Origin of the sequence: Polaromonas sp. CG_9.11 (assembly GCF_015752225.1) — a bacterium.
Taxonomy (GTDB): Bacteria; Pseudomonadota; Gammaproteobacteria; order Burkholderiales; family Burkholderiaceae_C; genus Polaromonas.
Genome location: NZ_JADOVE010000007.1, coordinates 1 through 115,343, shown reverse-complemented (window position 1 = coordinate 115,343; position 115,343 = coordinate 1). Strand labels below are relative to the sequence as shown.

95 protein-coding genes and 11 pseudogenes (1 of these 106 running past the window's edge) are annotated in these 115,343 nt (G+C 62.5%); 26 read left to right on the top strand and 80 right to left on the bottom strand.

Features of this window, described 5'->3' with window-relative positions:
- From IWX85_RS07915 to IWX85_RS20930, 11 genes and pseudogenes are all read right to left on the bottom strand, one after another.
- Nucleotides 1-813 (bottom strand): annotated as a pseudogene (locus IWX85_RS07915) (class I SAM-dependent DNA methyltransferase) (it extends 305 nt beyond the left edge of the window).
- A gap of 290 nt (nucleotides 814-1,103) precedes the next feature.
- Nucleotides 1,104-1,308 (bottom strand): annotated as a pseudogene (locus IWX85_RS07910) (IS630 family transposase); the annotation flags it as partial.
- A gap of 37 nt (nucleotides 1,309-1,345) precedes the next feature.
- Nucleotides 1,346-3,298 carry a glycoside hydrolase family 15 protein gene (locus tag IWX85_RS07905; RefSeq protein WP_196869379.1) on the bottom strand — a complete coding sequence of 651 codons (1,953 nt, stop codon included), beginning with the start codon at nucleotides 3,296-3,298 and terminating at the stop codon, nucleotides 1,346-1,348.
- Entirely contained in the window at nucleotides 3,285-4,094 is an 810-nt protein-coding gene (locus IWX85_RS07900) for a glucose 1-dehydrogenase (protein WP_196869378.1), read from the bottom strand. Before IWX85_RS07900 ends, IWX85_RS07905 begins: the two co-directional genes overlap by 14 nt.
- Before the next feature lie 37 nt (nucleotides 4,095-4,131).
- On the bottom strand, nucleotides 4,132-4,461 hold the full coding sequence (locus IWX85_RS20935) for a hypothetical protein (RefSeq protein WP_370584246.1): 330 nt from the start codon (nucleotides 4,459-4,461) through the stop codon (nucleotides 4,132-4,134).
- Nucleotides 4,462-4,576: 115 nt separating this feature from the next.
- Nucleotides 4,577-5,563 (bottom strand): annotated as a pseudogene (locus tag IWX85_RS07895) (NAD(P)/FAD-dependent oxidoreductase); the annotation flags it as partial.
- Entirely contained in the window at nucleotides 5,564-6,244 is a 681-nt protein-coding gene (locus tag IWX85_RS07890; RefSeq protein WP_196869376.1) for a haloacid dehalogenase type II, read from the bottom strand.
- Between the two features lie 109 nt (nucleotides 6,245-6,353).
- Nucleotides 6,354-6,869 carry a redoxin domain-containing protein gene (locus IWX85_RS07885; RefSeq protein ID WP_196869375.1) on the bottom strand — a complete coding sequence of 172 codons (516 nt, stop codon included), beginning with the start codon at nucleotides 6,867-6,869 and terminating at the stop codon, nucleotides 6,354-6,356.
- A gap of 83 nt (nucleotides 6,870-6,952) precedes the next feature.
- Nucleotides 6,953-8,344: a mercuric reductase gene (locus tag IWX85_RS07880; protein WP_196869374.1), complete on the bottom strand. Its 1,392-nt coding sequence runs from the start codon at nucleotides 8,342-8,344 to the stop codon at nucleotides 6,953-6,955.
- Between the two features lie 305 nt (nucleotides 8,345-8,649).
- On the bottom strand, nucleotides 8,650-9,108 hold the full coding sequence (locus IWX85_RS07875; protein ID WP_036812548.1) for a DUF6789 family protein: 459 nt from the start codon (nucleotides 9,106-9,108) through the stop codon (nucleotides 8,650-8,652).
- Nucleotides 9,109-9,386: 278 nt separating this feature from the next.
- The gene (locus tag IWX85_RS20930; RefSeq protein ID WP_196869373.1) at nucleotides 9,387-9,668 is read right to left on the bottom strand and encodes a transposase; all 282 of its coding nucleotides are present in this window, start codon (nucleotides 9,666-9,668) and stop codon (nucleotides 9,387-9,389) included.
- Nucleotides 9,669-9,891: 223 nt separating this feature from the next.
- Here IWX85_RS20930 and IWX85_RS07865 point away from each other — a divergent pair, with 223 nt between their 5' ends.
- Nucleotides 9,892-10,128 carry a hypothetical protein gene (locus IWX85_RS07865; RefSeq protein ID WP_196869372.1) on the top strand — a complete coding sequence of 79 codons (237 nt, stop codon included), beginning with the start codon at nucleotides 9,892-9,894 and terminating at the stop codon, nucleotides 10,126-10,128.
- 489 nt (nucleotides 10,129-10,617) lie between these two features.
- Here IWX85_RS07865 and IWX85_RS07860 read toward each other — a convergent pair whose 3' ends face one another.
- Nucleotides 10,618-11,118, bottom strand: coding sequence for a hypothetical protein (locus IWX85_RS07860; protein WP_196869371.1), 501 nt, complete (start codon nucleotides 11,116-11,118; stop codon nucleotides 10,618-10,620).
- Between the two features lie 211 nt (nucleotides 11,119-11,329).
- Between IWX85_RS07860 and IWX85_RS07855 the strand changes: the two genes are divergently transcribed.
- The gene (locus IWX85_RS07855; RefSeq protein WP_231379631.1) at nucleotides 11,330-11,707 is read left to right on the top strand and encodes an SDR family NAD(P)-dependent oxidoreductase; all 378 of its coding nucleotides are present in this window, start codon (nucleotides 11,330-11,332) and stop codon (nucleotides 11,705-11,707) included.
- A gap of 420 nt (nucleotides 11,708-12,127) precedes the next feature.
- Here IWX85_RS07855 and IWX85_RS07850 read toward each other — a convergent pair whose 3' ends face one another.
- Nucleotides 12,128-12,853 carry a pentapeptide repeat-containing protein gene (locus IWX85_RS07850; protein WP_196869370.1) on the bottom strand — a complete coding sequence of 242 codons (726 nt, stop codon included), beginning with the start codon at nucleotides 12,851-12,853 and terminating at the stop codon, nucleotides 12,128-12,130.
- A gap of 188 nt (nucleotides 12,854-13,041) precedes the next feature.
- Complete coding sequence (locus tag IWX85_RS07845) at nucleotides 13,042-14,322, bottom strand: phosphatidylserine/phosphatidylglycerophosphate/cardiolipin synthase family protein (protein ID WP_196869369.1); 1,281 nt, start codon at nucleotides 14,320-14,322, stop codon at nucleotides 13,042-13,044.
- A gap of 454 nt (nucleotides 14,323-14,776) precedes the next feature.
- Between IWX85_RS07845 and IWX85_RS07840 the strand changes: the two genes are divergently transcribed.
- The 3 genes and pseudogenes from IWX85_RS07840 to IWX85_RS07835 all read left to right on the top strand — a co-directional run bounded on the left by IWX85_RS07840 (nucleotide 14,777) and on the right by IWX85_RS07835 (nucleotide 18,708).
- Entirely contained in the window at nucleotides 14,777-17,275 is a 2,499-nt protein-coding gene (locus IWX85_RS07840) for a membrane-bound PQQ-dependent dehydrogenase, glucose/quinate/shikimate family (protein WP_370584245.1), read from the top strand.
- 353 nt (nucleotides 17,276-17,628) lie between these two features.
- Nucleotides 17,629-17,769, top strand: a pseudogene (locus IWX85_RS20925) (IS5/IS1182 family transposase); the annotation flags it as partial.
- A gap of 78 nt (nucleotides 17,770-17,847) precedes the next feature.
- On the top strand, nucleotides 17,848-18,708 hold the full coding sequence (locus IWX85_RS07835; RefSeq protein ID WP_196869367.1) for an ion transporter: 861 nt from the start codon (nucleotides 17,848-17,850) through the stop codon (nucleotides 18,706-18,708).
- 108 nt (nucleotides 18,709-18,816) lie between these two features.
- Here the strand turns inward: IWX85_RS07835 and IWX85_RS07830 are convergent, their stop codons facing one another.
- Together IWX85_RS07830 and IWX85_RS07825 are read right to left on the bottom strand one after the other, a co-directional pair.
- Nucleotides 18,817-19,680 (bottom strand): YihY/virulence factor BrkB family protein, encoded by an 864-nt coding sequence (locus IWX85_RS07830; protein ID WP_036806360.1) that lies wholly within the window; start codon nucleotides 19,678-19,680, stop codon nucleotides 18,817-18,819.
- Nucleotides 19,681-19,697: 17 nt separating this feature from the next.
- Nucleotides 19,698-23,447, bottom strand: a complete 3,750-nt coding sequence (locus IWX85_RS07825) for a DUF748 domain-containing protein (protein ID WP_196869366.1) — start codon at nucleotides 23,445-23,447, stop codon at nucleotides 19,698-19,700.
- Nucleotides 23,448-23,857: 410 nt separating this feature from the next.
- Here IWX85_RS07825 and IWX85_RS07820 point away from each other — a divergent pair, with 410 nt between their 5' ends.
- From IWX85_RS07820 to IWX85_RS07805, 4 genes are all read left to right on the top strand, one after another.
- Nucleotides 23,858-24,307: a DUF4426 domain-containing protein gene (locus IWX85_RS07820; protein ID WP_196869365.1), complete on the top strand. Its 450-nt coding sequence runs from the start codon at nucleotides 23,858-23,860 to the stop codon at nucleotides 24,305-24,307.
- Nucleotides 24,308-24,400: 93 nt separating this feature from the next.
- The gene (locus tag IWX85_RS07815; protein ID WP_196869364.1) at nucleotides 24,401-24,952 is read left to right on the top strand and encodes a DUF421 domain-containing protein; all 552 of its coding nucleotides are present in this window, start codon (nucleotides 24,401-24,403) and stop codon (nucleotides 24,950-24,952) included.
- Entirely contained in the window at nucleotides 24,949-26,262 is a 1,314-nt protein-coding gene (locus tag IWX85_RS07810) for a DUF2254 domain-containing protein (RefSeq protein WP_081932445.1), read from the top strand. Before IWX85_RS07815 ends, IWX85_RS07810 begins: the two co-directional genes overlap by 4 nt.
- A 29-nt stretch (nucleotides 26,263-26,291) precedes the next feature.
- Nucleotides 26,292-26,483 carry a hypothetical protein gene (locus IWX85_RS07805; RefSeq protein WP_196869363.1) on the top strand — a complete coding sequence of 64 codons (192 nt, stop codon included), beginning with the start codon at nucleotides 26,292-26,294 and terminating at the stop codon, nucleotides 26,481-26,483.
- Between the two features lie 19 nt (nucleotides 26,484-26,502).
- Here the strand turns inward: IWX85_RS07805 and IWX85_RS07800 are convergent.
- From IWX85_RS07800 to uvrA, 3 genes and pseudogenes are all read right to left on the bottom strand, one after another.
- Nucleotides 26,503-27,093, bottom strand: a pseudogene (locus tag IWX85_RS07800) (DEAD/DEAH box helicase family protein); the annotation flags it as partial.
- An 81-nt stretch (nucleotides 27,094-27,174) separates the two neighbouring features.
- Nucleotides 27,175-27,540 carry a type I restriction endonuclease gene (locus IWX85_RS07795; protein ID WP_196869362.1) on the bottom strand — a complete coding sequence of 122 codons (366 nt, stop codon included), beginning with the start codon at nucleotides 27,538-27,540 and terminating at the stop codon, nucleotides 27,175-27,177.
- A 121-nt stretch (nucleotides 27,541-27,661) separates the two neighbouring features.
- Complete coding sequence (gene uvrA / locus IWX85_RS07785; RefSeq protein WP_231379618.1) at nucleotides 27,662-33,874, bottom strand: excinuclease ABC subunit UvrA; 6,213 nt, start codon at nucleotides 33,872-33,874, stop codon at nucleotides 27,662-27,664.
- A gap of 364 nt (nucleotides 33,875-34,238) precedes the next feature.
- Between uvrA and IWX85_RS07780 the strand changes: the two genes are divergently transcribed.
- A complete protein-coding gene (locus IWX85_RS07780; protein WP_196869361.1) occupies nucleotides 34,239-35,357 on the top strand; it encodes an ABC transporter substrate-binding protein in 1,119 nt (372 codons plus the stop codon).
- Nucleotides 35,358-35,365: 8 nt separating this feature from the next.
- On the opposite strand, the gene IWX85_RS07775 is transcribed toward IWX85_RS07780, so the two are convergent.
- The 23 genes and pseudogenes from IWX85_RS07775 to IWX85_RS07670 form a co-directional block, all read right to left on the bottom strand.
- Entirely contained in the window at nucleotides 35,366-35,890 is a 525-nt protein-coding gene (locus tag IWX85_RS07775) for a hypothetical protein (RefSeq protein ID WP_231379617.1), read from the bottom strand.
- A gap of 162 nt (nucleotides 35,891-36,052) precedes the next feature.
- Nucleotides 36,053-36,184, bottom strand: coding sequence for a hypothetical protein (locus tag IWX85_RS20730; RefSeq protein WP_255529395.1), 132 nt, complete (start codon nucleotides 36,182-36,184; stop codon nucleotides 36,053-36,055).
- A gap of 108 nt (nucleotides 36,185-36,292) precedes the next feature.
- Complete coding sequence (locus tag IWX85_RS07770) at nucleotides 36,293-37,954, bottom strand: MFS transporter (protein WP_196869359.1); 1,662 nt, start codon at nucleotides 37,952-37,954, stop codon at nucleotides 36,293-36,295.
- Between the two features lie 180 nt (nucleotides 37,955-38,134).
- Nucleotides 38,135-38,785, bottom strand: a complete 651-nt coding sequence (locus tag IWX85_RS07765) for a 2-hydroxychromene-2-carboxylate isomerase (RefSeq protein ID WP_196869358.1) — start codon at nucleotides 38,783-38,785, stop codon at nucleotides 38,135-38,137.
- A gap of 222 nt (nucleotides 38,786-39,007) precedes the next feature.
- Entirely contained in the window at nucleotides 39,008-41,179 is a 2,172-nt protein-coding gene (locus tag IWX85_RS07760) for an exonuclease domain-containing protein (RefSeq protein ID WP_196869357.1), read from the bottom strand.
- Nucleotides 41,176-41,550: a response regulator transcription factor gene (locus IWX85_RS07755; RefSeq protein WP_196869356.1), complete on the bottom strand. Its 375-nt coding sequence runs from the start codon at nucleotides 41,548-41,550 to the stop codon at nucleotides 41,176-41,178. The genes IWX85_RS07760 and IWX85_RS07755 overlap by 4 nt, the downstream gene beginning before the upstream one ends.
- Nucleotides 41,547-44,306 carry a sensor histidine kinase gene (locus IWX85_RS07750; RefSeq protein ID WP_196869355.1) on the bottom strand — a complete coding sequence of 920 codons (2,760 nt, stop codon included), beginning with the start codon at nucleotides 44,304-44,306 and terminating at the stop codon, nucleotides 41,547-41,549. Before IWX85_RS07750 ends, IWX85_RS07755 begins: the two co-directional genes overlap by 4 nt.
- 2 nt (nucleotides 44,307-44,308) lie before the next feature.
- A complete protein-coding gene (locus IWX85_RS07745) occupies nucleotides 44,309-44,521 on the bottom strand; it encodes a hypothetical protein (protein ID WP_196869354.1) in 213 nt (70 codons plus the stop codon).
- 94 nt (nucleotides 44,522-44,615) lie between these two features.
- Nucleotides 44,616-44,831 (bottom strand): DUF1289 domain-containing protein, encoded by a 216-nt coding sequence (locus IWX85_RS20920; protein ID WP_370584244.1) that lies wholly within the window; start codon nucleotides 44,829-44,831, stop codon nucleotides 44,616-44,618.
- A 69-nt stretch (nucleotides 44,832-44,900) separates the two neighbouring features.
- Nucleotides 44,901-45,392 (bottom strand): annotated as a pseudogene (locus IWX85_RS20915) (YbaK/EbsC family protein); the annotation flags it as partial.
- Nucleotides 45,392-46,303 carry a hydroxymethylglutaryl-CoA lyase gene (locus IWX85_RS07735; RefSeq protein WP_196869353.1) on the bottom strand — a complete coding sequence of 304 codons (912 nt, stop codon included), beginning with the start codon at nucleotides 46,301-46,303 and terminating at the stop codon, nucleotides 45,392-45,394. The pseudogene IWX85_RS20915 and the gene IWX85_RS07735, both read right to left, overlap by 1 nt.
- Before the next feature lie 115 nt (nucleotides 46,304-46,418).
- Nucleotides 46,419-48,251, bottom strand: a complete 1,833-nt coding sequence (locus IWX85_RS07730; protein WP_196869352.1) for a putative nucleotidyltransferase substrate binding domain-containing protein — start codon at nucleotides 48,249-48,251, stop codon at nucleotides 46,419-46,421.
- A 102-nt stretch (nucleotides 48,252-48,353) separates the two neighbouring features.
- The gene (locus IWX85_RS07725; RefSeq protein ID WP_036806412.1) at nucleotides 48,354-50,081 is read right to left on the bottom strand and encodes a cation acetate symporter; all 1,728 of its coding nucleotides are present in this window, start codon (nucleotides 50,079-50,081) and stop codon (nucleotides 48,354-48,356) included.
- Nucleotides 50,078-50,386, bottom strand: a complete 309-nt coding sequence (locus IWX85_RS07720) for a DUF485 domain-containing protein (RefSeq protein WP_036806415.1) — start codon at nucleotides 50,384-50,386, stop codon at nucleotides 50,078-50,080. The genes IWX85_RS07725 and IWX85_RS07720 overlap by 4 nt, the downstream gene beginning before the upstream one ends.
- A gap of 461 nt (nucleotides 50,387-50,847) precedes the next feature.
- Nucleotides 50,848-51,768 (bottom strand): glyoxylate/hydroxypyruvate reductase A, encoded by a 921-nt coding sequence (locus IWX85_RS07715; protein ID WP_196869351.1) that lies wholly within the window; start codon nucleotides 51,766-51,768, stop codon nucleotides 50,848-50,850.
- Nucleotides 51,769-53,775: an acetyl/propionyl/methylcrotonyl-CoA carboxylase subunit alpha gene (locus IWX85_RS07710; RefSeq protein WP_196869350.1), complete on the bottom strand. Its 2,007-nt coding sequence runs from the start codon at nucleotides 53,773-53,775 to the stop codon at nucleotides 51,769-51,771.
- Nucleotides 53,768-54,849: pseudogene (locus IWX85_RS07700) on the bottom strand (endo-1,4-beta-xylanase). The gene IWX85_RS07710 and the pseudogene IWX85_RS07700 overlap by 8 nt, the downstream one beginning before the upstream one ends.
- 57 nt (nucleotides 54,850-54,906) lie before the next feature.
- A complete protein-coding gene (locus IWX85_RS07695; RefSeq protein ID WP_196869347.1) occupies nucleotides 54,907-55,578 on the bottom strand; it encodes a DUF4126 domain-containing protein in 672 nt (223 codons plus the stop codon).
- 20 nt (nucleotides 55,579-55,598) lie between these two features.
- Nucleotides 55,599-56,378, bottom strand: a complete 780-nt coding sequence (locus IWX85_RS07690) for an enoyl-CoA hydratase/isomerase family protein (protein WP_196869346.1) — start codon at nucleotides 56,376-56,378, stop codon at nucleotides 55,599-55,601.
- Complete coding sequence (locus IWX85_RS07685) at nucleotides 56,375-57,031, bottom strand: DUF3226 domain-containing protein (protein ID WP_196869345.1); 657 nt, start codon at nucleotides 57,029-57,031, stop codon at nucleotides 56,375-56,377. The genes IWX85_RS07690 and IWX85_RS07685 overlap by 4 nt, the downstream gene beginning before the upstream one ends.
- The gene (locus IWX85_RS07680; protein WP_196869344.1) at nucleotides 57,018-58,049 is read right to left on the bottom strand and encodes an ATP/GTP-binding protein; all 1,032 of its coding nucleotides are present in this window, start codon (nucleotides 58,047-58,049) and stop codon (nucleotides 57,018-57,020) included. The genes IWX85_RS07685 and IWX85_RS07680 overlap by 14 nt, the downstream gene beginning before the upstream one ends.
- A 71-nt stretch (nucleotides 58,050-58,120) precedes the next feature.
- A complete protein-coding gene (locus IWX85_RS07675; RefSeq protein WP_196869343.1) occupies nucleotides 58,121-59,728 on the bottom strand; it encodes a carboxyl transferase domain-containing protein in 1,608 nt (535 codons plus the stop codon).
- 23 nt (nucleotides 59,729-59,751) lie between these two features.
- The gene (locus IWX85_RS07670) at nucleotides 59,752-61,512 is read right to left on the bottom strand and encodes an AMP-binding protein (protein ID WP_196869342.1); all 1,761 of its coding nucleotides are present in this window, start codon (nucleotides 61,510-61,512) and stop codon (nucleotides 59,752-59,754) included.
- A gap of 125 nt (nucleotides 61,513-61,637) precedes the next feature.
- Here IWX85_RS07670 and IWX85_RS07665 point away from each other — a divergent pair, with 125 nt between their 5' ends.
- Nucleotides 61,638-62,702 (top strand): AraC family transcriptional regulator, encoded by a 1,065-nt coding sequence (locus IWX85_RS07665; protein ID WP_196869341.1) that lies wholly within the window; start codon nucleotides 61,638-61,640, stop codon nucleotides 62,700-62,702.
- A 34-nt stretch (nucleotides 62,703-62,736) separates the two neighbouring features.
- Here IWX85_RS07665 and IWX85_RS07660 read toward each other — a convergent pair whose 3' ends face one another.
- From IWX85_RS07660 to IWX85_RS07610, 11 genes and pseudogenes are all read right to left on the bottom strand, one after another.
- On the bottom strand, nucleotides 62,737-63,444 hold the full coding sequence (locus IWX85_RS07660; RefSeq protein WP_196869340.1) for a hypothetical protein: 708 nt from the start codon (nucleotides 63,442-63,444) through the stop codon (nucleotides 62,737-62,739).
- A gap of 190 nt (nucleotides 63,445-63,634) precedes the next feature.
- On the bottom strand, nucleotides 63,635-64,294 hold the full coding sequence (locus IWX85_RS07655; RefSeq protein WP_196869339.1) for an HAD family phosphatase: 660 nt from the start codon (nucleotides 64,292-64,294) through the stop codon (nucleotides 63,635-63,637).
- A gap of 62 nt (nucleotides 64,295-64,356) precedes the next feature.
- Nucleotides 64,357-64,782: a YchJ family protein gene (locus tag IWX85_RS07650; RefSeq protein WP_196869338.1), complete on the bottom strand. Its 426-nt coding sequence runs from the start codon at nucleotides 64,780-64,782 to the stop codon at nucleotides 64,357-64,359.
- Nucleotides 64,783-65,009: 227 nt separating this feature from the next.
- Nucleotides 65,010-65,180: pseudogene (locus IWX85_RS07645) on the bottom strand (IS3 family transposase); the annotation flags it as partial.
- Between the two features lie 243 nt (nucleotides 65,181-65,423).
- Nucleotides 65,424-65,714: a transposase gene (locus IWX85_RS07640; protein WP_231379615.1), complete on the bottom strand. Its 291-nt coding sequence runs from the start codon at nucleotides 65,712-65,714 to the stop codon at nucleotides 65,424-65,426.
- A gap of 50 nt (nucleotides 65,715-65,764) precedes the next feature.
- Nucleotides 65,765-65,941, bottom strand: a pseudogene (locus IWX85_RS07635) (cation transporter); the annotation flags it as partial.
- A gap of 36 nt (nucleotides 65,942-65,977) precedes the next feature.
- On the bottom strand, nucleotides 65,978-66,436 hold the full coding sequence (locus IWX85_RS07630) for a DUF2177 family protein (RefSeq protein WP_231379614.1): 459 nt from the start codon (nucleotides 66,434-66,436) through the stop codon (nucleotides 65,978-65,980).
- Nucleotides 66,437-66,591: 155 nt separating this feature from the next.
- Nucleotides 66,592-67,380, bottom strand: a complete 789-nt coding sequence (locus IWX85_RS07625; RefSeq protein ID WP_196869336.1) for a DUF1295 domain-containing protein — start codon at nucleotides 67,378-67,380, stop codon at nucleotides 66,592-66,594.
- Between the two features lie 52 nt (nucleotides 67,381-67,432).
- A complete protein-coding gene (locus IWX85_RS07620; protein ID WP_036806457.1) occupies nucleotides 67,433-67,888 on the bottom strand; it encodes a fasciclin domain-containing protein in 456 nt (151 codons plus the stop codon).
- A gap of 74 nt (nucleotides 67,889-67,962) precedes the next feature.
- Nucleotides 67,963-68,376, bottom strand: a complete 414-nt coding sequence (locus IWX85_RS07615; RefSeq protein ID WP_196869335.1) for a fasciclin domain-containing protein — start codon at nucleotides 68,374-68,376, stop codon at nucleotides 67,963-67,965.
- Nucleotides 68,377-68,714: 338 nt separating this feature from the next.
- Nucleotides 68,715-69,227, bottom strand: coding sequence for a transposase (locus IWX85_RS07610; protein WP_196869334.1), 513 nt, complete (start codon nucleotides 69,225-69,227; stop codon nucleotides 68,715-68,717).
- 322 nt (nucleotides 69,228-69,549) lie between these two features.
- Here IWX85_RS07610 and IWX85_RS07605 point away from each other — a divergent pair, with 322 nt between their 5' ends.
- Entirely contained in the window at nucleotides 69,550-70,647 is a 1,098-nt protein-coding gene (locus IWX85_RS07605) for an NAD(P)-dependent alcohol dehydrogenase (RefSeq protein WP_196869333.1), read from the top strand.
- 171 nt (nucleotides 70,648-70,818) lie between these two features.
- On the opposite strand, the pseudogene IWX85_RS07600 reads toward IWX85_RS07605, so the two are convergent.
- Both IWX85_RS07600 and IWX85_RS07595 read right to left on the bottom strand, forming a co-directional pair.
- A pseudogene (locus IWX85_RS07600) lies at nucleotides 70,819-71,696 on the bottom strand (alanine--glyoxylate aminotransferase family protein); the annotation flags it as partial.
- A 220-nt stretch (nucleotides 71,697-71,916) separates the two neighbouring features.
- The gene (locus IWX85_RS07595; protein WP_196869332.1) at nucleotides 71,917-72,333 is read right to left on the bottom strand and encodes a rhodanese-like domain-containing protein; all 417 of its coding nucleotides are present in this window, start codon (nucleotides 72,331-72,333) and stop codon (nucleotides 71,917-71,919) included.
- A gap of 326 nt (nucleotides 72,334-72,659) precedes the next feature.
- Here IWX85_RS07595 and IWX85_RS07590 point away from each other — a divergent pair, with 326 nt between their 5' ends.
- The 6 genes from IWX85_RS07590 to IWX85_RS07565 all read left to right on the top strand — a co-directional run bounded on the left by IWX85_RS07590 (nucleotide 72,660) and on the right by IWX85_RS07565 (nucleotide 75,160).
- A complete protein-coding gene (locus tag IWX85_RS07590) occupies nucleotides 72,660-73,094 on the top strand; it encodes a four-helix bundle copper-binding protein (RefSeq protein ID WP_370584243.1) in 435 nt (144 codons plus the stop codon).
- Entirely contained in the window at nucleotides 73,091-73,294 is a 204-nt protein-coding gene (locus IWX85_RS07585; RefSeq protein WP_081932455.1) for a hypothetical protein, read from the top strand. Before IWX85_RS07590 ends, IWX85_RS07585 begins: the two co-directional genes overlap by 4 nt.
- A gap of 159 nt (nucleotides 73,295-73,453) precedes the next feature.
- Nucleotides 73,454-73,801, top strand: a complete 348-nt coding sequence (locus IWX85_RS07580; protein ID WP_370584240.1) for a hypothetical protein — start codon at nucleotides 73,454-73,456, stop codon at nucleotides 73,799-73,801.
- A 10-nt stretch (nucleotides 73,802-73,811) separates the two neighbouring features.
- Nucleotides 73,812-74,273, top strand: a complete 462-nt coding sequence (locus IWX85_RS07575) for a DUF302 domain-containing protein (protein ID WP_051984109.1) — start codon at nucleotides 73,812-73,814, stop codon at nucleotides 74,271-74,273.
- A gap of 261 nt (nucleotides 74,274-74,534) precedes the next feature.
- Nucleotides 74,535-74,930 carry a hypothetical protein gene (locus IWX85_RS07570; protein WP_196869330.1) on the top strand — a complete coding sequence of 132 codons (396 nt, stop codon included), beginning with the start codon at nucleotides 74,535-74,537 and terminating at the stop codon, nucleotides 74,928-74,930.
- Complete coding sequence (locus IWX85_RS07565; RefSeq protein ID WP_196869329.1) at nucleotides 74,927-75,160, top strand: hypothetical protein; 234 nt, start codon at nucleotides 74,927-74,929, stop codon at nucleotides 75,158-75,160. Before IWX85_RS07570 ends, IWX85_RS07565 begins: the two co-directional genes overlap by 4 nt.
- A gap of 446 nt (nucleotides 75,161-75,606) precedes the next feature.
- Here the strand turns inward: IWX85_RS07565 and IWX85_RS07560 are convergent, their stop codons facing one another.
- The 9 genes from IWX85_RS07560 to IWX85_RS07520 form a co-directional block, all read right to left on the bottom strand.
- Nucleotides 75,607-76,737: an acyl-CoA dehydrogenase family protein gene (locus IWX85_RS07560; protein WP_036806478.1), complete on the bottom strand. Its 1,131-nt coding sequence runs from the start codon at nucleotides 76,735-76,737 to the stop codon at nucleotides 75,607-75,609.
- Nucleotides 76,738-76,782: 45 nt separating this feature from the next.
- Nucleotides 76,783-77,964, bottom strand: coding sequence for an acetyl-CoA C-acyltransferase (locus IWX85_RS07555; RefSeq protein WP_036806481.1), 1,182 nt, complete (start codon nucleotides 77,962-77,964; stop codon nucleotides 76,783-76,785).
- Nucleotides 77,965-78,017: 53 nt separating this feature from the next.
- Nucleotides 78,018-79,883 carry a bifunctional isocitrate dehydrogenase kinase/phosphatase gene (aceK, locus tag IWX85_RS07550; RefSeq protein ID WP_196869328.1) on the bottom strand — a complete coding sequence of 622 codons (1,866 nt, stop codon included), beginning with the start codon at nucleotides 79,881-79,883 and terminating at the stop codon, nucleotides 78,018-78,020.
- Nucleotides 79,864-80,583: a carbonate dehydratase gene (gene can / locus IWX85_RS07545; protein WP_081932456.1), complete on the bottom strand. Its 720-nt coding sequence runs from the start codon at nucleotides 80,581-80,583 to the stop codon at nucleotides 79,864-79,866. The genes aceK and can overlap by 20 nt, the downstream gene beginning before the upstream one ends.
- A gap of 26 nt (nucleotides 80,584-80,609) precedes the next feature.
- The gene (locus IWX85_RS07540; protein ID WP_036806487.1) at nucleotides 80,610-81,791 is read right to left on the bottom strand and encodes an isovaleryl-CoA dehydrogenase; all 1,182 of its coding nucleotides are present in this window, start codon (nucleotides 81,789-81,791) and stop codon (nucleotides 80,610-80,612) included.
- Nucleotides 81,792-81,833: 42 nt separating this feature from the next.
- Nucleotides 81,834-82,277, bottom strand: coding sequence for a PaaI family thioesterase (locus IWX85_RS07535; protein ID WP_051984468.1), 444 nt, complete (start codon nucleotides 82,275-82,277; stop codon nucleotides 81,834-81,836).
- Nucleotides 82,278-82,358: 81 nt separating this feature from the next.
- Nucleotides 82,359-82,754 carry a MerR family DNA-binding transcriptional regulator gene (locus IWX85_RS07530; RefSeq protein ID WP_196869327.1) on the bottom strand — a complete coding sequence of 132 codons (396 nt, stop codon included), beginning with the start codon at nucleotides 82,752-82,754 and terminating at the stop codon, nucleotides 82,359-82,361.
- A 251-nt stretch (nucleotides 82,755-83,005) separates the two neighbouring features.
- Nucleotides 83,006-84,565, bottom strand: coding sequence for an ATP-binding protein (locus IWX85_RS07525; RefSeq protein ID WP_196869326.1), 1,560 nt, complete (start codon nucleotides 84,563-84,565; stop codon nucleotides 83,006-83,008).
- Between the two features lie 55 nt (nucleotides 84,566-84,620).
- On the bottom strand, nucleotides 84,621-85,262 hold the full coding sequence (locus IWX85_RS07520) for a response regulator (protein ID WP_051984110.1): 642 nt from the start codon (nucleotides 85,260-85,262) through the stop codon (nucleotides 84,621-84,623).
- Nucleotides 85,263-85,454: 192 nt separating this feature from the next.
- Between IWX85_RS07520 and IWX85_RS07515 the strand changes: the two are divergent.
- Nucleotides 85,455-86,332 (top strand): annotated as a pseudogene (locus tag IWX85_RS07515) (IS5 family transposase).
- On the opposite strand, the gene IWX85_RS07510 reads toward IWX85_RS07515, so the two are convergent.
- From IWX85_RS07510 to IWX85_RS07455, 12 genes are all read right to left on the bottom strand, one after another.
- Entirely contained in the window at nucleotides 86,329-90,591 is a 4,263-nt protein-coding gene (locus IWX85_RS07510; RefSeq protein WP_196869324.1) for a PAS domain S-box protein, read from the bottom strand. The pseudogene IWX85_RS07515 and the gene IWX85_RS07510 sit on opposite strands and share 4 nt — an antisense overlap.
- A gap of 73 nt (nucleotides 90,592-90,664) precedes the next feature.
- Entirely contained in the window at nucleotides 90,665-91,105 is a 441-nt protein-coding gene (locus IWX85_RS07505) for a response regulator (RefSeq protein WP_196869323.1), read from the bottom strand.
- 111 nt (nucleotides 91,106-91,216) lie between these two features.
- Complete coding sequence (locus IWX85_RS07500; RefSeq protein ID WP_370584239.1) at nucleotides 91,217-92,017, bottom strand: M48 family metallopeptidase; 801 nt, start codon at nucleotides 92,015-92,017, stop codon at nucleotides 91,217-91,219.
- Nucleotides 92,018-92,169: 152 nt separating this feature from the next.
- Nucleotides 92,170-92,937 (bottom strand): 1-acyl-sn-glycerol-3-phosphate acyltransferase, encoded by a 768-nt coding sequence (locus IWX85_RS07495; RefSeq protein ID WP_196869321.1) that lies wholly within the window; start codon nucleotides 92,935-92,937, stop codon nucleotides 92,170-92,172.
- A 136-nt stretch (nucleotides 92,938-93,073) separates the two neighbouring features.
- On the bottom strand, nucleotides 93,074-93,646 hold the full coding sequence (gene gmhB, locus IWX85_RS07490; protein WP_196869320.1) for a D-glycero-beta-D-manno-heptose 1,7-bisphosphate 7-phosphatase: 573 nt from the start codon (nucleotides 93,644-93,646) through the stop codon (nucleotides 93,074-93,076).
- Entirely contained in the window at nucleotides 93,643-94,299 is a 657-nt protein-coding gene (locus tag IWX85_RS07485; protein WP_196869319.1) for a hypothetical protein, read from the bottom strand. Before IWX85_RS07485 ends, gmhB begins: the two co-directional genes overlap by 4 nt.
- 7 nt (nucleotides 94,300-94,306) lie before the next feature.
- On the bottom strand, nucleotides 94,307-96,451 hold the full coding sequence (gene glyS, locus IWX85_RS07480) for a glycine--tRNA ligase subunit beta (protein ID WP_196869318.1): 2,145 nt from the start codon (nucleotides 96,449-96,451) through the stop codon (nucleotides 94,307-94,309).
- A gap of 3 nt (nucleotides 96,452-96,454) precedes the next feature.
- A complete protein-coding gene (gene glyQ, locus IWX85_RS07475) occupies nucleotides 96,455-97,393 on the bottom strand; it encodes a glycine--tRNA ligase subunit alpha (protein ID WP_196869317.1) in 939 nt (312 codons plus the stop codon).
- Nucleotides 97,394-97,502: 109 nt separating this feature from the next.
- Nucleotides 97,503-99,158 carry an apolipoprotein N-acyltransferase gene (lnt, locus tag IWX85_RS07470; protein WP_196869316.1) on the bottom strand — a complete coding sequence of 552 codons (1,656 nt, stop codon included), beginning with the start codon at nucleotides 99,156-99,158 and terminating at the stop codon, nucleotides 97,503-97,505.
- A 37-nt stretch (nucleotides 99,159-99,195) separates the two neighbouring features.
- Nucleotides 99,196-100,071, bottom strand: coding sequence for an HlyC/CorC family transporter (locus tag IWX85_RS07465; protein WP_036806520.1), 876 nt, complete (start codon nucleotides 100,069-100,071; stop codon nucleotides 99,196-99,198).
- Between the two features lie 162 nt (nucleotides 100,072-100,233).
- Nucleotides 100,234-100,962, bottom strand: coding sequence for a GNAT family N-acetyltransferase (locus tag IWX85_RS07460; protein WP_196869315.1), 729 nt, complete (start codon nucleotides 100,960-100,962; stop codon nucleotides 100,234-100,236).
- A gap of 260 nt (nucleotides 100,963-101,222) precedes the next feature.
- Complete coding sequence (locus tag IWX85_RS07455) at nucleotides 101,223-101,696, bottom strand: Lrp/AsnC family transcriptional regulator (RefSeq protein WP_036812590.1); 474 nt, start codon at nucleotides 101,694-101,696, stop codon at nucleotides 101,223-101,225.
- A gap of 109 nt (nucleotides 101,697-101,805) precedes the next feature.
- Here IWX85_RS07455 and hppD point away from each other — a divergent pair, with 109 nt between their 5' ends.
- Together hppD and phhA are read left to right on the top strand one after the other, a co-directional pair.
- Nucleotides 101,806-102,921: a 4-hydroxyphenylpyruvate dioxygenase gene (hppD, locus tag IWX85_RS07450; RefSeq protein WP_196869314.1), complete on the top strand. Its 1,116-nt coding sequence runs from the start codon at nucleotides 101,806-101,808 to the stop codon at nucleotides 102,919-102,921.
- A 137-nt stretch (nucleotides 102,922-103,058) separates the two neighbouring features.
- A complete protein-coding gene (gene phhA / locus IWX85_RS07445) occupies nucleotides 103,059-103,892 on the top strand; it encodes a phenylalanine 4-monooxygenase (RefSeq protein WP_196869416.1) in 834 nt (277 codons plus the stop codon).
- A 150-nt stretch (nucleotides 103,893-104,042) separates the two neighbouring features.
- Here phhA and IWX85_RS07440 read toward each other — a convergent pair whose 3' ends face one another.
- From IWX85_RS07440 to IWX85_RS07425, 4 genes are all read right to left on the bottom strand, one after another.
- Nucleotides 104,043-107,423, bottom strand: a complete 3,381-nt coding sequence (locus IWX85_RS07440; protein ID WP_196869313.1) for a response regulator — start codon at nucleotides 107,421-107,423, stop codon at nucleotides 104,043-104,045.
- A complete protein-coding gene (locus IWX85_RS07435) occupies nucleotides 107,420-108,532 on the bottom strand; it encodes a response regulator (RefSeq protein WP_196869312.1) in 1,113 nt (370 codons plus the stop codon). The genes IWX85_RS07440 and IWX85_RS07435 overlap by 4 nt, the downstream gene beginning before the upstream one ends.
- Nucleotides 108,533-108,840: 308 nt before the next feature.
- Nucleotides 108,841-109,749: a triacylglycerol lipase gene (locus tag IWX85_RS07430; RefSeq protein WP_196869415.1), complete on the bottom strand. Its 909-nt coding sequence runs from the start codon at nucleotides 109,747-109,749 to the stop codon at nucleotides 108,841-108,843.
- 4 nt (nucleotides 109,750-109,753) lie between these two features.
- On the bottom strand, nucleotides 109,754-111,379 hold the full coding sequence (locus tag IWX85_RS07425) for a GMC family oxidoreductase (protein WP_196869311.1): 1,626 nt from the start codon (nucleotides 111,377-111,379) through the stop codon (nucleotides 109,754-109,756).
- Nucleotides 111,380-111,990: 611 nt separating this feature from the next.
- Between IWX85_RS07425 and IWX85_RS07415 the strand changes: the two genes are divergently transcribed.
- From IWX85_RS07415 to IWX85_RS20370, 5 genes are all read left to right on the top strand, one after another.
- Nucleotides 111,991-112,218 (top strand): hypothetical protein, encoded by a 228-nt coding sequence (locus tag IWX85_RS07415; RefSeq protein WP_196869310.1) that lies wholly within the window; start codon nucleotides 111,991-111,993, stop codon nucleotides 112,216-112,218.
- Nucleotides 112,178-112,510: a hypothetical protein gene (locus IWX85_RS07410; protein ID WP_196869309.1), complete on the top strand. Its 333-nt coding sequence runs from the start codon at nucleotides 112,178-112,180 to the stop codon at nucleotides 112,508-112,510. The genes IWX85_RS07415 and IWX85_RS07410 overlap by 41 nt, the downstream gene beginning before the upstream one ends.
- A 270-nt stretch (nucleotides 112,511-112,780) precedes the next feature.
- Nucleotides 112,781-114,220 (top strand): AMP-binding protein, encoded by a 1,440-nt coding sequence (locus tag IWX85_RS07405; RefSeq protein WP_196869308.1) that lies wholly within the window; start codon nucleotides 112,781-112,783, stop codon nucleotides 114,218-114,220.
- Nucleotides 114,221-114,244: 24 nt separating this feature from the next.
- Nucleotides 114,245-115,165: an MBL fold metallo-hydrolase gene (locus IWX85_RS07400; RefSeq protein WP_196869307.1), complete on the top strand. Its 921-nt coding sequence runs from the start codon at nucleotides 114,245-114,247 to the stop codon at nucleotides 115,163-115,165.
- Nucleotides 115,107-115,343 (top strand): hypothetical protein (locus tag IWX85_RS20370; RefSeq protein WP_231379613.1); only part of this gene is annotated, 237 nt, incomplete at its 3' end. The genes IWX85_RS07400 and IWX85_RS20370, both read left to right, overlap by 59 nt.

The window sequence follows — 115,343 nt, the reverse complement described above, 5'->3', positions numbered from 1 at the left end:
TTTTCAGCGTGAAATGCTTGTTGGTGCGCAGGTCATAGAACCACACACCTTGGGTATGCACCTTGCCGTCTTTCGGCTTGGCATCAAAAAACACCACATTGGCCTTCACGCCCTGGGCGTAAAAAATCCCGGTCGGCAGGCGAAGCACGGGGTGAACGTCGCAGGTTTCGAGCAGCTTGCGGCGGATTTTCTCGCCCGCACCGCCCTCGAACAACACGTTGTCGGGCAGCACCACCGCCGCCTGGCCGTTGGTTTCAGGAGGGTGACGATGTGCTGCAAGAAGTTCAGCTGCTTGTTCGACGTGGTTTCCCAGAAATCCTGCTGTTCGCAGGTCAGCGCATCGCGGTCCTCGTCGCCCGCGGCATTGGTGATGGTCATGCTGCTCTTCTTGCCGAACAGCGGATTCGCCAGCACATAGTCAAAGCGCGCGCCGGGATCGGCAATCAGCGCATCGGCGCGGTCCACCGTCGGCTCGCCAGTCAGGTCGCCAATGTTGGGCAAGAACAGGTTCATCAGGCACATGCGCCGCGTACCCGCCACGATCTCGTTACCGTGAAAGGTCTTGTCACGCAAAAATTCGGCGGCTTTGCGGTTCAGCCTTTGCGCCAGCAGCCACTGCTGCGCGCCCAGAAAAAAGCCGCCCGAGCCGCAGGCCGGGTCGGCAATGGTTTTCAATGGCTCCGGCCGTACGCATTCGACTATCGCCTGGATCAGCGCGCGCGGCGTGAAGTACTGGCCTGCGCCGCTCTTGGTGTCTTCGGCGTTCTTTTGCAGCAGGCCTTCGTACAGGTCGCCCTTGGTGTCGGTGTCCATGCCGACCCAGCTGTCGGCGTCGATCAGCTGCACCAGCCGCGACAGCTTGGCCGGGTCCTGGATCTTGTTTTGCGCCTTGAAGAAAATTGCGCCCAGCATGCCTTTCTCGGGGCCCAACCGGTGCAGCGTGGCCAGGTACTGCGCCTCCAGCGGCTCGCCCACCTTGGCTTTCAGCGTGGGCCAGTCGTAGCCTTTGGGGATATGCGTGTCGCGCTTGTACGGTTCTTGCGCGTACTCGTGCGCCATTTTCAGGAACAGCAGGCAGGTCAGCTGCTCCAGGTAGTCGCCATGATCCGGTCCGCCTTGCGCTCGCTCACGCACAGCATGGCCGCGATGTCGCAGGTGCGGGGACGCTCGGCGCGACCCCCCGGCTTGGTCGCAGTTGAGCAGTATCAAGGCATTGATGACCTTGGACGCTGCGTGCGTGCCCTTGCCTGCGATGCCCTGCAACTCGGCTCTTTCCTGCTCTGACAAGGTGACTTTGTAATGTCCCATCCCCCCTTGTCCACGTCACATAGTTCGTGACGCGACACTAGGGCCAGGCCAGCTTCGAACGCCGCGAAGAAAAGATTCGGGCGAAGCGCCGCGACGCCAGCATCCCAGAGAGGACCCCTCGCCAGCCAAAGGTTGCCGACACGGCCGCATGCGCCCGATCGGCGTAGCTGCCGGTCAGTCGGTCGGCGCCCTGGCGCTGCGCCAGCTGCAGGTTAATGACGTTGCCGATGAGCCCAAGGTGCGTCAGCGCCTGCGGGAAGTTGCCGAGCATCCGGCCGTCGTCGGGCACGACCTCTTCAGCATAGAGACCGACATCGTTGGCGCAGCCGACGAGCTTCTCGATCATGCTGCGCGCAGTGTCGATGCGGCCAGCTGCCAGTTCGGCGTCGATCAGCCAGGAGCTGCAGACCAGGAAGGCTCCCTCCTCGCCTTCGAGACCGTCCTCGCCGACATAGCGCCCGATGAACTCGCCGCGCCCGAGCGTACGCCGGACGCGCGCGATCGTGGCCTCCAGGGTACCCGGCGGTGATGCAAAGCCGAGCATTGGCGCCAGCAGCACCGCCGCGTCGGTGCCGCCATCGTAGGCCTGCTGCAGGGCGCCATCGTCCGCCGATACACCGCAGACGCGGATGTCATCGGCAATCGCACGCGCGGCGGCTTTCCAGTGGTCACCGAGCAAACGGGCTGCACGGTCAAGACCGACCCAGCACATCAACTTGCCGTGGACATGGTGGCGCGGCGGGCCTCGCATTTCCCAGATACCCTGGTCGGGCTCGGACCAGTGCGCAGCGATGAAGTTTGCAACTGCTTCGAGCAGCCGACGGTATTGTCGGTCGAGCTTGCCGCCGAGAGCCTGGTACATCAGGGCGAGGTCGAGGATTTGTCCGTAGCCGTCGATCTGGCGTTGCAGGTAGGCGCCATTGCCTTGCCGCACCGGGGAGCTTGCGGCATATCCCTCCAGATGATCGAGCGTCGTCTCGGTCAGGTCGAGCGCACCGTCGATCCCGTACAGCGGCCGGACTTCGGGGAGTGAACGGCTGATGACACCCAGCAGGAACTCGTGGAAGCACCCGGCCTCGCCGCTGTAGCCGAGCACTGCGAGCGCATACAGCGCAAACGACGAATCGCGCACCCAGCAGTAACGGTAGTCCCAGTTGCGTTCGCCGCCGATGCCTTCGGGCAAAGAAGTCGTCGGTGCGGCCACGATCGCGCCGGTCGGCGCGTAGGTCAGCAGCTTGAGGGTCAGCGCGCTGCGCCGCACCTCCGTCTCGAACGGGCCGCGGTAGCGGCAATACCCGATCCATTCAGTCCAAAAGGCGCAGGTGGCAGCCAGGAATTCGGCGACACGGTCGGCGGGGGCCTGGCCAGCGATGGTGTTGCCGGCGAGGACGAGGTCTCGGCACGCGCCGGCAGTCATCGTCCACGCGGCTGTCGCGAGGTCGTGCTCAAGCTTGTAGTCGAGCTCGGCGAATAGGCGTGGCATTTCGGCTCCCGCGTCGACGACACCGCACTCGGCGGCGAGGCTCACGCCCTCACGTGCGAAGGCGCGCGAGGGGCGGTAGGCCGTCTCCATCTCGACCACGCCGCTCAGGCATTCGACCCGGCGCACGATCCAGGCCGGTGCGTTCAGGCGCACGTAGTCGTTGACCCCGGCGTCGAGCTGGCGCCCGACCGGCATGAAGTCGGTGACAGCGACTTCGCCCGAGGCCGTGCTGAACACGGTCCGCAGGATATTGGTGCCCGGCAGGTAGGCGCGGCTCGACGTCCAGGCATCGCGCGGGTGCAACGACCAGAAACCGCCCCGGCCAGCATCGAGCATGCGGCAGAAAACGGGATCGGCGTCAAAGCGGTGCAGGGTGGCCCAGTCGATGCTGCCGTCGCTGGCGACCAGCGCCGCGCTGTGGCAGTCGCCAATCAGGGCATAGTCCCCGATTGGCCGATAGCCACGGGGCTGAGCGGCGCCGCCGGCGAAAGCTTCAGCCGTTGTCACGGAATGCGGGGTAGAGGCTCATGCCGCCGTCAACGAAGAGTGTCGTGCCGGTGACGTAATCGGCATCGTCGGAGACCAGCCACACGGCTGCACGGGCGACGTCGTCCGGCGCTCCGATGCGCCCGTAGGGAATCAGCTTGAGCAGTTTCTCCCGGGCCTCGGGCGTGTTCCAGGCATCCTCGTTGATGTCGGTCTTGATCGCGCCGGGAGCAATGTTGTTGATGCGGATTCCCTGTCCGGCGACTTCCTGTGCGACGCTTTGCATCAGCATCGTCACGCCTCCCTTGGAGGCCGCATAGTTTGCGTGACCGCCCCAGGGAATCTGCTGGTGTACCGAACTCATGCAGACGATCTTGCCGCGTGCCCGGGAGACAAGCGTGGTGTCCTGGGCCATGAAGCGGCGTACGGCTTCGCGAACGCACAAAAACTGGCCGGTGAGGTTGACGTCAAGGACGCCGCGCCACTGCTCAAGGGTCATGTCTGCGATCGCCGCGTCCTTCTGCAGCCCGGCGTTGGCGACGACGATGTCGATGCGACCGAAGGCTGCGTGGACGGCGTCGTACATCCGCACGACATCGGCTTCGTCGGAGACGTCGGCGCGAACCGGCAGGGCCTCGCCGCCGACGCTCCGGATCTGCGCCACCACCGCATCCGCTGCTTCGCTGCCGCTATGGTAATTGACGCCGACGGCGGCACCGGCGCGGGCCAGCGCCACCGCCACGGCCGCGCCAATGCCGGAGCTGGCGCCGGTGACCAGGGCCTTCTGACCTTCGAGCGGGCGTCCGGAGGGGCTCATCGAATCCTCATGGGAGAGGGGAGAAAAGCGCGACGACTCATCTTGACAGCGCGCCGAACAGCTTCGGTTTGTAGAACTCGCCGGCCACCGCCTTGTTGACCTCGCCGAGCGTCGGATATGGCGCGATCATGCGCGCCACAACCTTGAGCTTCAAGCCGGCGCCGATCGCCAGCACCCACGCATGGGCGAGTTCGCCGGCGTGCGCTGCCAGGATCGAGACCCCGAGGACGCAGCCGTTGCGATGGGCGACGAGCCGGATCGACCCGCGCGCCGCGCGCTCCGTCCGGGCCCGGTCGTTGCCGCCGAGTTCGACCTCCAGCATGCGCACGTCGCCGCGGTGCTGCTTGCGGGCCTCGTCTTCGACCATGCCGACGAGCGCCAGCTCGGGGTCGCAATAGGTCGCCCCGGGTGAGCGACGCGTAGTCGGTCTTGGCGTACGGAACGAGCAAAGCATTCTGGACAGCGATGCCGGCTTGATGGCCGGCCACGTGCGTGAACTGCGGCGACTTGGCAACGACGTCGCCGATCGCGTAGACGCCGCGCGCGCTGGTCCGCAGCTTCGCATCGACGACGACGCCGCGGGCGTCGGTCTTCACGCCGACCCTGTCGAGATCGAGCGCCTCCAGCCGCGGCCGCCGTCCGGCCGCCACCAGCAGGAGCGAGCCCCGCACCTCGCCGTGCTGGCCGCCTTCAACCACACCGAGGGTGATGCCAGACTCATCCTGGCGGGCGCTGGTCACCTCGACCTGCTGGCGGATCGTCACGCCCTCGGCTGCCAGGATCTTCAGCAGCTCGGCGACATGGCCGGCATCGTCGTGCGGCATCGCCTTGCTGCGCTCGATCACGGTGACCTGCGAGCCCAGCCGGCGATGTGCCTGCGCCATCTCCAGGCCGAGCGGGCCCGCGCCGATGATCAGCAGGTGCGCGGGGAGCGTGCGGTTGTCGAAGATCGACTCGTTGGTGAAGTACGGCACCGCATCGAGGCCATCGATCTTCGGGGCGACGGGCGCTGAGCCGGTGGCGATGGTCACGCGCCGGGCCTCGATGCGCTGCCCGCCGGCCATCAGGACGCACGGCGCCACGAAGCGGGCCTCGGCACGGATGACGTGCGCGCCCTTCCCCTCAAAGCGCTCGACCGAATCGTGCGGTGCAATGGCGGCGATCACCTGGTGCACGTGCGCATGGACCGCGGCGAAATCGACGCACGGTTCGACCGCCTCGATGCCGCAGCCGCCGGCGCTGCGCATCGCGTGTGCCGTCCGCGCCGCCGCCAGCAGGGCCTCTGAGGGCACGCAGCCGGTGTTCAGGCATTCCCCGCCCATCTCGCCTCGCTCGATCAGCACCACCCGCACGCCGAGCTGCGCGGCCGTTGATGCCGCCGAAAGGCCGGCCGAGCCGGCGCCAATGACGCAGAGATCGACCTTGAGGACTTTCGGACCGCCGGGGCCGGTCGGCTGCGCGGCGGTCATTCAGGCACCGAGCGCATCGGCCAGTGCGCTGAAATCCGCCACGTCGATATCCGGCGGCTCGGCCAGCGGGAACTGCTGCTGGTGCGGGCGGGCGATGAACGCTGCCTGCAGGCCCGCCCACTTTGCGCCGGCCACGTCCCAGCCGTGGGCCGCCACCAACATGCAGTCGGCCGATTGCGCGTCGAGTTTGCCGACCGCCCAGCGGTAGACGCTGGCGTGCGGCTTGAACCGCTGTGGCGTCTCGACGCTCAACTGCTGCTCGAAGAAGTGGGTGAGTTCGGCGTGGTTGAGTTGCGCCATCACCGCCGCCTGCGAAGAGTTCGTCAGTGTCGCCAGGCGAAAGCCGGCGCGCTGCAGCCGCTCAAGCGCAGGGACGACATCAGGGTGCGGCGCGAGGCTGCGCATGCCGCTCAGCAACTGCCTGGCATCGGCGTCGTCGATGGCCAGGTCGCGGTTACGACCCACCATCTGCAATGCGGCCACGCCGATGTCCATGAAATCGGCATAGCGGTCGGCCACGCTCATCACCAGTGAATGGTGCAACAGGGTCGAAAACCAGAGGGCGGAGCTGTCGGGCGCCAGCAGCAGGTCGTCCATCGCCTGCTTGATCGGCGCCATGTCGAGCAAGGTCTCGTTGACGTCGAAGATCAGGACCTTGGGGCGGGGCGCGGGGCTGGTCATGTAGATATCCTGAAGTTTGGGGGCTACTCATGATCGGCCTTCCGGCCGGGAGATGTTGTCGAGGGCTGCTGCCGCGATGAGGAATTTTTACCGCTTGAGTTCGCGGGCCTCAAGCGGTGCCGCGTACCGGGTAGTCCTTCTCGATGACGAAGCGAATGCCGTCAAGCAGCGCCCGCAGGTCCGGGCGTGCGAAGGGCGCGTTCGAGACATCGACGATCTGCACCTGGCCCCTGGGATTGATGACGAATACTCCGGGTTCGGCGAAGGGCTGGTCGGTCTCTTGCGGCGAGCGTGGCGACGAGACGTACAGGCCAAGTTGCTTGGCCTGCTCGACGGTCAGGTCGTAGCCCACAGGGAAATTCCAGCCGCATTCTTCGGACTCCGTGCGTGCCTTTTCCAAGCCATCGGCCGACAGGACCGAAACATCAAGGTTGGCGGCCTTGAAGTCACCGAGCATTTCGTTGAGCGTGGCGAGGTACTTTTTGCACAGCGGACAGTGCTTGCCGCGGTAGACGACCAACAGTCGCCATCCGTCGCCCTTCGCAGGGTTTACGTGGCCGCCGCCAACGGCAGGCCAGTCGAGTGAAGGAAAGGGTGAACCGGCAGTGAGGCGGGAGGGTGTCATTGAAGCTCCTGGAAAGAATTGAGATAAAAGAAAGAGGACCAAGCCTGCGCTCACCAGCCGCTCAGAGCGTCAACCGTGCGGCGCTACTTCAGCGGCTCGAGCTGGTCCAGCAGGAAGGGCAGGAATTCGGCGACCGTGGGATGGATCGGCAAGGCATCGCGCAGCACCTGGTAGCGGGCGCCGGTGGCCATAAAATTGCTGATCACCTGGATCACCTCGTCGCAGCCGAACCCCAGCAGCGACGCACCGACGATCTCTTCGCTTTGCTCGTCCACCAATATCTGCATCAGGCCCGAGGTCTCGCTCTCCTCCTTGGCCCGGCTGACGTCCTTCATCTGAAAATTCGCCACCAGCGTGGCGCGGCCCGACTCTCTAGCGTCGTCCTCCGACAGGCCGACCCGTCCCAGCGGCGGATCGGTGTACATCGCGTAGGTCGATACCCGGCCGTCGGCGGAACGTGCGCCGCCTTTCAGATTGGCCAGCACGATCTGGCCGTCCTGGTAGCTGGTGTGGGTGAAGGCACCGCGCTTGTTGATGTCGCCGACTGCCCAGATGCCTGGAACATTGGTTTGAAGCTTGCCATTGGTGGGCACGAAGCCGCGCTCGTCGGCCTTGACCCCGACTGCAGCCAGGTTGAGGCGCTCGGTGTTCGGGCTGCGCCCGGTGGCGACCAGCAGGTGCGAGCCTTCGACCCGCTGTCCACCCACCGTCACGGCGATCCCGGCATCGAAAATATTTTCTACACGCTCAACCTCGTTGCCGGTGTAGAAATGGATGCCTTCTCCCCGCAGCATTTCGGTGATCGCTTTAGAAACCGCCTCGTTTTCGTGGCCGGTGATGCGCGGACCGGCCTCGATCACGGTGACCTCGCTGCCGAGCCGGCGAAAAATCTGTCCCATTTCGAGGCCGATATAACTGCCGCCAATGATGATCAGATGGCGCGGACGCTCGCGCAGCTGGAGCAGGCTGACGTTGTCCAGCTGCGGCACGTCATCGATGCCCGGCAGCGGCGGGATGAACGCGCGGGTGCCGGTGTTGAGGAAGACCCGCGCTGCCCGCAGCGCCTGGTCACCGGCGGTCAGCTCGAACCGGTCGCCGGCCCGGCCCGTAAAGGCACCCCAGCCCCGCAGCAAGGTCAAGCCGTCCTGACCGGTGATCGATGCTTCCAGCCCCGCGCGCGACTCGTCGACCCGCTGCTGCATCCGCCCCATCGCGGCCGCGAAGTCAATTTCGACCTTCCCGGCCTGGATGCCGAAGTCGCCGGCACGACGCGCCAGGTACGCGACCCGCGCGCTTTTGCGCAGGGTCTTGGTTGGCGTGCAACCGTAATTGACGCATGAGCCGCCGACCAGCCCCCCTTCAATCAGGGCAACCTTCTCACCGCGCCCAGCCAGCGTCATGGCAAGGTTCGGTCCGGCCTGGCCGGCGCCGATCACGGCGACATCGAACTCGAGAACGGGCTTGCTCTTGTTCATGTGATGCTCCTCATGCCTTGAGCTTCACGCCCTTGCAGAACGGCACCCGGAATTATCCCGTCCGCAGCGCGATAACCTGACAACCATCGCCGTAACGGCCGTTGCTGCCTCGTTCGCCGGACTGGGAAATAGCTTTTCGGCGAAGCCGAGCAAATCGGCAGCATCGAACTCGGGCGTTTCAGCCAATGGCAACATCGGCTGGATGTCGAGCAGCGTTTCGTTAACGTCGAACAGCAGGACGCACGGGAGGTCAAGGGATCATGCATGCTCAACCCTCTCGTCAAGGTTTTGTCTAGCGAGTCGAATCAAACGTGAGCCCGTGAATTCGACACGTCTCGCGACGCGACCGACCGGCCATAAACCCAACCAAGAACCGCGCCGAAGACCAGATGCAGCACCAAAGTCATCATGGAAGCCATGATGCCCATGTTCATCCCAAACAGGCCAGCGCCGACCATCGGCATTAACACCAACATCATGATCAGCCAGCCGATGACGCCGAGCATGACCCCGTGTCCGACGCGGCTCGTTCCCGGCAGCTTCGCGTCGAGAGCGGCGATGGCAATACCGTAGCCGACGATACCGATCGCGAAATGCACAATCCAGCCAATGAGGGGCTTGTCGGGTGAACCCATCATCCCAGCGAGCATTTTTGGAAGGTCGAGTTGCGGCATAAGGCCCATCATTGCCTTCATAACCATCAGCAGTGACAGCACGATGGTAGCGGCGAGCCCTGCAAGCATGCCTTTTGGTATGTCTTTCATGTCTTCTCCTTGGGTAGTTAGCAGCTGACTTGGATTGCTCGGTGAATCTGACCTCGCTCTGGCAGTTACCCAGGCCGCCAGCATCTGTTTGCGGCGAAAGACGAATGCGCTCCGCGTCGTGGACCTTAAAGTTAGTGCACGATGCGGCAACACGCAGTCCGAAAGCGGACCATAGGGATGTAGGAGAAGACGAGGTGGCACAGCACCCCACTGGGCAGTGCAACTTATTTTCTGTAAATTTCCCAGATTCAGTTTTGGGTATGGGGGATTGGCAATGCTCAGGGTTTCATGGACAGGTAGATTTTTTCGGTCATCCACTCCTCGTCTTGTTCAACCAGCAAGGCACAGACCAGGCGCAGGCAACTGGCAGAGTTGGGGAACAAAGTGGCCACACGGGTTTTGAGCGAGGTCGGGCGCTTTTCAACGCTGGCGGCGCTGCTCGGCATTGCGGTCACCCCCTTGTTTCTGGTGGGACTGATCGAGCGGCGCGACCGCACCGTGATGCGGATGGGTGTGGATTCACTTGCAATCCTGATCTTGTATTTCGGCGGTGTATTCATGCCAAATTGCATCGCGTAGCCGATGCGCGGCAGACTGAGCCGGCATGCTTGGCTTGTCGCGCTATGGCACCAATACGTTTGTAAAGTTCCGAGCGGGTCTGTCCTGCCGGTAGTTAAAAAACGCCACTGGGCTTACGCCTGACATCAGAATGATCGGCCCTCTCCTACGCGGCTGCGCTGCAGGCGGGCGTAAATTGGTGTCTCTTCAACACAGGAGCAACCCATGCCCAGTCCCAAAGACAATACCAAGATGACCGGAGACACCCACCTGCCCGAGATCGAGTCGAACCAGCCCGTCGAAGAGGGTTCGCCCATCGGCCTTGGCACCAGGGGCATGCAAAGCGGCCTCGTCGGCAACACCGTCAAGAAGGCCGGGGTGATTACCGATGGAGAGGAGGATGCGGGCGCTGACGACCAGTCGGAAGACCGTCTAGGAACCGGTAATGAAACCGGCGCATGATGACCTGATCTGTAGTTGTCCGTGTCGGCATCCGTCAAGCATCAGCATCGACTGCTGGCACGGCCAGTGCCGGACATCCCCGTACAGTAAATCCAACGGCATGCCGGGACCATGAGTCTCTTTGCTATGCTGCGTGGGCTGCTGCCGAACCATCACTGCAACTGCCGGGCAACGCTGGATGACATCAGGCAGTTTTCAAAGCAAAAAGTGCCTCTGGCCCAATCAGTTGGGCTGTCAGCTATCAATACAGCAGCATTTTTTCGCCGCTAAAGCGAATCAATCAAGCGGCTCCAGTTGCAGTAAGCTCGCGGACCTTGCCGCGCCGGATGCTGAGCATAATCAGCGCCAAGCCCAGCGCCACGCTGACCGCCACCGCCAAGGTGTTGGCCTCCTACAACAACGGCGTGGCGATCAGGGCTGCGCCCACCAGCGCGTCGAGCCAGCGCGCTGGCCCGGCCACTTCTACTGCTGCCCCACGGTCAGCCCCAGCTAGCCGATCACATGATGGGCATTGGCCAGGGTGCCATCAACGCCCAGCGTGACGCGGGTGAACCGCAGCGCAAGACCGATCAGCGCCGCCAGTGCGAGGTTCCGCGGCAGGCTGACACCTCCACCCAGCAGGCTCTTGAGGACATTGCCGGCCGGCTGATCGAACTCGTCAGCCAGCGGTTTCGTGCGCTTCGCGCTTGCTGCTTTCGGCTCCTCACCGGTATCGCCCACAAATAGAACGCGCAGCCAGTTCTGGCCTGCTTTCTGGCGTCGGCGCAAAAACTGAAGTGATGCCAGCAGCTCGTCCAGCGAGTACGGAATCTGCAACAAAACCGCCGCCCCGCCGATCAGCGCAATCGTGCTCCAGGTGCCGATGATGACCAGCTGGATGATGATGAAAACAATCGAGGTGATGCCCAGCGGCGCAATCATCAGCCCGAACAGCACCACCAGCCATGGCATGGTGCGCCAGCGCATCCGCGAGCCGACGATGCCGGTCAAGATTTCCAGCCGGTTGAAAACAAAAATGGCGCTGTCATCACCGGCGCCCCAATGCCGGCACACAGCCAGCGAGCCCAGGCGGCCCGCCACGACAGCACCAGCGCCGCGCACACCAAAAGTGCTGCACCCAGCACGACCTCGCTCCAGCGCAACAGCGGCTCCTGCACATTGATCAGGAGCCGCTGTTGCGCTGGAGCCCGACGTGCTGGCGATGTTCGCCGTGACTGTCCAGACCTTAGGGACCGTTGACATCTTGATCAACAACGCCGGCATCCAGCGCGACGCCGACCTGTTGCAAATGAGCCTGGACGACTGGCAGCAGGTGATCGCGGTCAACCTGACCGGCCAGTTCCTTTGTGCCCGCGAAGCCGCTCGCGAGTTCTTGCGACGTGGCGTGGTGGCCGAGCGCTCGTGCGCGGCCGGAAAACTTATCTGCATCTCGTCGGTCCATCAACGCATTCCGTGGGCCGGGCACATCAACCACGCGGCATCGAAGGGCGGCGTGGCGATGCTGATGCAGCTGATTCCGTTTGGCCGCGTCGGCAATGCACAGGATGTCGCCAAAGCCGCTTGTGTGGCTGGCCTCTGACGAGTCCGACTGCGTGACCGGCGCGACGCTTTATGTCGACGGCGGCATGGCGCTGTATCCGGCGTTGCGGAACAATGGTGAGGCAGTGAGCGGACGTGGACGCTGCAAGAATGTCTCCTGAATAAATCCGGGGCAGTTGATGCCAACCCTGTTGTCGCTCTTTTTTTATAGCTATTTACGCCCGTTCTTGTTGGGCTTGAGCACCTTTTTTACTCAAACCCGAATCATGCAGCCGGTTCAATCCGGCCAGCTTCAGGGAGTGGCCGTGCTGAACCGTCTCAAGGGTGAGGACGCAGGGCAATGCCTAAAGGGCACAGGGCACAGGAAACGGGCATGGACTTGAATGTAAGAGGACTCCGGGGATCCCAACGCGATCAGGCGCCAGAGAACTGGCGTGCCTGGATTCATAGAGGTTTTGCTTCAACGCGGTGGGGCCGGGCAACCCTTGCAACCTTGCGTATCGGCACTGATCCAGCGGATGCTCGCGTCGATTCGGGCGCCACGCAAGTCGGCATCACGCAGATTCGCGCCTTCGAAGTTGGCGCCGCGCAAATCGGCTTTGCGTAAATCAGCACCCGCCAGATCCGCCGCATCAAAGTTGGCGCGGCGCAAATCGGCACCTTGCAGCGTCGCACCGGTCAGGCTTGCCGACACCATCTTCGCACCGCGCAACACAGCCTTGCGCAAATCGGCTTCGCGCAGGTCGGCGGACTGCAGGTTGGCGTTCGGCAAGCGGGCTCCGCGCAGCGATGCCTGTTGCAGGTTGGCATCTTCCAGATCGGCATTCGCGAGCAAAGCGCCATCGAGCCGCGCGCTCTGCAGATTGGCCTTTCTGAGATTGATATCCGTCATCTTTGCGCCGCTCAGCTCCGCGCCATTGAGTTGAACGCCTGACATCAGCGAGCCCGTCAGGTCGACATTGCGCAAATTGGCGTCTGACAGACGAACATCGGGGCACAACGCGCCCGGGCCGATGCGACAACCGTTAAGCGTCCTGCTCTGAGCTAACGTAGCACTGGAAGCGCCTAGCGCGCCGATCACCAACAATGCCGACAGCAGCCCGAAGGCTTTTAGCCGCGCTGGCGGCCTGGCAGGCATCTGACGCGCGAACCCGCCAGACGTCGCAGCGCAATCGAGACGTTTCATTTTTTCATCCCCGAACACGGGATGCGTTGGCCAGGTATCGATTCAGTCATACGGGGTTTTGTCACGTTTCTATTTCAAAAAATGCTTGACCGGCAATTTCAAACCCCTATTCCCTCCGGCCTTGTGGGTCAGGTGCATCTGAGTCTGTAGGCATTTGCTTACAGACGCGCCCAGTGAACCAACGCGCCTTACAACTGCGAACTCAGCGTTCCGGCCAGTGCGTCGAGCAATTTGTCGGTCCAGCTCCGGCTCTCCCATTCGGCCAGCGTCACACGGCGCGACAGCTGCAGGTCGGCATCGAAAGTCGCGCGCTGCGCCTCGGCGAACGATGCATCGAGCACGTTGAGATTGGCCTCGTCGTTGACGCTGAACGAGCGGCTGTCGAAATTGGTCGAGCCGACGGAGGTCCACAGGCCATCGACGATCATCACCTTGCAGTGGTACATGGTCGGCTGGTACTCGTAAATTTCAATGCCGGCGCGCAGCAAGGGGCCCCATTCGAAGCGCGACGCGCGGCGCACAAGTTCGCTGTCGGTGTGGGCGCCTGGCACGATCATTTGCACCCGAACGCCGCGCCGCGCCGCGGCCACCAGCGAGTTGACGGCCACATTGTCGGGAACGAAATACGCCATCGACAGCGCCAGTGTGCTGCGCGCCGCGGCAATCGACATCAACACCATCAGCTGCATGCTTTCGGCCCCGCCGCCGGGCGAACTGGTGAAGGCCTGCGCTGCCTGCGTACCGACGGCCTGTAACGGCGGCAGGTACTTCTGGCCGTGCAGCAGATGGCCGGTGAGGCCAACCCAGTTGTCCAGGAACGCGGCCTGCAGTTGCGCGACCACCGGCCCTTCGACGCGGTAGTGCACGTCGCGCCAGTGCTGCGGGTCTTGCGCCTGGCCGCGCCACGCATCGGCGATGCCGACGCCACCGGTGAACCCGGTGCGGCCATCGACCACCAGCAGCTTGCGGTGCGTGCGGTTGTTCATGCGGCCCAGCGTCGTCAGGCGCGGCGGGTTGTAGCGCTGCAGCGCGATGCCGGCAGCGCGCATCGCGTCCAGATTTGACGCCTCGAGCCCGCTGCCCCACCAGTCGAGCATCACATGCACGCGCACGCCGGCGCGGGCGCGCTCGGCCAGGGCTTGGGCAAACTCCTTGCCTATTGATCCCGACCAGTAGATGTAGGTCTCGAAAGTAATGGTGTGCTGCGCGCTGCGGATCGCCCCCAGCATCGCCGGGAAGATTTCATCGCCGTTTTGCAATGCCTGGACCCGGTTGCCGCCGACGATGGTCGGGCCGAGCACCGCGCCCATGACACGCTCGAACTGCGGATCCGAGGCCGCATAGCCGACCTCGATGCGTTCGTCGATCAGCTTGTCGCCAAGCGAGAGGTTTTGCAGCAGCAGCCAGGCCAGCGTGGTCAGCACGAAGGCGGCAATGCCGACGGTGAATCCGAGTTTCGAGGGCGTCATGCAGAGGCTGCGGGCGGCACCCGCGATAGTTGTGAACAAGACCGACAGGATATCGCGATGCGCCGCCGCTTTGGTGTCAGGTCTGTCTGGTGAGTAATTGCCGACGAGCTTGCGGCGGCTGGCGTAGCCTGATACGGTATGCGAGGGGAACCGCGCAAAAAACCGCCAGGTCTTCCCCTTTGTTCGCCGCTTTTGCCGTACCGAGGAGTGGGCCTATGGCAAGCACCAGGGCGGCGCCGGTTGTGCCGCATTGACGATCAGGCAAACAATGATGGCGCATGCGGGCTGCCTGTAGCGGCCAAAAATGCCGGTCCGATTTTCGTGACTTCCAAGGATGAATATGCAGAACGCCAAAGCGAACACCGCGTTGCAAACCGTGTCCCGGGCACCGCTTGTGTTTGGGTGGCTGCTGGTCAGCATCGGCCTTGGCCTGTGCGCTGCGGGCGGATGGTTGATGGCGCTGGGCGGCTCCTGGTACTACCTGCTGGCTGGCGCCGCTTTCTTGCTGACGGGTATGTTGCTGATGGCGCTCAATCCGCTGGCGCTGTGGGTATTTGCGGCGCTGGTGGCGGCAACCTTGGCCTGGGCCTTGTGGGAATCCGGCCTGGACTGGTGGCCGCTGGCCGCGCGTGGCGACGTGCTGTTTGTACTGGGCATTTGCCTGCTGATCCCCCCGATCAACAAGCCGCTTTTCACGCCGCAAGCAGCCGACGGCCAGGTTGCCGGCCACAGCGCCAGCGCGCGTGGCGGCGCCTGGGTGCTGGGCCTCGCCCTGGTGGCCTTTGCAGGGGTGTCGGTGACAGCCATGCTGCGTGACGCGCACGGTATCAGGGCATCGGGAACTTCATTGGCTGCATCCACGCCTGCATCAACATTGCCAGCTATGGCAACCGGCGCCTTCGCCGCCATCGCAGAAGGCGTTGCAGCCGGGCAGCCGCCAATGCCCGACGGCGAATGGCATGCCTATGGCCGTACATCGTATGGCCAGCGGTATTCGCCGCTTGACCAGCTCACGCCGGCCAATGTCAGCGGGCTTGAGCTGGCCTGGAAATACCAGACCGGCGATCTGCGAGGACGGCCGGGCGATCCGGTGGAAACCACTTTTGAGGTCACGCCGCTCAAGGTCGGCAACCGGCTTTTTCTGTGTACCCCACACCAGTCGGTGATCGCCTTGGACGCCACCACCGGCGCCGAGGTATGGCGCTACAACCCGCAGATCCAGGGCAAGCTGGCCCTGCAGCACCTGACCTGCCGGGGCCTGTCTTACCAGCCGCCGGCATCGCCGCCGGGTCCTGTGGCCGCCAACGTTGCAACGGCTGCCGAGCCGGCAAAAGCGCCGGCTGCCCGAAATCTGTCTGGCCAGGCGGTGAATGAAACCGGCGCTGCGACCACCTCTTCGGCAGCTGCAGCGACCGGCGCACAGTCTGCTTCCGCCTGTGCAGCCCGGCTTTTCATGCCCACTTCGGACGGCCGTCTGATAGCCCTGAACCCGGACACCGGCGCGGTGTGCACCCGTTTTGGCCGACAGGGTGAACTGGACCTGTGGGCCAACATGCCCAACCCCAAGCTGGGCGCTTACTACTCGACATCGCCCGTGGTGCTGACCCGCCGGCTGATCATTGTGGGCGGAACGGTGCTCGACAACGTCTCGACCAAAGAGCAGTCTGGCGTGATACGGGCCTATGACATCGACACCGGCACCCTGGTCTGGAACTGGGATTCCGGCAACCCGCAAGCCACCGCCCCGATCGCGCCGGGCCAGACCTATACCGTCAACTCACCCAACAGCTGGTCGGTGTCCAGCGTGGATGAAGCGCTGGGCATGGTCTATGTGCCGCTGGGCAACCAGCCGCCTGACCAATGGGGTGGCAACCGCAGCGCGTCGGTTGAAAAATACTCCAGCGCCGTGGTGGCGCTTGACTTGGCAACCGGCAAGGTGCGCTGGCATTTTCAAACCGTTCGCCATGACCTGTGGGACTATGACGTGCCGGCGCAGCCCAGCCTGGTGGATCTGACCCTCAACGGCGTCAACGTTCCCGCGCTGGTGCAGGCGACCAAGCAGGGCGAGATTTTTGTGCTGAACCGCCAGACCGGCGCACCCCTGCTGCCGGTGACCGACGTGCCCGCGCCGCAGGGCGCCGCCCCAGGGGACTTCACCGCGCCAAACCAGCCGCGCTCGGCGCTGTCGTTTGATCCGCCGCCGCTTGCCGGTCGAGACATGTGGGGCGCGACGATGTTTGACCAGCTCTACTGCCGCATCGCCTTTCAGCGCCTGCGCTATGAAGGCCGCTACACACCGCCATCGACCCAGGGTTCACTGGTCTATCCCGGCAACTTCGGCGTCTTCAACTGGGGCGGCATTGCGGTGGACCCGAAGCGGCAAATAGCCTTCACCACCCCCACCTATCTGGCGTTTGTCTCGCAGCTGGTGCCGCGCCGGGATGACACCAGCCTGATGGTGCAGGGCGATGAACGGCCGCAAGGCAGCCTGCCATCGTTGAATGAAAACTTCGGCGCGCCGTTTGCCGTCAAGCTCAGCGCGTTCACCTCGCCGCTGGGCATACCGTGCCAGCAGCCACCCTGGGGTTATGTGGCGGGCGCTGACCTCACCACCGGCAAGGTGCTCTGGCAGCATAAAAATGGAACCGTGCGCGACCAGTCGCCAATTCCCCTGCCTTTCAAAATGGGAGTGCCCAACCTGGGCGGGCCGATCATGACGGCTGGCGGTGTTGCGTTTTTGTCAGGCACGCTGGACTACTATGTGCGCGCCTATGACGTGCGCAATGGCCAGCAACTGTGGCAAAGCCGCCTGCCTGCCGGCGGGCAGGCCACGCCCATGACCTACACCGGCGAGGACGGCCGCCAATACCTGCTGGTGGTTGCCGGCGGGCATGGATCGCTGGGAACCAAGGCCGGCGACGATGTGCTCGCCTATGCCTTGCCCAAACGCTGATGGAACCCGCGTAAGCGCCAGGAAAGGTCCGAACAATTAAAGGCTGGGCACCTCAAGCCGAACGGCTGGCAGGGACAGCGCGCGGATCTCATCAATACCGCGGGCCTCCGAGTGACCCTGCCCACCTAGAGCGCATTCGTTCTGACGAGCAAATGAATTTTTTGTATCGAATTGGCCTCTGGCGCATGATTTACAAGGGCTTTTAGCTATCAATTCAGTAGCAAATAATGCTGGTTTTTCAGATGCATTGATTGCCAGTCAAGCGGATTGCGCTTTAGCAAGCCGTACACAGGCGTGCAGACCGTTTCAAAGTCATCCAAGAGTGCTTGCAAAAGGCGTCGGGTCCATATCGGGTTGTAGAAGGTATTCACGCATGGGGAGAACGCTGGCGCCGAATGCTCATGCACCTTCACCGCAAGACCTCGGTCTCCACGGCCTGGGTCTGGCTGGCCGAGGCGCGTATCCTTCTCGACAGACTTGCTAACATGGTTTGATTTCGTCAACACCCTCCTGGATCGAAACGCGCCCTGGCGTGCACATCAACCCAATTTGCTCATCAGCACGACACGATGATGAAGAAAAATCACGAGAACTCCAACACAAACTCGCGTCAGGAGCCGGTTGAGAAGGCCGATGAAGACGTTGACAAGGAAGTCCTGCAACAACGTTACGCCGTGCTGCATCGTTTTGAAGACTGGCTCGAAACACCCATGCTGGTTCTTGGCTTTGTTTGGCTGGTCCTGCTGGTCATTGAACTGACCGGGCACCTTGGACCGGGCCTGCAGTTTGTCGGCACCGCTATCTGGGTCGTGTTCGTCGCAGACTTTTTTCTCAAGCTCACACTGGCGCCGAACAAAGTGACGTACTTCAAGGAAAACTGGTTGACCGTGCTGGCGTTGCTGGTGCCGGCGCTGCGGGTGTTTCGGATCGCGCGCGCTGCGAGGATTCTGCAGGTCGGCAGAGCCACGCGCGGCATTCGTCTTCTGCGCGTCGTCAGCTCGGTCAACCGCGGCATGAAGGCGCTGGGTGCTGCGATGCAGCGGCGCGGCTTCGGCTACGTGGTGCTGCTCACGCTCATTGTGGCGGTCACGGGCGCCGCAGGGATGTATTTTTTCGAGCGCGAACTGCCGCAGGGGCCCGGCTTTGACAGCTTCGGCACCGCGTTGTGGTGGACCGCCATGCTGATGACAACGCTGGGTTCGGACTACTGGCCGAAGTCGGCCGAAGGACGCATCCTTTGCTTCATGCTTGCGCTGTATGCCTTTGCCGTATTCGGCTATGTCACGGCCACGCTGGCGACATTTTTTATCGGGCGCGATGCAGAAAATGAAGATGCCGAACTCGCCAGCGCACGCTCGATTGCCGAGCTGAGGCAGGAAATCAAGGCCCTGCGCGACGAACTTCGGGAAAGGAATCAGCGCGACCAGCACTAGCCCCACAACGCAATCGTGGACGGCGCCGGGGTTCAAAGAGCATGGCCCGGTGCCTGCAACCAGCCTCCCTCCCCCATCACCCTCCGGCGCGCCGTGCGTCCTCCACCCCTAGCGCTTGCGCGTTTCAACCGGCTGCTTGTCCGCACCCTTGCAGTGCTCGACCGCCACATTGATCTCGGCGCCCAGCAAAATGACAAAGCCCGCCATGTAAAGCCACAGCATCAGCACGATGACCGCGCCAATGCTGCCGTAGGTCGCGCCAAAATCGACAAAATTCGACGTATAGAGCCTGAAACCAAGCGACGCGGCGATCAGAAGAAACGTTGCGGTGAGGTTGCCGGGCGTGATGATCACAAAAGGCCGCTTGACGTTCGGCGCGAGGTAGTAGACAAGCGCAAACGCCAGCAGCAGCGCCAGCACGATGATGACCCAGCGAAAGCCGGCAAAAAACATGAGCAGGGCGTCGCTCAATCCGAACCGGTTGCCGATCCAGCTCTGGATGATGCCGCCCAGAACGACCAGAGAAAACGCGCCGAGCACGAGCACGCCAAAGAGGAGCGTGAGGGCCAGGGCGGTGGCCCTTGCCTTTAAAAACGACCTTCCCTCGCCGACATCGAAGGCGATGTTCATCTGCTGCATGATCGCGTACATGCCGGACGAAGACGCCCACAGCGCGGCGGCCAGGCCGAGCGACAGCAGCCCGCTGCGGCGCTCGTTGGTGACCTCGTCCACCACGCTGGTGAAGGCATTGGCGGCTGCACCGGGAAGGACTTGGCGCAGCAGGTCCATGATGGCCTGGTCGACATTGGCAATTGGCAGGTAGGGGATCACCGCCATGACGAAAATCATCCCTGGAAAAATTGCCAGCGTCAGGTAAAAGCCAAGCGCAGCAGCGCCGTTGAAGATGTTGTCGCGCTTGACTTCGCCGTAGAGACCGCCAAGAAAATTCTTCCAGGAAACGCCATAGACCATTGCAAGCTCCGCTGCGGTCAGCCGGTCGCGCCGGCGGCCGCGACCTGCAGTTGCGCGCTTACCGCGCCGGTGCTGCCATCCGGCACGGCCGCGATTTGGCCAGTCTGCACCCGCTCACGCCCGACGCCCTGCTGCACGAGGTAGCCGGCGATGGCCCGCGCTCGCTCGGCCGCGAGCAATTGCGTGGCGCTTTCGCCCATGGCCCGGGTTGCCGCGATCTGCTCGAACATCGCCTCGTACAGCCTGCGGCCGGCGTCGCTGGCGCCTGCGAACTCGCGGTTGAGCTGGCGCACTGCATCCGCGCCTGCCTGCTCCCGGAGTATCTGCTCCAGCGCGCGCCGTGTCGCCGGGTCGTCGTAGGCGATGGGTCCGGGATCTTCGTTCGCCTCTAGCCTGCGGCCGAGGGTTTGGGCGAGCGCGCGCTTGGCCTGCTCGCGACGCAAGGCAAGCGCATCGGTTTGGGGGTTGTACGGCGCGCTCACCACGAGCTGCAAGCGCGGGCGTTCCTGCAAGGCGCGGCTCAAGGCATCGAGTTTTTCGCGCTGTTCAGGCCGCAGGGCAGCGCTACCGGGCTCGAAGTCGATCGCTGCGAGCGATTCGGCATTGCCGCCGAACAGGCGAGCGAGCGCCCGAAAAGGCGCACTCACCACGCGTTGCAGCACGTTGCCCAGCGCCTGCCTGACGGCGCTGGCGACGCCAAAGCTCGGGTTGCCCAAGTCGCCACGCACCGGCACTGACAGATGGATTTCGCCTTTTGCGTCGGTGAGCAGCGCCACGGCGAGGTCGAGCGGCACGCTGAGGGCGCTGGGCGCCTGGACGCGCTCGCCGAGCGTGAAGTCTGCCAGGCGGATGGCGTTGTTGCCACGCAGTTCGCCCTCGGCAATCTTGTACTCCAGATCAAGCCACAACTTCCCCGATTTGACCTTGCGGCCTGCAAAGGTGGCGGTGTAGGGGGAAAGCGGCGGCACCAGGACGTTGTTGAACTCGACATGCAGGTCGGTGAACTGTGCCGGCGCGAAGGGCGCGATGCCGCCGCTGACGCTTGCCGATCCGTAGGGCTCGATCGTGCCGCTGGCCTGGATCTCGGCGTGGCGCGACTTGTCATTCGAAATGCCGACCACCGTGCCGTCCAGCGCCTTGACCGTGGTGGAAAAAGGCAGCACCAGGCTCAGGTCGGCATAGTTCACCTCGCCGCCGTGCAGCCGCACCCGCTCGACGCGAAGGTCCCAGGGCGCAGCGGCCGGCGCATTCGGCTGCGCGTCTGCTGGTCCGGACGTTTGCCGGGCCGGCTCGCCACGCCTGAGTACCTGCGCCAGGTTCACGCTGCGGTCCTTGGCGATCTCGATCTTCGCGCCCGGCGCGTTCACGGTCACATCCTGCACCGTGAGGCGCCGCGAAGCCAGGTCAAAGGCGACGCCGTCGGCATCGAGCTTGCGCCATGAAAGGAAGCGCTGACCCGACCATGCCTCGTTGACCAGCAGGTCCGCTATGCCCAGGCTCCCTTGGGCCTGAAGCGAGGCCTGCGCCCCGCCCTGGTAACGCAGCTGGGTGGAAGCCGAGACGGCGCCCGAGCGCACGTCGAGTGCGGCAAACCGCGCCAGCAGCGGCTGCAGCGGCGCCAGGGCCAGACCAGCTACTTCCACCTGCGCCTGCACGTTGGCTGCGCCGGGGTCGGCAGTGCCGCTGGCCCGGACCGTTCCGCCCGGCGCCAGGGACAGGGCCGCCTCGAACGCTGCACGTTGGTCGCTGGCAACGTTTCTTGCGCTGGCCTGCAGCGTGGCGCCCAGGGTCAGCGGCGGTTTGAAGCTGCGGTCGGCCAGCTTCAGCCCCAGGGATTCGAGCCTTACCAGGCCGAAGGCGTACCGCCAGTCGGCCAACTCCGATGGTGGGCCTGATGCCGGCCTGTCCGCATCAGGCCTCGCCCCAGTGGCCGGTGCCAGCAGCCCGCGCAGGGCAAGCCGGCCATTGGCGTTCCGCACGATGCTCGCTGTGCCGCCCTGCAGCACCAGCTCGCTGGCGCCGATGCGCTGGTCGGCAAGGTCTAGGTGACCCTGCACGATCGACGCGGACGCCAGGGTGAACGGCGGCTGCGGGATGCCGGGTGTGGCGAGTTCGAGTTGCTGGAGCCGGGCATCCAGATTTTCCAGCGCAACCTGGGTGCTGCTTGCGCCCAGCATGAGGCGCAGCCTGGCACGGCCGTCGATGGTGCCGGCGCGCAGCACCAGCGGCGTGCGGCGGCTGCGGTCGGTCATCTGCGCGCCGAGCCGGTCGACTTGAAGGGTGTCGACCTGCAGCGCCCATGGGGCGCCATTGCGGGACAGCGTACCCCTCGCCTGCCCGAGGCCGCGCTGCCGCGACTGCACGGCCGGGTCAACAGGCGTAATGCTGCTGCCCGATGGGCGCCCGATGGCGACCTGTCCGTCGGCGATTCGGAGCTGCTGCGCGGCCAAACGCCTGCCTTGCAGGTCGAAATGTCCCTGCTGCATCTGGACCGAGCCGAGGGCGAGCGCCACCTGCTGGGCGCCCGGCGCCTGCAGCTTGGCCTGCTGCAGCCGGGCCTCGATGCCGCTGGCCACCACCCCGAAGGCCGGGCCGGTGGCCAGTACCAGCTGCAAGGACCCGGCCATGTCACCGATGTCTGCCGCCAGCGTCGGCTGGCGGTTGCGGTCCCGGTAATGAAAGCCGACCTGGCCCAGGGACAGTGCCGCGACCTGCAGCGTCCAGCCCGGCGCGGCCTCCTGCGCGCTGACGGCCGCGCTGGCGCCCTGCGGCTGTGCGGCAAGCACCCAGTTCATGCGCCCATCGGGCGCGACGGCCATGGTAGTCTCGCCGCCCTGGAACTCCAATGTCGCCAACGCCGCGGCGCGTCGCGCCACATCCAGGCTGCCGCCGCCGGCCGTGATGCGCTGCATCGCCAGCAGCCGGCCGTCCTCACCGGCGCGGGCGAGCAGCACGTCGGCCAGGTCGATGGCAATGCCATCCAGGCGCAGGGACTCGCCGGCACTGTAGGCATAACGGGCCGACAGGTTGGCGCTGGCCTGCATTTCGGACAATCGCAGCCTGTCGCGCACGAAGGGCCAAAGCGCGGCGGCTTGCAGGCCGCTCAGCTGCACATTGCCAGTCAGATCAAGCGCCGGTTGCAGCACGGCGCCACCGCGCCACTCCAGCGCGCCACCGCCCGGCAAGGTAGCGCTCAGGCTGTGGGTGGCGCGCCGGTTGACCATGTTGGACAGGCCGTTCGCCTGCAGGCTGAGCGGCGCGAGGGTCGCGCTGGCTGGCTGGGCGCCAGTGAGGTCAGTGAAGACCAGGCTGGCCTGAGGCACATCGAGCTGGCGCAGGACCGCCGCCTGCGCGCCCCGGCCGGGATCGCCGTCCGGGCCTGCGAGGCGCTGCGCGAGTTCAGCCAGGTTCAGCCCGCCGCCGGGTTCGCGCACCAGATGTACCCGCAAGCCTTGGAGCGCCAGCCTGTCCAGCGTCCAGGTGCGGCGGAACAGGCCCACCCAGTCCAGGTCGGCCGACAACTCGTCAAACGCAATTACCGGGCTGCCGTGCCGGCCCTCGATGCGGACATCGCGCACCTCCAGGGTGAGCAAAAAGGGGTTGGCGCGCACCACGCCGACCAAGACGCCGCGCCCGAGCCGTTCCTGCAGCCAGGGTGCGAGCCGGTGTTCGGCCAGCCACGGCGCCAGCAGAAAGCCGGCCGCCGCATAAATCAGCACCAGCGCTGCCAGAACGACGGCAACTTGCTTCAGGCGCTGGGCGCGCATCACCGCCTGCCCTCCTGTTCGGACGGCTGGACACCTACCCGGACTCGGCCCGGACCGCTTAACGCTTCGCTTGCGTCCAGAGCGTCAGGACGAGCGGCGGGAAGCGGCAAAAAGCCCGACTGGATCCTCATGACCTCAGTCTGGGGACTGCTGCGGCCAGGGCTGTCAGCCCTTTCACTTCGTCGCTGTAGGACAACCAAGACCGTGTAGACAGCCATGGCCGCAGGATTCGGTGCGCCGGCAGCCTTGGCGGGACATTGCTGTCGGAATCGGCTGACGGACCGGAGCGAAACTGGCGCACGCCGAGCGACGGCCTCCTGCGCAAGGCTCAAGCATGTCTTGCGGCTACGTGGCAGACACCCCTGCAAGGGGCGGCCGATCAGCTTGTCAGCCTTATCCAGGAAAAAACCATGCGCCCACTTCCACGCCTGATCGCCGCCCTGGCGCTGGCAGCCTGCGCCGCCAGCAGCCAGGCCCAAGTCCACGAAACCCGCCAGGGCGACCATCTGCTGCGCAGCTCCACGGTGGCCAGCAACCGCATCGACCCGGCCACGGCGGCGCAGCACGGGATCGAGCCGGCCGCCAGCCGGGCCGTGCTCAATGTGCTGGTGCTCAGGCGCGGCGGCGCGGCAGACACCCCCGTCGCGGCCGCAGTGACCGCGTCCATGCAGAACCTGGCCGGCGTGCGGCGCGACATCAGCCTGCGCGAGGTCAACGAAAACGGCCGGGTGTCCTATGTGGGCAGTTACGACTTCCTGCCCCGCGAGGTGATCGATTTCGAGATCACCGCCTTGCCCGACGGCGCGCCGCCCGGCAGCATGCTCAAGCTCAGCTACCGGGAGCGGATGTGGCGTTACTGAAGCGAAGGCAGGCCCGTGCCGTGAAGGCCCGTCGCGCTGGGCGCTGCGCCAGCCCCAACCTGACGTGGTCAATCCCCGAACCGAGCCGTCCCCATGTGGTTTGACGGCTGGCAAGGCATTGCCCGGGTGGTGGTGATCGGCCTGTCGGCGTATGCCGCGCTGATCGCGCTGCTGCGCATTTCCGGCAAGCGCACCCTGTCCAAGCTCAATGCCTTCGACCTGGTGGTCACCGTGGCGCTGGGCTCGACTTTTGCCACCGTGCTGCTGTCCAAGGAAGTCGCCCTGGCCGAAGGCATTGCCGCCTTTGCGGTGCTGATCTTCGGGCAGTATGCGGTGGCCAGGCTCTCGGCGCGCTACGGGGCGGTGCGCCGCGCCGTCAAGTCGGAGCCCCGGGTGCTGCTCTACCGTGGTCGTTTGCTCAACGATGCGATGCGCCAGGAGCGGGTCACGGCCGACGAGATCGAGTCGGTGGTCCGGGGCGCGGGCCTGGGCGCGCTGGAGCAGGCCGGCGTGGTGGTGCTGGAGACCGACGGCAGCTTTCATGTGCTGCCCAGGGGGCAAGCCGACGGCTCGGCGATGCCGGGCGGCGGCGACCCGGCGCAGGACGACACAGCCCGTGGCCGGCAGCCGGGCGGCAGTCGATGAACCGCCTGCACAGCTTCTGGATCGACCTTCGCGCCAGCCTGTGGTTCGTGCCTTCGCTGATCGTGCTGGGCTCGATGCTGGCCGCCGTGCTGATGACCGAAACCGAAGGACGGGTGGGCACGGAGCTGGTAAAGCGCTGGCCCCGGCTGCTCGGCGCCAGCGCCGACGCATCGCGCGCCATCCTGGCGGCGATTGCCACCTCGATGGTGACCGTGGCCGGCGTGGTCTTCTCGATCACCATCGTGGCGCTGTCGCTGACCTCGACGCAGTATTCGCCCCGGGTGCTGCGCAACTTCATGCGCGACCGGCCGACCCAGGTGGTGCTGGGCGTGTTCATGGGCATCTTTGCCTACTGCCTGATCGTGCTGCGCACCGTTCGCGGCGCCGAAGACGGCGACTTCATCCCGTCGCTGGCGGTGCTGGCCGGCATGGTCTATGCGCTGGCCGGCGTGGCCCTGCTGATCTACTTCATCCACCATGTGGCCCAGAGCATCCAGGCCGCCTCCATCCTGGAGCGTATCGCGCACGACACGGCCGGCGCCATCGAAAAGCTGTTCCCGCAAGACATCGGCCAGCCGGCCGCGCACCACCCGGCCCTGGCGCCGGTGCTGCCCCGGGACTGGACGGCGGTGCGGGCCGACCAGGACGGTTACGTGACCGGCATCGACAGCGACAGCGTGCTGCAATTTGCGCTGGACCACGGCCGCATCGTGCGCCTGGCCGTTGCGACCGGCGCTTTCGTCGTGACCGGCAGCCCGGTGGTCGAGCTGAGCGGCACCGACGCGCCAGCCGAGGACGACGCGCAGCGCCTGCGCGGCTGGGTCAGCCTGGCGCCGCAGCGCGCGGTGGAGCAGGACGCGGCCTTCGGCCTGCAGCAGCTGGTCGATGTGGCGCTCAAGGCGCTGTCGCCCGGCATCAACGACCCGACCACCGCCTGCATGTGCATCGACCGGCTCGGCGCGCTGCTGGCGCGGCTGGCCTCGCGGCGCATTCCGGATCCGCACCGCATGGCCCAGGGACGGCTGCGGGTGATCGCGCCGGCGCCAGACTTTGCCGCCATCGTGAAGCTGGCCTTGGACCCGGTGGTGGCCCACAGCCGGGGCGACCTGCAGGTGCTGGGGCGGATGCTCGACGCAATCGGCTTTGTCGCCAAGGCCAGCGCCGATCCGCAGCGCCATGCCAGCCTGGCCCATGCCACCCGCAATATCTACCGCGAACTGTGCCGGGTGGAGCCCCTGATCCGTTCGGCGCCGGCCCGGCGCCGCGCCCGCCTGCTGGAGCGCTCGCTGCGCAACGCCAGCATCGGCTGAGCGACAGCGCCACCCCTGAAGGAGCCGCCATGGATTTCGACTTGAGCGAGGCCACCGGGGCGCTGCAGGATTTGGCCAACGGCTTTGTGCAGCGGCTGCCCTGCCTGCTGCTGGCGGTGGTCGTGTTCCTGCTGATTTACGCCCTGGCCGCGCTGGTGCGCGGCAGCATCCGGGCGCTGGCGATTGCTCGTAGCTGTACTGGGCAACGATGTTTTCATTGAAAAAGCCGAAGGTGCGCTGGTCGGGCGTGGCCGTGAGGCCAATCAGGCTGGCGTCGAAGTAGTCGAGCACCTGTTTCCACAGGTTGTAGATGCTGCGGTGGCATTCGTCGATGACGATGAAGTCAAACGCCTCCACGGCCACGACCACGGCCGGGTTGTAGCGCACCAGCCGGGCCGGTTTGGCGGGCAGTTGCACTTCCGCCAGCGACACGTCTTCGGCCGATTCGTCGAGGGGCTCGCCCGACAGCACCGAATACAGGCGCTGGATGGTGGAGATGACGACTTGCGCCTGCGGGTCGATGGCGCTGCTGGCCAGCCGCTGCACGTTGTACAGCTCGGTGAATTTTCGGCCATCGTCGGGCGGGCTGTAGGCCATGAACGCCTGGTGCGCCTGCTTGCCAAGGTTGCGCGTATCGACCAGAAACAAAATCCGTTTGGCACCGCCGAACTTGAGCAGGCGGTGCACGGACGTGATGGCGGTGAAGGTCTTGCCCGCGCCGGTGGCCATGTGCACCAGCGCGCGCGGCTTGTTCAGCGCCAGTGAGGTTTCCAGCCCGGTGACGGCGCTGACCTGGCAGTCGCGCAGGTCGCGCTCGGGCAGCGCGGGCATGCGGTCTTTCAGGCGGCGGCGCAGGGTGTCGGGCTGGCGCAGCCAGTGGTCCAGCGTTTCGGGTCTGAAGAAATGAAAGATTTAGCGGGCGCGCGGGGCCGGGTCGCGGCCATCGGTGAAATGGATGATCTGCCCGGTGGACTCGAACAAAAAGGGCAGCGGTGTGGTGTCCTTACGCCATTTAGGGGTGGCACTGGCGTAACGCTCGGTCTGCGCTTCATGCGCGGTGATGTTGGCGCCTTGCTCGTCGCGCTTGGCCTCGATCACGCCGACGGCGATGCGCTTGACAAACAGCACATAGTCGGCCGGGCCGGTGTCGGTCGGGTGTTCGCGCACCGCAATGCCGGTGGCGGCGCCCCGGTTGAGCGGCTTGAGGTCTTGCACCCACCAGCCCGCCAGGGCGAGCGTGTGGTCGATTTTTTCCCTGGCGTTGGCTTCTGGCGTCATGGCTACATTTCCTTGCAAGGCATTCCAGGCGAGCCCCTGCGGTGCCAGGAAGAAAATTTCAAGCAAAAAAAGCCATCGGCGCACGCTGTGCTTGCGAAGCCAGCTATTTATTTCATAGCAATTATGGCTTTTTTGTCCGCGCCAGCACGCTGGCCAGCGCCTTGCCGGTTGGCGTTCCCAGCGCCACCACCGCCTCGGGTGGCGCGGACGCCACGACCAGGCCGCCGGCGTTGCCGCCGTCCGGACCCAGGTCGATCACCCAGTCGGCTTCGGCGATCACGTCGAGGTCGTGCTCGATGACGATCACACTGTGGCCGCCGTTGACCAGCCGGTGCAGCACATGGATCAGCTTTTCCACGTCGGCCATGTGCAGGCCGACCGTCGGCTCGTCCAGCACATACAGCGTGTGCGGCGCCTTCTGGCCGCGCCGGGTGATGTCGTCACGCACCTTTGACAGTTCGGTCACCAGCTTGATGCGCTGCGCCTCGCCGCCCGACAGTGTGGGCGACGGCTGGCCGAGCGTGAGGTAACCCAGGCCCACGTCTTTCAGCAGTTGCAGCGGATGGCCGATGGCCGGCATGGACGCAAAAAAATCCACCGCCTCATCGACTTCCATCTTCAGCACGTCACCAATGCTTTTGCCGCGCCAGGTGACGGCCAGCGTCTCGGGGTTGAAGCGCGCGCCGTGGCAGGTTTCGCACAGCACTTTCACGTCAGGCAGAAAGCTCATGCCGATGGTGCGAACGCCTGCGCCCTCGCAGGTCGGGCAGCGGCCTTCGCCGGTGTTGAAGGAAAAGCGCCCGGCCGCGTAGCCGCGCGCGCGCGCTTCGAGCGTGTCGGCGAACAGCTTGCGCACCGTGTCCCAGAAGCCGATGTAGGTCGCCGGGCAGGAGCGCGGCGTCTTGCCGATGGGGGTCTGGTCGACCTCTAAAACACGGTCAACGACCCGGTAGCCTTCGATGCGCTCGCAGCCGGTCCAGGCCGGGTGTTTTCCGGCGTCGTCGGCTTCGCGCCCGGCTTTGGTCGAGCGCAGCGTGACACCGGCATGGACATTGGTCAGCAGCACGTCGCGCGCCAGCGTGGATTTACCGGAACCTGAAACGCCGGTGACGGCGACCAGGCGGTACAGCGGGACGTCGACAGAAACGTTCTTGAGGTTGTGCAGGCTGGCGCCTTCGACTTTCAGCCAGGAGGTGTAGGGGCTGGCGGCGGCGGGAGTGCTGTTGTGCAGGGCGCTGGCCGTGGCGGCTGCGGCTTTGAGGGCCTGGGCTTTCAGGGCGGCCTGCTTGGCTTTGCTCAAGGGTTTGGCCGGGAGCGGGGAGCCCTCACCCCTGCCCTCTCCCTGAGGGAGAGGGAGTAAGTCGGGCGCGCGAACTGAATCACCAGCGCTGGCATCCGTTTCGCTCCCTCGCCCCTCCGGGGAGAGGGCTGGGGTGAGGGGCGGCTTCGTCACGCGCCACGCATGCAGCGGATGAATCAAGGGATGGGCCAGATAGCGCCCGGTCAGCGACTCGGGCACGGCAGACAGTTGCGCCGCCGTGCCCTGCGCCACCAGCTGCCCGCCGCGCTTGCCGGCACCGGGGCCGATGTCGATGATGTTGTCGGCGCGGCGAATCGTGTCTTCGTCGTGCTCGACCACCACCAGCGTGTTGCCGCGCTCGCTGAGCTTGCTTAAAGCGCCGAGCAGTATCTGGTTGTCGCGCGGGTGCAGGCCGATGGTGGGCTCGTCCAGCACGTAGCAGACGCCCTGCAGATTCGAGCCGAGCTGCGCGGCCAGCCGGATGCGCTGCGCCTCGCCGCCCGACAGCGTGGGCGCGCCCCGGTCGAGCGTGAGGTAACCCAGACCCACGTCTTCAAGGAATTCGAGCCGGCTCTTGATCTCGGGCACCAGGTCTCTGGCAATGCCGGCTTCGCGGCCCGTCAGCGCGAGCGTGTCCACCCAGGCGCGGATGTCGGTCACGCTCAGGCGGGCGATGGCGGTGATGGGCCAGCCTTGGCTTTGGCGGGCCGCGCTGCCCTCTCCCTGAAGGAGAGGGAGTAAATCGGGTACCGCCACACCCGCAGGAGGTGGCATCTCCGAGGGTTTCGGCACAAGGGTAAGCAAGCCGGGAACCGCCTTGTCCGTATCCATGTCCGTTGGCACGTTGCGGTCTGCCTGCGGGCGCGAGTCGGGCAAATCTTGCTCCCTCGCCCCTTTGGGGAGAGGGCTGGGGTGAGGGGCTGCCCCCGCACCGAACAAAACAGCACGCGCCGTGGCATTGAGCCGCGTGCCGGCACAGCCCGGGCAAACCGCATCCAGCACATCATCGACCTCCGGTTCGCCAAAGGTCTGCTCGCGGCCCTTGTTCTCGTCGCTGCTCAGCACCGAATCGTCGAAGGCCTGGCGCTGGTCTTTGGTCAACTTGACGCCGGTGCCGACGCAGTCCGGACACCAGCCATGCTTGCTGTTGTAGCTGAACAGGCGTGGGTCGAGTTCGGGGTAGGAGGTGGAACACACCGGACAGGCGCGGCGCGTCGAAAAAGCTTCGATGCGGCCCATTTTCTGGGTGCTGGCGCCTGCCCGCATCGCGTCGTGCAGCCCGTCGAGCGGCGCCAGCACATGCACCACCCCTTTGCCATGCTCCAGCGCGGTCGCCAGCGCGGCGCGCAACTCGGCTTCGTTGTCGGGCGTGACGTGAATGTCGGCAATTGGCAGTTCGACCGTGTGTTCCTTGAAGCGGTCGATGCGCGGAAACTGGGTGGTCGGCAAAAACTCGCCATCGACTCGCAGATGCGTGTAGCCGCGTGGCCGCGCCCAGTCGGCCAGCTCGGTGTAGACACCCTTGCGGTTCATCACCAGCGGCGCCAGCAGGCCGATGTGCTGGCCGCGATAAGTCTTGAGCAGCTGCGCGGCAATGCTTTCCGGACTCTGCGGCATGACCGCCGCGCCGTCCTTCACGCAATGCTGGATGCCGAGCTTGACGTACAGCAGGCGCAAAAAGTGCCACACCTCGGTGGTCGTGCCGACGGTGGACTTGCGCCCGCCGCGCGACAGCCGCTGCTCGATGGCCACCGTTGGCGGAATGCCATAGACCGCATCGACTTCGGGCCGGCCGGCCGGCTGCACGATGCTGCGCGCGTAGGCATTGAGCGATTCGAGATAGCGGCGCTGGCCTTCGTTGAACAAAATGTCGAAGGCCAATGTCGATTTGCCCGAGCCGCTGACGCCGGTCACCACGTTGAACTTGCCGCGTGGAATATCGACCGACAGGCTTTTGAGGTTGTTTTCTTTGGCGTTGACGATCTGGATCAGGTTGGAGAACGCGGGCCGTGTCTTCCAGGCCCGGGGCCGCTGCTCCTCGACCTGGTGCGTCTGGTTCATGGTCAGTTCGTACTCGCGCAGCGCCAGCGCGGTGTGCGACGTGGGGTGCTGGCGAACGGTTTCCGGTGGCCCTTCGGCAACCAGCAGGCCGCCGCCCTCGCCGCCTTCGGGGCCGAGGTCGATCAGCCAGTCGGCCGAGCGGATCACGTCCAGGTTGTGCTCGATGACGATCAGCGAATGGCCGGCCTCCAGCAACCGGCGCAGCGCGCGCATGAGCTTGGCGATGTCGTCGAAATGCAGGCCGGTGGTCGGCTCGTCGAACAAAAACAGCGTGCCGCGATGTGGGCGCATCAGCGCCAGCCCCTGCCGGCTCAGGCTGGGTTTGGCCGCCGACTTGCTGGCACCGGCCAGGAAACCCGCGAGCTTGAGCCGCTGGGCTTCGCCGCCCGACAGCGTGGGCACCGGCTGGCCGAGCTTGACGTATTCCAGCCCCACATCAACGATGGGCTGCAGGGCGCGCATGACCTCGCGGTCCTGCGCGAACAACTGCACCGCCTCGCTGACCGTCAGGTCAAGCACATCGGCCACGTTCAGCAACCGGGGCATCAGCTGGCCAATGGCTTTTCGCTCAATGGTGACTTCAAGGATTTCAGGCCGGTAGCGCTTGCCGTCGCAGTCGGGGCAGCGCAGGTACACGTCGCTCAAAAACTGCATATCGACATGCTCGAAGCCCGAGCCGCCGCAGGTCGGGCAGCGGCCGTCGCCGTTGTTGAAGCTGAATTTCGTCGCGGTGTAGCTGCGCTGCCGGGCCAGCGGCGCCTGGGCAAACAGTTCGCGCACGGCGTCCCAGGCACCGACATAGCTGGCCGGGTTGGAACGCGCGGTCTTGCCGATGGGCGACTGGTCGACAAACACCACGTCCGTCAGGTGGTCGGCGCCCATCAAGCGGTCATGCAGGCCCGGCGTTTCGGTCGCCTTGCCGAACTGGCGCAGCAGCGCCGGCGCGACGATGTCCTGCATCAGCGTCGATTTTCCGGAACCGCTGACGCCGGTCACGCAGACCAGGCGCTGCAGCGGAAACGCGATGGTCAGGTTTTGCAGGTTGTGGTCGCGCGCACCTTCCAGAATCAGGCGCGGCGTGCTCTCAGTCACGGCGCGCTTCAGCCCCATGCCGACCTGCTTGCGCCCACCCAGATAAGCGCCGGTCAGCGTGTCGGCATGCCGGACGTCTTCGGGCGGACCGTCGAACACGATCTGGCCGCCCCGCTCGCCCGGCCCCGGCCCCATGTCAATCATGCGGTCGGCGGCCAGCATGACGGCCGGGTCGTGTTCGACCACGACCAGCGTGTTGCCGGCGTCCACCAGCCGGCGCATGGCCTGCGTGATGCGGTTCATGTCGCGCGGGTGCAGGCCGATGGACGGCTCGTCAAGCACAAACAGCGTGTTGACCAGCGAAGTACCGAGTGCGGTGGTCAGGTTGATGCGCTGCACCTCGCCACCCGACAAGGTGCGGCTCTGGCGGTCGAGCGTCAGGTAGCCGATGCCGACATCGCAGAGGTATTTCAGCCGGGTCTGGATTTCCTCGAACAGCGATTTCAGCGCCTTTTGCTCGGCATCAATGCCCTCGGCGGCGAGCGACAGGCTGCCGGAGAACTTTTGCAGCCGGTCAATCGGCAGCCGCATCAGGTCATGCAGGCACAGCCCCGGCATCGCTTCAAGCTGCGCGCGCGTCCATTGCACGCCCACCGGCATGAAACGCTCGGCGGGCGGCAACACCGCATCGGCGGCTTCTTTCGTGCCCAGCCGCCACTGCAGCGATTCGAGCTTGAGGCGCGCGCCGCCGCAGGTTTCGCAGGTGGTGTAGCTGCGGTACTTGGACAGCAGCACCCGGATGTGCATCTTGTAGGCCTTGCTTTCCAGGTAGGCAAAAAAACGCTTGATGCCGAACCAGTGCTTTTCCCATTTGCCGCGCCAAGCCGGCGAGCCGTTAATGACCCAGGCCTGCTGCTCGGGCGTGAGCTTGTACCAGGGCGTGTCGCGCGGAATGCCTTCGGCCTCGGCGTGGCGCATCAGGTCGTCCTGCGCTTCCTTCCAGGCCGGCGTCTGCATGACCTTGATGGCGCCTGCACGCAGCGTGAGCTTGTCATTTGGAATCACCAGCCCGTAATCGACGCCAATCACGCGGCCAAAGCCTTTGCAGGTTTCGCACGCGCCCATCGCCGAGTTGAATGAAAACAGCGACGGCGTGGGCTCGGTGTAACGCAAGTCGCTCTCCGGACAATGCAACCCAGTAGAAAAACGCCACATCTCCTCGGCGGCACCTTCCTCGCCGTTCTGGACATAGACATTCAGCCGGCCGCCGCGCTTGAGTGCCGTTTCAATCGCCTCAATCGCACGGATTTTTTCGGTGATGTGCAGGCGAAAGCGGTCGGCCACCACGTCAAGCAGCTTGTGCGGCCCGGCCGGCGTGGCGACTTCGCGCTCGGCATGCACACGGGTGAAGCCGCTGGCCGACAGCCACTGTTCGACTTCTTCGGCGCTGGTATTGCCGGGCAGCTCGACCGGAAAGGTCATGATGACGCGCGGGTCGCTGGCCTCGGTGCGCGCCATCAGTTCGGCGTAGATGGATTCGGGCGTGTCGTGCCGCACCGCCTGTGCCGTCTGCCGGTCGAACAGCTGTGCGGCCCGGGCATAGAGCAGCTTCAGGTGGTCATTGAGTTCCGTCATCGTGCCGACGGTCGAGCGCGACGAGCGCACCGGATTGGTCTGGTCGATGGCAATCGCCGGCGGCACGCCTTCGACCTTTTCCACCGCTGGCTTGTCCATGCGGTCAAGGAACTGCCGCGCATAGGCCGAGAAGGTTTCGACATAGCGGCGCTGGCCTTCGGCAAACAGCGTGTCGAACACCAGACTCGACTTGCCCGAGCCGCTGGGGCCGGTGACCACTGTCAACTCGTTTGTCCGAATATCGAGGTCAATATTTTTGAGATTGTGCTGGCGCGCGCCGCGAATGCGGATGGTTCCCTGGGACATCGGTGAAGGTCTTTCCTGAAGAAGTCGAACATTCTAGAGTTCCGGAACGGCGTGCGTGCGCGCGCAACAAAGCAGCCCCAATGGACACGGTCCTTCACGAATTTGCAGAAAAACAGCCGCACTTCTGGATAAAAAGAGGGCGAAATGGCGGACCGCAGACCAACAAGCCCGCAAACCCAGGCCCCAGGCCCCAGGCCCCAGGCCCCAGGCCCCAGGCCAACAGTGCTGCACATGCCGGGCTGTGCATCGGGTCAAGCCGGCGTGGACTTTGGCCAGCCCTGCCAATAATGGTTTTCACATAGGCTGGCGACGTGACTTTGGCGTTAAATGAAACATTCTTTTCAATTAAATACAGGTTGTCGCAATGAAGAAAATAATCCTATGGTGCGCTGCCATCCTGGCTGCCACCCTGAGCCCTGCCAGCCAGGCCCAGATCCTGGTTGGGCAGACGGCAGGCTTCACCGGTGCAGTGGCCGCTGGCGTCAAGGAAACCACGGACGGTGCTGCGCTTTACTTCAATTCTGTCAATGCCAAAGGCGGTGTGGGCGGGCAAAAGATCGAGCTGATTTCCCTGGACGACAAGTTCGATGTCAAGCTGGCGGTGGACAACGCGCGCAAGCTGATTGAAGAAAAAAACGTGGTGGCAATGTTCCTGACACGCGGCACGCCGCACACCGAAGCCATTATTCCCCTGCTTGACAAGCATGGCGTGCCGCTGATCGGTCCTTCGACAGGTGCGATGGTGCTGCACCAGCCGGTCAAGAAGCATGTCTTCAATGTGCGGGCAACCTACCAGCGTGAAGCAGAAAAGGTCATTGCGCATTTGGCTTCCTTTGGCATCACCCGGATTGCGCTGGTCTACCCAGACGACAGCTTTGGTGCCGATGGGCTGGCCGGTGCCCAAAAAGGCATGGCAACGGCCAAGCTCACGCCAGTGGCAATGGAAAAATTCGACCGTACCAATCCTGACTTCAGCGAGATAGCGCCCAAAATCTACCAGGCCAATGCGCAGGCCGTCATCATGGTTGCCTCGGGACAGGCGGTCGCCAAGGGGGTGAAAGCCTTGCGTGCGGCAGGCTCCGCTGCGCAGATCGCCACCTTGTCCAACAATGCCTCCAGCGGCTTTGCCAAGAGTCTGGGTGACAACGCGCGCGGCGTGATCGTGACGCAGGTATTTCCGTCAGAACGGTCCATCAACTATTCAATGGTCAAGGAAGCCCAGGACTTGCTCAAGGCCAGCTCCAAGATGCCAGGAGAACTCAGCCCGGCCATGCTGGAGGGTTTTGCGGCGGCCAAGGTGCTGGTGGAAAACTTGCGTCGTGCCGGCCCCAAACCGAGCCGTGAAACAATCCAGACGGCGCTGGAAGGCATGCGCAAGTTCGACCTGGGCGGGCTGGAGGTGAACTTCAGCCCGGAAGATCACACCGGACTTGACTTTGCAGACCTGTCCATCATCGGCACCGATGGCAAGTTCAAACGCTGATCAGTGGCTCAGTCGTAAAGAGAGCTTTGGAGCTCCCTGAATTTCTCGGGGCCCACGGCGTCCTTGATGCGCGGGGCCAGTTCCCTGAGCTTGTCCAGGTCGCTGGCCGCCTCGACGGCCAGGTTCAGCCGGAAACCACGCAATCCCAGGCCGGCCGTCAGGCGGGTGGCGATGGGATAGCACTTTGAATAACGCGCCTGCGCCGTGGCGCTGGGCAGGCTGCCCGGGCCCGAGGAAAAAGGCAAGGCAGGAGAAGCAGCCGCGGCCGGGGAAGGCACCACAGCCCGGAGGGCCAGCTTGCTGGCCGGCGCGCTGGCTGCGGCGGGCGCCTGGGCAGGCTCCTCCCGGGGCGCCAGCAGCCCCTGCGACACCAGGTGGCCGATGTCCTCCGGGGTGACGCCAAGCCCGACCGTGGCTTTCATGACCTCCTGCAGGTCACGCTTGCCGTCAAACAAAATGAAGGCTGCACGTTGCCGGGGGGTCAGCAAGACGGTCCGGCTCTGAAAAGCTGACTGGCCGTGTTGTGTTTTCATGTAGATCATGGCGTGCTTTCGGTAGGTGCCAGGGTCTGGGCAATGACGCCTGGCGAGAATTGCCGGCCATTGCATCTTTAAGCTTTTTTGCCTTTTACAAAGCCGCCTCGTTGTTGATTCCTTTGGATCGCGGCCGGCAGGCCGGCTCCGGACGGCGCGGGGTCAGCCGTGCCGCGACAGGCCGTGCATGGCCATGCCGTGCTTTTCACCGCCAAGGTCAATGTCGCCGCCCTGATTCAGCAGGAACACCGCCAGGCCGGCAAACAACAGGAACCCGATCACTATTTTCCACATGGCAGTTTCTTTTTTAAAAACAGGCCCTTGCCGGATGACAAGGGCCTGGGGATTGACAGGAATTTCAAAGGGGCGCCGGCCGCGGCGCTGGCGCCCGTCGCATGGCCATCAGTCGTTGGCGTAGATGTCGACGTCCTTGGTTTCCTTGATGAACAGCGTGCCGATGACGAAGGTCGAGGCGGCAATGATGATGGGGTACCACAGGCCGTTGTACATGTTGCCGGTCTGCGCCACGATGGCAAAGGCGGTGGTGGGCAGCAGGCCGCCAAACCAGCCGTTGCCGATGTGATAAGGCAGGCTCATGGAGGTGTAGCGGATGCGGGTGGGGAACATTTCGACCAGCATGGCAGCGATCGGGCCATACACCATGGTCACCAGCAGCACCAGGTAAAACAGGATCAGGGTGACCATGAACTTGTCCACCTTGGCCGGGTCGGCCTTGGACGGGTAACCGGCGGTCTTCAGCGCGTCGGCCACGGACTTCTTGAATTCAGCATCCTTTTTCTTGGCTTCGTCGGCCGGCAGGCCCTTGGCGGTGTAGCTGGAAATCTCGGTCGTGCCGATCTTGATAGTGGCCGGCATGCCGGCCTTGCCTGGCGCGTTTTCATAGCTGACCGAAGCGCCGGCCAGCACCTGTTTGGCAATGTCGCAGGAACTGGTGAACTTGACGGTGCCGGTCGGGTTGAACTGGAACGAGCATTCCGAAGCGTCGGCAGTCACCACCACCTGGTTGGCGGCCTGTGCGGCAGCCAGGTCAGGGTTGGCGGCCTTGGTCAGTGCGGTGAACACCGGAAAGTAGGTCAGCGCCGCCAGCAGGCAGCCGGCCATGATGATCGGCTTGCGGCCAATCTTGTCCGACAGCATGCCGAAAATCACAAAGAAAGGCGTGCCCAGGATCAGCGAGTAAGCCACCAGGATATTGGCCGTCGGGCCGTCCACCTTCAGCGCCTGCGTCAGGAAGAACAAGGCATAGAACTGGCCCGAGTACCAGACCACGGCCTGGCCGGCGGTCAGGCCGATCAGCGCCAGAATCACGATTTTCAGGTTTTTCCACTGGCCGAAGGATTCGGACAGTGGCGCCTTGGAGGTCTTGCCCTCGGCCTTCATTTTCTGGAAGGCAGGCGACTCGTTCATGGACAGGCGGATGTACACCGACACCGCCAGCAGCAGGATCGAGACAAGGAACGGAATGCGCCAGCCCCAGTCGGCAAAGGCGGCCTCGCCGACGGCGGTGCGCACGCCCAGGATGACCATCAGGCTCAGAAATAAACCCATCGTGGCAGTGGTCTGGATCCAGGAGGTGTAGGCGCCGCGCTTGTGGTGCGGCGCATGCTCGGCCACATACACCGCTGCGCCGCCGTACTCGCCGCCCAGCGCCAGGCCCTGCAGCATGCGCAGGGCAATCAGGATGACCGGCGCGGCAACCCCGATGGAGGCATAGTTGGGCAGCAGACCGACGATGAAGGTGGACAGGCCCATGATGACGATGGTCACCAGGAAGGTGTACTTGCGTCCAACCATGTCGCCCAGGCGGCCAAACAGCAGCGCGCCAAAGGGCCGGACGATGAAACCGGCGGCAAAGGCCAGCAGCGCGAAAATGAACGCCGAGCCGGCGTCCAGTCCGCTGAAGAATTGCTTGGCAATGATGGCTGCCAGTGAACCGTAGAGGTAAAAGTCGTACCACTCGAAAACCGTGCCCAGCGAAGAGGCGAAGATCACCTTCTTCTGCTCCGCTGACATCGGTCTGTTGTCGATTGCAGGTGTCGTCATTGTCTTGTCTCCAAATAATAAATGCCTCCGAACTGGAAGCTATTGCTAGTATTTTGGATACAGCTGTCACAAGTCTGACGTGAAAATAACAATACCTTTCATGAAACTTTCGCCAAGCTGACAAACCAAGTAATAACCCTTGGAAAATTTTTCAACATGTGAAATATATCCGTGAAAACCCTAGCGGAGACGGACAGTTCCTGACGACACCGCATCAACCCCTTTCCAGTCCGGCCCGTCAAACCAGGGGTTGCCGAGCAGGTAAGCACGCAGCATGGGAAGCGCGTCCAACCCCCAGAAAAGCCTGTCGTCCACGACGAAGGTGGGCACGCCGAAAACACCGTGTGCGATGGCGGCTTCGGTGTTTTTCTTCAGTTGGGCCTTGACGGCATCGCTGACGGGCGCTTGCTTTGGACGAAGTTGCGTCGCCAGCGCTTCCAGCCGCGGTGCATCGATGGCCTCGGCGCCACCCCTCCAGACATGGCGAAAAATGGTTTCACAGACATAGCGGTTGGGCGCTCCTGGTGTTGCCTCGGGACTGCAGGCCAGCGCCAGCCGCAGCAGCGCCAGGGGATTGAAGGGATGGCTGGCTGGCATCTCCAGGGCAATGCCCCGGCTGTGCGCCAGCCACAGCACCTGGCGGTAAGTCCATTCGCGCTTGGAGGCGATCTCGGCCGGCCCCAGCTGGCCATGGTGCTTCAGCAGGCCGGCGAACAGCACCGGCACATGGCTGACGCGGTAGCTCACGCCCATCAGCGCTTCGGGCAGGGCTTCAAACGCCAGATGCGCATAGGGCGAGATGAAGTCGAGATAGAACGTGATGTGTTTCATGGCGGGCGGTCCTTGTGTGAATTGAGCATAGCGGCAAGGCCCGCCACCGGCTCGCTGGCGGTGCCAGTCGTGCAGACCTTGCAGGGCGTGATGCGGCAGCGTTACCAGTCGGGACGGTTTCGAGCCGCTGCGGAACAGGTGGACCAATGCCCTAAACGCTATGAATTAAATAGCTACTTACGCATACAGATATTGCGCAAACAGCACTTTTAGCTTGAAACTTCAATACTTGAGCCGCGCATAGTAGGTTTCCTGCGCCGCCGCCCGCGCCTGCCGCAAGGTGTGGATGCCCATGCCCTGCAGCAGCGGCAGCAGGCGCAGCAGCACTTCGGCGGTCACCATGGCGTCGCCCAGCGCCGTGTGCCGGCCCAGCACGGTGATGTTGAAGCGCCCGGCAATGGCCTCTAACCGGTGCGATTCCTGGCTCGGATGCACCACCGCCGACAGCAGCAGCGTGTCGAGCACCGGCTGGTGAAAGGCCACGCCGGTGCGCGCCTCCTGCAGCTGCAGGAACTTCATGTCGAAGGCGGCGTTGTGTGCCACCAGCACCGTGTCCTGCGCAAACGCATGAAAGGCGGGCAGCACCTCGGCGATCGTCGGCTGGCCGGTGACCATGGCCTGCGTGATGCCGTGGATTGGAATCGAGGCGGCTGGAATCAATCGGCCCGGGTCCACCAGCTGCTCGAACGACTCCTGGCGCAGCAACCTGCCATTGACGATGCGCGCCGCGCCGATCTGGATGATCTGGTCGCCCTGCGACGGACTCAAACCGGTGGTCTCGGTGTCGAACACGGTGAAGGACAGCAACGACAGCGGCTGGTCGTCAAGCGCGCTGGCCTGTTCGCTGACCTGGAACAGGTCGAAATCGTAGTACTCGGGGCGGCTCTCGTGGTGCATGGTCTGCGCGGCGTCAAGCTGCTCCTGCTTGCTGGCCAGCGGCAGCAGAAAACGGAAAAAAGCCTGGTGCCGCACGCGCTCGCGCTCGAACCACATCTCGCCGCCGTGGCGCTCGACCACGTCACGCACCGTCAGCGGCGTGCTCTGGGTGCCGAAACGCATCGGGTCCATTTCCCAGGCCATGACGGTTTCGGTGCTCATCACCTGGCCGGACCAGATCAGATCGAGCTGCGCGCGCTGGCCGACCTGCTGCAGCCGCAGCTGCAAAAATTTCACGTCGAATTCATCGACCAGCCGGCCGGCCAAGTAGGTCAGCACCTGCAGCAGCGTGAAGCTTTCGACCTTGAGCCACAGGCTGGCGTCTGCGCCTTCGACCGCCACGCTGCGCTGGCAATGGCTTTCAATCTGGCGCTGGGCGGCGGTGACAAAGTCGGTGCCGAGCATTTCCTCCAGCGGCCAGCGCGTCTTGAGCCCCTGGGTCGAGCGCTGCACCAGGTCGGTGATGCGCGCGCTCATGGCGCTGACTTCTTCCCGCACCACGCGCAAAAACCGCTCGCGCATCTCGGGCTCCAGGTCGGTGTAACCGAGCATGTCCACCGCCGCCTGCATGTTGGCCAGGGACGAGCGGCTGCCCTCGGTCAGGCCGTGCAGCAACTGGTCGCGCAGCGTCGCTTCCTCGAAGCTCTGCGTCACGTTGTCCAGCATCAGCACAAAACCGCTGAGGCCGGCGTCCGGCTCAACACCCGTCGCCGGGTCGCGCACCGGCGCCATCTGCACGCGGATCAGCTGGCCGGAGCGCGTCGTGGTGACAAACTGCGCCGATGGGCTGCCCGCGCCCCGTCGCAGGCGCTGGTGGATGGTTTCCAGCGCATGCGCCACCAGCTGGCGGTCGAACACGGCGTAGATCGAGCGGCCAATGCCCATCAGCTCGGCGCCATCGGCCAGCGCCGGCGCTTGCGACAGGGCGCGAAACTGCAGCCGGGCCCGGCTGTTGTAGAGCAGGATGCGGCCGTCGAGGTTGCACACCACCACGCTTTGCGTCAGCTCGGCCATCAGCGCGGCCAGGCGGTTTTTTTCCTGCTGCACGCTGCGGCTGGCCAGCGCAATCTGCTCGGCCATGTCTTCACGCAGGCGGTCGCGCTGGGCGGCCAGTTGGTTGATGCTGCCGGCCAGTGCGCGGAGTTCGGCGCTGCCCTGGGGCGTGAGCTGCTGCGATTCGCTGGCGGCCAGCAGCACGCGGATTTCCTCCAGCAGGCGCGCCGGGGCGCTGGCGTAGCGCAGGTAAAGCGAATGCAGCCCATACGCCACGCCCGCCAGCGCCACGACCCAACTCATGCCAAGCAGGGCGATGCGCGGCCCCAGCACTGTGCCCACGGTTTCGCGCTCGCCGGGCGCCAGCGTGGACCAGACCAGCACCCCGCTCATGAGCAGCCAGGTGGCCAGGGCCAGACCGACGGCGGCAATCGCCAGCATCAGCCGGCGATCGGGCGGCTTCATGGCTGGACGCCGAGCATTTCAGCCACCTTGTGCGCCAGCTCGCGGGTGGAAAAGGGCTTGGTCATGTAGGCGTCCGCGCCCAGCGCCAGGCCCTTGGCCAGGTCGGTGTCGCGGCCCTTGGCGGTCAGCATCAGGATCTTGGTGGCCTGCAGTTCCTCGCTGGCGCGCACCGCCTGGCAGACTTCAAAGCCGGATTTTTTCGGCATCATCACATCGAGCAGCACCAGGTCGGGCCGGTCACGCGCAATCATGTCCAGTGCTTCCTGGCCGTCGCGGGCCACCAGCACGGTGTAGCCTTCGCGCTTCATCAGGTACTCGATCGAGACCACGATGTTCGGCTCGTCGTCGGCCACCAGTATTGTCAAGCTCATGTCTTGTCTCCTCTTGTTGCTTGCGCTTGCGGCATGGGCGCGTTCCAGGGCAGGTGAAACGCAAAGCAGGCACCCTGCCCGCTGCCAGGCGCCAGCCACAGGCGCCCGCCAAAATGCTCGACGATCTGGCGGCTGATCGGCAGGCCCAGGCCGGTGCCCTGCGGCCGCTTGAGGCCATCACCGCCTTGCAAAAAACGCTCAAAAATCAGGCTTTGCTGTTCAACCGGAACGCCGGGGCCATTGTCTTGCACGCACACTGTCAGGCCGCTGACATCGCTGGCCAAGCTGACCACCACCTGGCCGCCGGGCACCGGCACAAACTTGGCGGCGTTCGACAGCAGGTTCAGCACCACCTGCAGCAAGCGGTCCGGGTCAGCCCACAACCGCCGCACCGCCGGGGGCATGTGCAGCTGCACCGCACACTGATGTTCGCGAAACATCTCGGCGGTGGTCTCGACGGCCCGGGACAGCAGCGCGCGCAGGTCCACCTCGGCGTTGTGCCACTCGGCGTTGCCCGACTCGATCTTGGCCAGGTCCAGCACCTGGTTGACCAGGCGCGTCAGGCGCTCGGTTTCCGACACGATGATCCGCATGAAATGCTGGCGCTGCGCCAGGTCCATGTCGGCGTCATCGCGCATCAACTCGGCGAGCGCGCGGATCGAAGTCAGCGGCGTGCGCAGCTCGTGCGTGACCGAAGACATGAAATCGTCCTTCAGCCGGTCCAGGCTCTTGAGTTGCTCGTTGGCCTGGCGCAACTCGGCCGTTGCGCGCTCCAGCGAAGCTGACTTCTCTTCCAGTTCACGCGAATAGGCGCGAATTTGCGACGACTCATCGACGATGCGCAGCACGTCCTCGGGCGTGAGCACTTCTTCTTGCGCCACCGAGGCCACCAGCACCCGGGCCGAGGCGCTGCCGACGGCGCCGGCCAGCTGGGTTTCGACAAACTGCACCAGCCGGGCATCGGGCTGGATGTCGTCGACCTGGCGCACGCCGGCCTGGCGCGCATAGGAAGCGAACAAGGCCCGGGCCTTGGCCGCGCCCATGAAGCGCTCGCACAGGCGCAGCAAATCAGGCGCGTTGGCCTGGCCACGCCAGAACACCGGGCTGGACGCCGCCGTGCGCTGGAACACATCGACAAACAGCAGCGCCTGGCTGGCTTCCTGCCCCGACGGCGCGCGCCACAGCGACAGGCCGACATAAGCGCCGACGTTGACCAGCAGGCTCCAGAACAGCGCGTGCGTGAGGCCGTCCAAGCCCTGCAGGCCAAGCAGCTGTTCGGGCCGCAGCAGCGTGATGCCCCAGGGTCCGAGCGTCAGGAAGTCAGTGCCGAGCCAGCCTGACTTGGCAATCGACGGCAGCATCAGCGTGTACACCCACATCAGGAAACCGGCCAGCAAGCCGGCCAGCGCGCCGAGACGGGTGCCCCCCCTCCAGTACAGGCCGCCCAGCACCGCCGGCGCGAACTGGGCCACGGCCGCAAAGCTGATCAGGCCGATGCTGACCAGCGCATAGGCCTCGCCCGCCAGGTGAAAGTACACATAGCCCAGCACCAGCACCCCCAGGATGGCGGCGCGGCGGATGCCAAGGAGCAGGCGGCTCAGGTCCTGTCCGGCACCGCCGTGAAAGTGCCGCGAGCGCAGCAGCAGTGGCAACACCAGCTCGTTGCTGACCATAGTGGACACGGCAATGGTCTCGACAATCACCATGCCGGTCGCCGCCGACAGACCGCCGATGAAGGCGAACAGCGCCAGCATCGGCTGGCCGGCGGCCATTGGCAGCGACAGCACGAAGGTCTCGGGGTTCATCGGACTGTCGCTGAAATACAGCAGCCCGCCCAGCGCAATCGGCAGCACGAACAGGTTGATCAGCAGCAGGTAAAGCGGAAACACCCAGACCGCGCGGCGCAGGTGACTTTCGCGCACATTTTCCACCACCATCACCTGGAACTGCCGGGGCAGGAACAGCACCGACAGCATCGACAACAAGATCAGCGCAAACCATTGCGTCCAGGCAAAGTCAGCGCCCTGCTCCAGCCGCACCAGGCTTTGCAGGGCCGGCACCGCCTGGGCGCGGGCAAACAGGTCGCTCAGGCCGTCGAACAGGCCATAGACCACAAATACGCCCACCGCCAGGAAGGCCACCAGCTTGACCACCGACTCGAAGGCAATCGCCGCCACCATGCCCTCGTGGCGCTCGGTGGCGTCCAGGTGCCGGGCACCAAACACCATGGTGAAACCGGCCAGCACCAGCGCGACATAAAAAGCGCTGTCGCGCAGCCAGTACACCGCGCCGGCAGCCGGCGCCCCAGGCGGCGCGGTGAGCAAGCCATACCCCGCTGACACGGCCTTGAGCTGCAGCGCGATGTAGGGAACGAGGCCGACCACAGCAATCAGCGTGACCAGCCCGGCCAGCAAGGGGCTTTTGCCATAGCGGCTGCCGATGAAGTCGGCAATCGACGTGATGCGGTAAGTCTTGGCAATGCGGATCATCTTGCGCAGCACCATCCAGCCGAGCACCATGGCCAGCGTCGGCCCGAGGTAGATCGGCAGAAACCATACCCCGCCCGAGGCGGCCCGGCCGACGCTGCCAAAGTAGGTCCAGGCAGTGCAGTACACGCCGAGCGACAGCGAATAGGTCCAGGGGTTGGCAATGATCGAACGCCCCTGAAACGCTCGCCGGTCGCCGTACCAGGCGACCCCAAACAGCAGCAGCAGGTAGGCCAGCGAGGCGCCAATGACCCAGACCGGCGACAGCATGACTAATCGTCCGGCTGCGTCTGGCCGGGCCGCTCCATTTGCCAGGCCAGCACAGCGATCAGCAGCGCCCAGAGAATGAACAGCGCCGCCGGGAACAGGGGCACGCCCAACAGCGTGGCGTCACGGTCCCACAAGCCCAGCAGCGGAAAGTTGAACAACAACCAGCCGCCGGCAAAAAAGGCCAGTAGCCGTTGTGCACCCAGTCCTTTGAACACCCGCGTCTCCTTGTGCGTATGGCCGGGCGACACCCTGTGCCCTTGGTTTTTTCGTATGACGAACCGGTTACGGCTCCTTGGGCGCGCCCGACCTTCAAGCGGTCAGCGGCTCCGTCGGCTGGCGGCCTTGCAAAACATCCATGCGCTCGACAATCGTGCGCCATACGGCGCGCTTGCCGGCGTCGTCCGTGCCGCTCCAGGCGGCAATTTCGTCGCGGGTGCGAAAGCAGCCTTCGCACAGCGTTGTCGCGGCATTCATGCGGCAAATCGAGATGCACGGCGACGGAACATCAACACCATCCTCCACCATTTTTGCGCGCAGCGTGACCAGGGCAATGGCATGGTTGAGGGCTTCTTTTTCTGCATCGTGGTCGACGGCCAGGTCGGCCACCACGGCGTGCGTCAGGCGCTCAAGCTCTTGGGGTGACAGCTGGAACACCGCATGCGGATGGCCGGCGGCCGCCCAGAGCTCGTCAAACCGGAACAGCGACCGGTCGATCAGCACCAGCACCGGCGTGGCGTGGGCAAGCGGCGCCACGCCGCCAATTGAAAAGCCGGTCCGCGCCTTGACGAACGCGGCATCGGCACGACCCAGCCGCCGGCCATCGCAAACCAGCGCCTCGACTTTTTTCTCGTCCACGCGCTGGTCGCCCGAAGTCACCACCAGCACGGCAGCGTCGTCCAGCTTGCGGCGAAACACAATGCTCTTGGCAATCTGGCCGACCGACACGCCCAGCGCATCGGCCGCCTGCTGCGCGGTGCGGGCAGCATCATCAAGCATCACAGGGGCATGCGCATGTCCGCTGGCCCGAAGCACTGCGGCCACCCGCTGCACGCCTTCGGGCAAGGTCAGGATTTCGGCGCCGCACATCATGAAGCCATCCGCTTGTTCAGCAAGGCCGTGCCCGCGCGCGAGCCGGATTTTCGGCCGAGAAAATCGCTGATGAACTGGCCGGCGTCGATCAGCTTGTCCAGGTCAATGCCGGTGGCTATGCCCAGGCCATGCAGTAGATACACCACGTCTTCGCTGGCCACGTTGCCGGTTGCGCCCTGGGCATAAGGGCAGCCGCCCAAGCCCGCCACAGACGTGTCAAACTGCCACACGCCCATTTCCAGACTCGCCAGGGTGTTGGCCAGCGCCTGGCCGTAGGTGTCGTGAAAATGACCCGAGATGTCGTCGATGTCGAAGTGGCGCAAGGTCGCTTCCAGGGCGCGCTGCACCTTCAGCGGCGTGCCCACGCCGATGGTGTCGGCCACACCGACGTGCTGCACGCCGATGCCCTTCATCAGGCGGGCCAGCATTTCCACCCGCTCGGGCGCAATATCACCCTCGTAGGGGCAGCCCACGGTGCAGGACATCGCGCCCCGGACATGGATGCCCCGGGCGCGTGCCGCCTCGACCACCGGGCGGAAGCGCTCGATGCTTTCGGCAATCGAGCAGTTGATGTTGCGCTGGCTGAAGGCCTCGCTGGCAGCGCCAAACACCACGATCTCGTCGGGGTGCGAGTCCAGCGACGCCTCGAAGCCCTGAAGGTTGGGCGTCAACACCGAATAGCACACGCCCGGCTGGCGTCGGATGCCGGCCATCACCTCGGCGTTGTCAGCCATCTGTGGCACCCATTTGGGCGACACGAAGCTGGTGACTTCAATGTTTTTCAGGCCTGCGTCCTGCAGGCGGTGAACCAGTTCGATCTTGATGGCGGCGGGCACCGGCAGCTTTTCATTTTGCAGGCCGTCACGCGGACCGACATCGACGAGTTTGACATGGGCAGGGAGTTTCATGGGGGGGTCTTTCTAGGCTGAAGTATCGCAAAAACCGGGTCCGCAATGAAGGCGACCCGCGTATTCGGGACAGGCGGCAAGGTCGGAAAAGGGTTTTCATGACGGCCAAACAGGTTCAGGTTGCAAGCTGGTAGCGCAATTGCAGGTGCTGCCTGAAGCGCTTGATGATGGCCAGCGAGTCTTTCAGCAGGTCACGGTCCAGTGTTCCCAGGCTGGAGAAATGCGACAGGTTGTCCAGCGGTTGCCCCAGCTGCTTCTGTCGCAGATTGCTTTTAAGCTTGAGGCCCATCAGGAAATGCAGGGCGTCCATCAGGTCGCGGGCCAGGTCTGCCGGAATATGCCTGCGGCTCACCAGCACCTGCAGGCGCGCTGCCGTGCCGACCTCGTCGAGCCCATGCTCCAGCGCCAGGGAACGCACGCCATGCACGATGGGAAACGTGCCGAGCTTCTTGAGATCGAACACCTGTTCTTCGCGGCTGCGCAGCGTGGCCAGGCGCATCCACCAGCCGCCAGGTTCGCTGAACTGGTCTATGGCGGCGGCGAAACGGGCAAAAAATGCATCGCTGCCGGCCATGATGTGGTGGGCATAGTGCCTGGCCTGCCGGAGCAGTGACGCGTCGCCAGCGACTGCCCGGGCATCCATGAAGATCGCCAGGTTCATCGGCCCGTCCGCATCAGCGCCATAAAGCCATCGCAAAATGTTGTCCTGAAAGCCGGCCAGCGGCTGGCACCACAGCGGATTGGTCACCATGATGTTGCCCGGACAGGGCGGGTAGCCAAACCCGATCAGGGCCTGGTTGAAACGCTGCACGCTCGGCTGCAGTTCAGCGCACACAAAGCCGTCGCGCAGCAGCAGGGCATTGTCCTGGTCGGTCTTGAGGATCTGCTCGCCACGCCCTTCGCTGCCCATCACGATCAGGCAGCTGTTGGCCACCAGGTCGGCCGGTGCGACAAACGACCACAGGCGGGCAAAAATCTGCTGGTTAAGCTCGCTCACCAGGCTGGAAATCAGCTCGATGCGGGCCCCTCCGCTGTGCAGCAGCGCGATCAGGCCGTCCATCTGCAAGGCCGCCGTCCGGAGTTCCGCAATGCAAGCGGCCTGCTCCACCTGCAGCGCAATCAGGTGCGAATGGTTGGACACAAAGCTCATGAGGTCAAGCTGGCTCAGCACGCCCAAAATAGCATCGCCTTCGCGCACCAGCACACGATGGACGCGGTGACGAATCATTGCCAGCAGGGCTTCCGACAGTTCCGCGTCGGCCTGAACCGACACCAGCGTGAACTGCGCGACCTCGCGCACGGCCAGTTGCTGGGGCGGCACGGGATGCAGCAGGGCATCTCGCAAATCGGTGGTGGTGAACATGCCGATGCGCTCCAGGCCGCCGTGCAGGTCGCGTACCAGCGCATTGCTTTGCCCTTGCGCCGACAGCAGGCGGCAGACCGACACCAGGTCCAGTCCGCCATCGACAAAAAACGGCTTGCGGATGTAGGCGTCCCGCACCCGTACCATCATCAACGACAGGAACTCACGGCTTTTGCAGTTTTCTGCCGCGGCCGAAAGCCGCTGCGACAGGTCGGCAAATACCAGCGCACTGAACAGGGTGTTGCCTGCAATCAGCGCCCGCGCCGTGACGCCGGGCAGCTGCCAGGCCTCCACCTCGTCCAGCGCCTGCAACACACCGCTGGCGCGGCCGGCCATTACCGCGCGGAAGGCAAAAAAATCGGGCGGCCCGTAGACCGCCACGACCTCGCCTGCTTCCAATTGCTGCACATGCCCCTTGAGCAGCACATACACATGGGCCGGGTCCATGTCGGGGGTCAAAATCACGGCATCTTTCGGGAAAGACACCCGGCGCAAACTGCCCCGCACCAGCGCCTGCTGCTCTGGGCTCAGGCAGTCAAAAGGTGGTGCCTCAAAAGAAAAGGGTTCTGAATATTCGTCCGGCATGGCGGGTATCCCATGAAAAAAGGACTGCAGGCAATGGTCCTGCAGTCCTTCTAGACTGTCTCAAGACGGCCATGGTGGTCCGCCCTGCTCAGGTATGCGACATCAGTGGCCCGATGCACCCGCAGCGCCAATGCCGGTTTCCGAACGCACCTGCTGCGCCAGGAAGCCGGCGCGGTCAATCTGGGCCTGCTTGCTGTTGTCCAGGATGGAGAACAGCCAGATACCCAGAAAGCCGAGGGTCATGGAGAACAACGCAGGCGAGGCATAAGGGAACAGCGCCGAGCCCTTTGGATTGCCCAATGTGGCTTCCCAGACAGAAGGCGAAACCACCGTCAGCGCCACCGACGAGATCAGGCCCATAAAGCCGCCAATCACTGCGCCGCGGGTCGTGCAGTCTTTCCACAGTACTGACATGAACAGCACCGGGAAGTTGGCCGAAGCTGCAATCGCAAAGGCCAGTGAGACCATGAAGGCGATGTTCTGCTTTTCAAATGCAATGCCCAGGACCACGGCAATAACGCCCAGCACCAAGGTGGTAATTTTCGAGATGCGCAATTCCGAAGTGCTGTCAGCCTTGCCCTTCTTGATCACCGTGGCATACAGGTCATGCGAGACCGCAGAAGCACCCGACAGTGTGAGGCCGGCCACCACGGCAACGATGGTTGCAAAAGCCACCGCCGAGATGAACCCCAGGAACACGTTGCCGCCCACGGCGTTGGCCAGGTGAATGGCTGCCATGTTGTTGCCGCCAAGCAGGCCGCCCTTGGCGTCAAGGAATGACGGATTGGTCAACACGAAGCTGATGGCGCCAAAACCGATGATGAAGGTCAGCAGGTAGAAGTAGCCGATCCAGCCAGTCGCCCACATTACCGACTTGCGCGCTTCCTTGGCGCTGGGTACGGTAAAAAAGCGCATCAGGATGTGCGGCAGGCCGGCGGTGCCGAACATCAGCGCCATGCCAAAGGAGATGGCAGAAATCGGGTCTTTGACGAAGTTGCCGGGGCCCATGATGGACTGGCCGAGCTTGGCGGCTTCTTCAGCCGTCTTGCCGGTGCTGGAAGCCAGGTCCGCTTTTATCTTCACCGCCTGGGCAAACATCGCTTCAGGGCTGAAACCGAAATTCCAGAGCACCATGATCGCCATGAAACTCGCGCCGCCCAACAGCATGACAGCCTTGATGATCTGCACCCAGGTGGTGGCCGTCATGCCGCCAAACAACACGTAAATCATCATCAGCGAACCGACAATGACCACCGCGATCCAGTATTCCAGGCCAAACAGCAGCTTGATCAGCTGACCGGCGCCCACCATCTGGGCAATCAGGTAAAAGGCCACCACAACCAGGGTTCCCGAGGCCGCAAAAATGCGGACCGGCGCCTGCTTGAAGCGAAAAGCCGCCACGTCGGCAAATGTGAACTTGCCCAGGTTGCGCAAGCGTTCGGCCATCAGGAAGGTGATGACCGGCCAGCCGACCAGAAAGCCAATGGAGAAAATCAGGCCGTCAAAGCCGCTGGCCATCACGGCCGCTGAAATACCCAGGAAAGAAGCGGCCGACATATAGTCGCCGGCAATCGCCAGGCCGTTCTGAAAGCCGGTGATGCCGCCACCGCCGGTGTAGAAATCAGCAGCGGACTTGGTCTTGGACGCGGCCCACTTGGTGATGAACAGTGTCAACACCACAAAGCCTCCGAACATGCCAATGGCCGTCCAGTTGGTAGGCTGCTTGACAGCCTGCCCCAGGTCTGCGCCGGCGGACCAGGCTGCAGCCGATACGCCAAACAAGGCCAGCAGCGTCAGGATGCGCCGAATGTTGTCAGATTTGAAATTCATTTGAGCACCGCCTTGGTCACTTCTGCCGTCAGGTCGTCAAACTCTTTGTTGGCGCGCGTGACATAAATGGCCGTGATCACGATGGTGAAAATAATCACGCCAAAGCCGATGGGAATACCGACGGTCATGACGCCCTCGCCCAGCCGCTGCGAAAGAAAGGGCTTGTTAAAGGCCACCAGCAAAATGAAGCCGTAGTAAACGACCATCATTGCCAGCGTGAGCCACCAGCCGTAGCTGGTGCGCTTGGCCTTTAGCTCCTGGTACTTTGGATTGCTAACAATCCGTTGAACCAAATCATCTTCCATATCGTCGTCTCCTGGTAATAGTCAAAATGCAATGCAAGCTGCAACGGACCGAAGATTAAGCGGGACGACTTACCACCTACTTACCAAACGCTTACCCAAAACTTACCAATCCTTGTCAAGAGAACGGTGAATATCTCGGAGATGGCTTGGCCATTTCACTTCCAGCTCAATGCAATAGGTTATTACCCGCATTGCCGTTGAGCAAACACTGACAAAAGTAGGTTATTTGATAATTTATGCGTTCGCAAATGCCTGTTTGATTTCATCGAGCGCGCGGCTCGGTCATCCCCAGATCAAAAAATATTTTTCGTGATTGTGAGGCGGCAACCCGTTGATTGCCGCTCTGCGCCTGGGAATGATGCGATCACGGAGAGTGCAGGGCTCAAAAGTCCGGTGTTGAACAGGAACCGCATCAGGCGGCGCACTCATCCGGACATCCGAATGACGATGCCCCCGCTCCCTTAATAGCCACGCACAGGATCGACGACGCCGGCCACCGGCTCGCCGTCTTGCAGTGCGGCGATCTTGCCGGCAATCTGGGCAATGCTTTCCTCGCGCAGCGTGCGGGCCGACGTGTGCGGCGTCACGGTGATGCGGGGGTGTCTCCAGAAGGGATGTGCCGCAGGCAGCGGCTCGGTGCGAAACACATCGAGCGTGGCCCCGGCCAGGTGGCCGCTGTCAATGAGCGCGATCAGGTCGTCGTCCACCAGATGGCTGCCGCGCGCCACGTTGATGACATAGCCGCCCGGCTGCAAGCGGGCCAGCGTGCCCTGGCACATGATGTTGTCGGTGTCCGGCGTCAGGGGCAGCAGGCACACCAGAATACGGCTGGCCGCCAGGAATTTGTTGAAACCCGCCTCGCCTGAAAAGCAATGCACGCCGGGGATGGATTTGGCGGAACGGCTCCAGCCCATCACCGGGAAATCAAACTGCGCCAGCGCCCGGCTGACCCGTTCGCCCAGGACGCCCAGGCCCATGACGCCGACCGGGAAATCCTCGCGCATCCGGGGTTTTCGGTAAGACCATTTGCCTTGGGCAACATCGGCCTCGTAGCCGTCGAACTCCCGAAAATGCCGGATCACCGCATGGCTGACATATTCGGCCATTTGAACCGACATGCCGGCGTCGTCCAGCCGCACGACCGGAACGCCAGGCGGCAGGCGCAGCTTCATCAGCGCATCAACCCCGGCGCCGATGTTGAAGATGCCCTTGAGCTGCGTCTGCTCGTCCATGAACTGCTGTGGCGGCGTCCAGACCACGGCATAGTCTGCAGGCGGTGCGCCCGCTGACCAGACTTCCACCTCGGCGCCGGGAAAGGCGTCACCAAAGCCGTCAAGCCAGGGCTGGGCTTTGGTACCGGTACAGCAAAAAAGGATGCGCATTCAGGCTTTCATCAAGTTCGTAGCGATTTTCAGCAATTCCGATCCTTCGGTCACCTGGTCGCCGGGGGCATACATCAGTTCCTCGACCACGCCATCGGCGGGAGCGGCAATCGTATGTTCCATTTTCATCGCTTCCATCACCGCCAGCGGTTGCCCCTTTTTGACCATGTCGCCGGCCTTGACGGAAAACGACAAAATCTTGCCGGGCATGGGCGCGGTCAGCCGGCCGCCTTCGGTGTGGCTTTCGCCGGCATGCGCCAGCAGGTCAATGGCGGTGATCCGGGTCGCGCCACGCGCGGTAAAAACGTGGTCTACCTCGCCTTGCGTGTAGACCGTTGCCGTCAGGCGCTGGCCGGCGAACTGGATGTCGATGCCTTGCGCGCCTTGGGAGAACACCAGCGGACCCGACACGTCGCCTACCGTCAACTGCAAGGCGCCGTCGTGTTGACAGGTCAATACGGCTTTCGCTGGCTCGCCATGGAAGTCGAACTCGAAAGGCCGCTGCGTCACGCCATGCGTTTGCCAGCCGTCGCGGCGGCTGAACGGGTCGCTGCCCTCGCCGGCTTTTTCGTCCAGCAGCGTCCGGGCAATCGCGCTGGCCGCTGCCATTGGCAGGCCGACCGGCTCCTGCTTGAACAGCACCGCTTCTTCGCGCGGGATCAAGGCGGTGTCCAGATTGGCCTCGGCAAACGACGGGCTGCGCACCACATAGCGCAAAAACTGCACATTGGTGCTCAAGCCCACGATACGCGTCTGTGCCAGCGCCTCGTCCATGCGCGCCAGCGCTTCTTCACGTGTCTGGCCGTGCACGATCAGCTTGGCGACCATCGAGTCGTAAAACGGCGAAATCGTGTCACCCTGGCGCACGCCGTCGTCGATCCGCACCGTGCCGCGCTCGAATGCCGTACACGCCGGCTTGTCGTACACCTGCAGCGTGCCAGTGGTCGGCAAAAAATTGTTGTCCGGGTTTTCAGCGCAGATGCGCGCCTCGATGGCATGGCCATTGATCTTCAACTGGTCCTGCGGCAGCGGCAGCGGCTCGCCCGACGCCACGCGCAATTGCCACTCAACCAAGTCCAGGCCGGTGATGGCTTCGGTCACCGGATGCTCGACCTGCAGCCTTGTATTCATCTCCATAAAGAAGAAATTCATGCTGCCCTCGGCGCGCTGCTCGACGATGAATTCGACCGTGCCGGCGCCCACATAGTTGACCGCACGGGCTGCAGCCACGGCGGCTTCGCCCATCTGGGCGCGCATTTCCGGCGTCATGCCGGGGGCCGGCGCTTCTTCGAGCACCTTCTGATGCCGGCGCTGCACCGAGCAGTCGCGCTCGAACAGGTAAACATAGTTGCCGTGCATGTCGCCGAACACCTGGATTTCGATATGGCGCGGACGCTGGGCATATTTTTCGACCAGCACCGTGTCGTTGCCAAAACTGTTGATGGCTTCGCGCTGGCACGAGGCCAGCGCGGCGGCGAAATCCTCGGATTTTTCCACCGCCCGCATGCCCTTGCCGCCGCCGCCCGCGCTGGCCTTGATCAGCACCGGGTAGCCGATGCGGTCGGCTTCGCGCTGGAGCAGCGCCGGGTCCTGGTCCGCGCCGTGGTAACCCGGCACCAGCGGCACGCCGGCCTTTTCCATCAGTTGCTTGGACTCGGCCTTCAGGCCCATGGCCTTGATGGCCGACGCTGGCGGGCCGATGAAGACCAGCCCGGCGTTGGCGCACGCTTGGGCAAACTCCTCGTTCTCGCTCAAAAAGCCGTAGCCGGGGTGAATCGCCTCGGCGCCCGTCGCTTGGGCCGCTTCAATGATTTTTTCCCAGCGCAGGTAGCTGTCTTTCGGCGCACTGCCACCGATATGCACGGCTTCGTCGCAACAGCCCACATGCTTGGCACTGGCGTCGGCATCCGAATAAACCGCCACGGTCTTGACGGCCATGCGTCGGGCAGTGGCAGCAACGCGGCAGGCAATCTCGCCCCGGTTGGCGATCAGTATTTTTTTAAACATGTTTGGTCTTTGTATTCTTCAAGTCAAAAGGTGCAGCCGCATGAAGCAAGCTCCCCGCTACCGCATCAAACGCAGTTTTTGGCCGGCCTCGCGTATCAAACAAGGTTGGCCGCATGGGTTGCCCATCGGCGCGGCGGGGGCCCTGCATGCCCCGGTTCATCCAGCTTTCTTCGTCGGTCACATTCCACATCACGACCATTTCGACCGCAGCATGACCGGCGCAGGTGTCCATGAAGTCTTGTAGAGCGCGGCGGTCGCTGCGTCCCGGTCTGACACCGTACCGGGTTGCAGCGCATCACGTACATCCAGTTCGGTGATTTGAATGCCCAGGCCGAGCGCGCGCAGTTCATCAAAAAAGCGGGAAAGCCGGGTAGCGGAAAACTTGCGCGACACATCCAGGTGCGCTTGCAAGCCCATCACATCAACCGGCGTCTTTCGTTTGATCCATTGCTCGAGCATGCGCAGCACGGCCGTCCGGCGACGTTCGCACCAAGGCTCGTCCTGCTCCATACCGTAGTCGTTGTAGGCGAGTTTGGCGCGTGGGTCCGATGCACGCGCGAGTTCAAACAGCTCCGGGTATCGGTCCTTGCCCCACAGCTCCGATAAAACCGATTCACGAAGGCCGCTTTTGTTTTTCTGGTCCCCGTCGATCACTTCATTGAGCACGTCCCATGTGTGAATACGGCCACGGTATCGGGCTGTCATGGCTTGCAGATGGGCGGATTGCGCCACTGCGAACGCCTTGCGTGTCGCAGTCGAAAGGTAAGCGGGCGTGGACTGATGCCATGCCAGCGTGTGGCCGCGCAGGGCTGCGCCCAAGCTTTCCGCAGTGTCAGCGACCCAATCAGCGCGGGTGTAGTCGGACACACCCGCCGCGTTTTCGATGTTGCGCCACTTCATGGCGTTTTCAGCAGTGATGACACCTGCATGCTGGCGCAGCAAACTTTTGACAGGCTCCTTGTTGGCGTACCCAGAATCAATCGCAAACCCGAATCTTCGGCCACTGCCAAGCGCTGCATCGTTCAGGACCAGCCCGTCTTGCGCGCGCGCCAATCCGGCGGTGCCGACACACATCCCGGATGCCCACTTCAGAATTTCCCGGCGTTGCATCGTCATCGCGCAGCAGGTTGGTCAATCATGTCCAACGTCCTTGGAAAAAGGCGGTTTGAAGGTAAAAGCAGGCAACAAACCCGGGTCGGGCTTACCGCTGAAAATACGGGCGACACGGGTGAACAACTGCTTTAAAAACCGACAGCATCGACGAATCAGCCAGACGCTGAGCACCAGCACCACAAGCAGCAAGGGCATAAAGACAAAGGGATGCGCCACCGCCAGCCACAGCCCGGCAGGCACTAGGCTGTCCTCGACCAGCGAGGTGCCGATGTTGCTGAACGGCTCGGGCGAGGTGTTGATCGCCGCCCGTGACGTCGCCTTGGCGGCAAAACTGGTTCCAGCCAAGGTGCCGCCTACGAGAGCAGCTACCAAACTCATGGCAGCGCTGTCAGCACTGAAAACACCGGCCGCCAGCGCTGCACCCGCCGGAATACGGATCACCGTGTGCACCACATCCCAGAGCGAGTCGAGCCCGGGAATCTTGTCGGCAAAAAACTCGACAAACACCATGAAGCCACTGGCGCCCAGCACCACCGGATTGGCCAGCAGGTGCAGCCCCTGCGGCAATTGCATCCAGCCCATGTAGCCGGCCAGACCGGTCAGCAACAGCACCAGGTACAGGCGTATGCCGCTGGCCCAGCCGACAGCGCCGGCCAGGGCGACCAGTTGCGCGGTATCCAAGGCTTGCATGGTGAAGCTCCTTTGAAAACTCAGGCCAGCCAGGACGGCTTGCGCTTTTGCAGGAAAGATTGCACGCCTTCCCGACCTTCGCTGCTGGTGCGAATGTCGGCAATGCCTTCGACCGTGCGGCCGATCAGCGGCGCCTCGATGTCTCGGCCTGCCACTTCCTGCACCAGGGTCTTGCAGCTGCGCACGGCGTTCGGGCTGGCGTTGACCAGTGCCTGCGTCAACTCCGCCACCTTGGCGTCCAGCTGATCGGCGCTGACCACTTCATGCACGAAACCAATGCGGTGCGCTTCTTTCGCATCGAAGCGCTCGGCCGTCAGAAAGTAGCGGTGCGCCGCGCGCGCGCCCATGGCGCGGATCACATACGGGCTGATGGTCGCCGGAATCAAGCCCAGCTTGACTTCGCTCAGGCAGAAGTTCGCCGTATCGACGCTGACGGCCATGTCGCAGGCCGCCACCAGCCCCATGCCGCCGGCATACACATCGCCCTGGATGCGGGCGATGGTCGGCTTGGGGCATTCGTACATCACGCGCAGCATCTCGGCCAGTTGCGCCGCGTCGGCCAGGTTTTCGTCGCGCGTGTAGTCGGCCATGCGGCGCATCCAGTTCAGGTCGGCCCCGGCGCAAAAAGCCGGTCCGGTGGCGGCCAGCACCACGGCGCGCACCTCGGCGCGGCTGGCGGCGTCCTGGAAGGCGGCGGTGATCTCGGCGATCACCTCGTCGTTGAAGGAGTTGCGGATGTCGGGGCGGCTGAGCGTGATGGTCAGCACGGCGCCCTGTTGGGTGGTTTGAAGTGCGCTCATGATTTAGTGACTCCGGCCTCTGCTTCGGCCAACAAAGTTTCAATAAACGCCTTGATCGGCGCGAAAGCCGTGTGGTCGTAATTCACAAGCTGGTGTTCTGGATGCCTGTCTTGCGCTTTGAAGACATTGCCGTAGGCGTTGCCCAGTTTGGCACTCAGCCACGCCTGCACGGCAATCTTGTCTTTTTTCGCCAGCGTCCTTTCGCCAAGGTGCGGACTGACGCAATCCCGAAAATTTATGGCGCAATCGGCAATCGGGTCGCCTGTCCAGGCATCGAGCACCAGCGCCTCAAAAGCGCCGGCTGCGTCATCGCGTGGGAGTTGCAGCTTCTTGCAGGGACGCTTGATGGACGGCTCAACGTCCTTAAACAATTGAGCCCATCGCTGCGCAGTAGCTGCGGCGTCTTCTTCACTGTCCGCAATGACGCCGACGACTTTCAACGGTCCGAGGCTGCGAACTTTCAATACCCGGAACCGCTTGGGGAAATTATCTTTTCCACCAACGCATTCAATGTCAATTTTTTCAGCGCGCTGGCCAAACCACTGCTCGCACATTTTCTGCACCAGATACTCTTCGTCCTGGCCTTCGACCAGCAGCAGCACGGGCGCGGTGATGGCTTCATTACCCGTCTTAACAGGCTTATCGAACTTCATAGCCCGCTTCCATCACCGTATCCAACATTTCATCGTTAATCACCACTGCGCGGATATTGTCGCCATCGCGCTCCAAGCGAATCAGCTGGAAGTCTTTCAGGTTATCGGCATCGGCAAATGTTTTGTAAGCAGCGCGAATGCAATCCCAACTGTGGGTAGTCATCAAGGTTTGTACATCATGCTTGACCGCAATATCCTGAATGCCTTGGAATAGCGTAGGCAGCGACGAATAATGAATTCCATTTTCAACTTCGTCGATCAGCGCCAGTTTCGCATCCGTCACCAGCAAGCTGCAATATAAATATACCAGCCGGGAAAATCCGTGACCTAGTTGCGGCAAGGGCAGCGCCTCGCCATCGCCTTCCAGTTCTACATAAATTCGCTGTTCTCCATCTGGCAATAAAGAATGTATGTCTTCCAAGCGTGGATCAATACGGCGAAGCATGCTCAAAAGAATCTTCTTCTTTCTATTCATGATAGTTTTGTCGAACAACCGCGCTACATCAAACTGATTTGGCAAATGAACGGAAACAGCCAAAGGATTGATAAACAAAACCTCTTTGACTGCATCATCTGCGGTTATTAAATTATTTTCCAATACTTTAAAAATAGATGAATCGATCTCACGCTGATTTGCGATGTTAGGACCTTTGACTAAACGCTTAATATATATATCGTTATTTCTTACTTCACGAACAGCAAAGAATTTATCACTTTCTCTATCACGATTATTTTTTGTTCTTAGAACTTTATTTTGGTCGTCATACAAATCGACACACCATTGCCTTTTCCCCAAGACCGATTGCAGATAACGTTGACGATCCTGTCCTTCGGCGACACGAAACAGTGTAGGAATCTGCTCGTAGTTCCCAATATCACTCGCCCCCAAATAAACCGCCTCCAGCAACGAAGTCTTTCCCACGTTCTGCCCACCCAAAATCAAATTGACTTTGCGCAGAGGCGCTATCAACGTGTCCTTGAAGCCTTTAAAGCCCTGAATATGAATACTGGTCAACATAGGAGTTCTTTCTTTTCAAAACAGAGAGCCACCTATGCTAAGGTGCTTTTTCGGGTCCATGCAGCCATGGCTTACATCCTGAACAAACCAAACTTCGTCTCGGCAATCGGCGCATTCTGCGAAGCGCTCAGCCCAAGCGCCAGCACGCGGCGGGTGTCGGCCGGGTCGATCACGCCGTCGTCCCAGAGCCGCGCCGTCGCGTAGTACGGATGGCCCTGGTGTTCGAACTGGCTGCGAATCGGCGCCTTGAAGGCTTCTTCTTCGTCTGCCGTCCACGCGCCGCCCTTGCCCTCGATGCCGTCGCGCTTGACGGTGGCCAGCACGCCGGCCGCCTGGTCGCCGCCCATCACGCTGATGCGCGCATTCGGCCACATCCACAGGAAGCGCGGCGAAAACGCCCGGCCGCACATGCCGTAGTTGCCGGCGCCAAAACTGCCGCCAATGATGATCGTGAACTTGGGCACTGCGGCGGTCGCCACGGCGGTGACCATCTTGGCGCCGTTGCGGGCAATGCCCTCGTTCTCGTACTTGCGGCCGACCATGAAGCCGGTGATGTTCTGCAAAAACACCAGCGGAATCTTGCGCTGGCAGCACAACTCGATGAAGTGCGTCGCCTTGAGCGCCGATTCGCTGAACAAGATGCCGTTGTTGGCAATGATGCCGACCGGCATGCCTTCGATGTGCGCAAAGCCGCAAACAATGGTGGTGCCGTAGCGCGCCTTGAACTCGTCAAAGTCGCTGCCATCGACGATGCGGGCGATGATTTCGCGCACATCGAAGGGCTTGCGCACATCAACGGGAATCACGCCGTAAAGCTCCTCTGCTACGAATTTAGGAGCTATTGGCGCCCGCCCAGCATGCGCCGGAGCCTTGTTCTTATTCAAATTCTTGACCGAAGCCCGCGCCAGCGCCAGCGCATGCAGGTCGTTTTGCGCCAGATGGTCGGCCACGCCCGACAGCCGGGTGTGCACGTCGCCGCCGCCCAGGTCTTCGGCCGTCACGACTTCTCCGGTCGCGGCCTTCACCAGCGGCGGGCCGCCCAGGAAAATCGTTCCCTGGTTCTTGACGATGATGCTTTCGTCGCTCATGGCGGGCACATACGCGCCGCCTGCGGTGCAGCTGCCCATGACCACGGCGATCTGCGAAATGCCCAGCGAGCTCATGGTCGCCTGGTTGAAAAAGATGCGGCCGAAATGGTCGCGGTCGGGGAACACCTCGTCCTGGTTCGGCAGGTTGGCGCCGCCCGAATCGACCAGGTAAATGCAGGTCAGGTTGTTTTGCTGGGCAATTTCCTGTGCGCGCAAATGCTTCTTGACGGTCAGCGGGTAGTAGGTGCCGCCCTTCACGGTGGCGTCATTGCACACGATCATGCAGTCCACGCCGCTGACGCGGCCAATGCCGACGATCAGGCCGGCGCAGGGCGCGTCGCCCTTGTACATGCCGAGCGCGGCCAGCGGCGCGACTTCCAGGAACGGCGTGCCGGGGTCGAGCAGCATCTGCACCCGGTCGCGCGGCAGCAGCTTGCCGCGCGCCGTGTGCCGGGCGCGGGACACTTCGCCGCCGCCGGCGGCGGACTTGGCCAGCTGCACATGCAGGTCATCGACCAGCGCGCGCATGGCGCTGGCATTGGCCTGAAAGTCGGCGGAACGGGCGTTGAGTTTGGATTCGAGCGTGGTCATGTTTCCGTGTTCTTTCAGACGTGTCAGGCGGTTTTTTCTTCGTCCAGCCCGAGCTGATTTTTCATTTCGTCGCGGATCTTGAACTTCTGGATCTTGCCGGTCACCGTCATCGGGAAACCCGGTACGAAACGAATGTAGCGCGGCACCTTGTAGTGCGCAATCTGGCCTTTGCAGAACTCGCGCACCTCGTCCTCGGTCAGCGTTTCGCCGGGCCGCGTGACGACCCAGGCGCAGAGTTCTTCGCCGTAGCGCTTGTCGGGCAGGCCGACGACCTGCGCGTCCTGTACTTTCGGGTGACGGTAAAGGAATTCCTCGATTTCGCGCGGGTAGATGTTCTCGCCGCCGCGAATCACCATGTCCTTGATGCGGCCGACGATGTTGACGTAGCCTTCGCTGTCCATGGTGGCCAGGTCGCCGGTGTGCATCCAGCCGTCGGCGTCAATCGCCTCCGCCGTGCGTCCCGGGTCGTCCCAGTAACCGTGCATGACCGAATAACCGCGTGTGCAGAATTCGCCCGACACGTCCGTCGCGACGATCTCGCCACTCTTGGGGTCGATGATCTTGACGTCGAGGTGCGGCTGCACCAGGCCGACGGTCGAGACGCGCTTGGCCAGCGGCGTGTCGACCGAACTCTGGCAACTCACGGGACTGGTCTCGGTCATGCCGTAGGCAATCGTGATCTGGCCCAGGTTCATGTCGCTGACGACGCGCTTCATCACCTCGGTCGGGCACGGCGAGCCGGCCATGATGCCGGTGCGCAGCGTGGACAGGTCAAACTCGGCAAAGCGCGGGTGGTCCAGTTCGGCGATGAACATTGTCGGCACGCCGTGCAGGCCGGTGCATTTCTCGTCTTGCACCGCTTGCAGCACGCTCAAGGGCTCGAAACCGTCGTTTGGATAAACGATGGTTGCGCCGTGCGTCAGGCACGCCAGATTGCCCAGCACCATGCCGAAGCAGTGGTAGAGCGGCACCGGAATGCACAGCCGGTCGGCCGGCGTGAGCCGCATCGCTTCACCGATGAAAAAGCCGTTGTTCAGGATGTTGCGGTGCGTCAGCGTCGCGCCCTTGGGAAAGCCGGTGGTGCCGCTGGTGAACTGGATGTTGATGGGGTCGGTGGCCTTGAGCGTGGCGGCGATGTCAGCCAGCCGCGCATCATCGGGATTGCCGCTGGCGAGCAGGCTTGAAAAACGCGTCAGGCCGGGCTGGTCGTGTTCAGAGGAGTGCTGCCCGGCTTCGTCAATCCAGACCACGGTTTTCAGATGCGGCAGCGTCACGGATTCAAGCTGGCCGGGCTGGCCGTGCGCCCACTCGGGCGCCAGTTCGCGCAGCATGCCAAGGTAATCGCTGGTCTTGAACCGGGCCATGCTGACCAGCGCCTTGCAACCGGCCTTGTTCAACGCATATTCGACCTCCGCCGTGCGGTAGGCCGGGTTGATGTTGACCAGCACCAGCCCGACCTTGGCGGTGGCCAGCTGCAGCAGCAGCCATTCGGCATTGTTGTGCGACCAGATGCCGACGCGCTCGCCCGGCTGCAGGCCCAGGCCGAGCAGCGCGCTGGCCAGGCAGTCGGTTTCACGCTGCAGTTCGCGGTAGCTGTAGCGGCGGCCCTGGTGAACGCTGACCAGCGCTTCGTGGTCGGGCTGGCGTGCCGCGATGGCATCGAAAAATACGCCGATCGGCTGCTCGATCAGCGGCACATCGGTGGTGCCACTGGCGCAGCTTCGGGTGAAAGGTGGCGTGAAGGGCGAGGCTGCGGGACGCGATGCGGAAAGGTCTTCGCTCATGGTTGTCTCCTTGCGGCCGCCGGCACACGCGGCCAGTGACAGTATGGCGCATGCCCGGCGAAGCGCGTCATCGGACAAAGCCACGATGGTTGCAAATCGTGCCACGGCGCCCCACACTTGGGCCCATGCCATCATCCCTCTTTGCCACGGCCGCAACGCCGCCTCCGGGTGCGCCCGCCGTCACACCGATTGCCTTCGTCCAGGCGATCCTGCTGGCCTATGCGCAGCGCGGCATGGATCCGGCCGGCGCGCTGGCGCAGGCACACATCGCGCCGGCGGCCTTGCTTGATGCGTCATCGCGCATCACCGCCTGGCAGATGGAACGCATCTCGGGCCTGGCGATGCAGCAACTGGATGATGAGGCGCTGGGCTGGTTCAGCCGGCGCCTGCCCTGGGGCAGCTATGGCATGCTCGCGCGGGCGTCGCTCAGCGCGCCGACGCTGGGTGTGGCGCTCAAGCGCTGGTGCCGGCACCACGGACTGATTGCCGACGACATCGCCTTGACGCTTGGCGTGGCAGGCGACACGGCCAGCGTGTCCATCACCGAGCGGCGCGACCTGGGCGCCCTGCGCGAATTCTGCCTGGTTTCGGTGCTGCGCAACCTCCTGGGCGTGGCCTGCTGGCTGATCGACTCGCGCATCCCGCTGCTGGGCGCGCAACTGCCGTTTGACGCGCCGCTGCACCGGGAGGTGTACGCCGTGCTGTTCACAGGCCCCACCGCGTTCGACAGCGCACCGGCAGCAATCTCTTTTGACGCCCGTTATCTGACACTGCCGCTGCGGCGCGACGAGCGCGCCTTGCAGCAGATGCTGCAGCGCGCCCTGCCGTTGACGGTGCTGCCCTACCGGCGCGACCGCTTGCTGGTGCAGCGCGTGCGCCAGGCGCTGGCCGCGCATCCGGCGCAAACCCATGGCGCCGATGCGCTGGCGGCGATGCTGCATGTCTCGCCGCGGACCCTGCACCGGCAGCTGAAGGAAGAAGGCGCGTCATTGCAGGGGCTGAAGGACGAGATGCGGCGCGCGCGGGCGATGGAACTGCTGCTGCGCACCCGCCGCCCCATCAAGCAGGTGGCCGAAGCCGCCGGCTTTCAGAACGAGAAAAGCTTCATGCGCGCTTTCAAAGGCTGGACCGGCCAGTCGCCCGCAGAATTTAGGCAACACCGTCAAGGCCTGGCGGCTGAAAAGCCGTGAGCGCCTGCAGCGGCTTCCCGTGTCGCCCTGCCTGCTATTTCAAAAAGAAAGGCGGCGTTCCGTAGGTGGACGCCGGGACCACATCGGAAACCGGCGCGGCGTCGGTCGGAAACGCCCCCCGAATCCCGATCTGAGCGCAGACATTGTTTGAATAACTTGAACGAAGCGTCACGCGGGTCGTGTCGACCGCCTTGAAAAAATAGAGGTACGCGCCGCCACTGTCAACCACCGGAATGCCCAGATAGGGTGTTCCCATGGCGCCAGACAGCGAATAAGGCAGGCCGGTGCAATCGGCCGTGGTGTAGTAAACCGATTCGAACTCCGTCCACCGGGCGCCGTTGCTCGGGTAGGTGCACACGCGGTTGGCATCGCAGGTCTGGTCCGGGTAAAGCCCTGTGATCGTCGCCAGCTGGTTGTCGAAAGTTGTCAGGATGGCAGAGCTTCCGATGGCCCGTCCCATGGTCCGGCCTGTCGAATCGACCCATTTGATGGCGGCTTTGTCGGCTTTGTCGCCTTTGTCGCCTTTGTCAGATTTTTCGCTCTGGTGCCTGTGCTTGTCGGCCTTGCCCGAATCGGCCCACGTCCGCGAACTGGTGCGGTTCGGACTGGCGACGCGTTCCGACCTGGACACATCAGGCTTGGCGGGAGGGGCACTGGCTTCCGGTGGCAACTGCGCATGGCTTGCAAGCGCCAGGGTGAGCAATGAAAGGCCAAGGACAGAGGATTTTGTGACAAATTTCATGGGTGATGCTGTTTTTAGAAAGCACCAATTTAGAGCCTGTTTCGAAGCAAAAACCAGAAAAAATTTGAAATTCAATGCAACTTATCACATTTTAGGTTAATGAAAAAAGGGCATCAGTTGCTTCAACCTCGGGCAGTGCAGGCACTTCAGGCATTTCCGGCGCCACAGCCGGATCGATTCGGCAAGGAAATCACTCCGCCGCGAGCAGCGCCGGCACCTCGGCCATGTGGCCAAACAGGCGGCTGGCGCCCGCCTGCCTCAAGGCCGGGCCCTGTCCGGGCGTCGGGCAATAGGCCCAGACGGTGGCGCCAGCGGCCACACCCGCCGCCACGCCGGTCGTCGTGTCCTCGATCACTAGGCAATGCGCGCCCGCCGCGCCCAGCTGCGCCGCTGCTGCCAGGTACACATCGGGCGCCGGTTTGGAGCGCGGCATTTCCTGGCCGCTGAAGATGCGGCCGTCAAACCAGGGCATCAGCCCGACCTGCGCCAGTTGCATTTCCACCTTGAAGCGGTCGGCGCCGGACGCGCAGGCAATGCCCTGGCCGGCATGCGCGTGCGCGGCGGCCACCGCCTCGTGCGCACCGGCAATGGCCACCAGCCGCGCCTGCAATTCGCGGTTGCGCCGCGTGTAAAACTCGGCCATCCAGGCCTCGGTCAGCGGCCGGCCGGTGTTGGTTTCGATCAGCACGCGCTCGTCGCGCACCGCCTTGCCGACGAACACGCGCATGCATTCTTCGGGCGACAGCGTCCAGCCGCTTTCAGCCAGCAACTCGCGCAGCACGCCGTTGGTGATGGGCTCGCTGTCCACCAGCACGCCGTCGCAGTCGAACAAGATGGCTTCAAACTTCATATTTACTCACTTATTAATAGCTGCTTGCGCCCGTCAATCGTGCGCAAGAGCCCTTTTTGATATTAAAGCTGGTTGCCATCGACGTAAAACCAACGCCCCGACTCGCGCACAAAGCGGCTGCGCTCGCGCAGTCGCACCGCGCGGCCGCCTTCCCGGTAGCGGGCGACGAACTCGACTTCGGCGTGGTCGGCGTCTTGCACCGTGTGCGAGCGCACGTCCAGGCCCAGCCATTTTGCGGCCGGGTCAAGCACAAGGCCTGTCGGTCGCGTGCTGGCATGCCAAGTGGCCAATAGATAGTCGCGTCGCCCCAGCACGAAGGCGCTGTAGCGCGAGCGCATCAGCGATTCGGCGTCGGGCGCAGGGTGTTTATCGAAATCATCCAGGTAGCGGCCGCAGCAGGCGGGGAAAGGCAGGGGCTGATTTTGGGCAGGCTTGGTTTTAGCGGGTGTATTCGTTGGGGTGCGACCGCAGGGGCAAGGAGTGGTCATGCGTTGAGAGCTTCCATGCCAAAGGCGAAATTCGCGCCGTTTGGACACTCAGGGAGATTTTTCACAGTGCTGATTTTTGCAAAATTCAGAATGATAGATGAATGTTCCACACTGAGAATTACCGGTTTCAACCAACCTATCAAATGATTTGTAGCGGCCGTCACGAAGGTGCGTGGTGGCCAGGTAATTTCGGACAGTTCGATGGATTTTTCAGATGTCGATCCACGCTCGAAAGCGTTCGGTGACATGTTGCCCAATTTTGAGTGCAGCCTGATCGCGTTGTAAAAGCCAACAATGTAATCAGCGATATCGTTTGACGCCTCAAAATGATTGGCATAGTCCTTTTGCCAGACCCGCTCCATTTTCAGGTTCAAGAAGAAACGCTCCATGACCGCGTTGACGCTCTTATGTCAAGCAATAAATGCAGCGTCCTTCAAATCAGCCAAGATGAGTGGATGTAGCGCACGAACAATGTAGTGTTTCAAACAGCGGTGAATCTCCTTTTTTGACAGTCCTTCACCTGTGCGCCGCGCTATATATTGCCCTGCGCGCGCGTCGCTTCGCATGCGCACCATCGCAATCGTTCGCAACGCGTTATTGGCCTGACGATTTCCGCCACGATTTAGCCGATGCCCTTGTGTTTATCCAGAAGACGCCTGCAGGGGACTGGTTACGCAAAGCGCGGCCAGTGCGGCCTCACTGTGTAACCGAGTGGGCGTATCGCCAGCGGCTACCAGCAAGGTTGCTGCCGTTTGCGGTCCTGCGCCAAAGCGGTCGAGCAATCTGGGGACGGCTTTTTTGGTCAACCGAGCCAGGTGTGCATCGAGTTCACGTAGCGCTTCATTAAGAGCTTTCCACCGCTTGGCCAGCAAACGCAGCGCTGTCTGCAGACTGACCAGTGCCACTGAGAGAGCATCGCAAGTCAGTGCCATACATGCCGCAATGCACTTTGCAGCCGCTGTCTTGTAGACAGCATCGCGGAGCGGCTGAGCCGGATGCCCATCAGCAGTAGCAGGCCATTGAAGGTGTCTACGGCGGAGTGCACGCCTTCGGACAGCATGGCCGAGCTGCCTGTGATGCCGGCAACCGTGAACTTCGTGACGGCAATGGCGACATTGACACTGATCGCACCGTAGATTGCCAGCGGGGAGTGCGACATGGCGGCACGCGCGTCAAGCCTGGGCCTTGGTGTCGCTCATGTCATGCGCCCCAGTGCCCAGCGGCCTGCTGCGGCCGAAGCGGCGGTCAGCACCGTGCCCCAGGCAATATCGACCAACGCCAGGCGCAACGGCCATCCCCTCAGCGTGGCCAGGTTGCTCAAGTCATAGGTGGCATAAGCAAAAAAGCCGAACAGCGCACCGGCCAACACCGCGCGCGACCAAGGCACATCTGTCGGCGCTGTAAGGCCCCCAGACCAAGCCGTGGGGGCAACGGCAAAAAGCAACACACCAACCGGGTACAGCAGCCAGAAAACGCCGCCCGCCACCAGGTTGGGTGGGTCGACCATCAAATGCCCGATGCCGTCGCGGTAGAAGGACTTGGCGACAAAACCGAGCCAGACCATATCCAGGACCAGAATGGTCGCCGTAGCGGCACCGTAGGAGGCAAGGTAGTTCAGCATGTCGGTTTCATCCTGCGTTAATTTGTGGGTCAAGGAAATTCAGTGATGCGGATCGGTGCCAACAGGTGTTTGAAGTCAGGTCACGCAACAGGGGTTGTCTTGCCCAGGACAGTGACAGTGACACGCGTGCAGGCGTCGGGACGCGTAGCCTGTTGGCATCGGACATGTCAGCCCTTCGTGCAAGGCAATCATGTGCTCACATCCTCTTGGCTTGGCCGTCGCCTGCCTGGGAAAAAAGCGTTCGTGCGAGCTATGTACTCGCGGTAACCTGGACGTCTGTCAGCAATGTCTTTCTCCTGCAACGCCACACCCGAAACCTTGAAAAGCAGAACGGTCATGAGCGCGGGAGACGCGACGGCCCACCAGTTTTGTGGTGACAGCGCAATTGCATAGAAGCCCCACCACACACAAAACTCGCCAAAGTAATTGGGGTGGCGGGAATATCGCCATAAACCAGTGTCCATAACCTGCCCTTTATGGGCTGCGTTCGACTTAAAGCGGGCCAGCTGCCAATCTGCTGCTGCTTCAAACAAGGCGCCGACTACAACGACGCACACACCCGCCCAGTCAAGCCAGTGCCAAGGTCTCGGGTTCACCACAGCGGCAAGCACGGACCAAGAAACAAGCCACGCCAGCATGGCTTGCAAAACGAACACCAGCACCAGACTTTTCCACCGAAAATGGGGCTCGTTGCGGGCGCGAATGGCTTGGTAGCGTCGATCTTCCGGCTTGCCCCAATGGCGCCAGGTGATATGAGTCGCCAACCTCACCGTCCACAGTGCAACCAGTGTGACCATGACGATCGCCCGGGGGCCGGTTTGCAGCGAGGCTAATGCGTAGGTTGCTGAGCCAGCCAGAATCAGCAGCGGCCACACGCTGTCGACAATGCTGACATCGTTGTTGCGCAAGCTAAGTACCCATGCACCGAATGCCAACAGGACCATGAACAGCAAGCCTTGCAGCGCAACGGTCAGCATATCGCGCGGGGCGCGATAAGGCCGGGGTCTAGTTTAAGACCCCGAGCCACGCTCATTTGGGCATCAATACCGTGTCAATGGCATGGATCACACCGTTGTCGGCCACCACGTCAGCGGCAACCACCTTGGACTTGTCGACCATCACGCCGCCAGTCGTGCCGATGGTCAATTGCGAGCCCTCCACCGACTTGACCTTGCCAGGCTTGATGTCCGTAGACATGACCTTGCCCGACACCACGTGGTATGTCAGCACCGACTTGAGCTTCGTTTTGTTTGCCAGCAATTTGTCCAGGTCCACCTTCGGGATCTTCGCAAAGGCTTCATCGGTGGGCGCAAAAACGGTGAAGGGCCCCGGGCCCTTGAGCGTGTCCACCAAGCCAGCGGCCTTCAGCGCTGTCACCAGGGTTTTGAAATTGCCTGCAGCCACGGCGGTGTCCACAATGTCGGCTGCTTGGGCAGACAGCGAGGCCAGCGCGATCGCGGCAGCGGCCACAAAATGCTTTTTCATAATGTACTTTCGAGTCAGATGGAGGACACCCCGATGCTCAGCGGCATCGGCAGTGGTTCAAATAACTTTCAGAATCAGGCTGGGGGCATCAAAACGGAATCCACACAGTGGATGACGCCGTTGGTGCAAGCGATGTCGGTCTTGGTGACATGTACGTTGCCATTGAGCTTTACACCGCCCTCCGTGGAGATCTTCAAATCAGCGCCGTTGACCGTTTTGGCCGTCTTGCCGTCCATCTTCATCACATCAGCTGCCATGACCTGGCCACTCACCACGTGGTAGCAGAGGATGGCTTTGAGCTTAGGCACGTCTTTGAGCAGCTTGTCTACGGTGCCTTCAGGTAGTTTGGCGAAGGCGTCGTCGGTGGGCGCAAACACCGTGAAAGGTCCGGTGCCCTTGAGCGTGTCCACCAGTCCGGCGGCTGTCAAGGCGGCGGCCAAGGTCTTGAAGGTGCCGGCGGCGACGGCCGTGTCGATAATGTCATGCATGTCAGATATCCTTGTTTGGATGGGTCACTCAACGGGATGTCCAGCGCGACCCTGATGTCAGTGGAAAGCACTGGCACGATTCCATCGTCGCCGCTGGCACACGGCGTCTCTGTAGGAGAACGCGCTTAGCACCCGAAGGGTTCAATGCGGATTCAGTCGCCGCCGGTGCCCATAGGTCGTGAGTTGGTGTTGGTATGTGGTGTGCCAGCTTGGCATTGCTTGTGTCGATCCGTAAATTGGGACACTGACGATACCCAGAAAAAAAGCAAACAGGAAGCCCAATTAAATCAGTAACTTACAGAACTACCTCAAGCCAATGCTGGGTTTCCTGGCGTTATTCATTGCACCCAATACAAATCGATCCCAGGTTGCGCCCGGGGCATGTCAACGCAGGGCAGTTCTGCTGGCAAGGCTGCGCGCTTGGGTTGCTTGCGAGATTCTGTGTCAGCCTTAGCGGCTGACGCCAGATATTCCAACTCTTGTTCGATGGCTGCGATGTCGGCATCAATGGTCTCATCAAGCAGACTGGCCTGAGCCGCATCCAGCTGTTTGCGGCTGCGCCCGAACTTCCAGCGTTTGAGGACCGCCATCTCATGCGTGAGCTGATCGATCTTGGCTTGGCGATACCAGATCTCCCGATCCTTGCTGCTGATGGCCTGATCAAGGCTGGCGATTTTCTGATCGCGCTGCGCAATTTGCAAATCACGTTCGCCAATTTGTTGGTCGCTGCGCGTGATTTGCGCATCCTGCCGTGCAACCTTTGCAATCAGATCACGGGCCAGTTTTCGCAGCTGTTCTGCGTTCAGACTGGACAGTGATTCAGGGGCGAAACTGTCTATTGAACTCAGCATCAGCTCAATATGTGTTGCCCGGGCGCATACGTGGCGCTGAGAAAGCTTGAGGGAGATTCGACGTCGAATCACGGATTACCGAAGCAAGCGACTGTCAGCGGCGCGCCGGGCGGCATGCCCATGTTCATCGACTCCAGGTGGTGTCACGCTGTCGGGTCAACGTACCCAATGTCGATTGGCAACTGGCAATCGGTGCTCCGGAGTCGGCGGACAACGGCATGAACGGATGTCCTACACGGCAATCCGCTGAGGACGACCATAGTAGTTGGAGAATCCGTTACGACGCGCCGGCGGGATTTCATCCACCAAACGAGAGCCCAACATGATCCCAGCCATCGGCTATGCTGCCAAGCATTCTTTCAGTCGCCTTAAACCCTTCGAATTCGAGCGCAACGAAGTCGGACCGAACGAAGTGCAGATCGACGTGCTTTATTGCGGCGTCTGCCACTCCGACATACATCAGGTCAAGAACGAGTGGTCCAACACAGTCTACCCGTGCGTGCCGGGACACGAAGTCGTCGGCCGAGTCGCAAATATCGGCCCCGGCGTCACTCGGCACGCAGTCGGCGACCTTGTCGGGGTCGGATGCATGATCGACAGTTGCCGGCACTGCGAGCCGTGCCAAAGCGGCGACCAGAACTACTGCGCCGGCCCCAACAGTTGGCTCTCCACCTACAACGGCCCGATGGTGCCCGCCGCCAAGGTGCCCGAAGGCGGCAACATGTACGGCCGCGACAACACCTTTGGCGGCTATTCCGACGTGCTCGTCGTCAAGGAAGACTTCGTGCTGAAGATTCCGCCCGCGCTCAAACCTGAAGTGGCCGCGCCGATTCTTTGCGCCGGCGTGACGACCTACTCGCCGATGAAGCACTGGGGCGTAAAGGCCGGCGACAAGGTCGGGATCATCGGCTTCGGCGGCTTGGGCGACATGGCAGCCAAGCTCGCGAAGGCGATGGGCGCCGACGTTACCGTCTTCACGACCAGCCCCGACAAGCTTGGTGAAGGCGAGCGGCTTGGCGTCAAGGTTGTTTTGGAGAAGGACAAGGAACAACTCGCAGCACTGGCGTCAAGCTTTGACTTCATGCTTTCGACCATCCCCGAAAAGCACGACGTCAACCCGTTCATAGGACTGCTGAAGCGCGATTGCGCGCTGGTCGTGGTGGGTGCGCTAGAGTCGTTGGCGCCTGTCAACAACCAGTTGCTGGCCTTCCATCGCAAGTCGGTGGCTGGCTCGCTGATCGGCAACTTGGCCGACACGCAAGAAGTGCTCGACTTCTGCGCTGAACACGGCATCGGACCGGACATTGAAGTGATCGCGATCCAGGACATCAACGATGCCTACCGCAAGGTCGAGCACGGCGAGGTGCGCTTCCGCTACGTGATCGACATGTCGACGCTGAAGGCCAACGCGGACGCTTGATCGACATCGCCTTGCAAAGGCCATACTTCGCTCGAAGCAGGGTCCAGCCGTTCGCCAGCGGGATCTTCGGCAGTTCGCTCGCCGAGTGCACGCCCAACTTGCGCAGCAGGTGTCGGTTCACCTTCAACCCGTCACTTTTGAACTTTAAATTGACACCAAAATGGCCCTTCTTCCTAAAAGTTCAAACAGGGCGCGTACCTTTTGCCCCAGCGCTTGCTGCTCGGCCTTCACCTTGGCGAAGCCATGGGCTTGCGTTTCCTGCATGGCGGCGCGCAAGCGCGTGAGGGCGTCGGTGGGCAGCGTGGCATGGTGGGCGTGGCCGCCTTTTTCATAGGTTTCCATGATCTGCAGCCACTTTTTCAAGTCGCCGGCAAAGCTGGTGCTGACGGTGCCGTCGATGGCCGTGCGGGCGCGTTCGCTGGGCATGACCCATGGCGCAGCACGGCGAGCTGCCCAGCCTTTTTGCGGCGCGGAAATCAGCACATCGACACCAGTGGCCCGCATGTCAACCCACATCGCGCCCGAGGCAATGCAGTCGAGCACAAACAGGCCACCCACCGCATGCACGGCGTCGGCCACGGCGCGCAGACAGGCGTCGGGCAGGATCCTGCCGGAGGCGGTTTCGACATGCGGCGCAAAAACGACGGCGGGCTGGTCGCGGGCCATGGCGGCCTGCACCGCGGCAATCGGTGCGGGCGCCCATGGAGCTTGCGTGCCGGCACCTGGCTGACGGGCCTTGAGCACGGTGGACGAAGCAGGAATGTTCCCATGTCGAAAATCTGCGTCCAGCGGCAGCTGAACCAGCCGTTGCGGATCACCAGCACCGGCTTGGCCGTGGCGAACTGGCGCGCCACGGCTTCCATGCCATAGGTGCCGCTGCCGGGTACCAGTGCCACGGAATGTGATTTCTACACATCCTTGAGGATGCGCGAAATGTCGTTCATCACGCCTTGAAAGCTGCGCGACATGTGGTTGAGTGCTCGGTCGGTGCAGACCACCGAGAATTCAAGCAAACCGTCAGGGTCGATGTTGGGCAGCAGTCCAGGCATGAGATTGCTTCAAGGGGGTAGCGCAAAGTCGGAGGGCCAGCGCAGCATGGGCAGGCAGTTGTCAAGTCGATCGCGGGTTGGCAGAAACATTCGAAAAAGTGCGCAGCGCTCCCGGTCAAACTCACTTGTTGATAGCTGCTTGAAGCATATGCATGCATGCGCTTCAAGCCTATTTCATTAATAACCAGCCGTCAACCGCGCGACGACTGGCGCTGCCAGCTCAAGCCTTCTTTGCCTTGCGCGCTTCCAGAGTTTCCGTCGGTGCGCCCTGCTTTTTCCACTCGGCATAACCGCCGTCAATGTGGGCGACATTGCGCATGCCCATGTCCTGCAGCGTTTTGGTCGCCAGCGCACTGCGCCAGCCTGCGCCGCAAAACAGGATGAACTCCCGGCTTTCGTCGGCAAACACTGGCTTGAAATAGGGCGACGCCGGATCAACCCAGAACTCCAGCATGCCGCGCGGTGCCAGCAGCGCACCGGGCAGCGTGCCTTCGCGCTCCAGTTCGCGCGGGTCGCGGATATCGACGATCTGCATGGCCGGGTCGGCCAGCCGGGCCTTCACGTCCTCGACCGTATAGGTTTTGATCTCTTCCATCGCTTCATCGACAAGAGCCTGAAAACCTTTGGTAATGGGCATGGGTGCCTCCTTGTGGGTTGGGTGGTTACGCGGGCCGGGAGGGCCGATTTTGTATTGTCGCCAGATAGCGGCACTTTTCAGTGCTTGTCAGTTTAAAAACCAGAATACACACCGCCAACATTGGGATGTCCATGTACACACAAGGGCCTGCATATCATCACCCCCCGTATTTTCAAAAACAGCCATTCCCGGGCCATCCGCGCTCCGGCCAAGCTGGCCCGGTTTTCACCCGGTTTCATGGCTGAGGGACGCGGCCAGAACGAGCAAGCCGAGCGGGATGTCTTACAAGACCCAGGTATCTGCCGGCAGGGCTGGCCTTGCAAAAGATGATAGGCAGACGGCATAAAGACTTACAGGATGCCGTGCAGGAATGCGCACAAGCTTGGGGACTTTTCGCTGCCGTGCACCCGCAACCTAGGAAAATTCAAATGCATTCCCAAAAATTCAACGCTTGCATAGAGGCATGCAATGCGTGTGCAGCAGCCTGTAACCACTGTGCAGCTTCATGTCTTCAAGAGTCGGACGTCAAGATGATGGCGCATTGCATCGCATTGGACATGGATTGCGCTCAAGTCTGTGCACTGGCTGCGGCCGCCATGTCGCGCGGCAGTCAACACAGCAAAGCCATCTGCACCCTGTGCGCCGATATTTGCCAATCTTGTGGCGACGCGTGTGCAAAACACCCGATGGCGCATTGCCAGCAATGTGCCAAAGCTTGCCTCAAGTGCGCTGAAGAGTGCCGCAAGATGGCGGCGCAATGAAAGCCTTGCTTGCACTGGTGGTTGGCGCGCCAGCACTGTTGACCACCGGCGTCACGTTGGCGCAAAGCACAAACATGATGAACGATGGCTCGCGGGGCGCTGGCTGGATGGGTGGGTACGCAGGGGCATGGATGCCGTTCTTGCTGGTTATCGTCGTTGTCGCTCTTGTCGTATTGGTCCTCAAGGGACGCGGCAAATAAACCAGGACAAGCACTGCCTCCCAACAGATTTCCCCTCGCTGTTTCCAGCGTTACCTAACCCAAGAGCCTGTCATGACCCCTTTTCGATTCATTCCACATGCCGCGGTCCTCGCCAGCGCTAGCCTTTTGGTCGCCTGCAACACTGCCCCGGAGATGCCCATGGGCGCGGCATCTGCCAACAGCATGGCGACACCCGACCACATGGCCAGGATGGACGCGCAGATGAAAACCATGCAGGACATGCACGAAAAGATGATGGCGGCGAAGAGTCCGGAAGAGCGAAACAAGCTGATGGCCGAACACAAAAAGGCCATGCAAGACAGCATGGACATGATGGGCAGCATGTCCGGCGCTAGCATGGGCAACAGGGGAGGCATGCCGGGGATGCCCGGGATGCCTGGCGATATGGGTGCGCACCACCAGATGATGGCCAAGCGCATGGACATGATGCAGGCCATGATGAAAATGATGATGGACCAAATGCCGCCAGCACCTGGCAAACCATAAAAAGCTCACCATGAATACGCACACGAAATCCCCTGCAGGTGCGCCGGCGGGTGCCGCTTATGGCTTCTACTGTTCATTGGGCGGCACCAGCTTTGCCGATGCGGTGGCCCGCGTGACCGAAGCCTTGAAGGTTGAAGGCTTCGGCGTGCTGACTGACATCGACGTGCAGGCGACGATGAAGGCCAAGCTGGGGGTCGATGTCCCGCCCTATCGGATCCTCGGCGCCTGTAACCCGCCGTTGGCACACCGTGCCTTGGTCGCCCAGCCTGATATTGGCCTGCTGCTGCCCTGCAATGTCATCGTACGGGAGGTTGCCGCTGACAGCTTCACGGTGGGTTTCATGGACCCTGTGGCGGTGATGCGGCTGACGGATGATCCTGAAGTCGCCAAGGTTGCGGACGAGGTCCGCAGCCGTCTTGAGCGGGTGCGTTCGGCCTTGATGCCAACGCCCGAAAAAATGCCAAAGCGCTGAACAGGACCGCCTGTTCACGGCATATTCCTTGACGCTGTCTGCTACACGGGAAGCATGCATGGCGGCAGGAGGTGCGCATGGGGAAAAGTGGCCCGCCAAGGACGGTTTTTGCCGAGTTTGCACGCCAATAGCCTGCTGTTGGACAAAGAGGCGGGGGAAAATGGACTGGCGCGGCCGCTTTGCAGCGCACGTCCTTTCTCTGCAGCCCAGGTTCCTAGCGGATCGCAGGCGCTGCAGTCCAGACATCCAAGGAAGCGATCATTGCGCCGCACAAGCGCCGCCCTCGTCATCGGCTATGTCATATTGGCCGCCGCAGCCTCGCCGGCATACGCCAAAGGGGCAGGTGACGACACCATTGGGTCCACCCCAGCCAAGGCCGCAACCGTCAAGAATCTTCCAGCGCCGAAGGATCCGACGAAAGAAACCGTGCTGATTGGCAGAACCATCACGGACGGCCTCACATGGCAGCTGGCGCTTGAAGGGGCCGAAGCGATGTGGATGCCGATGGGCAAGCCGGCCATATGGAGTGAACACAAGCCGGCACAAAACGAGCGTGACTGCATCACAGTCAAGGCGACGGACAACGCCACAAAAACGCGCATCCCCTCCGCGTGGCCACGTTCACTGCAACAAACCAAGACAACGGGAAAACCGTGAAAGTCGTCTTGCCACCCATGTGGGGCAGCGGTGGCTTGCATTATTCCGAGAACAGCACTCTTGCCGGACATGGGATTTATGGGGCCACGGTCACTGTTGGCGTTCCGTCATTCGCGCGCGAAATAAAGGACAAGGATCACTGGTCCAACCCGTCAAGTGGCCGCTTTCATTTCAAAATGAAAGACGGCGCGCTGATCGAGGTCTCCGAGCCCGCGCCCGCATTGAATTGAGGGATGCGCCCTTGTCTTCCCTGTCTTGATTCCCGCCCTGACCGGCGCCTCCCTGTTGAAGGGATTCTTATCAATTCAGCAGGAATTTTTCATGGCTCCCTGAAACATTGGGTCAAGGCGGTTGTCCTTGCCAAGACTTCGCCAGGCTCAACGTGACCACACCATTGAAGCCACTCTGTCGGACTGTTGACCGCTTACAAAAACCGCAATATTAAAAACGTATCGCTGAATTTAACAACGTGTTCCCGAACCGTGCGTTCGGCAGATTACGGGTTTGCGCAAACAAACCCACCGCTGTCGCGGTATTGAACCGCAATCAGGGGCAGGTTTCGATTGGAATGGGCTGCACCATTGCGCCAAAATACCCCTGCGTTGTGGTCTGCCCCAAAAACTCCCTGGTCAGTTGAGGAAAGAGTTGCACTGCGCTGCGGTCTGTGCGCAAACCCTCAGGCCAGCGCGCGCTGGATGATGATCTTCTGCACGTCGCTGGTGCCCTCGTAAATCTGGCAGACGCGCACATCGCGGTAGATGCGCTCGACCGGAAAGTCGCTCACATAGCCGTAGCCGCCCAGCGTCTGGATGGCGGCGCTGCAGACTTCCTCGGCCATTTCGCTGGCGAACAGCTTGGCCATGGCCGCTTCCTTCAGGCACGGCCGGCCGGCGTCGCGCAGGCTGGCGGCATGCCAGATCAGCTGGCGCGCGGCTTCAAGTTTGGTTGCACAGTCGGCCAGCCGGAAACCGACCGCCTGGTGGTTGAAGATGGCGGTGCCGAAACTCTGGCGGTCCTTGGCATAAGCCAGCGCCACCTCGAAGGCGCTGCGTGCCATGCCGACGCTTTGCGCCGCGATGCCGATGCGCCCGCCCTCCAGTCCGCCCAGCGCGATCTTGTAACCTTCGCCCTCGGCGCCGATCAGGTTCTCGACCGGGATGCGGCAGTCATCAAAGTTGATCTGCGCGGTGTCGCTCGAATGCTGGCCCAGTTTGTCTTCCAGCCTTGAGGCGGAATAACCCGGCGCGTCGGTCGGCACGATGAAGGCGCTCATGCCCTTTTTCCCCGCGCCCTTGTCGGTCACGGCCATGACGATGGCGACCTGGCCATTTTTGCCGCTGGTGATGAACTGCTTGACGCCGTTGAGCACATAGGCGTCACCTTGCCGGACAGCCGTGGTGCGCAACGATGAAGCGTCGCTTCCCGTGTGCGGTTCGGTCAGACAAAAAGCACCTAGCATCTCGCCCTGCGCCAGCGGGACCAGCCACTGCTTTTTCTGCGCCGCACTGCCGTAGCGCATCAGGATGGCGTTGACCGGGCAGTTGGTCACGGAAATGGCGGTACTGGTGCCGCCGTCGCCGGCGGCGATTTCTTCGAGCACCAACGCCAGCGTCACATAGTCGAGGTTGGCGCCTCCGAGTTCCTCGGGTACGCAGATGCCGTAGGCGCCCAGCGCGGCCAGCCCCCGGTGGGCATCCTTGGGGAAATAATGTTCCTTGTCCCAGCGCGCGGCGTGGGGCCAGAGTTCGGCCTGGGCAAAGGCGCGCACGGCGTCGCGCACCTGCTCTTGTTCGTTATTTAGTATCAAATCGGCCTCCTGCGCACACTGCGCCTACGTTAACAGCTATTAAGTTCATAGCACCTCAAGCGCCAGCGCCGTCGCTTCGCCGCCGCCGATGCACAGCGTGGCAACACCTTTTTTGAGGCCGCGCGCCTTGAGCGCATGCATCAGCGTGACGATGATGCGGGCGCCACTGCAGCCAATCGGGTGGCCCAGTGCGCAGGCGCCGCCGTTGACGTTGACGACGTCGTGGCTGATGTTCAGTTCGGTCATCGCGGCCATCGGCACGACCGCAAACGCTTCGTTGATTTCCCAAAGGTCCACGTCCTTGATTTCCCAGCCGATTTTGGTCAAGAGCTTTTGCACCGCGCCGACCGGGGCGGTCGAGAACCACTCCGGCGCCTGGGCAAAGGTGGCGTGACCGACGATGCGGGCCATCGGCGTGGCGCCGAGTTCCCTGGCGGTCGATTCGCGGGCCAGCACCAGCGCCGCAGCGCCGTCGCTGATCGACGAGCTGGAAGCGGCGGTGATGGTGCCGCCCGTCTTGAACGCGGGCTTGAGCGAAGGAATCTTGTCGAGCTTGATCTTGCCTGGTGCTTCATCGGTGGAGACCACGGTCTCGCCAACGCGGGTTTTGACAGTGACAGGCGTGATTTCAGCCTTGAACGCGCCGGACTCGGTGGCCGCCTTGGCGCGCTGCACGCTGGCGGTGGCAAACGCGTCCTGCGCCTCGCGGGTGAAGCTGTATTTGGCGGCGCAGTCTTCGCCGAAGGTGCCCATCGAGCGGCCGGCCTCGTAGGCGTCTTCCAGGCCGTCGAGCATCATGTGGTCCATCACGCGGTCGTGGCCGATGCGCATGCCGCCGCGTGCCTTGGGCAGCAGATACGGCGCGTTGCTCATGCTTTCCATGCCGCCGGCGACGACCACGTCGCGGCTGCCGGCCAACAACTGGTCGTGCGCCAGCAAGGTGGCCTCCATGCCCGAGCCGCACATCTTGGACAGCGTGACGGCGCCGGTGCTGGCCGGCAGGCCGCCCTTGAAACCGGCCTGGCGCGCCGGCGCCTGGCCCTGGCCGGCCATCAGGCAGTTGCCGAACAGCACTTCGTCGATGCGTTCGGGCGCAACACCCGAGCGCTCGACGGCGGCCTTGATGGCGGCGCCGCCCAGGTCGTTGGCGGACAGGCTGGCGAATTCGCCCTGGAAAGCGCCCATGGGGGTGCGGGCGGCGCCGAGGATGACGATGGGGTCAAGCATGGTTTTCTCCTTGAAAAATAGGGATGGAAATGAATTGCGTGGATGGCACCGCGTCAGTCGGCATGCGCCCTGGAATGCATGACCGCAAAGCGTTTTTGCTGGTCATACGGAAACACGTCGTACACATGGCCGGCCTGAATGCGCGCCTGGTGGCGTTGCCAGAAGGCGGCATCTAACAGGTCGGCATGGTGCTTCATGAACACCTCGCGCACGGCGTCGTTGCCAAGCAGGAAGGGCTCGAAGGTCTCGGGAAACACGTCCTTGGGGCCGACTGAATACCAGACTTCGCCACTCATTTCTTCTTCTTCGTTGCGCGCAATCGGCACCTTGCGGAACTTGCAGTCGGTGATGTATTCGATTTCGTCGTAGTCGTAAAAAACGACCTTGCCGTGGCGGGTGATGCCGAAATTTTTCCACAGCATGTCGCCCGGGAAAATATTGGCCGCGACCATGTCCTTGATGGCATTGCCATATTCCACCACGGCGCGCCCGATCTGCGCCTTGGCGGCGGGTTCGTTCACGCCCATGTCGAACGCTTCCTGCAGGTAGATGTTCAGCGGGATCATGCGCCGCTCGATGTAGACATGCTTGAGGATGACTTCCATCTGGCCATCGCCATCGCGGTCGCTGATTTCCAGCTGGCTGGGCGCGAATTTATCGATCTCGGCGATCAGCTCGTCGCTGAAACGGTCGCGCGGAAACGCCACCAGCGTGTACTCCTGGGTGTCGGCCATGCGGCCCACGCGGTCGTGCTGCTTGACCAGCAGGTACTTGCCCTTGATCTGCTCGCGTGTCGTGTCTTTTTGCGGCGGGTAGTAATCCTTGATGACCTTGAACACATACGGGAACGACGGCAGGTCGAACACCAGCATCACCATGCCCTTGATGCCCGGGGCAATGCGGAACTTGTCGGTCGAATGCCGCAGGTGGTGCAGAAAGTCGCGGTAGAACAGCGTCTTGCCCTGCTTGGCCAGCCCCAGCGCGTTGTAGATTTCGGCGCGCGGCATGCGCGGCATCATGCTGCGCAGGAACTGCACGTAGGCCGACGGAATGCCCATGTCGACCATGAAGTAGGCGCGCGCAAAGCTGAACAGGATCAGCAGGTCGTCTTCGCCAAACAGCGCCGCGTCAATCGCCAGCTTGCCGGCGTCCGACTGGCCGGAGATGCCCTTGGCCTCGGCAGCCAGTCCTGGCGCCGGCTGGCTGTGCAGGATCGGCAAGGCAAACGCAATCTCGCTGAAGCCGTTGATGAGCTTGCCGACGACGTAGGCGCCCTTGTTGCGAAAAAACAGGCCTGAGAGCACCTGAATCTGGAAATTGGCCCGCAGCTTGACATCGCCCAGGCGCCCGGTCATGGCATCGGCCACGTATCCAGCATCGCGCGCAAGGTCTTCAAACTCGCACGACAGACCGAAGTCGTTCACCAGCGCGACCAGCGTCTCGTGCATGCTGGCGCGCGTCGGGTAATAGGCGCGGTAGGTCGGCTGCGCGGTCGGCTCCTCGTTTTCGATGTACTCGGTGCTGACGGCCGGCCGCACGAAGATGAAATCGTTCTGAAAGTAGCTGCGGTGCAGAATCTTGGTGGTGACCGAATTGAAAAAGGTTTCGGCCAGCTCGGGCTGATGGTGGTTGACCAGCAGCCCGATGTAATGCAGCTTGACCTGGTGCCAGACGTCCATGGGTTGCTCGCCGGCCTTGAATTCGCGTTCCAGCCGGATCGACGCTTCCCGCACCCGCAGGTCATAGAACTCGATGCGTTCACGCTGGGCGCGCTGCTGACCGTGCCAGTCGGCAGTTTCAAAGCGATGCTGGGCGCGGCTTGACTCGGTGCGAAACAGCTGGTAGTGCCGGTTGAAGCCGTCCATCATCGCCTTGGCAACAGCGTAGGCGACGGTGGAATCAAGGCGTTGGGGAAACATGGCGTGGTGGTGTTGAGGTGGTGCAGGCTGCGGACACGGGCAGCGTTAACGCCGGGTTTCCGACACCGGCAATGGCGGCACGGTACAGCGACGCCATGCCCTCAAGGCTGTCCAGCGTGATGTGCAGGTCCTGCAGCAGCCCGTCCTTCAGGCCATAGACCCAGCCATGCAGGGTCACGCGCTGCCCGCGCGCCCAGGCGTCCTGCATCACGGTGGTTTGCGCCACGTTCATGACCTGCTCAATCACATTGAGCTCGCAGAGCATGTCAAGCCGGGCTTCCGGCGCTGCCGCCTCAAGCATCGCGGCATGACGGTCACGCACATCCTTGACGTGGTGCAGCCAGTTGTCCACCAGCCCCAGGCGCAGGTTGTTCAGGGCCGCTTTCACGCCGCCGCAACCGTAGTGGCCCACGACCATCAGGTGCTCGACCTGGAGCTGGTCCACCGCAAACTGGATAGTGGACAGGCAGTTGAGATCGGTCGGCACCACCACATTGGCCACGTTGCGGTGCACGAACACCTCACCCGGGTCCAGTCCGGTGATCTGGTTGGCGGGCACCCGGCTGTCGGAGCAGCCTATCCACATGTACTTGGGGTTTTGCTGGCTTTTGAGGCTGGTGAAAAAGCCGGGACGCTCACGCTCCATTTGCGCAGCCCAGGCGCGGTTGTCGGTGAAGAGGTCTTGAAGGGAGCTGGTCATAAAAGTATGTTGTCGCCCAGCGACCATCACATGGTCTCGGCAAACAGCTCGCGGCCGATCAGCATGCGGCGGATTTCACTGGTGCCGGCGCCAATTTCATAGAGTTTGGCATCGCGCCACAGGCGGCCCAGCGGGTAGTCGTTGATGTAGCCGTTGCCGCCGTAGATCTGGATGCCTTCACCGGCCATCCAGGTGGCTTTTTCAGCGCACCACAAAATCACCGAAGCACAGTCCTTGCGCACCTGGCGCACATGCTCTGGGCCCAGCATGTCCAGGTTCTTGGCCACGGTATAGGCGAACGAGCGCCCGGCCTGCAGCACGGTGTACATGTCGGCGACCTTGCCCTGGATCAGCTGGAACTCGCCAATGCTCTGGCCAAACTGCTTGCGGTCGTGGATGTAGGGCAGCACGCTGTCCATCACCGACTGCATGATGCCGAGCGGCCCGCCGGTGAGCACAGCCCGCTCGTAGTCGAGGCCGCTCATCAGGACCCTGGCGCCGCTGTTCAGGCCGCCCAGGATGTTTTGCGCCGGCACCTCGACATTGCTGAACACCAGCTCGCCGGTGTGGCTGCCGCGCATGCCGAGCTTGTCGAGCTTTTGGGCGACGGAAAAACCCGGCATTCCTTTTTCAATCAAAAAGGCTGTCACGCCGCGCGCGCCCAGTTCGGGCTCGGTCTTGGCATAGACCACCAGCGTCTCGGCGTCGGGGCCATTGGTGATCCACATCTTGCTGCCGTTGAGCAGGTAATAGCCGCCCTTGTCCTCGGCCTTGAGCTTCATCGAGATCACGTCGCTGCCCGCGCCTGGCTCGCTCATGGCCAGTGCGCCAACATGTTCGCCACTGATCAGTTTTGGCAGGTATTTCTGCCGCTGCGCCTCGGTGCCGTTGCGCTTGATCTGGTTCACGCACAGGTTGCTGTGCGCGCCATACGACAGGCCAACCGAGGCACTGGCGCGGCTGATTTCCTCCATTGCGATCATGTGCGCCAGGTAGCCCATGCCGGCGCCGCCGTATTCCTCGCCGACGGTGATGCCCAGCACGCCGAGCGAACCCATCTTTTCCCACAGGTCCATCGGGAACTGGTCCGTGCGGTCGAGTTCGGCGGCGCGCGGCGCGATTTCAGCCTGGGCAAAGTCGCGCACCGCATCGCGCAGGGCGTCGATGTCTTCGCCGAGCTGGAAATTGAGTCCTGGCATGTTGTTCATGGTTGAAATCTTTCTCTAAAAATGATGAAGGGCGCGTGGGAATCAATAGGTTTTGGGCACGGGCGCAAGGGTTTGCTGCATCAGTGCGCAGGCGCTGGTCTTGCCGTCGGCGTCCAGGTGCGTCACGTCAGCCGTGGTCACGATGATGCGCTTGCCGGCCCGCATGACACGGCCAACAGCGCGCAACTCGCCGCTGCCAAAACCGGCCAGGAAATTGATCTTGTATTCAACGGTGGTGACTTCAACGTCGTCAGCCAGCTGGGTCAGCGCTGCATAGCCGCCGGCGATATCGGCCAGCGCGCCCATGGCGCCGCCATGAAAGCCGCCCTGCTGCTGGTTGACACGCTCCGAATAAGGCAGCGCCACCTCGCACAGGCCGGGCTCCACCCGCACCAGCCGCGCGCCCAGATGCCGCATCAACCCTTGGCGCAGGAAACTCGCTTCGATTCGCTGGAACAGCGCTGTCGGCGCCGCGGATGCATCCATGAACATTCTCTATGCAGACAGGTCGAAGACGCTCTTCCAACCGGATTTTTAATTGACGTTTACGTAAACGTCAATTATCACCTAGTTTGACTTTTCAGCTTTTGAAAGCAGCATTCTGGTTTCTTTTTCACGGACGCGAAGTTCCTCCAGATTGGCCTGCAGATCGACCAGCTGCGCTTCGAGCTTTTGGCGGTGGTCAGTCAGGATGTCCAGGAATTTCCTCAGTTGCGGCGCCGTATCTCGCGGGCTGTCATAGGAGTCGATGATCTCCTTGGCCTCGGTCAGGGAAAGTCCCAACCGCTTGGCGCGCAGCGTAAGCTTGAGCCGCGTGCGGTCACGCGCCGAATAGACGCGATTGCGTCCCCCCTGGCCTTCGCGCTCGGGCTTCAGCAGGCCCATGTCTTCGTAAAAACGCATGGCGCGGGTGGTCAGGTCAAACTCTTTGGCAAGATCGGTGATGGTGTAGGTAGTGGCCATGAGAGGAAATAAAAGCCAAACTGGGGCAACAGCACAATAACGAAAACCGATACCGTGTTGCCACCACAATCCGTGGCGCCTTACGTTTACGTAAACGTCAAATATAACGTGAATGGGAAAAGTGGGTCTATGGGCACAGCGCAACCCGTTCGACGACTCGCTAATAATTTGCGCTGTTATTGGTTTCCCAGGATGCGCGCCCGGAGGGAAGCACTGGCGGGAAATGCAGGCCGATGGCGAAAAAACCAGACTCAGGAAACGACGGGTTGGACCTGCGGCAGCAACATGAAAAAGCTCGCACCGATCTGGTCGGGGCTTTCGGCCCATACCGTGCCGCCATGCAGCTGCGACACGCGTTTGATAATGGCCAGCCCCAAGCCATTTCCGGGAAAGTCGGCGGAAGAATGGAGGCGCTGAAACGCCGTGAACAGATTGCCACTGTAAACCGGATCGAACCCTGCACCGTTGTCTGCCACCACCACAACCATTTCGCCTGGCAGCTTGCCGGGCAGCAGCCCGACCTTGATCCAGGCCTCGCTCTTTTTGGCGGTGAATTTCCAGGCATTGTCGAGCAGGCAAAGCAAGGCAGTGGTCAAAAGACCCCGGTTCCCGACAAGCATCAGGCTGCTGTCCATCTCGATGGTCACATCCCGGTCCGGATCGAGCTTGCGCAGATCAGCAAACAGGGTGCGACAGACGGGTGCCAGGTCAACCATTTCCAACGTGCCGGAGCGAAGCGGCAGCTGGGCCAGCGTTCGCAGGTCATCCACCAGCCTGGCAAGTTGGCTGATGCTGGCCTGAATACGCCTGACGTAGTGAAGGCCCTGATCGTCCAGGACCGGCGAATACTTTTCAGCCAGCCTGGCTGCAAAACCCTGGGCCACATGCAGCGAATCCTGCAGGTCGGTGGATACCGCCTGCGTGAAGGTCAGCAGATCGTGCCTGGCATTTTTCAGCTCGACCTGCTGCGCCAGCAGGGTCTGTTGCAGCTCGGCATTGGATTTCTTGAGGACTGTGTCGGCAATGTGCCGGTCGCTGATATCAGCCAGACTGACCAGCACCGCCTGATGACCATTCCACTTGACCTGGCTCCAGGCCAGTTCGACCAGGACTTCCTTGCCGTCCATTTTTTTCTGCCGGCACAGCCGCATCTCGGACTGGCCTTCCTTGCCGGTATGCAGCGAATGCAGCAGTTCGGCGCCTTCTCCCTCGGGGAAAAGCGCATCCATTCCGAGCGTCGTGAACGTCTTGCGTGCGATGCCGTAAAACCTGATGGCGGCCTGGTTAACCGCAAAGATTTGAAGCGAAGTCCTGTCGAACACCCACATCACATTCGGATTGGCTTCAAAGATCAGCTGGTTGTAGCGTTTGCTGTCTTCAAGCAAGCGCTGGTACTTTTGCGCAGGTCCTGCTTCGCGCAGGTTGACGATGTAACCAGCATCGCACCGCCGAAGGGTGTATTCAACCCAACTGTTTGCATGACTTTCATGGGCAACGAACACGTATTGATCCGAATCCGCAAGTGCCCGTTCGGCCAACTCCTCATGCTGGCTGGCAATTTGCTCAGCCACAACATCCCACAGGCTGTAGCCGCTGATGGCGGACAGGGAGGTGTGCAAAAACCCGATCGCACGTGGATTGGCGTCCACAACGACGAACTTGGGGTCAAGCAGTAGGATGCCGTCCAGCGTCAGGTCTCCGATGCCCCATGCATGCCGTGCTGGGGGCACGATGGGGTTGACATCATGCGGGTTGGTTACGGGCAGGTTGCCTGGCGGGTTTGCCCCGGACTTGTCCAGAAATCGGGTCATGGCAGGTAGACGGGCGTAGGTGGTCAGAGACTAAAAGACACATGCAACAAGCAAGTCAGCGCCACTTGGCATTGGCCATGACCAGTGCAGTGACATAACCCTGCAGCCAGTCAAAATTGACCGGTTTTTGAACCAGGCGCGCCTGCGGAGGAAGACCGCCGCGAGCGGCAATGGCATCCACTGCCATTCCACTGATCACCACAATCTGCATGTCTGCCAGTTGCTGGTTGCGCTTGATGGTCCTGAGCATCTCAATCCCGTCGACACCCGGCATGGACAGGTCGGCAATCAGCAAGTCTGGCCGCATGCTGGCAATGTCCATCAGGGCGTCCAGCGCCGATGGCATCCAGGTGCAATCAACCGGCAGGTCCCACTCGTCAAAATGGCATCGGTACAGGTCACGCGTCGCCTCGTCGTCTTCGACCACTAGCACCCGCAAGCGGTGCTTGGGGTGAAGGTCGGCACGCGAAAGTTGAGGGCTGTGCTTGGTCAGGTAGGCGTTGAGCGACTGCAGGGCAATGCGACGGTGACCGCCGAGCGTTTTCCAAGCATCGATTTCGCCCTTTTCCACCAGCGACTGCACGGTTGCCACAGACAAGCCCAGCATCTTGGCTGCATAACTCGTCCCGCAGTAATCGTCACTTGAAAAATCAGTGGCGGTAATGGCAGCTTCGAAAGTTTTTGGTTCACGCGACATCAAGGCACTTTGAAATAGTTTAAATTTGTCACAGTTGTAATCTTAATCAAATTAATGATTTTTATTTGTCTCAGGGAAAAATTTCCTTGTAGACACACAAAGAGACAACACTTTGTTCGCTGCGGCAGGCCTTGGACTGCGGTTTGCCAGCACTACTTGCCGCCTGAGAGAGAAAACTGCACAGTCCAGCCCATGGAACTGACCATCGAACAATTCAAGCAGATCGAGGACTTGCTGGGGCGACAGCGCGGCAACGTCAGCATGAGCAACGTTCAGGTGCTCAATGGAATTCTTCATATGGCTGCCAACGGCTGCAAGTGGCGCGCGTTGCCCGCGCGCTATGGCAACTGGCACGCGATCTACACGTGCATAAGCCGCTGGCGCCGGGCGGTCGTGCTCGACCGAATTTTCGAGCACTTGCAGCGCCGCCAGCTTGTGGATGTGCGCATCGAGTCCATTTGCCTAGATTCAAACATCATCAAAGTGCCCCCCCCCGATGGCACGGGTGCGCAAAAAAACGGTCCCCAAGCCCACGGCAAGAGCCGGGGCGACTGGACGACCAAGCTGCATTTGGTTGCTGCGGATGATCGCAACGTCGTGGCCTGGAGCCTGACGGGCGGGCAGGCGGGCGATGCACCCGAAGGCAGGTGCCTGGCACAGGAGCTCGGGTCCCACGAAGGCCAGGTTGCGCTGATGATCGACAGCGCCTACCAAGACAACGCCACGCGCGAGCTCGCTTGCAGCCTGGGGCTCGTGCCGGTGATGCAACCCAATGCCCAGCCCCGTCAGCCGTAGACCTGTGATTCCATTTCTAGACCATTCCGATATGTCGTTGCTTCGCCTTGCCGTGCTGCAGCACTGTCTGCGGCTTCGCGCCTTATCTCGGAATGATTTGGAAACAATATGACAAGGTGCTTTATCGCCAACGCAATCGCATCGAGCGCTTGTTCAGGCGAGTCAAGGCTTGGCGACGCGTGTTTACCCGCTACAGCAAGCCCGATGTGATGTTCGCTGGCTTGATCAACGTAATACTAATCGCAGAGGCACTGCGGCAGTGTTACCAGGCCTAGGACAGGGTGAAGAAAAACGTTGTGCCAAGCGCTGGTGCTGACTCGGCCCATATGCGGCCACCGTGCCGCTTGATCACACGGCTGACGGTGGCCAGACCGATGCCGGTTCCCGAGAACTCAGAAACACTGTGCAGCCGCTGGAATGGATGAAACAGCTTGTCGGCATAAGCCATGTCAAAGCCTGCGCCGTTGTCTTTTATAAAATAGACCGGCAAACCGGCATTGTCGGATTGCTGGCCGACGCCGATTTCAGCCTGCTCCCTTTGTCCTGTGAATTTCCACGCATTTGCCAGCAGGTTTTCCATCACGACCTGCACCAGGCGCTCATCGCCATGCGCCTGCAATCCGTTCTCTACCGTTACCGTCACCTGTCGCTCGGGCTCGCGGGTGCGCCATTCCTCAACCAGCTTGCGCGCCATGAGGGACAGATCCACGGGTGCGGTGTTCAGGGGCGCACGCAAGACCTGTGACAGAGACAGCAAATCCTCGATCAACTGGCCCATCTGTGCCACGCCTGCCTGAATGCGCATCAGGTAGTGGCCGGCCTTGACACCGGCATCGCCCTTTATGTGTGGCGCCAACTGCTTGGCAAGCAGTCGGCTGAAGCCGTCGATGGTGTTGAGCGGAGAGCGAAGGTCATGGGAGACAGAATATGAAAAGGCTTCCAGTTCCTGGTTTGACAGCCGCAATGCGGCTTCAATGGCCTTGATTTCCGTGATGTCCGCATCGATTCCCACCCAGAAGGCCACATCACCGTGCTCATCCAGCACGGGGGAAGCCCGGTAAGCCATGGTGTGGAAACCGCCATTGCTGGCCCTCAGACGCCTGAGTCCCGCGTATGGGGACTGGTTTTTCCTGGAAACGGCCCATGCGTCCTTGATGCCAGCGACATCGTCCGGATGAACAGCGGTCAGCCATTGGTATCCGGTCCAGTCGTTCAACGCTCCACCCATCAGGTCAAACCATACTCGGTTGAAATAGGTGGCGCGTCCGTCTGGGCTGGCCGTCCATACCATCTGCGGGGCCTGCTCGGCCAGCGCCCGGAACAAGGCTTCCTGGCGCGCCAGCGCAGCGGTTCGTTCTGCCACCTTTTGCTCCAGCCCTGCATTGAGCTGGCCGATTTCTTCGAGAAGAATCGAGTTTTCAAGGCCGGTAGAAGCCAGGTGGCTCAATTCCAGTGCGACGTACTCATCCTCCTTGGTGAACTCGCCTTCGTATTTGTCAGACAGCTGCAGCATACCGATATTTTTTCCGTCTCGGCCCATCAAAGGGACGCCCAGCCAGCCGCGCATGGGAGGAGGCGCCTCATCGTGGCTGCCAAAATTCGGCCATCCGGGGTGCGCTTCAAGCTGGGCCTGCGTCATCCGTACAGAGCGGTTGTTCTTGCACACGACGGCACAGATGGCGTTGCCGTCGGTGGGCTTCATCAAGCGTCGATAAGTCTCATATTTTTCCGAGAGCGACAGTGCATACATGGTTTGCGGATGCATGCTGTCGGCGCCCAGGCACACGGCGGCTTGGTGAGCGCCGATGACGCCTCGCGCCTGGTCGGCGATCTCCTGCATGGTCCCTTCGAGCGTCCGATGCCAGGTGATAGCCTGGGCGGCGTCTGCCGCGCGCTGAAGGGTGAAGACGTATTCCTGCGCATCCTTTTCGGTTTTTTCCTGGCCGGTCTTGTCCAGCGCAATGACTAAGCGCGCATTCCGGCCGGCATATTGAACCGGCTGGGAAAATGTCTCGACCGCGAACAGCGAGCCGTCCTTGCGCACATCGTGCCACAGGGCATTTTTTCGCAGGGGATCGCCCAGCCATTGGTGCAGTTCCGCATGCTCGGCAACGGGCCGAATGTCAAAAATGCTCATCGTCAGGAATTCCGTCTCCGAATATCCATAGGCCCGGCAGGCAGCCTGGTTCACGGCGAGATAGCGGTTTGTCGCAACGTCATAGACCCACATGGAAACCGGCGCTGTATTGAACAGCGCGGCATAACGCTGCTCGCTGTTGACGAGGGCTTGCTCGGCCCGTTTGCGCTCGGTGATGTCGCGCATGACAGCGACCCAGTGGGTGAACCCGCCTTTTTCGTTGGCGATGGGGAAAATGTCCATCTCGACCCAGAACTCGCTTCGGTTTTTGGTGTAGTTGACCAGTTCGGAGCGGACAGGTTGCCACTTTTCAAGGCTTCCCCGTATCCGGTCGAGTTCGCTGCGCTGGGTGTTGCTGCCCTGCAGCATTCGCGGTGACTTTCCCACTACCTCGTCACGGCTGTAGCCTGTCATGCGCTCGAAGGCGTGATTGACAAATACGATACGTGGCCCCGGCGCCTCGACCGACTCGGCTTCGGTGATCATCACTGTGTCGTTCAGGTGGGAAATACAGGTTTCCAGCAGGCGCGCTTGTGCGTGTGCCTGGTGCTGCGCGGTGATGTCCTGTATTGCCGCCATCAGCCGCACGACCTTGTCGTTTTCGAACAGCGCGTGTCCCTGGATGCGCACCCAGATGGATTGTCCTGCAGCAGTGCGCAGAGGAAGTTCGACGTCCCAGGGTGTGGCGTCGTCGATGGCCGACCGGACGGCCGCCTTGATGACACGCTGGGCGTCGGTTTCAAAAAAATTGACGCCGTCTTCGAAGCTGACATGCTGCGAAGGATCAACACCATGAATACGGTAGGTTTCTTCCGACCAGCAAAGCGTCATGGTGTCGACAAGCAACTCCCAACTCCCCACCTTGGCCAGCGCGCCCGTGCGCTTCAGCAGCTGGGTGCTGCGCAGAAGGGCCAGTTCGGCGTTCTTGCGCGCTGTGATGTCCTGGATCACCCCGGTGCGCTGCATGGATTGGCCGGCTTCACTGCTGGGACTGACCAGGCCGAATTGATGAATCCAGCGAATATGCCCGCCCCGCAGGACCACGCGAAATTCGATGTCGGGGTTAGTCCCGGTTCGAATGGCGGTGTTGCACGCAGCCCGGAAAGCCTGCCGGTCGCTGTGGTGGACCCAGGTGAGCAGGCTGCCAAGATTACACTCAAAAAGCGAAGCGTCGATGCCGAGAAAATCAAAAATCTCGTCGGACAGGCGAAGCTGTGCGGTGGCCAGGTCAAACTGCCAGTAGCCGATGCGCGCCAAGCGTTGCGCATACTGCAATTTTTCCTGGGTCGACTTGCTGCGGGCCAGCTCGGCTTCAAGCGCAAGCTGACTCGCCTGCATGGACTCGGCCATGCGGTTGAAACTCGTCGAGATTTGCGTCAATTCGCTCGGGTCATTTTCGGACTGCAGCGGAATGCGCACATCAAGCCTCCCCGCCTGGAGCTGGCGCGTGGCAACCAAAATTTCAGCGACGGGTTTCACAATGGCGCGGCCGCCCAGCATCCAGGCGATCCAGCTCCCAAAAATGGCGACCAGCGTCAGCGCCAGGTAAACCAGCGCCAGCCGCTGGCGGGCCGGCGCGAGCACCTCGTTCTTGTCCGCGCTCACCGCCACAAAAAAAGGCGAGTCGGCAGATTTACCGCTGGGCCGAAATGCATAAATCTGCTGCGCACCGTTCGCGTCACCGCCTTCGAGCCCCCCCGCAACGCCAGCCTTAACCGCCGCCTGAAGGGCCGGATCAGGCAGCGTTTGCCCGATCGCCACAGGATTTTCAAGATTGGCAGCCAGCACAATGCCCTGGCGGTCCGTCACGACAAAGTGCGTCCCATTCGGCAAGGGTGCCTCGGCCAAGGACGTTGAGAGTTCTGTCAGGCTGATGGTAGCGAAGGCGACGGCACTGATGTTTCCCTGTGGGTTGAGGACCGGTTGGGCAAAGACGACCACAGGCTTTTCACTGACGCGCCCCTTCAGAAAACCACTTGCGACAAAACCCTTGCGCGCAATGGCTTCCTGGAAATACGGGCGGTCTCCTGCGAATTCATCCGGACGCCCTCCCAGGGCAAGGCAGCGTATATGCCCGTCAATTCCCGCAATGCCCAAATTGGCATAACCCAGCGCCTGCAGATTTAAAAGCTGAAGATACTTCTGGCAATCTGCATCTCGGCCCTCCTGCACGACCGGCATAGTGGCAATAGCGGTCAGCATTTGACGCGCAGATGCAGCGACGCGCTCCTGGTTGGCAGCAACCAGCGATGCAGAAAATTCCAGATTTTGCCGGGCCTGGCTCACCGCTTTTCCGGATGTCAGCACTGCACCGATGATGGCCAACCCAAACAGGGGAACGATGGCCGCCAGTACCAGCATGACCAGACGGGTGCGTAGCGTGATGTCCAACTTCATCGCATCAAGCCTTCCAACGAAGAAAAGCCAGCGAGGCAGCGACAGAAAGCAGGCCGGCTAGCCAGCCGTGGCGTCAAACAGCCGCCAGTGACTCATTTACGCCCAGCCAGTAGGCCTGCAGGCGATTCAGTTTTTCAGTGAAGTCGACAAAATCCACAGGTTTGCGCACAAAGCTGTTGGCCCCGCTCTGGTAGCAGCCGATCATGTCCGAGTGCTCGCTCGAGGACGTCAGCATGATCACGGGCACCAAGGTGGTCAGCGGATTGCTGCGAACACTGCGCAGCACGTCAAGCCCCGACAGCTTGGGCAGTTTCATGTCCAGCAGAATGAAAGACGGCTGCCTGCGAACATCGCGACCGGCATGCTTTCCCTGGCCAAAAAGGTAGTCAAGCGCCGCAGCGCCGTCGCAGGCCACGGCAATCTCTGCGCCAACGCCCAGTTCTTCAAGCGTCAACACCGTCAGTTCCAGATGGTCCGGGTTGTCTTCTACAACAAGTATCAGCTTATCGGACATGCTTGGTTCCATAGTTATTCGTAAATTTTAGCCCGTTTTGACTACTTACAGATTTTACTAATGTTCCAATTTTTTTTATCTTTTACAAGATGGTGTTGACAACTCTTATATTCATTGTGGTGACAGCACTTTGTCCTTGAGTTCCCGGCGCAAGGCGGCATAGCCAGGCATGACGCTTTGCACGGTGGCCCAGAAACGGGGGCTGTGGTCCATGAAGCGCAGGTGGCTGAGTTCATGCACCACCACATAGTCGATCAAGTCCGGGCGCAAGTGCATCAGCCGCCAGTTCAGCCGGATGGCGCCACTGCTGCTGGCGCTGCCCCAGCGGGTAACGGCGCTGGACAGGCTGAGCTTGTGCCACTGCACCCCCAGTTGCTGCGCAAAAAAGTCCAGCCGGGCGGTAAAAACCGGCACCGCCTGCTGGATGAGCCAGGCCCGGACACTGGCGTGGACCTGGACCGGAGTGGCATCAGCCGGCAGTTTGAGGCGCAGGACGCGCGTCTCACCAGCGGCCCCATGGTCCAAAACGCTGTGTGACAGGTGCCAATCCAGCACCAGCCGCACCGGTTCGCCCAGGAAAGGGAAAACGCCACCGTCTTGCCAGTCGATCCGCTGCGATTCCTGCTGGCGGTGCCGCTCGCGCGTTTCATGCAGTTTTTTGACAATCCAGCCTGACTTGCTCAGCACGGCCTGGTCAATCTCCTGGAGTGGCACCCATGTCGGTGCGCTGACGGCCAGGCCTTCGCGGCCTACGGAAAATCCGATGGTCCGGCGTTTTCGGCGCCTGACTTCATAGGCCACCAGCCGGCCTGTCAGCAGGATTTCGCGCGTGGCGCGCGGATGGCGAAAAACGGCTGGCGCTGGGGCCGCCGTCTGCGCTATTATTTCCATAGCATCACGTACAACACCCACTTGCGAAGGTAGCTTTTTTGATATTGAATTTGCCGGTTTTTTGGCACCCACAGGAAGATCGGGTTCGGGAGTGAAAAAGTCGAGCACCAACTGGACAAGCCTGCGCGCCTTGGCGGCGGGTTGACAGGACGGGGCAGCCACCCAGGCCTCCTTCAGGAATGCGGCCTGGCCGCTACGGCGTCGCGGCCGGCATAGGCTTCAGGGTCGAGCCGGCGCATTTCGGCCTCGATCCAGGCTTCGACTTCGCGCATCAGCTCGTCAGGCTTGCGACCGGCGCTGGGAATCGGCTTGCCGATGGAAATGTCGACGATGCCCGGCCGCTTGATGAAGGCCTTGCGCGGCCAGCATTTGGCCGAGGTCACGGCAATCGGGATCACCGGCGCGCCGGTCTCGATCGCCAGGCGGGTGCCACCCGACTTGTACACGCCTTTTTGCCCCCGGTTGATGCGCGTGCCCTCGGGAAACATGATCACCCAGGTGCCCTTTGCCATCAGGCGCTTGCCCTGCGCCACGACCTTGCTGAAAGCCTGCGTGCGCTGGCTGCGGTCAATATGGATCATGTCCATGCGCGCCATGGCCCAACCGAAAAACGGGATGTAGAGCAGTTCCTTCTTGAACACATAGGCCAGCGGGTGCGGCATGATCGCCGGCATGGTCAGCGTCTCCCAGGTCGACTGGTGCTTGACCAGCAGCACGGCCGCGCTTTTCTCGCCGGTCGGCAGGTTTTCCATGCCGGTGATACGGTTCTGGATGCCCAGAATGACCGTGCCGCTGTCAACGGCCAGCTTGAGCCAGCGCGCGCACATCCAGTACATCGTCGTGCTGTTGACGAACACCGAGGCCATGACGACAAACAGCGCCCAGGGAATGACGGTCAGGATCAGCCACAGCATGTGCAGGACGGAGCGAATCAAGGGCATGGCAGGGACTCCGGCGGTTGGGTTGGTAGCTTGTCGAGCTGGATGCGCTGCAAGCGTGCTTCAAAATCGAAATTCAGGGTGTTTCAGCCCTCTGACGCACACGGATCGGGCGCAGGCAGCTATCATTTTCATATCATCATCGGCCAGCGGCTTCAGACGGGGCACTGCGCGCCAGGATGAAGTCGGCAAACGCCGACAGGTCCTGGTGCACCCATGTGCCCGGCGGCAAGCCATCGGGCGGCGCCGTTCCCCGGTATTTTTCCGACTTGCCGGTGAGCACCAGGTGCGGCTCGCAGCCGGCCGCCGCGCCAGCCTGCACATCGCGCACGGAATCGCCAACCGTTGGAACGCCCGCGAGCTGCACGCCAAAACGCATGCCGATCTGCTCGAAGAGCCCGGGCCGGGGCTTGCGGCAGTTGCAGTTTTCGTCGGCGGTGTGCGGGCAGAAAAACACTGCATCGATCCGCCCGCCCTGCACGGCAAGCAGCTTCTGCATCTTGGCATGCATGGCGTTGAGCGACACCACGTCGAACAGGCCACGCCCCAGTCCCGACTGGTTGGAGGCAATCACCACATGCCAGCCGGCATGGTTGAGCCGGGCAATCGCTTCGAGCGCGCCGGGCAGCGGCAGCCACTCGTCCGGCGTCTTGACGAAGTCGTCGCTGTCACTGTTGATGGTGCCGTCGCGGTCGAGGATGACGAGTTTCATGGGGTTTTCATCAAAAGAGAAACGGGCGGCACAGCCTGCCAGCCGGTGACAAACAAGCCGTTGAAGCGGCCGGGAGCGAGTTGCAGCGCCAGCGTGTCGCCGGGCTTGAGCGATGCGGCGCCAGCGTCGCCGATCAGCAGGCGGTTCGGAATGGCCACGCCGTCAATCTGCAGCACCAGTTCCGTCCCGCCCAGGCTGCGCAGGCTGGCAGGTTTGAGATGGGCGGTCACCACCCGGGCTTGTACCGGCGCGGGCGCTGCAGCCGTCATGCCCTGCAACACCAGCCCCTGCCGGTTCACATGGCGCTGCAGCAGCGCGCCGCTGCCGAAAAGCCAGAGCATCAGCCAGACAGCACCGATCACCGGCATGACGCGGCGCCAGCCCAGCCGGTAGATGACCAGCCCCGCCGCGATCAGCAAAGCCAGCGCCAGGGCGAACGGCCAGAGCAAATCCAGCGCGCCGGCCGTGGTGGACACCGGCGCCAGCGGCAGCGCCGGCACCGTGTTCTGGCGGTCGTCTACCAGTTGCAGCAGCCAGCGCACCGCGACCATGAACGCGGGCGGACCAAAGATCAGCCAAGCGGTGCGCTGCGACGTCCAGCCGTTTCCGGCAGGATCCTGTCCGCTGCGGTTCAGGGAATCGGTCGAAGGCATTGATGCGTCAAGCCGCCAGACGCGACAGGTCGGCGACCCGGTTCATGGCGTCGTGCAGGCTTTTCAGCAGGCCCTGGCGGTTGAGGCGCAGGTCGATTTCCTCGGCGTTGACCATCACGCCGTCGAAGAAGGCATCGACTGGCGCGCGCAAGGCCGCCAGGGTTTGCAGCGACGCGGCATAGTCGCCTGCAGCGAACTGCGCGTTGGCTTGGGGAACAATGTCCTTCATCGCGGCGTACAGGGCGATTTCAGCAGACTCCTTCAGCAGCAGTTCGCTGACATGCGGGTCCACTTCCTGGGCTTTTTTCAGGATGTTGCCGATGCGCTTGTTGGCGGCCGCCAGGGCGGGGGCTTCGGGCAATGCCGAGAAAGCGCGCACCGCCGCCAGGCGCCAGGTGACATCGCCCAGACGCCTGGGGCGCAGCGACAGGACGGCATCGACTTCCTGCGCGCTGAAGCCCTGCTCGCGCAGGGAGCCGGCGAAGCGGTCGTAGAAAAAATCCTGCAGTTCGACCACTGCACGGCCATACTCGAATCCGGTGATGTCCTTGAACTCGCTGGCCGCCCCCTTGACCAGCGTGTCCAGGCTCAGCGGCAGGTTTTTCTCCACCAGCATCCGGATCACACCCAGCGCATGGCGTCGCAACGCAAACGGGTCTTTGTCCCCCGTCGGCAGGTTGCCGATGCCGAACATACCCACCAGCGTTTCGAGCTTGTCGGCCAGCGCGACGACCACGCCGGTCATGCCGCGCGGCAGCGCATCGCCGGCAAAGCGCGGCTTGTAATGGTCTTCAATCGCATCGGCCACCTCGGCATCCAGGCCATCGTTGAGCGCGTAATAGCGGCCCATGGTGCCTTGCAATTCCGGAAATTCGCCGACCATGTCGGTCACCAGGTCGCTCTTGGCCAGTTGTGCAGCTTGATCGGCTTGCGCGGCCAGCGCATCACCGCCGAGTTGCTGCCCGATGGCCCGGGCCATCGCCCGAACACGCTCGACGCGCTCGCCCTGCGAGCCCAGCTTGTTGTGATACACCACCTTGTCCAGCCCGGCCACACGTGACACCAGCGTCTTCTTGCGGTCCTGGTCAAAGAAAAACTTGGCATCGGCCAGGCGCGGACGCACGACGCGCTCGTTGCCGCCGATGACCGCACTGGCGTCTTTCGGGCTGATGTTGCTGACGACCAGAAAGCGGTTTGTCAGCTTGCCGTCGGCGTCAAGCAGCGGAAAGTATTTCTGGTTGGCCTTCATCGTCAGGATCAGGCACTCCTGCGGCACGTCCAGAAACTCTTGTTCAAACGCGCAGACCAGCACATTGGGCCGCTCGACCAGCGCCGTCACCTCGTCGAGCAGCGCATCGTCCTCGATCGGCTGGACGCCGCCGCCCAGTTCAGCCGCCGCCTCAAGCAGCTGGCGGGCAATCTCGGCCTTGCGCTGGGCAAAGCTGGCAATCACCGCGCCGTCGATTTCCATCGTCACCGCATAGCTGTCGGCATCACGCAGCACCACCGGGTCAACGGCCGCTTCAAAGCGGTGGCCGTGGGTGAAGTTGCCCGCCTTCAGCCCCAGCACCTTGACCGGCACCACGGTGCTGCCATGCAGCGCGACCAGCCCGTGCGCCGGGCGCACAAAGTTCACGCTGGTCCAGCCGGGCAGTTCGCAGTCTGTTTCCAGCTGGTAGCTCATGACCTTCGGAATCGGCAGCTTGGCAATGGCTTCTTCCAATGCCTTTTGCAGGCCGGTGTCGAGCGTGGCGCCGGCCTGCAGGCTGTCGTAGAACAGCGCGTCGGCCTTGCCGTCGGGCGCGCGTTTGAGCGCGGCCACGGCCGCGAGCGGATCGGACAGGGCAGCACCCAGCGCCTGCAGTTTTTTCATCAGCGCGGGCGTTGCCTCGCCGGCGGCGTTCAGCCCCACCGACACCGGCATGAGCTTTTGCTGCACCGCCTTGTCGTCGGCCTTGCGCCAGACGTCGCTGATGTGCGCGGCCAGCCGGCGCGGCGAGGCGTACGCCGTGACGACCGATTCGGCCGTGGCCAGGCCCAGCGCCCGGAGCTGCTCGGCCAGCACGCCGGCAAAGGCATCGCCCAGCTTTTTCAGTGCCTTGGGCGGCAGCTCTTCGACAAACAGCTCGACCAGAAGGTTTTGGGTGGTCATGGTTCAGGCGCCCTTCTTCTTGGTCGTGGCTGGGGTGGCGGTGCTTGTTTTTGTCATCTGCTCGACCCATTCGCGCGGCGCCATCGGGAACCCCAGGCGCTCGCGGCTTTCGTAATAGCTCTGCGCCACCAGGCGCGAGACAGTGCGGATGCGGCCCATGTAGGCGGCGCGCTCGGTCACGCTGATGGCGCCGCGCGCGTCCAGCAAATTGAAGCTGTGGGCGGCTTTCAGCACCTGCTCGTAGGCCGGCAGGGCGAGCTGCTGCTCGATCAGGTACGTGGCCTGCTTTTCATGCGCAGTGAAGGCGGTGAACAGGAAATCGGTGTCGGAATGCTCGAAGTTGTAGGTTGATTGCTCGACCTCGTTTTGCTTGTACACGTCGCCATACGTCAGGCCGTCGGTCCAGGTCAGGTTGTAGACGTTGTCCACGCCCTGCAAATACATCGCCAGACGCTCCAGGCCGTAGGTGATCTCGCCGGTGGCCGGTTTGCAGTCGATGCCGCCGACCTGCTGGAAATAGGTGAACTGCGTGACTTCCATGCCATTGAGCCAGACTTCCCAGCCCAGGCCCCAGGCGCCCAGTGTCGGGTTTTCCCAGTCGTCCTCGACAAAGCGGATGTCGTTTTGCTTCAGATCGAAGCCCAGCGCTTCCAGGCTGCCCAGGTACAGCTCCAGAATATTTGAGGGCGCGGGCTTGAGCACCACCTGGTACTGGTAGTAATGCTGCAGGCGGTTCGGGTTTTCGCCATAGCGGCCGTCTTTCGGGCGGCGGCTCGGCTGCACGTAGGCCGCTTTCCATGGCTCGGGGCCAAGCGCTCTTAAAAACGTAGCGGTGTGCGACGTCCCGGCGCCGACTTCCATGTCATAAGGCTGTAAAAGTGCGCAACCCTGGTCAGCCCAGTAAGACTGCAGCTTCAGGATGATTTGCTGGAAAGTGAGCATAGGAACTGTTGTTTTTGATGGCAGGTGCAGCGTCGAGGCACCGAAAAGTCATGGAGTTGGGAATGCCGGGGATGGCATTGCACAAAAATGCATTTTACGCGGCCACGATTCAGCCCCGGCGCCTGAAAAACAGCCCCAGCCCGAGCGCCGCCAAGCCAAGACCCCACAGCGGCCAGAGCCCGAAACGCCCGGCCCACCAGGCATAGGGCGTGATGCCGCTGCGCCCCTGCACGTCGCCATTCAGCGCGCCCCGGGTGTGGCGCGGCAGCGAATGCGTGACCTCGCCCAGGCGGTTGATGATGACGGTGGCACCAGTATTCGTCGCGCGGATCATCGGCCGGCCAAACTCCAGCGCGCGCATGCGCGAGATCTGCAGATGCTGGTCGATCGCCACTGTGTTGCCGAACCAGCCGATATTGCCGACATTGACGAACACCGTCGGCGCCTGGCTTGCATCGGCAAAGCGCGCAGCCAGTTCCTCGCCAAACAGGTCCTCGTAGCAGATGTTCGGCGCCAGGCGCTGACCCTGCCAGGCAAAGGACGGCTGGCCGACCGCGCCGCGGTTGAAGTCGCCCAGCGGAATGTTCATCAGGCGGATGAACCAGTGAAAACCGGGCGGAATGACCTCGCCGAAAGGCACCAGGTGGTGCTTGTCGTAACGGTAGGGCTCGGGCTGCACCAGCGGTGCCGCCTGGCCAGGCAGCGCGGGTTTCAAGCCCAGCACCGAATTTGAGTAGCCGGTGTTGAAGTCGCCCAACGGCAGCCCGATCAGCGCGGCCTGGTCGCCGCTGGCAAAACGCGCCCGCAACGCCTGCCAGTAACCGTCGGGCAGTTGCCGAGGCAGCAGCGGCAGCGCCGTCTCGGGCGCAATCACCAGCGCGCCCTTGGCGCTTTGCAGTTGCTCGCCATACCAGCGCAGCGCGGTGGCCACGCCGGTGCCGCTGACGAATTTTTCGTCCTGCGGAATGTTTCCCTGCAGCAGCGTGACCGACATCGGCCGGACCAGCGCCGGATCGGGCTCGACATCGCCCACATTGAACACCGGCAGCCAGGCGATGGCGGCGCTGGCCAGCACGCCGGCCAGCGCAGAACGCCAGCGGGTCCGGGGCGCCAGCAGGCTGAATGCCAGCCAGGCGGCGACCGACGCCGCGATGAAAGTCAGGCCATGCACGCCGACCCACGCGGCCAGCGGCCTGGCCCAGCCGTCCACATGGGCATAACCGCCCTCGCCCCACGGAAAGCCGGTGAAAAACTGGACCCGGGCGAGTTCGGCCAGCAGCCACATCGCCGCAAAAAACAGAGCACGCCACGCAGCCTGGACGGGCGCAAAAGCCACAAACAGTGCAGAAGCGGCAGCATAGTAAAGCCCAAGGAGGACGGCCAGCAGCACGATAGCCAGAACCGTTAGCGGCGCGGCCAGTCCGCCGTACACATGCAGGGAAATGAACAGCCACCAAGAGGTGGCGCACTGCATGGCCACGGCAAACAGGCCGCCCAGCCACGCGCCGCGCCGCCAATTTTGGGCGCCATCGAGTTGCCCGGCCAGCAGCGCCAGCGCCAGCAATTGCAGCCACCCCGCAGGCTGGCCCGGGACCAGGCCGAGCGCGGACGCGCCCAAGGGAAAAGGCCAGGCCATGCTGGCGGCATGCAAAGCGCCGGCGACCAGGACGATGGCCAGTTGAAGCCATGCCAGCCGGTCGCCTGTCGCCGGGGCGATGCGCCGGATGCCTGGCGAGCCCAGTCGTACCGCGGGTAAAGACCTCATGCGCGAGGCGGCCAGGGCAGGCAGCCCATCAGCGGCGTCACGGCGCTTCGCTCACCGGGACGGCCGTGGCAGCCGCTGGCGACACCTTGAACCAGCGCACCGCACCGCCCTTGGTGTGCAGCACCGTGAACTGCAGGCCGGCCAGTGCGTAATGCTCGCCGCGCTTGGGCACATGGCCCATTTCGTGCGCGACCAGGCCACCGATGGTTTCAAAATCGGTTTCCGGCAGCAGCACCTCGAACGATTCATTGACCCGCTCGACCGCCGTGTCCCCGCTGACGCGGTAGGTGTGGTCGGTCAGGGCGAAGATGTCGCCGGCGTCTTCTTCGATGTCAAATTCATCCTCGATCTCGCCGACGATCTCCTCCAGCACATCTTCGATGGTGATGAGGCCGGCCACCCGGCCGAACTCATCGATGACCACAGCCAGGTGGTTGTGGTTGACCCTGAATTCGCGCAGCAATTCGTTCAGTCCCTTGCTTTCAGGCACGAACACCGCCGGTCGCAAAAGCGCCCGGATGTTGAGCTCCGGGGCGCGCTGCAGTTTGAGCAAATCCTTGGCCATCAGGATGCCGATGATGTTTTCTTTTTCGTCCTCATAAACCGGAAAACGCGAATGCGCGGTGTCGATGATCAGGTGCAGCAACTCGTCGAACGGGGCATTGATATTGACCAGGTCCATGCGCGGCGCAGCCACCATCACATCACCAGCCGTCATGTCCGCCATGCGGATCACCCCTTCGAGCATTTCCCGGCTTTGCTGGCCAATGACATCGTTGTCCTGGGCTTCCACCAGGGTTTCGATCAGCTCGTCCCTGGAGTCAGGACCGGGGTGGAGCATTTCCGCAAGCTTTTGCAAAAAGCCGCGCTTGTCTTCGGTTTTGGAAGACCGACTGGGAGGAACATCGGACACGTAAGGGCGGTCGGTAGTGGAGAAGCGGCCTAGGATAGCCGAATTTTCCCGGCGGCCCGGAAGTTGGGGTAACCTGAAGCCCACGATCCGACGGGAGGTGCAGCCCCGTAAAGTGCAGCGCCGAATCGCCGGCGCAGCAACCCCCTTGGGGGAGCGTGGGGGCTAGGCTCTTCGGCTGCCGCGCACGCCGCGCCGCACTTCCTGCAGCAGCGCCAGGAAATCCCAGAACTTCTTGGCCTGGACCTTCAGCCGGTAATCGGTCTGCGCGATCTGCTCCTCGAGCAATTCGCTCATGCGCGAGTCCAGGTCCGCCGGCTGCACCTTGAGGTAGGCCTCGGTTTCCGAACCATCGCGCTCGACTGTGGCGCCGGCCTTGCGGGCGATGTTGAGCATGGCGGTGTTTTCGCTCAGCGCATGGATGAACATCATCTGCACGCCTTCGTTTCGCGAATGCATGGCGGCCCGGTCGAACAGGCGCGCGCCATAGCCCCTGCCGCGCGCATGCGCCAGCACGGAAACACCAAATTCGGCGCAACTCTGGAGTTCGGGATCGGTGGAAAAGGCCAGGTGCGCCATGGCGATCAGTTCGAGCTTGCGGTTGTAGATCCCGAAGATTTCGTCGCGCTCGAAATTGAGCCCGGCGACATAGCGCCGGATCTGCTCGTCGTTGGCCGTATAGCCAAAGCGCAGGTAGCGGTCCCGGGGCTCAAGCGCCAGCAGGTGCGCGGTGATGCGCCCTGTCTGGGTGGGACCGATGGAGCGGATCGGCACCATGACCGAAGGCGCACTGTCAGCCGCCGCCAGGCGGTGCGCGCCGCCCTGCGCTGGCGAGCGGAAAAACGCCCTGCTCGCCATGAAGGAGGCTTTTAAAAGTGTGCCGGGATGAACCATTCGCCAAATATAAGGGTTATCCCTATATTCCACGCACCATCAGCGTAAAGCCCTAAAGCATCGGGCAAATTTCGATCCGCAAAAAATCATGATTTTTGGCAACGCCTGAATGCATCAATAGCTATAGAAAGCATAGCAATGACAGGCCCATGCTAGGTAATACTACCGACACAAAATGTTGCAATGCAGCAACGCCATTGGGCTGCGTCGGCGGGCAGCACGGCGGCGCGCCGACGCGGCAAACCATCCCGTGAATTGCGTCACAAGGGAACGGCGGTGGTGGACTTCACCCGGTCCAGCACGAAACTGGTCTTGCAGTCCTGCACGCTGGGGTGCTTGAGCAGCGTGTCCATGATGAAGCGGCTGTAGTGCGCCATGTCCGCGACCAGCACGCGCAGCAGGTAGTCCATCTCGCCGGTCAGCGCCGCGCATTCGACCACCTCGGGCCAGGTCTGCACGCTGGCGCGAAACAGGTCCATCGGGTTGCGCTTGTGGCTTTCCAGGTGCTTTTCGAGCCGCACCGTGATGTAGGCCGTCAGCCCCAGCCCGACCGACTCGGGCTTGACCAGCGCCACGTAGCGGTCGATCACGCGGGTTTCCTCCAGCCTTTTCACGCGCCGCAGCACCGCGCTGGGCGACAGGCCGACCTCTGCAGCCAGTTGGTCGTAGGTGGCGCGGCCGTCGGCCTGGAGGCTGCGCAAAATTTGCCGGTCGAGCTTGTCAAGTGTCTGCATCGGGTTTATTTTGCAGCTTTCCTGCGTGAAGCAGAAGGTGCGCGCCTTGATTTGCATGAATCCACACCCTCTGCGCGCCTAGAGTAGGCGCACCAACCACGGAGACAACATGAACAAGCCTCTTTCAACCGAAGCTGACGCGACCCGGGACAACCCGATGGGCACCGACGGCTTCGAATTCATCGAATACGCCGCGCCCGATCCGAAGGCCATGGGCGCGGTGTTCGAGCGCATGGGCTTCAAGGCGATTGCCCGGCACCGGCACAAGAACGTGCTGCTGTACCGCCAGGGCGGCATCAACTTCATTTTGAATGCCGAACCCGACTCGTTCGCCCAGCGCTTTGCGCGCCAGCACGGCCCCAGCGTCTGCGCCATCGCCTTCCGGGTGCAGGACGCCAAATTCGCCTATGAGCGGGCGATTGCACTGGGTGCCTGGGGCTATGCCCAAACGGCGGCGCCGGGCGAGCTGAACATTCCGGCGATCAAGGGGGTCGGCGACTCGATCATCTATTTCATCGACCGCTGGCGCGGCAAGAACGGCGCAGAGGCGGGTGACATTGGCAACATCGGCTTTTACGATGTTGATTTCGAGCCCCTGCCAGGCGCCGAGCTGAACCCGGCCGGCCACGGCCTGACCTACATCGACCACCTGACGCACAACGTGCACCGGGGCCGCATGGCCGAATGGGCGGGCTTTTACGAGCGGCTGTTCAACTTCCGCGAGGTGCGCTACTTCGACATCGAAGGCCAGTCCACCGGCGTCAAAAGCAAGGCCATGACCAGCCCCTGCGGCAAGCTCCGCATCCCGATCAACGAGGAAGGCAACGAAAAATCCGGCCAGATCCAGGAATACCTCGACCTCTACCAGGGCGAAGGCATCCAGCACATCGCGCTGGGCTCGGACGACCTGCCGGCGACGGTGGATGCGCTGCAGTTCGCCGGCATGAAGCTCCTGAACACCGGCGACACCTACTACGAACTGCTCGATGCGCGCATTCCGGGCCATGGCGAGGACGTGGCGGCGCTGCAGGCGCGCAACATCCTGGTGGACGGCCAGCCGGGCGATTTGCTGCTGCAGATCTTCAGCGAGAACCAGCTCGGGCCGATCTTTTTCGAATTCATCCAGCGCAAGGGCAACCAGGGCTTTGGCGAGGGCAACTTCAAGGCACTGTTCGAGAGCATCGAGCTGGACCAGATGCGCCGCGGCGTGCTGGAGAAAGCATGATGTCCCCCAGCGAACCACGCGCAGCGCAGAGCGTGGGGGATTCAACCTCAAGCCAGCCAGGGCCGCAGAACTGGCTTTGCCAGGCTGCAGGCGCAGCGGCCCCCTCGGGGGGCAGCGAACCACGCGCAGCGGGGAGCGTGGGGGCCACACCCCCTCGCGGCGACTACAGCCGCGCCGGCAGCGACCACACCTGCGCACAGGACTATGCTGCCTACACCGAAGCGCACCACGGCACCTATCGCCGCCTGTATGCGCGGCAGTCGGCGCTGCTGCCGGGGCTGGCGTGCAGCGCGTTCATCGACGCGCTGCCGCACCTGGGCGCCAGCGACACGATTCCGCGCTTTGAGGACATCAATGCGCGGCTGTTCCCGGCGACCGGCTGGCAGCTGGTCGGCGTGCCGGGGCTGATTCCCGAGGTGCCCTTCTTCAGCCTGCTGGCAGCGCGCAAGTTTCCGGTGACCGACTGGATCCGCACGCCGGACGAGTTCGACTACATCGTCGAGCCGGACCTGTTTCACGACCTGTTCGGCCATGTGCCGCTGCTGTTCGAGCCGCGCTATGCCGACCACATCCAGGCCTATGGCGAAGGGGCGCTGAAGGCCCATGCGCTGGAACACGGGCCGCATCCGGTGCCCGGCGCGGTCGAGATGCTGTCGCGCCTGTACTGGTACACGATCGAGTTCGGGCTGATGCGCGACGAGCGCTCCGGCGGCCAGATGCGGGCCTATGGCGCGGGGCTGCTGAGCAGTCCGGGCGAACTGGCGTATTGCGTGCAGTCGGACGAGCCCCAACGCACGCCGCTGCGGGACACGGCCGACCTGCTGCGCTGCATGGCGTCAAGCTACAAGATCGACAGCTACCAGCAACAGTATTTCGTGATCGACCGCTTCGACACGCTGCGGGCGCTGACCGAGCCCGACTTCAAACCTCTTTACCAGACGCTGAATACAGGGCATTCCCAGGCTGGCTAACGCCCACGCGTCCTGAACAGAAAACGGGTTTTTGCATCAAAAGTGCTGCTGGCGCATTGTGCATGAGCGCCAGCAGCTCTTAATTCAGTAGCATTCAATACTGCTGCCGGTTCTTTGCATGCAGTGATTTCCCGTCGGGGGTGTTGCTATTCAGACCGCGGCCGGTGCGGCGGGCCAGTCCTCCAGCGACTGGCAGCTTCTTTCGGCCAAGGCCATCAGCCTTGCCACCTGCAATGCTGCATCGGCAGGCCACAGACCCTGCAGGCAGGCATGCTCCAAAGCGGCGCAGGCATCGCTCAGGGACTGCGCGCCCACATTGGAAGCCGCACCTTTGAGCGCATGGGCAGCCTGCGACAGCACAGCACCATCGCAAGCGGCCAGGGCGCGGCGGATGTCGTCGGTGCGCTGGGGCATCTCGGTGATGAAAAGCATCATCACCTCGCGCGTCATGCTGAGGTCTTCATCGTCAAACTCCCGGAACTGCTCCAGCCGGCTCCAGTCGATGAGCAGTGGCTCTGGCTTTAAACCCGCAGAAGCATCCTGTGTAACAGGCGCGATGAGTTCTGGCGCAATTTCTTGCCCGGGCTGCCGGGCGTAACGCGCCAGCGCCTCGGACAACTCGTCCATGCGCAGCGGCTTGGGCAAAAAGCCGATCATGCCGGCCTGCAGACAGCGCTGGCGGTCCTCTTCCAGGACCGAGGCGGTCAGCGCGATGAGCGGCGGCGCCGACGCGCCGTGCGCAGCAAGAATCAGGCGCGAGGCGACAAAGCCGTCCATCACCGGCATGTTGGCATCCATCAGGATCGCGGCGTACTGGCGCGGCGGGCCGCCCGGGCCGCTGAGCAGCGACGCATTGACCATGTCCACGGCTTCGCGCCCGTTGACCGCAGTGGCGGCTTCGTAGCCCAGCTTGGCCAGCATGGCCAGCGCAACCTTGAGGTTGATGGCGTTGTCGTCGGCCACCAAAATGAACTGGTTACGGGCGGCAGCCGGTTCGGCCCTTGCTACTTTTTCAATAGCTGCCGGAGGAGACGTGACGCGCGCCAAGGCCTCAAACAGCTGTGACTGGCGGTAGGGCTTGAGCAGTCGTGCATCGAATACCCGGGCCGGCTCGCCGGTGGGCATGGTGCCCGAGGTCAGCAGTACGATGGGCAGGGCCGGCATCAGTGCGCGCAGCAGGCGGGCAAAGCTTAAGCCGTCCATCTCGGGCATGTGCATGTCGCTGATCACCACATCGACAGGATGCCCGGCCAGCCAGTCCAGCGCATCGGCCGCTCGCTCGAAGAGCATCGGCGTCATGCCCCAGCGCCTGAGCTGCTTGTCCAGGATGCGCAGGTTGAGCGGCGTGTCATCGACCACAGCGACCTGCTGGCCGGCCAGGCTGACCAGATGCAGCCCCGACAACATGGCCACTTCGGGCGCCGGCGCATGGCCCAGCCGGGCGGTGAACCAGAAGGTGGAACCCAGGCCCGGCGCCGATTCCAGTCCGACCTGCCCGCCCATCAGCTTGACCAGACGCTTGCAGATCGCCAGGCCAAGCCCGGTGCCGCCGTATTTGCGGGTGGTGCTGGCATCGACCTGGACGAAGGACTGGAACAAGGCGGCCTGGCGGTCCGGCTCAATGCCGATGCCGCTGTCCTTGATGCGGAACTCGATCAGCGCGCCCTGGTCCGGGCTGAAGCCTTCCAGCATGTGGGCCGAGACCACCACCTGCCCGTTGTCGGTGAACTTGACCGCATTGTTCACCAGGTTGAGCAGCACCTGGCGCAGGCGCGTCACGTCGCCAAGCACCCAGCCGGGCAAGTCGTCGCCCAGGTCCACCAGCAGCTCCAGTCCTTTTTCACGGGCGCGCGGCGCGCCGATGTCACAAGCTTCCTCAATCGTGGCCAGCAGGTTGAGCGCCTCTTCCTCGAGTTCGAGTTTGCCCGATTCGATCTTGGAAAAATCCAGCACATCGTTGATCACGCCCAGCAGCTGGTCGCTGGAAATGCGCATGGTGTGGACATAGTCGCGCTGCTCGGCGTCCAGCGGCGTGTCGGCCAGCAGCGTGGTCATGCCGACCACGCCGTTGAGCGGGGTACGGATTTCATGGCTCATGGCGGCCAGAAACGCTGCCTTGGCCCGGGCGGCGCCCAGGGCTTCGTCACGCGAGGCGTTCAGCTCGGCAGTGCGGCTGGCCACCCGGTCTTCCAGTGTCTCATTGGCCTCGTGCAGGGCTACGGTCTGCGCCCGGATGGCCGTCCGGTTGCGCTTGAGTTCACGGGCGCTGTCATGCAGGGACTGGGACAGCTGGCGCACTTCGTCAATGCGGCTGGCCGGGTACGCGGGCGGCACCTCGTCCCGCGCCAGCAATGCCGCGGCTGTGCCCAGGCGCCGGAAGTGCAGGCTCAGCCGCCATGCCAGTGCAATGGCCAGCAGTGCGCCCAGCGCCAGGATGAGTGCGGTCACGGCCAGCGTGTCCTTCAGGGCCGCCCGCGTTGCTGCGGTGAAGTCGCTTTCAGGGGCTGCCACCACCAGGCTCCAGCGCACGCCAATGCTTTCGCCAAAGGGCTTCAATGCCACCACCAGGGTATCGCCCTCCATGGGAACTCGGCGCAGGAAAGACACGCGCTGCACGCTGGACTCCAGGGTTTTCCCCAGGCTGGAAACGGTTTCGCCGTAAGCCTGCCGGATGATGGCGTTGCGGCTTTGCAGGGGTTTGTGGCGCTGCAAAACACCGGCATCATTGGAAAAGAGTTCGTCGCCGGTCGAGCTGGCCACGGCAAAACCCTGTTCGTCCAGCAGGAACACCGCACCATGGGAACTGATCCGCATGCCTTGGAGCAACTGGTTCAGGCGCTTGAGCGGCAGGTCGACGGCAAACACGCCCAAGGCGCTGCCATTGGTGGCGTAGACGGGCTGCGCCAGCGTCAGGCGCAGTTGCGGGTCCATTGCAGAAACCGATATGGGCGTGAAGGCACGCCCCTTGTTTTCAATCGCCCGCTGATACCAGGACTGGTTGCGGGGCTCAAAATTGCGGGTTTCGGCAGGCAGTTCATTCCGACGGTCGCCTGGCGACGCAGCCATGAAAAAGCGCCGGCCCTCGCCACCCGCCTTGCGCTCGCTCACGCGCACCAGAGTGGCGGCTTCCTGGGCGAAGGTGTCAACCGCCAGAAAATCACCGCGCTGCCTTGCCAGGTACATCCGGGGAACATCGGGGGTCATGCGCGTCATGGCGAACGCGGCCTGCTCGAACAGTTCGGGCGACGCAATCAGCTGGCGCGCGCGCAGCACGGCCGACGCATCGGGTTGCGCGTGAACCAGGCCATTCAGCACGACATGGGCCTGCGCCAGATGGTTTTCCACATCGGTCTTGATGCGTTCGGTCATGTCTTCGATGACTTTTTCCGACAGCAGCTGCACGCTTTGCACATTGCTGCGGTACAAAAACCAACCCACGGTGGCGGCCGGAAGCAGCGAGAACACCAGCAGGCTGGCGATCAGCACCGCCCTCAGCGAGAAAGTCTTGGGCGGCATCAGGCTTGAGTTCATGCAAGGCCCAGAATTTCCAGCGTATCCATGGGCTGGCTGCGCCCCGGCAACTGGACAAGGGCTCGTTCACCGGTCCGAACCGCCCCGGTGACCAGGCGATACGCCTGCACGCTGGCCGCCACTGACCAGGGCAGGCGCGGCTCGCCCTGGAACAGCTTGAGCGCCGCCGAAACGGTGTCGCCTACCGGCGTGCTCTGGCCAGTGCGGCTGATCAGGCCGTCCAGGTGGGCAAAGCTCACCGGACCGCTGTGCAGCGCCACACCCAGCGAAAACGTCGGCAGCCCGCGGCCACTCAGGCTTTTCTGCACATGGGCGTCAATACGACGGGTGGCATTTGTCAGCCCCAGTGCGGCGCGGACCGCCCGCAGCCCGTGGTTCACGGACTGGGTGTCGGCGGTATCGACAAAAATGCACAGCATGCCATCGCCGACAAACTGCATGTAATGCGCGCCGAACAGATACACCGTGTCGCCGACGCTGGTGTAGAGCAGCTGGACGATCTCGCTGAGTTCACTGCTGCCCAGCGCCTGCGACCACAGGGCGTAATCGCGCATGTCTGCATACAGCACCGTGGCACTGGAGAACTTCTCGCTGCTCGGCGCCGTGCTGCTGTCCGGCCACTGCGCACTGAGCGCCTTGACCAAGCGGCTTTCGTACAGTGCGCCAATCTTGTGTCGCTGCACGTCCAGCGCCAGCTGCACCGCCTTGTCGACCACCTGGGTGCGCATGGCGTCGGCACGGTCGCGCTTGTGCAGCTGCGCGCTGACGGCTTCGCGCAGTTCCTGCGGTGCAAACGGCTTGGTCAGGTAGTCGTCAGCCCCAGTGGTCATGCCCAGGCGCATGTAGCTGCGCTCCTGCAGCGAGGTAAGCAAAATCACCGACGTGGCTGCAAGTAGCGGGTCGCTTCGCACCTGATCGAGCACTTCAAAGCCGTCCATCAGCGGCATCTGCACATCGCTGACGACCAGGTCGGGCTTGTGTTCGCGAACCAGCGCCAGTCCCTTGGCGCCGTCTTCAGCGGCCATCACCTGGTAGCCTTCCTTCTTCAGCACCTGGCTTACCAGCAGGCGCGTGCCGGCATCATCATCAATTACCACGATCATGGGCATAACAATTCTCGCTAATTTTTGACAGCCGACCTTGTGGAATGGCTACCGGACAAGCCTTTTTCGGCCAAGGCCCAGGATGCCGGTACAACGCCTGATGCACGTGAACGTTGATTCATGCTAAAAATCAGTCTTTTTGTCTTTTTTAGCAAAATGGCAACCTGAGAAGTTTTTATCTCAATAATGTCAATTGTCACAAAAAAACAATGATTTATCCAAAATAATACAAATTTAGCGAAGACTGAAGGGGGAATGTGTAATTTTTCAGCGTTACGAGGGGTAACCAATACCCCTCCCGCACTTTCAGAAAGTCAGGCGACTGCCGGGTCCAGCAAGGCCAGCGTGGCGTGCATGATTTCAGGCACAAAGGCCATCTGCACATGCGCTGCACCACGAACCAGCCGGTTGCAGGCGCCCGGCAGCGTGGCGTTGGTGGCCGGGAACACGATGTTGTCGCAGTTCGAATACCAGCAGGTAAACAGCGCATGGCGGCCCGCGGGCATTTCATGGTCCAGCGCGGTGTTCCACTCTGACAGCAAGCGCATCTGGCGGCCATTCAGGCCATGGCCAAAACGTGCCAGCCAGGTGCCCCGGTGCGGCGTGCCAATCGTCACCACATGGTGCACGCGGGCCTCGGCCTTCATCAGTTTGAGCCAGGCCCGGGCCGCCAGACCGCCCATGCTGTGGCAGACCAGCAGCGGCGCCAGCCCGCTCGCTTCGGTGACGCGCCGGACAGCCTGGTCGATCTGCGGGGCGTAGTCGTCGATCGAGCCGAACAGCGGTTCCAGATTGACGGCGATGAAGGCGTGGCCACTGCCCTGGAGGCGCTCAAGCCACGGCGTCCAGAGGCCTCGGTTGCAGAAAAACCCATGAATGAACACCACGCCGCGGCGCCCTTTGACCCGCGCGGGCGGGCCGAGCTGGTCAGCGATGGCATTTGGCCGAAAAGGCTGACGCCAGCAAAAAACCCGGGGCGCGGAGACGGTTTCGCCCCACCAGGCCGCGAACAGTTCGCGCCAGCGCGGCTGGGGCACCGGATCGCTTTTGTTCAGTTGCCTTGCAAGTATCAATTCGATCGCAAGAAAACCAGAGTAGGCAAGCGCAATCGCCATAAAACCTGCAAAGGCCAGAAGAGGCGCGCTGCGGCCGAAGACCCACAGCCAGCCCGCAGCCGCAGCGATGATCGACAGGGTGATGAGCCGCTGCAGCGATGCGAGCATCAGGTCAGGCCAGCGCCACATCGCGGCCCGTCAGCGTTTTGGCCAGGCCCTGCGCGAGCCGGTTGACGGCGCCATACACCGACAACTGCGGATTGGCACCAATGCTGGTCGGAAAAATCGAACCGTTGTGAATCGAGAGATTGTCCAGCTGCCAGTGCATGCCGTCCGGCCGGGTCACGCCTTGGCCCGGGCTGTCGGCCAGGCCGCAGCCGCCCATCACGTGCGCGCTGACCATCTTGACCAGGCGCGGCTTCATCGGCAGCGCCAGCATCGCCTCCCGCGCCTGCGCCCAGGAGTTGTAGGGCACGGCCATCTCGTGCAGTGGCAGCACCTGCCGGGCGCCGGCAGCGAACTGGATTTCCATCATTGACAGCAGCGCCCGGCGCGCGCCCTGCATGACGCAGTCGCCCAGCGGGTAATCGAGCACGGCGGAGCCGTCGCCGCGCAGCTTGACCTGGCCGCCGGGCGCTTCGTCGTGGAAACCGTCGCGCAGCAATGCCAGCAGGGTGTGCTTGTGCGGAAATGACCTGAGCAGGTCATGCTGACCCTGGCCAAAACCCGGCACGGTGGAGGCAAAGATCAGCGGATGCAGCGGCGGCGCTTCCAGCTTGTAGCCCAGGGCGCCGTCGATCGGCTGGTTCGGCAGGAAATGGTCGGTGTAGATCGACTGCGGTGCGCCGTTCCAGGCCTCGACCTTCTGGTCAAAGAGGCTGGACGACATCACCACTGGATGCAAAAAGGTCCGGCCTCCCAACCGGCCGTGCGGATCGGGTGCGCCAGAGCGCAGCAGCACCGCCGGCGAGTTGATGGCGCCGCCGGCCAGCCCACAATTATTAGCTACTATTTTAATAGCACACGACGCAGACAGGGACTGCGCAAGCGCCCCATTTTTCTCGCTATTTCGGCACATCAGCGAGGTGCCCCGTCCATTGGCCAGTTCAAAGTGCTCGGCGCGCGTTTGCGTCAGCAGTTGCGCCCCCAGGTCCAGCGCCGCTGAAATGGTGGTGACCAGCATTGACTGCTTGGCATTGGTCGGGCAGCCCAAGCCGCAAGAGCCCAGGTTCCAGCAGCCTTTGACATTGCGCGCGATGGGCTCCGTGTAAATGCCGAGCTTGCCTGCGCCACGGCCGAGCAGCGCATTGTTTTCGGTGGGCGCGACCTGCCACAGGGCGATGTTCAGCCGCTGCTCGGCCTGCGCAAAATACGGCGCCAGGGCGGCTTTGCTGTAGCCAGCCAGGCCAAAGCGGTCCTGCCAGAATTTCAGCGTGGACGCCGGCGTTCGAAGGGAACTCGTCCAGTTGCCCGTCGTTGAGCCGCCAACGCAGCGCCCCTGCAGAATGTTGATGGCCTTGTCTTCGGTCTTGCGCGCCGCGCTTTCCTGGTAGAGCGCCGGATAGGCTTCGGACTCCAGCTGGCTGAAGTCGCTGCTGCTCTTGAGCGGTCCTTCCTCGACCATCACCACCTGAAGCCCGGCCCTGGCCAGCAGCTCGGCGGTGATGCCCGCGCCCGCGCCGCTGCCAATGATGGCGACATCGCAGGCGATTTTTTCCGGTATGGCCCCAAGTGTGCCGCCAAGGACTTTCCAGCCGCGCTGCAGTCCCTCCCTGATCGGGTCGTTCAATGAACTCATGGGTAGATCGGCTTTCAGGAGTGGTTTGTCAAATGCTGATCGGGCCGGGATAGCCCGCAGGGTCCAGGTCGGGGCATCGGCAAAATACGCCCCGGTCGCAATGTCGTGCAAGGCCGCGTACGCCTGCTGGCGCAGGGCCAGCCCGGACAGCCGCATGTCCTGGAGCACCAGTTGCAGATCGGCGCTGGACGCCTGCCCCCAAGGCTGGCCGAGACCCGCCAGCGTAAGCTGGCCCGGCGCGCGGGCCAGCACTGCCAGCAGTTGTGACAGTTCGGCCTGCGCGTGCGGCGAAAGCGCCTGCGCCAGCGTGTCGATCCGCGCCAGCAGTCCCGCAACGGCCTTGTGGCGTTCGCCCTCTTCCGCTGGCAGGGTCTTGTCCAGCACGGCACGGCCGACGGCGGCAAACACGCCCCGGCCTGCCGGCGAAAGGAGGCCGTCCTGCTGCAGGCCGGGCTGCAGCAGCCAGCCTGCAGCCCCGACCGCCAGCGCGACAGACGAGGCCAGTCCCAGCGTGAGCAGTGTTCGTCTTTGCATCGCAAGAAGTTTCGCACGGCCCTGCCGGCACCACTAGAGAACGGTCTCTAGTGGCGCTGGCTACACCGGCAGCCACTATGGCGACTCCGGCACAAACCATCCAGGATGCATTGCGGCGCGTGGCGCAGTTTCGGCACCAGCAGGCCGGCGATCCGGCGCTGGCCAGGGCGATTGCCGAGGTCAAGCATTTTCAGGTGCGCCGTTTCCAGGCGACCTGCGCTGACCTGCTGCACCACCCGCGTTATGCCAGGGCGGCCGATTTTTTTGCAGGAGCTGTACAGCGACAGGAACTATGCCAGCCGTGACCAGCAGTTTGCGCGCATTGCCAGCACCATCGCCAGGCTGTTCTCGCAGCCTAGCGTTGCCACGGCAGCGGCGCTGGCCGAGGTCCACGCGCTGACGGAAACGCTGGGCGAGCGAATGGGCCACGCCTGGCGCGCAGACAGCCGGGCAGCGCCGCAGGATGGCGAGTCGGCACGCTACGTCCGTTGCGGGCATCAGTCGGGCGACCAGGCTGCACGCCAGCAGCAGCTTGACGTGGTGCAGCAACTCGGGCGGGAGCTTGACCGCCTGACCCGCGCACGCTGTTCAGGTTGATGCGCCGCGGGGCCACCGCCGCAGGCTTGGAAGCGCTTCAGCAGTTTTTGGAAACCGGCTTTGACGCCTTTGCACAGATGGTCAGCGCGGAAGAATTTCTGACGCAGGTCCGGGATCGCGAATCCGAATGGATTCGCGCCCTGTTCGACGACGGCGATGTCGCCTGCGCGACTGAATTGAGCCATTTGCTGGCAACCGACGGCGCATATCGGGACAAGCCCGGGGAGGCATCGGCTGCCAGGCTTTCACAATGGTCCACAAGGAGTGTTTATGGACCGACATTGGCTCAAGAGTTATCCCGAAGGCGTACCGCACGACATCCATCCGGAGCAGTTCACCTCGCTGAACCAGTTGCTGGAAGAATCCTTCAAGACCCATGCGGCCAAACCGTTTTCGGTCTGCATGGACCGCTGGATGTCCTACCGCGAACTGGACGAACTGTCGGCCGCCTTGGGCGCTTGGCTGCAGCATCTTGGCCTGGAGCCCGGCGCCAGAGTTGCCATCATGCTGCCCAACGTGCCGCAGTTTGCAGTTGCCATGGCGGCAATCCTGCGCGCCGGCCATACCTGCGTCAACGTCAATCCGCTTTATACGGCGCGTGAACTGGAGCATCAGCTCAAGGACTCCGGGGCTACGGCGATTGTCATTCTTGAAAACTTCGCGGCCACGCTGGCCGAGGTGATCAAGCGCACGCCGCTCAGGCATGTCATCATGGCGTCGATGGGCGATCTGCTCGGCGCAGCGTATGGCCCGTGGATCACTTTCGCCGTAAGGCATCTGGCGAGAATGGTTCCTGCCTACACGTTCGGCCTGGACGGCGGGCTGACGGTCACGCCGTTCACACGCGCGATTGCCGAAGGCAAGCGGCACACGCTCAAGCCGGTGGATTGCACACTGGACTCCATCGCTTTCCTGCAATACACCGGCGGCACCACCGGCCTGTCAAAAGGCGCGGTGCTCACGCACCGCAATATCGTGGCGGCCATCCTGCAGGCCGAGGCCTGGTTTACGCCCGCTTTGGGGCGTATCGGTGATGTCAGCCGGATCAACAACATCGCAGCGCTACCGCTGTTCCACATCTTCGCGCTGACTTTGTGCCCCATGATCGAAGGCTGGGGAATGAGTGAAACCTGCGCCATCGGAACCAACAATCCAGTCAACAGCCAAGATTTTTCAGGCACCATCGGCCTGCCCTTGCCCGGCATCTGGATTGCCATCAAGGATGACGCCGGGAACAGCCAGGAACCCGGACAAGGTGGCGAGATCTGCATCAAGGGTCCGCAGGTCATGACGGGGTATTACCGGCAACCGCTGGAAACAGAAAAAGCCTTTACCGCCGACGATTTCATGAGCACCGGTGACATCGGCATCATGGATGAACGCGGATACACCAGAATCATTGATCGCAAGAAGGACATGATCATCGTTTCGGGATTTAATGTCTTTCCCAACGAACTTGAAAATGGCATTTCCCTGTGCCCTGGCGTTGTCGAGTGTGCGGCGATCGGCATGGCCGATGAGAGGCAAGGCGAGGCCATCAAGGTATTTGTGGTTAAAAATGATCCGGCACTGACGGAAGACGACATCAGCGCTTGTTGCAAGCAGCACCTGACCGGCTACAAAAGACCCAAATACATTGAATTTCGCGATGCACTCCCCAAGACCAATGTCGGAAAAATCCTCAGGCGGGCATTGCGTGCAAAAGCCTGAATCAAGTAAAGCGATTGGCTTGTGATGGCGGCGCGCATTCTGCCAGAAGGCACGCATGTTTTTGAAAGAGGCTGGCTTTCAAGCAACAACATTCTGTTTACGGGCGGCGACAAAACCCTGTTGGTTGACAGCGGTTACTGCACGCACGCGGAACAAACACTGTCGCTGGTTGAAGCCGTGCTGGGCAGTTGCTCGCTGGATGCATTGGTCAACACCCACCTTCACAGCGACCATTGCGGAGGCAATGCCGCCTTACAGGCACGCTACCCAGCGCTTCAAACATGGATTCCGCCGGGTCATGCCCGGCAGGTCGCGCAATGGGATGCCGTAGCGCTCACTTATGTACCCACCGGCCAGTTGTGTCCAAGATTTAATTTTGACCAGACGCTTCAGCCGGGAACCGAGATTCGATTCGGGAAGGCTGACTGGCAGATTCACGCGGCCCCTGGGCATGATCCGCATTCAGTTGTCTTTTTTGAGCCTGTTACCCGAGTCTTGATTTCAGCAGACGCTCTATGGGAAAACGGCTTCGGTGTGGTGTTTCCCGAGCTTGAAGGAGAGAGCGCCTTTTCTGAAGTTGCCGCTACGCTGGCCCTGATCGGCCGGCTAAATCCAAAAACAATTATCCCCGGACATGGAAGGATTTTCAGTTACACGCCACAGACATTGTCCAAAGCGTACCAGCGCCTAGATGCGTTCACCGCCAGTCCACTGCGGCATGCAAGGCATGGGGTAAAGGTATTACTCAAGTTCAAGCTGCTCGAGGTGCAACGCCAGTCAACCATTGAATTTACAAAATGGGCCACGGTAACTCCCCATTTTCAACAGATCCGGGAGCGTTTCTTTGCAGACATACCAATGCATCGATGGATAGAGCAGCTGTGCAATGAACTGGCCACCGCTGGCGTTGCAGGGCAAGAAGGCGAATACATCGTCAATTTATGAGAACAGCGGTAAGCAAGCGAATAAACGCGAGCCAAAAAGAAAAAGCCCGGTCAATCATGAGATCAACCGGGCTGGTTCAGGGGGCTATAAGAGCCTGACGATGACCTACTTTCACACGGGAATCCGCACTATCATCGGCGCTGAGTCGTTTCACTGTCCTGTTCGGGATGGGAAGGAG

Coding starts and splice junctions, on each gene's coding strand:
- IWX85_RS07765 (WP_196869358.1), bottom strand. CDS start 38,785: ATGAAACACATCACGTTCTATCTCGACTTCATCTCGCCCTATGCGCAT.
- IWX85_RS07795 (WP_196869362.1), bottom strand. CDS start 27,540: ATGACGCCAGAAGCCAACGCCAGGGAAAAAATCGACCACACGCTCGCC.
- IWX85_RS07530 (WP_196869327.1), bottom strand. CDS start 82,754: ATGGCCACTACCTACACCATCACCGATCTTGCCAAAGAGTTTGACCTG.
- IWX85_RS07440 (WP_196869313.1), bottom strand. CDS start 107,423: ATGAACTCAAGCCTGATGCCGCCCAAGACTTTCTCGCTGAGGGCGGTG.
- IWX85_RS07655 (WP_196869339.1), bottom strand. CDS start 64,294: ATGAAGTTTGAAGCCATCTTGTTCGACTGCGACGGCGTGCTGGTGGAC.
- IWX85_RS07665 (WP_196869341.1), top strand. CDS start 61,638: ATGCCATCATCCCTCTTTGCCACGGCCGCAACGCCGCCTCCGGGTGCG.
- IWX85_RS07760 (WP_196869357.1), bottom strand. CDS start 41,179: ATGAAGCCGCCCGATCGCCGGCTGATGCTGGCGATTGCCGCCGTCGGT.
- IWX85_RS07845 (WP_196869369.1), bottom strand. CDS start 14,322: ATGACGCCCTCGAAACTCGGATTCACCGTCGGCATTGCCGCCTTCGTG.
- IWX85_RS07670 (WP_196869342.1), bottom strand. CDS start 61,512: ATGAGCGAAGACCTTTCCGCATCGCGTCCCGCAGCCTCGCCCTTCACG.
- IWX85_RS07460 (WP_196869315.1), bottom strand. CDS start 100,962: ATGGTTCATCCCGGCACACTTTTAAAAGCCTCCTTCATGGCGAGCAGG.
- IWX85_RS07540 (WP_036806487.1), bottom strand. CDS start 81,791: ATGAACAACATGCCAGGACTCAATTTCCAGCTCGGCGAAGACATCGAC.
- IWX85_RS07680 (WP_196869344.1), bottom strand. CDS start 58,049: ATGTTGACCAGTATTCATATTCAGGGCTTTAAAGGCTTCAAGGACACG.
- IWX85_RS07880 (WP_196869374.1), bottom strand. CDS start 8,344: ATGAACAAGAGCAAGCCCGTTCTCGAGTTCGATGTCGCCGTGATCGGC.
- IWX85_RS07830 (WP_036806360.1), bottom strand. CDS start 19,680: ATGGTCTATGGCGTTTCCTGGAAGAATTTTCTTGGCGGTCTCTACGGC.
- IWX85_RS07770 (WP_196869359.1), bottom strand. CDS start 37,954: ATGACGACACCTGCAATCGACAACAGACCGATGTCAGCGGAGCAGAAG.
- IWX85_RS07820 (WP_196869365.1), top strand. CDS start 23,858: ATGCGCCCACTTCCACGCCTGATCGCCGCCCTGGCGCTGGCAGCCTGC.
- IWX85_RS07495 (WP_196869321.1), bottom strand. CDS start 92,937: ATGCCCTTGATTCGCTCCGTCCTGCACATGCTGTGGCTGATCCTGACC.
- IWX85_RS07840 (WP_370584245.1), top strand. CDS start 14,777: ATGGCGCTGGGCGGCTCCTGGTACTACCTGCTGGCTGGCGCCGCTTTC.
- IWX85_RS07625 (WP_196869336.1), bottom strand. CDS start 67,380: ATGCTGACCGTTGCGCTGCAAGGCTTGCTGTTCATGGTCCTGTTGGCA.
- IWX85_RS07455 (WP_036812590.1), bottom strand. CDS start 101,696: ATGCAGACACTTGACAAGCTCGACCGGCAAATTTTGCGCAGCCTCCAG.
- IWX85_RS07430 (WP_196869415.1), bottom strand. CDS start 109,749: ATGCTCGCATCGCTGCAGCGGCTCATCACCCTGTCGATCATCGCTGCG.
- IWX85_RS07810 (WP_081932445.1), top strand. CDS start 24,949: ATGAACCGCCTGCACAGCTTCTGGATCGACCTTCGCGCCAGCCTGTGG.
- IWX85_RS07805 (WP_196869363.1), top strand. CDS start 26,292: ATGGATTTCGACTTGAGCGAGGCCACCGGGGCGCTGCAGGATTTGGCC.
- IWX85_RS07855 (WP_231379631.1), top strand. CDS start 11,330: ATGTTCGCCGTGACTGTCCAGACCTTAGGGACCGTTGACATCTTGATC.
- IWX85_RS07865 (WP_196869372.1), top strand. CDS start 9,892: ATGCCCAGTCCCAAAGACAATACCAAGATGACCGGAGACACCCACCTG.
- IWX85_RS07595 (WP_196869332.1), bottom strand. CDS start 72,333: ATGCCCATTACCAAAGGTTTTCAGGCTCTTGTCGATGAAGCGATGGAA.
- IWX85_RS07720 (WP_036806415.1), bottom strand. CDS start 50,386: ATGGAAGATGATTTGGTTCAACGGATTGTTAGCAATCCAAAGTACCAG.
- IWX85_RS07650 (WP_196869338.1), bottom strand. CDS start 64,782: ATGACCACTCCTTGCCCCTGCGGTCGCACCCCAACGAATACACCCGCT.
- IWX85_RS20935 (WP_370584246.1), bottom strand. CDS start 4,461: ATGGTCGAAGACGAGGCCCGCAAGCAGCACCGCGGCGACGTGCGCATG.
- IWX85_RS07575 (WP_051984109.1), top strand. CDS start 73,812: ATGAATACGCACACGAAATCCCCTGCAGGTGCGCCGGCGGGTGCCGCT.
- IWX85_RS07590 (WP_370584243.1), top strand. CDS start 72,660: ATGATAGGCAGACGGCATAAAGACTTACAGGATGCCGTGCAGGAATGC.
- IWX85_RS07850 (WP_196869370.1), bottom strand. CDS start 12,853: ATGAAACGTCTCGATTGCGCTGCGACGTCTGGCGGGTTCGCGCGTCAG.
- IWX85_RS20930 (WP_196869373.1), bottom strand. CDS start 9,668: ATGAATACACCGCCGAAATACAAGATCAGGATTGCAAGTGAATCCACA.
- glyS (WP_196869318.1), bottom strand. CDS start 96,451: ATGACCACCCAAAACCTTCTGGTCGAGCTGTTTGTCGAAGAGCTGCCG.
- IWX85_RS07690 (WP_196869346.1), bottom strand. CDS start 56,378: ATGAGCGCACTTCAAACCACCCAACAGGGCGCCGTGCTGACCATCACG.
- IWX85_RS07510 (WP_196869324.1), bottom strand. CDS start 90,591: ATGAAGTTGGACATCACGCTACGCACCCGTCTGGTCATGCTGGTACTG.
- aceK (WP_196869328.1), bottom strand. CDS start 79,883: ATGTTTCCCCAACGCCTTGATTCCACCGTCGCCTACGCTGTTGCCAAG.
- IWX85_RS07610 (WP_196869334.1), bottom strand. CDS start 69,227: ATGCTGAGTTCAATAGACAGTTTCGCCCCTGAATCACTGTCCAGTCTG.
- IWX85_RS07435 (WP_196869312.1), bottom strand. CDS start 108,532: ATGCCCATGATCGTGGTAATTGATGATGATGCCGGCACGCGCCTGCTG.
- IWX85_RS07400 (WP_196869307.1), top strand. CDS start 114,245: ATGGCGGCGCGCATTCTGCCAGAAGGCACGCATGTTTTTGAAAGAGGC.
- hppD (WP_196869314.1), top strand. CDS start 101,806: ATGAACAAGCCTCTTTCAACCGAAGCTGACGCGACCCGGGACAACCCG.
- IWX85_RS07755 (WP_196869356.1), bottom strand. CDS start 41,550: ATGAGCTTGACAATACTGGTGGCCGACGACGAGCCGAACATCGTGGTC.
- IWX85_RS07825 (WP_196869366.1), bottom strand. CDS start 23,447: ATGCGCGCCCAGCGCCTGAAGCAAGTTGCCGTCGTTCTGGCAGCGCTG.
- IWX85_RS07900 (WP_196869378.1), bottom strand. CDS start 4,094: ATGAGCCCCTCCGGACGCCCGCTCGAAGGTCAGAAGGCCCTGGTCACC.
- IWX85_RS07725 (WP_036806412.1), bottom strand. CDS start 50,081: ATGAATTTCAAATCTGACAACATTCGGCGCATCCTGACGCTGCTGGCC.
- IWX85_RS07525 (WP_196869326.1), bottom strand. CDS start 84,565: ATGACCCGATTTCTGGACAAGTCCGGGGCAAACCCGCCAGGCAACCTG.
- IWX85_RS07535 (WP_051984468.1), bottom strand. CDS start 82,277: ATGGATGCATCCGCGGCGCCGACAGCGCTGTTCCAGCGAATCGAAGCG.
- can (WP_081932456.1), bottom strand. CDS start 80,583: ATGACCAGCTCCCTTCAAGACCTCTTCACCGACAACCGCGCCTGGGCT.
- IWX85_RS07580 (WP_370584240.1), top strand. CDS start 73,454: ATGGGCGCGGCATCTGCCAACAGCATGGCGACACCCGACCACATGGCC.
- gmhB (WP_196869320.1), bottom strand. CDS start 93,646: ATGAAACTCGTCATCCTCGACCGCGACGGCACCATCAACAGTGACAGC.
- IWX85_RS07750 (WP_196869355.1), bottom strand. CDS start 44,306: ATGCTGTCGCCGGTCTGGGTCATTGGCGCCTCGCTGGCCTACCTGCTG.
- glyQ (WP_196869317.1), bottom strand. CDS start 97,393: ATGCTCACTTTCCAGCAAATCATCCTGAAGCTGCAGTCTTACTGGGCT.
- IWX85_RS07615 (WP_196869335.1), bottom strand. CDS start 68,376: ATGCATGACATTATCGACACGGCCGTCGCCGCCGGCACCTTCAAGACC.
- IWX85_RS07505 (WP_196869323.1), bottom strand. CDS start 91,105: ATGTCCGATAAGCTGATACTTGTTGTAGAAGACAACCCGGACCATCTG.
- IWX85_RS07715 (WP_196869351.1), bottom strand. CDS start 51,768: ATGCGCATCCTTTTTTGCTGTACCGGTACCAAAGCCCAGCCCTGGCTT.
- IWX85_RS07405 (WP_196869308.1), top strand. CDS start 112,781: ATGGACCGACATTGGCTCAAGAGTTATCCCGAAGGCGTACCGCACGAC.
- IWX85_RS07875 (WP_036812548.1), bottom strand. CDS start 9,108: ATGAAAGACATACCAAAAGGCATGCTTGCAGGGCTCGCCGCTACCATC.
- IWX85_RS20730 (WP_255529395.1), bottom strand. CDS start 36,184: ATGTGGAAAATAGTGATCGGGTTCCTGTTGTTTGCCGGCCTGGCGGTG.
- IWX85_RS07425 (WP_196869311.1), bottom strand. CDS start 111,379: ATGAGTTCATTGAACGACCCGATCAGGGAGGGACTGCAGCGCGGCTGG.
- IWX85_RS07555 (WP_036806481.1), bottom strand. CDS start 77,964: ATGCTTGACCCCATCGTCATCCTCGGCGCCGCCCGCACCCCCATGGGC.
- IWX85_RS07415 (WP_196869310.1), top strand. CDS start 111,991: ATGGCGACTCCGGCACAAACCATCCAGGATGCATTGCGGCGCGTGGCG.
- IWX85_RS07485 (WP_196869319.1), bottom strand. CDS start 94,299: ATGCCTTCGACCGATTCCCTGAACCGCAGCGGACAGGATCCTGCCGGA.
- IWX85_RS07890 (WP_196869376.1), bottom strand. CDS start 6,244: ATGACCAGCCCCGCGCCCCGCCCCAAGGTCCTGATCTTCGACGTCAAC.
- IWX85_RS07585 (WP_081932455.1), top strand. CDS start 73,091: ATGAAAGCCTTGCTTGCACTGGTGGTTGGCGCGCCAGCACTGTTGACC.
- IWX85_RS07520 (WP_051984110.1), bottom strand. CDS start 85,262: ATGTCGCGTGAACCAAAAACTTTCGAAGCTGCCATTACCGCCACTGAT.
- IWX85_RS07780 (WP_196869361.1), top strand. CDS start 34,239: ATGAAGAAAATAATCCTATGGTGCGCTGCCATCCTGGCTGCCACCCTG.
- IWX85_RS07660 (WP_196869340.1), bottom strand. CDS start 63,444: ATGAAATTTGTCACAAAATCCTCTGTCCTTGGCCTTTCATTGCTCACC.
- IWX85_RS07730 (WP_196869352.1), bottom strand. CDS start 48,251: ATGCCGGACGAATATTCAGAACCCTTTTCTTTTGAGGCACCACCTTTT.
- IWX85_RS07620 (WP_036806457.1), bottom strand. CDS start 67,888: ATGAAAAAGCATTTTGTGGCCGCTGCCGCGATCGCGCTGGCCTCGCTG.
- IWX85_RS07605 (WP_196869333.1), top strand. CDS start 69,550: ATGATCCCAGCCATCGGCTATGCTGCCAAGCATTCTTTCAGTCGCCTT.
- IWX85_RS07885 (WP_196869375.1), bottom strand. CDS start 6,869: ATGACACCCTCCCGCCTCACTGCCGGTTCACCCTTTCCTTCACTCGAC.
- IWX85_RS07710 (WP_196869350.1), bottom strand. CDS start 53,775: ATGTTTAAAAAAATACTGATCGCCAACCGGGGCGAGATTGCCTGCCGC.
- lnt (WP_196869316.1), bottom strand. CDS start 99,158: ATGAGGTCTTTACCCGCGGTACGACTGGGCTCGCCAGGCATCCGGCGC.
- IWX85_RS07735 (WP_196869353.1), bottom strand. CDS start 46,303: ATGAAACTCCCTGCCCATGTCAAACTCGTCGATGTCGGTCCGCGTGAC.
- uvrA (WP_231379618.1), bottom strand. CDS start 33,874: ATGTCCCAGGGAACCATCCGCATTCGCGGCGCGCGCCAGCACAATCTC.
- IWX85_RS07815 (WP_196869364.1), top strand. CDS start 24,401: ATGTGGTTTGACGGCTGGCAAGGCATTGCCCGGGTGGTGGTGATCGGC.
- IWX85_RS07835 (WP_196869367.1), top strand. CDS start 17,848: ATGAAGAAAAATCACGAGAACTCCAACACAAACTCGCGTCAGGAGCCG.
- IWX85_RS07775 (WP_231379617.1), bottom strand. CDS start 35,890: ATGAAAACACAACACGGCCAGTCAGCTTTTCAGAGCCGGACCGTCTTG.
- IWX85_RS07675 (WP_196869343.1), bottom strand. CDS start 59,728: ATGACCACGCTCGAATCCAAACTCAACGCCCGTTCCGCCGACTTTCAG.
- IWX85_RS07640 (WP_231379615.1), bottom strand. CDS start 65,714: ATGGCACTGACTTGCGATGCTCTCTCAGTGGCACTGGTCAGTCTGCAG.
- IWX85_RS20920 (WP_370584244.1), bottom strand. CDS start 44,831: ATGGTGGAGGATGGTGTTGATGTTCCGTCGCCGTGCATCTCGATTTGC.
- IWX85_RS07695 (WP_196869347.1), bottom strand. CDS start 55,578: ATGCAAGCCTTGGATACCGCGCAACTGGTCGCCCTGGCCGGCGCTGTC.
- IWX85_RS07685 (WP_196869345.1), bottom strand. CDS start 57,031: ATGAAGTTCGATAAGCCTGTTAAGACGGGTAATGAAGCCATCACCGCG.